Annotated in this window: 115 protein-coding genes and 1 tRNA gene (1 of these 116 running past the window's edge); 36 read left to right on the forward strand and 80 right to left on the reverse strand. The window is 60.9% G+C overall.

The window, feature by feature from the left end; genetic code table 11:
• Positions 1-259: 259 nt before the first annotated feature.
• The 14 genes from HL657_RS09865 to HL657_RS09930 form a co-directional block, all read right to left on the reverse strand.
• Positions 260-1,351, reverse strand: coding sequence for a ligand-binding sensor domain-containing protein (locus HL657_RS09865; protein WP_317296650.1), 1,092 nt, complete (start codon positions 1,349-1,351; stop codon positions 260-262).
• Positions 1,352-1,410: 59 nt separating this feature from the next.
• Positions 1,411-1,902: a chemotaxis protein CheD gene (locus HL657_RS09870; RefSeq protein ID WP_317296651.1), complete on the reverse strand. Its 492-nt coding sequence runs from the start codon at positions 1,900-1,902 to the stop codon at positions 1,411-1,413.
• A gap of 17 nt (positions 1,903-1,919) precedes the next feature.
• Complete coding sequence (locus tag HL657_RS09875; protein ID WP_317296652.1) at positions 1,920-2,534, reverse strand: chemotaxis protein CheC; 615 nt, start codon at positions 2,532-2,534, stop codon at positions 1,920-1,922.
• Positions 2,535-2,546: 12 nt separating this feature from the next.
• Complete coding sequence (locus HL657_RS09880; RefSeq protein WP_317296653.1) at positions 2,547-4,481, reverse strand: chemotaxis protein CheA; 1,935 nt, start codon at positions 4,479-4,481, stop codon at positions 2,547-2,549.
• Positions 4,474-5,508 carry a chemotaxis-specific protein-glutamate methyltransferase CheB gene (gene cheB, locus HL657_RS09885; RefSeq protein ID WP_317296654.1) on the reverse strand — a complete coding sequence of 345 codons (1,035 nt, stop codon included), beginning with the start codon at positions 5,506-5,508 and terminating at the stop codon, positions 4,474-4,476. Before cheB ends, HL657_RS09880 begins: the two co-directional genes overlap by 8 nt.
• Before the next feature lie 2 nt (positions 5,509-5,510).
• The gene (locus HL657_RS09890) at positions 5,511-5,873 is read right to left on the reverse strand and encodes a response regulator (protein ID WP_317296655.1); all 363 of its coding nucleotides are present in this window, start codon (positions 5,871-5,873) and stop codon (positions 5,511-5,513) included.
• Between the two features lie 69 nt (positions 5,874-5,942).
• Positions 5,943-6,749: a CheF family chemotaxis protein gene (locus tag HL657_RS09895; RefSeq protein ID WP_317296779.1), complete on the reverse strand. Its 807-nt coding sequence runs from the start codon at positions 6,747-6,749 to the stop codon at positions 5,943-5,945.
• A gap of 45 nt (positions 6,750-6,794) precedes the next feature.
• The gene (locus HL657_RS09900; protein ID WP_317296656.1) at positions 6,795-7,874 is read right to left on the reverse strand and encodes a hypothetical protein; all 1,080 of its coding nucleotides are present in this window, start codon (positions 7,872-7,874) and stop codon (positions 6,795-6,797) included.
• Between the two features lie 2 nt (positions 7,875-7,876).
• On the reverse strand, positions 7,877-9,475 hold the full coding sequence (gene flaJ / locus HL657_RS09905; RefSeq protein WP_317296657.1) for an archaellar assembly protein FlaJ: 1,599 nt from the start codon (positions 9,473-9,475) through the stop codon (positions 7,877-7,879).
• 1 nt (position 9,476) lies between these two features.
• A complete protein-coding gene (locus HL657_RS09910) occupies positions 9,477-11,330 on the reverse strand; it encodes a type II/IV secretion system ATPase subunit (RefSeq protein WP_317296658.1) in 1,854 nt (617 codons plus the stop codon).
• Between the two features lie 3 nt (positions 11,331-11,333).
• Entirely contained in the window at positions 11,334-12,077 is a 744-nt protein-coding gene (locus HL657_RS09915; RefSeq protein WP_317296659.1) for an ATPase domain-containing protein, read from the reverse strand.
• A 1-nt stretch (position 12,078) separates the two neighbouring features.
• Positions 12,079-12,549: a flagellar protein FlaF gene (locus tag HL657_RS09920; protein WP_317296660.1), complete on the reverse strand. Its 471-nt coding sequence runs from the start codon at positions 12,547-12,549 to the stop codon at positions 12,079-12,081.
• Positions 12,550-12,551: 2 nt separating this feature from the next.
• A complete protein-coding gene (locus tag HL657_RS09925; protein ID WP_317296661.1) occupies positions 12,552-13,046 on the reverse strand; it encodes a flagellin in 495 nt (164 codons plus the stop codon).
• A 3-nt stretch (positions 13,047-13,049) separates the two neighbouring features.
• Positions 13,050-13,850 (reverse strand): hypothetical protein, encoded by an 801-nt coding sequence (locus HL657_RS09930; RefSeq protein WP_317296662.1) that lies wholly within the window; start codon positions 13,848-13,850, stop codon positions 13,050-13,052.
• A 424-nt stretch (positions 13,851-14,274) separates the two neighbouring features.
• On the opposite strand from HL657_RS09930, the gene HL657_RS09935 reads away from it, so the two are divergent.
• Entirely contained in the window at positions 14,275-14,439 is a 165-nt protein-coding gene (locus tag HL657_RS09935) for a hypothetical protein (RefSeq protein WP_317296663.1), read from the forward strand.
• A 261-nt stretch (positions 14,440-14,700) separates the two neighbouring features.
• Positions 14,701-14,889 (forward strand): hypothetical protein, encoded by a 189-nt coding sequence (locus tag HL657_RS09940; protein WP_317296664.1) that lies wholly within the window; start codon positions 14,701-14,703, stop codon positions 14,887-14,889.
• Here HL657_RS09940 and HL657_RS09945 read toward each other — a convergent pair.
• From HL657_RS09945 to HL657_RS09955, 3 genes are all read right to left on the reverse strand, one after another.
• Positions 14,878-15,159, reverse strand: coding sequence for a type II toxin-antitoxin system RelE family toxin (locus tag HL657_RS09945; protein ID WP_317296665.1), 282 nt, complete (start codon positions 15,157-15,159; stop codon positions 14,878-14,880). The genes HL657_RS09940 and HL657_RS09945 overlap by 12 nt on opposite strands.
• 21 nt (positions 15,160-15,180) lie before the next feature.
• The gene (locus tag HL657_RS09950) at positions 15,181-15,411 is read right to left on the reverse strand and encodes a hypothetical protein (RefSeq protein WP_317296666.1); all 231 of its coding nucleotides are present in this window, start codon (positions 15,409-15,411) and stop codon (positions 15,181-15,183) included.
• A gap of 691 nt (positions 15,412-16,102) precedes the next feature.
• The gene (locus HL657_RS09955; protein WP_317296667.1) at positions 16,103-16,285 is read right to left on the reverse strand and encodes a hypothetical protein; all 183 of its coding nucleotides are present in this window, start codon (positions 16,283-16,285) and stop codon (positions 16,103-16,105) included.
• Between the two features lie 303 nt (positions 16,286-16,588).
• Here HL657_RS09955 and HL657_RS09960 point away from each other — a divergent pair, with 303 nt between their 5' ends.
• Entirely contained in the window at positions 16,589-18,508 is a 1,920-nt protein-coding gene (locus tag HL657_RS09960) for a hypothetical protein (RefSeq protein WP_317296668.1), read from the forward strand.
• A 351-nt stretch (positions 18,509-18,859) separates the two neighbouring features.
• Here HL657_RS09960 and HL657_RS09965 read toward each other — a convergent pair whose 3' ends face one another.
• Complete coding sequence (locus tag HL657_RS09965) at positions 18,860-19,369, reverse strand: hypothetical protein (protein ID WP_317296669.1); 510 nt, start codon at positions 19,367-19,369, stop codon at positions 18,860-18,862.
• Positions 19,370-19,622: 253 nt separating this feature from the next.
• On the opposite strand from HL657_RS09965, the gene HL657_RS09970 reads away from it, so the two are divergent.
• Both HL657_RS09970 and HL657_RS09975 read left to right on the forward strand, forming a co-directional pair.
• Positions 19,623-19,796, forward strand: a complete 174-nt coding sequence (locus HL657_RS09970) for a hypothetical protein (RefSeq protein WP_317296670.1) — start codon at positions 19,623-19,625, stop codon at positions 19,794-19,796.
• 148 nt (positions 19,797-19,944) lie between these two features.
• A complete protein-coding gene (locus HL657_RS09975) occupies positions 19,945-21,093 on the forward strand; it encodes an ORC1-type DNA replication protein (protein WP_317296671.1) in 1,149 nt (382 codons plus the stop codon).
• A gap of 132 nt (positions 21,094-21,225) precedes the next feature.
• On the opposite strand, the gene HL657_RS09980 is transcribed toward HL657_RS09975, so the two are convergent.
• From HL657_RS09980 to HL657_RS10040, 13 genes are all read right to left on the reverse strand, one after another.
• Positions 21,226-21,939, reverse strand: coding sequence for a M48 family metallopeptidase (locus HL657_RS09980; RefSeq protein ID WP_317296672.1), 714 nt, complete (start codon positions 21,937-21,939; stop codon positions 21,226-21,228).
• Entirely contained in the window at positions 21,940-25,029 is a 3,090-nt protein-coding gene (locus HL657_RS09985; protein ID WP_317296673.1) for a type I restriction endonuclease subunit R, read from the reverse strand. It lies immediately after the preceding gene.
• Positions 25,022-26,500, reverse strand: coding sequence for a DUF4062 domain-containing protein (locus HL657_RS09990; RefSeq protein ID WP_317296674.1), 1,479 nt, complete (start codon positions 26,498-26,500; stop codon positions 25,022-25,024). The genes HL657_RS09985 and HL657_RS09990 overlap by 8 nt, the downstream gene beginning before the upstream one ends.
• Positions 26,497-27,759 carry a restriction endonuclease subunit S gene (locus HL657_RS09995; protein WP_317296675.1) on the reverse strand — a complete coding sequence of 421 codons (1,263 nt, stop codon included), beginning with the start codon at positions 27,757-27,759 and terminating at the stop codon, positions 26,497-26,499. Before HL657_RS09995 ends, HL657_RS09990 begins: the two co-directional genes overlap by 4 nt.
• 77 nt (positions 27,760-27,836) lie before the next feature.
• Positions 27,837-28,763, reverse strand: coding sequence for a hypothetical protein (locus HL657_RS10000; RefSeq protein ID WP_317296676.1), 927 nt, complete (start codon positions 28,761-28,763; stop codon positions 27,837-27,839).
• Positions 28,760-29,344: a DUF6932 family protein gene (locus HL657_RS10005; protein WP_317296677.1), complete on the reverse strand. Its 585-nt coding sequence runs from the start codon at positions 29,342-29,344 to the stop codon at positions 28,760-28,762. The genes HL657_RS10000 and HL657_RS10005 overlap by 4 nt, the downstream gene beginning before the upstream one ends.
• Positions 29,338-31,887: a type I restriction-modification system subunit M gene (locus tag HL657_RS10010; RefSeq protein ID WP_317296678.1), complete on the reverse strand. Its 2,550-nt coding sequence runs from the start codon at positions 31,885-31,887 to the stop codon at positions 29,338-29,340. The genes HL657_RS10005 and HL657_RS10010 overlap by 7 nt, the downstream gene beginning before the upstream one ends.
• Positions 31,888-32,107: 220 nt before the next feature.
• Positions 32,108-35,014 (reverse strand): hypothetical protein, encoded by a 2,907-nt coding sequence (locus tag HL657_RS10015; protein WP_317296679.1) that lies wholly within the window; start codon positions 35,012-35,014, stop codon positions 32,108-32,110.
• Complete coding sequence (locus tag HL657_RS10020) at positions 35,011-35,352, reverse strand: hypothetical protein (protein ID WP_317296680.1); 342 nt, start codon at positions 35,350-35,352, stop codon at positions 35,011-35,013. Before HL657_RS10020 ends, HL657_RS10015 begins: the two co-directional genes overlap by 4 nt.
• Entirely contained in the window at positions 35,345-35,617 is a 273-nt protein-coding gene (locus HL657_RS10025) for a hypothetical protein (RefSeq protein ID WP_317296681.1), read from the reverse strand. The genes HL657_RS10020 and HL657_RS10025 overlap by 8 nt, the downstream gene beginning before the upstream one ends.
• Positions 35,614-35,739 (reverse strand): hypothetical protein, encoded by a 126-nt coding sequence (locus HL657_RS10030; RefSeq protein ID WP_317296682.1) that lies wholly within the window; start codon positions 35,737-35,739, stop codon positions 35,614-35,616. The genes HL657_RS10025 and HL657_RS10030 overlap by 4 nt, the downstream gene beginning before the upstream one ends.
• A gap of 1,090 nt (positions 35,740-36,829) precedes the next feature.
• Positions 36,830-37,411, reverse strand: a complete 582-nt coding sequence (locus HL657_RS10035; RefSeq protein WP_317296683.1) for a flagellin — start codon at positions 37,409-37,411, stop codon at positions 36,830-36,832.
• 11 nt (positions 37,412-37,422) lie between these two features.
• Entirely contained in the window at positions 37,423-37,998 is a 576-nt protein-coding gene (locus HL657_RS10040; protein WP_317296684.1) for an archaellin/type IV pilin N-terminal domain-containing protein, read from the reverse strand.
• A 349-nt stretch (positions 37,999-38,347) separates the two neighbouring features.
• Here HL657_RS10040 and HL657_RS10045 point away from each other — a divergent pair, with 349 nt between their 5' ends.
• Both HL657_RS10045 and HL657_RS10050 read left to right on the forward strand, forming a co-directional pair.
• The gene (locus HL657_RS10045; protein WP_317296685.1) at positions 38,348-39,013 is read left to right on the forward strand and encodes a hypothetical protein; all 666 of its coding nucleotides are present in this window, start codon (positions 38,348-38,350) and stop codon (positions 39,011-39,013) included.
• A gap of 187 nt (positions 39,014-39,200) precedes the next feature.
• Positions 39,201-39,350: a hypothetical protein gene (locus HL657_RS10050; RefSeq protein WP_317296686.1), complete on the forward strand. Its 150-nt coding sequence runs from the start codon at positions 39,201-39,203 to the stop codon at positions 39,348-39,350.
• Positions 39,351-39,366: 16 nt separating this feature from the next.
• Here HL657_RS10050 and HL657_RS10055 read toward each other — a convergent pair whose 3' ends face one another.
• The 12 genes from HL657_RS10055 to HL657_RS10110 form a co-directional block, all read right to left on the reverse strand.
• A complete protein-coding gene (locus HL657_RS10055; protein WP_317296687.1) occupies positions 39,367-41,166 on the reverse strand; it encodes a proton-conducting transporter transmembrane domain-containing protein in 1,800 nt (599 codons plus the stop codon).
• Positions 41,163-42,647, reverse strand: coding sequence for a proton-conducting transporter transmembrane domain-containing protein (locus HL657_RS10060; RefSeq protein WP_317296688.1), 1,485 nt, complete (start codon positions 42,645-42,647; stop codon positions 41,163-41,165). Before HL657_RS10060 ends, HL657_RS10055 begins: the two co-directional genes overlap by 4 nt.
• Before the next feature lies 1 nt (position 42,648).
• Positions 42,649-44,142 (reverse strand): monovalent cation/H+ antiporter subunit D family protein, encoded by a 1,494-nt coding sequence (locus HL657_RS10065; protein WP_317296689.1) that lies wholly within the window; start codon positions 44,140-44,142, stop codon positions 42,649-42,651.
• Positions 44,139-44,516, reverse strand: a complete 378-nt coding sequence (locus HL657_RS10070) for a cation:proton antiporter subunit C (RefSeq protein WP_317296690.1) — start codon at positions 44,514-44,516, stop codon at positions 44,139-44,141. The genes HL657_RS10065 and HL657_RS10070 overlap by 4 nt, the downstream gene beginning before the upstream one ends.
• Positions 44,513-44,944: an MnhB domain-containing protein gene (locus tag HL657_RS10075; RefSeq protein WP_317296691.1), complete on the reverse strand. Its 432-nt coding sequence runs from the start codon at positions 44,942-44,944 to the stop codon at positions 44,513-44,515. The genes HL657_RS10070 and HL657_RS10075 overlap by 4 nt, the downstream gene beginning before the upstream one ends.
• Positions 44,941-45,216 carry a hydrogen gas-evolving membrane-bound hydrogenase subunit E gene (mbhE, locus tag HL657_RS10080; protein WP_317296692.1) on the reverse strand — a complete coding sequence of 92 codons (276 nt, stop codon included), beginning with the start codon at positions 45,214-45,216 and terminating at the stop codon, positions 44,941-44,943. Before mbhE ends, HL657_RS10075 begins: the two co-directional genes overlap by 4 nt.
• Complete coding sequence (locus HL657_RS10085; RefSeq protein WP_317296693.1) at positions 45,213-45,458, reverse strand: hydrogenase subunit MbhD domain-containing protein; 246 nt, start codon at positions 45,456-45,458, stop codon at positions 45,213-45,215. Before HL657_RS10085 ends, mbhE begins: the two co-directional genes overlap by 4 nt.
• Positions 45,455-45,769: a monovalent cation/H(+) antiporter subunit G gene (mnhG, locus tag HL657_RS10090; protein WP_317296694.1), complete on the reverse strand. Its 315-nt coding sequence runs from the start codon at positions 45,767-45,769 to the stop codon at positions 45,455-45,457. Before mnhG ends, HL657_RS10085 begins: the two co-directional genes overlap by 4 nt.
• Positions 45,757-46,020, reverse strand: coding sequence for a monovalent cation/H+ antiporter complex subunit F (locus tag HL657_RS10095; RefSeq protein WP_317296780.1), 264 nt, complete (start codon positions 46,018-46,020; stop codon positions 45,757-45,759). The genes mnhG and HL657_RS10095 overlap by 13 nt, the downstream gene beginning before the upstream one ends.
• Positions 46,013-46,474, reverse strand: coding sequence for a Na+/H+ antiporter subunit E (locus HL657_RS10100; RefSeq protein ID WP_317296695.1), 462 nt, complete (start codon positions 46,472-46,474; stop codon positions 46,013-46,015). Before HL657_RS10100 ends, HL657_RS10095 begins: the two co-directional genes overlap by 8 nt.
• 591 nt (positions 46,475-47,065) lie before the next feature.
• Entirely contained in the window at positions 47,066-47,950 is an 885-nt protein-coding gene (gene speB / locus HL657_RS10105; RefSeq protein ID WP_317296696.1) for an agmatinase, read from the reverse strand.
• Complete coding sequence (locus tag HL657_RS10110; RefSeq protein ID WP_317296697.1) at positions 47,943-48,320, reverse strand: translation initiation factor IF-5A; 378 nt, start codon at positions 48,318-48,320, stop codon at positions 47,943-47,945. Before HL657_RS10110 ends, speB begins: the two co-directional genes overlap by 8 nt.
• 89 nt (positions 48,321-48,409) lie before the next feature.
• Between HL657_RS10110 and HL657_RS10115 the strand changes: the two genes are divergently transcribed.
• The 7 genes from HL657_RS10115 (at position 48,410) to HL657_RS10145 (ending at position 54,713) form a co-directional block, all read left to right on the forward strand.
• Positions 48,410-49,186 (forward strand): bifunctional fructose-bisphosphatase/inositol-phosphate phosphatase, encoded by a 777-nt coding sequence (locus tag HL657_RS10115; RefSeq protein ID WP_317296698.1) that lies wholly within the window; start codon positions 48,410-48,412, stop codon positions 49,184-49,186.
• A gap of 7 nt (positions 49,187-49,193) precedes the next feature.
• On the forward strand, positions 49,194-50,006 hold the full coding sequence (locus tag HL657_RS10120) for an NAD(+)/NADH kinase (protein WP_317296699.1): 813 nt from the start codon (positions 49,194-49,196) through the stop codon (positions 50,004-50,006).
• Positions 50,007-50,079: 73 nt separating this feature from the next.
• Entirely contained in the window at positions 50,080-50,796 is a 717-nt protein-coding gene (locus tag HL657_RS10125) for a DUF169 domain-containing protein (protein ID WP_317296700.1), read from the forward strand.
• 116 nt (positions 50,797-50,912) lie between these two features.
• A complete protein-coding gene (locus HL657_RS10130; protein ID WP_317296701.1) occupies positions 50,913-51,404 on the forward strand; it encodes an amino acid-binding protein in 492 nt (163 codons plus the stop codon).
• Positions 51,404-52,390, forward strand: a complete 987-nt coding sequence (locus HL657_RS10135) for a homoserine dehydrogenase (RefSeq protein WP_317296781.1) — start codon at positions 51,404-51,406, stop codon at positions 52,388-52,390. The genes HL657_RS10130 and HL657_RS10135 overlap by 1 nt, the downstream gene beginning before the upstream one ends.
• Entirely contained in the window at positions 52,374-53,501 is a 1,128-nt protein-coding gene (locus tag HL657_RS10140; protein ID WP_317296702.1) for a helix-turn-helix domain-containing protein, read from the forward strand. The genes HL657_RS10135 and HL657_RS10140 overlap by 17 nt, the downstream gene beginning before the upstream one ends.
• Before the next feature lie 549 nt (positions 53,502-54,050).
• Positions 54,051-54,713 (forward strand): DUF2284 domain-containing protein, encoded by a 663-nt coding sequence (locus HL657_RS10145; RefSeq protein ID WP_317296703.1) that lies wholly within the window; start codon positions 54,051-54,053, stop codon positions 54,711-54,713.
• An 11-nt stretch (positions 54,714-54,724) separates the two neighbouring features.
• Here HL657_RS10145 and HL657_RS10150 read toward each other — a convergent pair whose 3' ends face one another.
• Positions 54,725-55,864, reverse strand: a complete 1,140-nt coding sequence (locus HL657_RS10150) for an inositol-3-phosphate synthase (protein WP_317296704.1) — start codon at positions 55,862-55,864, stop codon at positions 54,725-54,727.
• A gap of 123 nt (positions 55,865-55,987) precedes the next feature.
• Here HL657_RS10150 and HL657_RS10155 point away from each other — a divergent pair, with 123 nt between their 5' ends.
• A complete protein-coding gene (locus HL657_RS10155) occupies positions 55,988-56,134 on the forward strand; it encodes a hypothetical protein (RefSeq protein WP_317296705.1) in 147 nt (48 codons plus the stop codon).
• 229 nt (positions 56,135-56,363) lie between these two features.
• Positions 56,364-56,867, forward strand: a complete 504-nt coding sequence (fae, locus tag HL657_RS10160) for a formaldehyde-activating enzyme (protein ID WP_317296706.1) — start codon at positions 56,364-56,366, stop codon at positions 56,865-56,867.
• A gap of 194 nt (positions 56,868-57,061) precedes the next feature.
• On the opposite strand, the gene HL657_RS10165 is transcribed toward fae, so the two are convergent.
• The 3 genes from HL657_RS10165 to HL657_RS10175 all read right to left on the reverse strand — a co-directional run bounded on the left by HL657_RS10165 (position 57,062) and on the right by HL657_RS10175 (position 59,459).
• Positions 57,062-57,133 (reverse strand) — tRNA-Gly (locus tag HL657_RS10165).
• A 171-nt stretch (positions 57,134-57,304) separates the two neighbouring features.
• Positions 57,305-57,994 (reverse strand): PrsW family intramembrane metalloprotease, encoded by a 690-nt coding sequence (locus tag HL657_RS10170; RefSeq protein ID WP_317296707.1) that lies wholly within the window; start codon positions 57,992-57,994, stop codon positions 57,305-57,307.
• 526 nt (positions 57,995-58,520) lie between these two features.
• On the reverse strand, positions 58,521-59,459 hold the full coding sequence (locus HL657_RS10175; RefSeq protein ID WP_317296708.1) for a DUF7544 domain-containing protein: 939 nt from the start codon (positions 59,457-59,459) through the stop codon (positions 58,521-58,523).
• A gap of 149 nt (positions 59,460-59,608) precedes the next feature.
• Here HL657_RS10175 and HL657_RS10180 point away from each other — a divergent pair, with 149 nt between their 5' ends.
• The 8 genes from HL657_RS10180 to HL657_RS10215 all read left to right on the forward strand — a co-directional run bounded on the left by HL657_RS10180 (position 59,609) and on the right by HL657_RS10215 (position 68,368).
• The gene (locus HL657_RS10180) at positions 59,609-60,235 is read left to right on the forward strand and encodes a precorrin-2 dehydrogenase/sirohydrochlorin ferrochelatase family protein (RefSeq protein WP_317296709.1); all 627 of its coding nucleotides are present in this window, start codon (positions 59,609-59,611) and stop codon (positions 60,233-60,235) included.
• Positions 60,228-61,499 (forward strand): glutamyl-tRNA reductase, encoded by a 1,272-nt coding sequence (gene hemA, locus HL657_RS10185; protein WP_317296710.1) that lies wholly within the window; start codon positions 60,228-60,230, stop codon positions 61,497-61,499. Before HL657_RS10180 ends, hemA begins: the two co-directional genes overlap by 8 nt.
• Positions 61,478-62,461, forward strand: coding sequence for a porphobilinogen synthase (hemB, locus tag HL657_RS10190; RefSeq protein WP_317296711.1), 984 nt, complete (start codon positions 61,478-61,480; stop codon positions 62,459-62,461). The genes hemA and hemB overlap by 22 nt, the downstream gene beginning before the upstream one ends.
• Positions 62,448-63,695 (forward strand): glutamate-1-semialdehyde 2,1-aminomutase, encoded by a 1,248-nt coding sequence (hemL, locus tag HL657_RS10195; protein WP_317296712.1) that lies wholly within the window; start codon positions 62,448-62,450, stop codon positions 63,693-63,695. Before hemB ends, hemL begins: the two co-directional genes overlap by 14 nt.
• Positions 63,680-64,564, forward strand: a complete 885-nt coding sequence (gene hemC, locus HL657_RS10200; RefSeq protein ID WP_317296713.1) for a hydroxymethylbilane synthase — start codon at positions 63,680-63,682, stop codon at positions 64,562-64,564. Before hemL ends, hemC begins: the two co-directional genes overlap by 16 nt.
• Complete coding sequence (gene cobA / locus HL657_RS10205) at positions 64,561-65,304, forward strand: uroporphyrinogen-III C-methyltransferase (protein WP_317296714.1); 744 nt, start codon at positions 64,561-64,563, stop codon at positions 65,302-65,304. The genes hemC and cobA overlap by 4 nt, the downstream gene beginning before the upstream one ends.
• A 513-nt stretch (positions 65,305-65,817) precedes the next feature.
• A complete protein-coding gene (ilvD, locus tag HL657_RS10210) occupies positions 65,818-67,461 on the forward strand; it encodes a dihydroxy-acid dehydratase (protein WP_317296715.1) in 1,644 nt (547 codons plus the stop codon).
• 325 nt (positions 67,462-67,786) lie between these two features.
• Positions 67,787-68,368 (forward strand): carbonic anhydrase, encoded by a 582-nt coding sequence (locus tag HL657_RS10215; RefSeq protein WP_317296716.1) that lies wholly within the window; start codon positions 67,787-67,789, stop codon positions 68,366-68,368.
• Here HL657_RS10215 and HL657_RS10220 read toward each other — a convergent pair.
• Positions 68,365-68,709, reverse strand: a complete 345-nt coding sequence (locus HL657_RS10220) for a hypothetical protein (protein ID WP_317296717.1) — start codon at positions 68,707-68,709, stop codon at positions 68,365-68,367. The genes HL657_RS10215 and HL657_RS10220 overlap by 4 nt on opposite strands.
• 28 nt (positions 68,710-68,737) lie before the next feature.
• Positions 68,738-69,622: a flavodoxin family protein gene (locus HL657_RS10225; RefSeq protein WP_317296718.1), complete on the reverse strand. Its 885-nt coding sequence runs from the start codon at positions 69,620-69,622 to the stop codon at positions 68,738-68,740.
• Positions 69,623-69,767: 145 nt separating this feature from the next.
• Between HL657_RS10225 and carA the strand changes: the two genes are divergently transcribed.
• Both carA and carB read left to right on the forward strand, forming a co-directional pair.
• A complete protein-coding gene (gene carA / locus HL657_RS10230) occupies positions 69,768-70,823 on the forward strand; it encodes a glutamine-hydrolyzing carbamoyl-phosphate synthase small subunit (RefSeq protein ID WP_317296719.1) in 1,056 nt (351 codons plus the stop codon).
• Positions 70,823-73,993 carry a carbamoyl-phosphate synthase large subunit gene (gene carB, locus HL657_RS10235; protein WP_317296720.1) on the forward strand — a complete coding sequence of 1,057 codons (3,171 nt, stop codon included), beginning with the start codon at positions 70,823-70,825 and terminating at the stop codon, positions 73,991-73,993. The genes carA and carB overlap by 1 nt, the downstream gene beginning before the upstream one ends.
• Positions 73,994-74,507: 514 nt before the next feature.
• Here carB and HL657_RS10240 read toward each other — a convergent pair.
• The 3 genes from HL657_RS10240 to HL657_RS10250 all read right to left on the reverse strand — a co-directional run bounded on the left by HL657_RS10240 (position 74,508) and on the right by HL657_RS10250 (position 77,876).
• Positions 74,508-75,380, reverse strand: a complete 873-nt coding sequence (locus tag HL657_RS10240) for a glycine betaine ABC transporter substrate-binding protein (RefSeq protein ID WP_317296721.1) — start codon at positions 75,378-75,380, stop codon at positions 74,508-74,510.
• A 389-nt stretch (positions 75,381-75,769) separates the two neighbouring features.
• A complete protein-coding gene (locus HL657_RS10245) occupies positions 75,770-76,615 on the reverse strand; it encodes an ABC transporter permease (protein WP_317296722.1) in 846 nt (281 codons plus the stop codon).
• On the reverse strand, positions 76,602-77,876 hold the full coding sequence (locus HL657_RS10250; RefSeq protein WP_317296723.1) for a quaternary amine ABC transporter ATP-binding protein: 1,275 nt from the start codon (positions 77,874-77,876) through the stop codon (positions 76,602-76,604). The genes HL657_RS10245 and HL657_RS10250 overlap by 14 nt, the downstream gene beginning before the upstream one ends.
• 419 nt (positions 77,877-78,295) lie before the next feature.
• On the opposite strand from HL657_RS10250, the gene HL657_RS10255 reads away from it, so the two are divergent.
• A complete protein-coding gene (locus HL657_RS10255) occupies positions 78,296-79,483 on the forward strand; it encodes an argininosuccinate synthase (protein WP_317296724.1) in 1,188 nt (395 codons plus the stop codon).
• Between the two features lie 9 nt (positions 79,484-79,492).
• Here the strand turns inward: HL657_RS10255 and HL657_RS10260 are convergent, their stop codons facing one another.
• Positions 79,493-79,897, reverse strand: a complete 405-nt coding sequence (locus HL657_RS10260) for a pyridoxamine 5'-phosphate oxidase family protein (protein WP_317296725.1) — start codon at positions 79,895-79,897, stop codon at positions 79,493-79,495.
• 323 nt (positions 79,898-80,220) lie between these two features.
• On the opposite strand from HL657_RS10260, the gene HL657_RS10265 reads away from it, so the two are divergent.
• Together HL657_RS10265 and HL657_RS10270 are read left to right on the forward strand one after the other, a co-directional pair.
• Positions 80,221-81,717 carry a methanogenesis marker 14 protein gene (locus HL657_RS10265; RefSeq protein ID WP_317296726.1) on the forward strand — a complete coding sequence of 499 codons (1,497 nt, stop codon included), beginning with the start codon at positions 80,221-80,223 and terminating at the stop codon, positions 81,715-81,717.
• Positions 81,718-81,730: 13 nt separating this feature from the next.
• On the forward strand, positions 81,731-81,964 hold the full coding sequence (locus tag HL657_RS10270) for a hypothetical protein (RefSeq protein WP_317296727.1): 234 nt from the start codon (positions 81,731-81,733) through the stop codon (positions 81,962-81,964).
• Positions 81,965-82,516: 552 nt separating this feature from the next.
• Here the strand turns inward: HL657_RS10270 and argF are convergent.
• Genes argF through HL657_RS10290 form a run of 4 tightly spaced genes read right to left on the reverse strand, consistent with a single transcriptional unit; the run spans position 82,517 to position 85,768 of the window.
• On the reverse strand, positions 82,517-83,446 hold the full coding sequence (gene argF, locus HL657_RS10275; RefSeq protein WP_317296728.1) for an ornithine carbamoyltransferase: 930 nt from the start codon (positions 83,444-83,446) through the stop codon (positions 82,517-82,519).
• Positions 83,443-84,735 carry a phosphoribosylamine--glycine ligase gene (purD, locus tag HL657_RS10280; RefSeq protein WP_317296729.1) on the reverse strand — a complete coding sequence of 431 codons (1,293 nt, stop codon included), beginning with the start codon at positions 84,733-84,735 and terminating at the stop codon, positions 83,443-83,445. The genes argF and purD overlap by 4 nt, the downstream gene beginning before the upstream one ends.
• A 26-nt stretch (positions 84,736-84,761) precedes the next feature.
• Positions 84,762-85,274: an orotate phosphoribosyltransferase gene (gene pyrE, locus HL657_RS10285; protein ID WP_317296730.1), complete on the reverse strand. Its 513-nt coding sequence runs from the start codon at positions 85,272-85,274 to the stop codon at positions 84,762-84,764.
• A complete protein-coding gene (locus tag HL657_RS10290) occupies positions 85,268-85,768 on the reverse strand; it encodes a CDP-2,3-bis-(O-geranylgeranyl)-sn-glycerol synthase (RefSeq protein ID WP_317296782.1) in 501 nt (166 codons plus the stop codon). Before HL657_RS10290 ends, pyrE begins: the two co-directional genes overlap by 7 nt.
• A gap of 141 nt (positions 85,769-85,909) precedes the next feature.
• On the opposite strand from HL657_RS10290, the gene tes reads away from it, so the two are divergent.
• On the forward strand, positions 85,910-87,379 hold the full coding sequence (gene tes, locus HL657_RS10295; protein ID WP_317296731.1) for a tetraether lipid synthase Tes: 1,470 nt from the start codon (positions 85,910-85,912) through the stop codon (positions 87,377-87,379).
• A gap of 682 nt (positions 87,380-88,061) precedes the next feature.
• Here tes and HL657_RS10300 read toward each other — a convergent pair.
• The 11 genes from HL657_RS10300 to HL657_RS10350 all read right to left on the reverse strand — a co-directional run bounded on the left by HL657_RS10300 (position 88,062) and on the right by HL657_RS10350 (position 96,328).
• Positions 88,062-89,003: an ornithine cyclodeaminase family protein gene (locus tag HL657_RS10300; RefSeq protein WP_317296732.1), complete on the reverse strand. Its 942-nt coding sequence runs from the start codon at positions 89,001-89,003 to the stop codon at positions 88,062-88,064.
• A 257-nt stretch (positions 89,004-89,260) separates the two neighbouring features.
• On the reverse strand, positions 89,261-89,848 hold the full coding sequence (locus HL657_RS10305; protein ID WP_317296733.1) for a roadblock/LC7 domain-containing protein: 588 nt from the start codon (positions 89,846-89,848) through the stop codon (positions 89,261-89,263).
• Between the two features lie 88 nt (positions 89,849-89,936).
• Positions 89,937-90,284: a roadblock/LC7 domain-containing protein gene (locus HL657_RS10310; protein WP_317296734.1), complete on the reverse strand. Its 348-nt coding sequence runs from the start codon at positions 90,282-90,284 to the stop codon at positions 89,937-89,939.
• Between the two features lie 9 nt (positions 90,285-90,293).
• Entirely contained in the window at positions 90,294-91,661 is a 1,368-nt protein-coding gene (locus HL657_RS10315; RefSeq protein ID WP_317296735.1) for a Ni/Fe hydrogenase subunit alpha, read from the reverse strand.
• Positions 91,658-92,575, reverse strand: coding sequence for an NADH-quinone oxidoreductase subunit B family protein (locus HL657_RS10320; RefSeq protein ID WP_317296736.1), 918 nt, complete (start codon positions 92,573-92,575; stop codon positions 91,658-91,660). Before HL657_RS10320 ends, HL657_RS10315 begins: the two co-directional genes overlap by 4 nt.
• Positions 92,576-92,584: 9 nt before the next feature.
• A complete protein-coding gene (locus tag HL657_RS10325; protein WP_317296737.1) occupies positions 92,585-93,148 on the reverse strand; it encodes a hydrocarbon binding protein (contains V4R domain) in 564 nt (187 codons plus the stop codon).
• Positions 93,148-93,390, reverse strand: coding sequence for a 4Fe-4S dicluster domain-containing protein (locus HL657_RS10330; protein ID WP_317296738.1), 243 nt, complete (start codon positions 93,388-93,390; stop codon positions 93,148-93,150). Before HL657_RS10330 ends, HL657_RS10325 begins: the two co-directional genes overlap by 1 nt.
• Before the next feature lie 345 nt (positions 93,391-93,735).
• The gene (minD, locus tag HL657_RS10335) at positions 93,736-94,524 is read right to left on the reverse strand and encodes a cell division ATPase MinD (RefSeq protein ID WP_317296739.1); all 789 of its coding nucleotides are present in this window, start codon (positions 94,522-94,524) and stop codon (positions 93,736-93,738) included.
• A gap of 31 nt (positions 94,525-94,555) precedes the next feature.
• Entirely contained in the window at positions 94,556-95,089 is a 534-nt protein-coding gene (locus HL657_RS10340; RefSeq protein WP_317296740.1) for a hypothetical protein, read from the reverse strand.
• Between the two features lie 23 nt (positions 95,090-95,112).
• Positions 95,113-95,751: a hypothetical protein gene (locus tag HL657_RS10345; protein WP_317296741.1), complete on the reverse strand. Its 639-nt coding sequence runs from the start codon at positions 95,749-95,751 to the stop codon at positions 95,113-95,115.
• Between the two features lie 100 nt (positions 95,752-95,851).
• On the reverse strand, positions 95,852-96,328 hold the full coding sequence (locus HL657_RS10350; protein ID WP_317296742.1) for a hydrogenase maturation protease: 477 nt from the start codon (positions 96,326-96,328) through the stop codon (positions 95,852-95,854).
• A 98-nt stretch (positions 96,329-96,426) separates the two neighbouring features.
• Here HL657_RS10350 and HL657_RS10355 point away from each other — a divergent pair, with 98 nt between their 5' ends.
• Entirely contained in the window at positions 96,427-97,221 is a 795-nt protein-coding gene (locus HL657_RS10355) for an ATP-grasp domain-containing protein (protein WP_317296783.1), read from the forward strand.
• A 58-nt stretch (positions 97,222-97,279) separates the two neighbouring features.
• On the opposite strand, the gene HL657_RS10360 is transcribed toward HL657_RS10355, so the two are convergent.
• The 10 genes from HL657_RS10360 to HL657_RS10405 all read right to left on the reverse strand — a co-directional run bounded on the left by HL657_RS10360 (position 97,280) and on the right by HL657_RS10405 (position 105,326).
• Positions 97,280-97,564 carry a UPF0058 family protein gene (locus tag HL657_RS10360; protein WP_011843860.1) on the reverse strand — a complete coding sequence of 95 codons (285 nt, stop codon included), beginning with the start codon at positions 97,562-97,564 and terminating at the stop codon, positions 97,280-97,282.
• A gap of 63 nt (positions 97,565-97,627) precedes the next feature.
• Positions 97,628-98,854 carry a DNA primase DnaG gene (dnaG, locus tag HL657_RS10365; protein ID WP_317296743.1) on the reverse strand — a complete coding sequence of 409 codons (1,227 nt, stop codon included), beginning with the start codon at positions 98,852-98,854 and terminating at the stop codon, positions 97,628-97,630.
• Positions 98,855-99,111: 257 nt separating this feature from the next.
• The gene (locus tag HL657_RS10370; protein ID WP_317296744.1) at positions 99,112-99,429 is read right to left on the reverse strand and encodes a DUF167 domain-containing protein; all 318 of its coding nucleotides are present in this window, start codon (positions 99,427-99,429) and stop codon (positions 99,112-99,114) included.
• A gap of 195 nt (positions 99,430-99,624) precedes the next feature.
• Positions 99,625-100,887, reverse strand: coding sequence for a dihydroorotase (gene pyrC, locus HL657_RS10375; RefSeq protein WP_317296745.1), 1,263 nt, complete (start codon positions 100,885-100,887; stop codon positions 99,625-99,627).
• On the reverse strand, positions 100,884-101,795 hold the full coding sequence (locus tag HL657_RS10380; RefSeq protein WP_317296746.1) for a DUF2156 domain-containing protein: 912 nt from the start codon (positions 101,793-101,795) through the stop codon (positions 100,884-100,886). The genes pyrC and HL657_RS10380 overlap by 4 nt, the downstream gene beginning before the upstream one ends.
• Before the next feature lie 5 nt (positions 101,796-101,800).
• Complete coding sequence (locus HL657_RS10385) at positions 101,801-102,232, reverse strand: GNAT family N-acetyltransferase (RefSeq protein WP_317296784.1); 432 nt, start codon at positions 102,230-102,232, stop codon at positions 101,801-101,803.
• Positions 102,233-102,323: 91 nt separating this feature from the next.
• Entirely contained in the window at positions 102,324-103,319 is a 996-nt protein-coding gene (gene hypE, locus HL657_RS10390) for a hydrogenase expression/formation protein HypE (protein WP_317296747.1), read from the reverse strand.
• Positions 103,316-103,657, reverse strand: coding sequence for a hydrogenase maturation nickel metallochaperone HypA/HybF (locus HL657_RS10395; RefSeq protein ID WP_317296748.1), 342 nt, complete (start codon positions 103,655-103,657; stop codon positions 103,316-103,318). Before HL657_RS10395 ends, hypE begins: the two co-directional genes overlap by 4 nt.
• Positions 103,657-103,881, reverse strand: a complete 225-nt coding sequence (locus tag HL657_RS10400) for a HypC/HybG/HupF family hydrogenase formation chaperone (RefSeq protein WP_011843868.1) — start codon at positions 103,879-103,881, stop codon at positions 103,657-103,659. The genes HL657_RS10395 and HL657_RS10400 overlap by 1 nt, the downstream gene beginning before the upstream one ends.
• A gap of 821 nt (positions 103,882-104,702) precedes the next feature.
• Entirely contained in the window at positions 104,703-105,326 is a 624-nt protein-coding gene (locus tag HL657_RS10405) for a class I SAM-dependent methyltransferase (RefSeq protein ID WP_317296749.1), read from the reverse strand.
• A gap of 133 nt (positions 105,327-105,459) precedes the next feature.
• On the opposite strand from HL657_RS10405, the gene HL657_RS10410 reads away from it, so the two are divergent.
• Positions 105,460-106,629, forward strand: a complete 1,170-nt coding sequence (locus HL657_RS10410; protein WP_317296750.1) for a DUF4352 domain-containing protein — start codon at positions 105,460-105,462, stop codon at positions 106,627-106,629.
• 130 nt (positions 106,630-106,759) lie between these two features.
• Positions 106,760-107,842: a hypothetical protein gene (locus tag HL657_RS10415; RefSeq protein ID WP_317296751.1), complete on the forward strand. Its 1,083-nt coding sequence runs from the start codon at positions 106,760-106,762 to the stop codon at positions 107,840-107,842.
• 23 nt (positions 107,843-107,865) lie between these two features.
• Here HL657_RS10415 and msrB read toward each other — a convergent pair whose 3' ends face one another.
• Positions 107,866-108,345 (reverse strand): peptide-methionine (R)-S-oxide reductase MsrB, encoded by a 480-nt coding sequence (gene msrB / locus HL657_RS10420; protein WP_317296752.1) that lies wholly within the window; start codon positions 108,343-108,345, stop codon positions 107,866-107,868.
• Positions 108,346-108,479: 134 nt separating this feature from the next.
• On the opposite strand from msrB, the gene HL657_RS10425 reads away from it, so the two are divergent.
• Together HL657_RS10425 and HL657_RS10430 are read left to right on the forward strand one after the other, a co-directional pair.
• Positions 108,480-108,941: an FxLYD domain-containing protein gene (locus HL657_RS10425; protein WP_317296753.1), complete on the forward strand. Its 462-nt coding sequence runs from the start codon at positions 108,480-108,482 to the stop codon at positions 108,939-108,941.
• A 57-nt stretch (positions 108,942-108,998) separates the two neighbouring features.
• Entirely contained in the window at positions 108,999-109,667 is a 669-nt protein-coding gene (locus HL657_RS10430; protein ID WP_317296754.1) for a flavodoxin family protein, read from the forward strand.
• On the opposite strand, the gene HL657_RS10435 is transcribed toward HL657_RS10430, so the two are convergent.
• Entirely contained in the window at positions 109,664-113,143 is a 3,480-nt protein-coding gene (locus HL657_RS10435; RefSeq protein ID WP_317296755.1) for a HEAT repeat domain-containing protein, read from the reverse strand. The two genes, HL657_RS10430 and HL657_RS10435, sit on opposite strands and share 4 nt — an antisense overlap.
• A gap of 216 nt (positions 113,144-113,359) precedes the next feature.
• On the opposite strand from HL657_RS10435, the gene HL657_RS10440 reads away from it, so the two are divergent.
• On the forward strand, positions 113,360-113,528 hold the 5' end (the start) of the coding sequence (locus HL657_RS10440) for a hypothetical protein (RefSeq protein WP_317296756.1). It continues 884 nt past the right edge of the window; the window shows 169 of its 1,053 coding nt (coding positions 1-169); the start codon lies at positions 113,360-113,362; its stop codon lies off the right edge, out of view.

Below are 113,528 nucleotides of genomic sequence, written 5' to 3' on the forward strand. Positions count from 1 at the left end.
GGGGAGACCCCCCTCCCCTGTCCCCACCCCCCCGTGGCGATTCTCCCACGGTCCAGTGTATCGGGTTTTTTCCGGGCCTCTAACGACCCGTCAATCTCGTAAAAGGAGGATAGATTGTGATTTCCCGATAGCAGAGCCGTTTCTACCCTTCTAGAGCCAATCCTAACTAACCCAAAGGGCGGCCCAAACACGCCCGCGCTCTGCCATGGTATCCAGAAAACCGGCGACCTTTCCCCTGTTCCGCGCTCTCAAGCCCCCCTCACCCACGGCTCCCCGCGCCGATCAACCCTTCAAAGAAAGCCCAAACCCCCTCAAACAGCCCGGCACTCTCTCTGGACGTCTCCGCCGGCACCGGGGTCAGAGGCAGGGGCGTCTTTGTTGCATCCGGCGTCTGCTGCACCGGGACGCCGGAGAGATCGAGGCTCGCGGGCTTCGCCGTCGGCGGGATGTAGCCCACGTTCCCGGGGACGACGAACCAGCACCGCCCGTCGGCGTCGACGAAGAGTTTCTTGACGATGTTTGCGCGGATACCGTCTCCGGATGTGATATGCAGGGCAACGCCCGATGAATTCCATCCATATATGCCATTATCGGACGCGATGTAGAGCATCCCCCCGGACGTCGCCGCGATATCGTTGATGGTGACCGGGAACCTGCTCAGGTTCCCGGCGCCGAGAACCCGGGTGACCCCCGCACCCGGGGTATAGTGGAGAACCGTCGTGCGGTTGAAGAGGTACACGCCGCCGAACGGATCGACCCGCACCCCGGAGATCCCGTGAAGCGTGTCGTTGCGATACGTGACCTGCTCGAAGCGGACGTCGCCCGTCCGATCCTTGAGCACCCGGATACCTTCGCTCTCCGACCCGATGACGAGCGCATCGCTCGCGGCATCGACCGCCATGCTCACAACGGTATGGCACCCGAGGCCTTCGGACCCGGCAGGCTTATACCACGTCCAATCACCGTCACGGTATCGGTGGAGGCCCGCCCGCCCGGTGGCGATCCACATCTCGTCCTCCCACCGCGCGATGCAGTTGATGTTGCGGTTCTTGAGGAACTGCAGGTCCTGGATTGCCCGGTACCCCTCTCCGTCCCCGACCTGCAGCCCGTTCGGATACCCTATCCAGAGGTGCCCCTCTGCATCGAGGGCGATCGCGGTCACCATGGTTTCAAGAGGCGCGAGCGTGCCGTAAGCCGTCTCGCCGGGGAGCCTTGCATTGACCGAATACCAGGTGCCGTTTGCCGTGTACACAGAAATGCCGTTATCGGTCGCAAAGATCACGTCACCGTATCGACCGTTAATGGCATCAAGGACGCCGGCGGATGCGATGCCTGAATTGTAATCAGGCACTTCGACGTAAAGAGCTGATGAGAGAGGTACGAAAAGGGATGCCGCGGCCACAAAAAGTATCAGAGCGCGATGCATGTCCCGTCCGCCCTCTTGACGATGAGGCGGCCTTTCCCCTCCGGCCAGTAGTACACGGATCGTCCAACCTTTCCACCGGTCTCTTCATACTCGATCCCGATCCTCTGTTCGTGAAGCTGGTCCTTCACCGCGGCAATGTTTCTATCGCCGATATTCAGAGAACTGGCCGAAAATTCAAACATACTTGCACCGCCGACGACGATCGCGGTGGTTGAGCATTTCACGCTTCCGAGATTTTCCATCTCCTCGAGGAGGACGCTCATGGCGGTATCCGCAAACTTACCGGGACGTTCGGTGTTCCCGCGGCTTTCCGGGAGCATGATGTGGGCGAGCCCCGCAAGAGACCTCCGCTGGTCGTGCAGGATGAGCGCGATGCAGGAACCAAGCCCAATGGTTCCCATCGGATACGCACCGACCCGAAGTTCGCCCAGACCCAGGATTACACCCGCCTCTTCGTCAAAAAAATTGTTCTCCATGGTATCCCGGAGGCTGGTTATGCGAGCGGTTCCATCAGGCGTTCGAGCATCGTGAATAACTGCTGCGTGAGTTCAACGTTCGGGAGCATGAATATGCTCCCGTAGACGGGCGGCGCTTCGCTCGTGAGCTCGGTGTTGAAGATCAGGACATCGTTCACGTCGCTCGCGACCTGCGCGACGATGGATTCGAAGGCGGCATGCGCCATATCTATGGCCAGCGCCGGGGGAGACGGCAACATGACGATACCCAGCAGTTCTGCAGTCGCGTCGAGGAACGCTGAGATCATAATGTTCCCGATCTCGATTGCGGCGCTCTGGTCCATCTCGTTGATCTCACGGTCGGTATCGGTGGTGCCGAGCATCTGGTTCGTCAGCTGGATGATGGTCTCCCGAGGCATGCTGACGACGACATAGCCTCCGTCTGCAATCTCTCCCTGGATCTGGAAGACGACCACAGCGGATATCTCGTTGCTGATATAATTGTGCAACTCGGCGATGTCGATGGCCAGCACCTCCGGCACCGTCATTTCAACCGGGCTCATAAGCATCTGCGACAGGCTCGTTGCCGCGTGCGCTGCACCGATGTTCCCAAACTCAGCCAGCGCGTCCTTGTGAATCGGATCTAACTCCATCAAAACTCCCTCCTAAACCATGGTATTTACGTCGAGTACCGGCACGACATCGCCGTCTCCCGGAATGGTGATCCCGCTGATCCCGCGACAGTTGCCTGCAATCCGGGAGAGCGGTTTCACCACCACTTCCTGCTGACCGTCCACGGTATCGACGGCAATACAACACCTTCTGTCGTTATTCTGCAGCACAACCAGTGTTTCGCTCATCTCCGCCCGGCCGAACATTTCCTCCAGGCGGTGCAGGGGGAGGGTCTGGTCCCGGAGCAGGATCGCTTCGGTGTTGCCGATCCGGTGAATCGCCTCCATTCGTGTCTGCGCCACCTCGACGACGTTGCTGATCGGGATGGCGCACCGCATCCCGTTGATATGCACCATCATGACATCGATGATCGCCATCGTCGGGGGCAGCACCAGCTCGAACTTCGTTCCCCTGCCGGATTCGGTTTCCACCTTGATCGTCCCTTTGAGCGATTCGATCGTCTTTTTGACCACATCGAGTCCAACACCCCTCCCACTGATGTCGGTGACCGTCTCGGCCGTGCTGAACCCGGGCTCGAAGAGCAGGCCGACGAGTTCATCTTTTGTTGCGTTCGCCGCTGCCTCAGGCGTCATGAGGCCTTTGCTGACAGCCTTCTTCCGGAGTATCTCAGGATCGATGCCGGCACCGTCGTCCTCGATCTCGATGATGACGTTGTCCTTATCCCTCCGCGCGGTCAGCCGGAGCGACCCTTTCGGCGGTTTACCGCTCGCCGCACGGACCTCCGGCGTCTCGATGCCGTGGTTCACCGCGTTTCGGATGATATGCAGAAGCGGGTCGGTAAGCCCGTCCATCATACCCCGATCGAGCTCAGTCTCACCGCCCTCGATAAAGAACTCGACTTCCTTCCCGTCATGGTTCGCGACGTCCCGCACGACCCGGGGAAGGCGGTTGAAGATGCGTTCGAGCGGCATCATCCGAATTCCCATCATAAGGTTCTGAAGATCGGAGACCGAACGGCCGATCATGTTCAGAGCCTCGTCGAACTCTTTGATGCCGTGCCTCTTCGCGATCTGCTCGAGACGCCCGCGGTTGATCACCAGATCCTCTACCAGGTTCATCATCCGGTCGAGACGCTGGATATCGACGCGGATATTCTTGATCTCCCGGTTCTTCTCGGCTTTTACCGCCCGCTGCACCTGGGGTTCCGGGATCTGCCCGGGAGGTTGGGCATCCCCGGTCATCACCGGGATGACCCCCGGTACCGACTGCGCGAAGGAGAGATCGAGAAGGGAGATCTCGGTGCCGGAAGCGACGGTTCTGAGGGCATCCTCCCCCGCCTCGCTCTCGATGAGAATCTCAAACGGCTCGTCGAATTTCCCGTCCTCGAGGAGTTCCCGTGAGGGGACCGTCGAGAGGATCGTCCCGATCTCCTCCAGGTTCTGCAGGAGAAGCATGGCCCGGACGTCCTTCATGGTGCTGGACGGGTCGACGGCGACGGTTAACGTGTAGACCGGATGACCATCACCCTCCCCTGCCGGCTCCGGGTCCGCATCGCAAGATGCTTTCTGATCGACCGGTTCCCCTTCTTCGGCAAACGCCCGAAGTTCATGCACCAGGCTTCCGGACTGCTCGTCCGACGGGACTCCTCCCGCCTCGATAGCATCCAGCATCTCCTCGATCGCGTCGGTGCAGGTGAGCAGAAGGTCGGTGAGGGATGCGGTCACCTCGCGCCGGCCGCTCCTGATGAGCGAGAAGACGTCTTCCATCGAATGGCAGAGATGCTCCATCGCATCAAAGCCCATCGACGCAGACATCCCCTTGAGCGTGTGTGCGGACCGGAAGATCTCATCGATGGCGGTCTGCTGATCGTCTCCGTTCTCAAGGGCGAGGAGGTTGTTCACGATGTTCTCGTGGTTCTCCCGCGACTCCTCAACAAACAGCTTCCGGTATGCCTCTTCATCAAACATGATTCACCTCAAACCGACTGACTGCTCTCGCTATCTCGCGTGCAAGTCTCCCGAGAGGAACCACCTTATCGACGCAGTTCCTGGCAAGGGCGGATCGCGCCATCCCGTATACGAGACAATCTTCTTCAGCGCATACCATCGTGGTGCCGCCGGCGGCCTTCACCGCAAGGGTTCCTTCGCCGCCGTCGTTTCCCATCCCCGAGAGGAGCACGGAGACGGTGCGCGGACCGAATACGTGCGCTGCGGAGGTGAAGGTCGTATCAACGGCAGGCCGAACCGCGTGCAGGCGGGGAGCGGTCGAGTGAATGATGCGCCCGTGGACGCTCCCGCTGCCTGAAGCGACCCCCGAGATGACGGAGTGAAACCCGGCCTTTGCGATCAGGACGGCTCCGGCCTGCAGGCTCTCACCATTCCCGGTCTCTTTCACCGGCAGGGGCGAGACCCGGTTCAGGCGCTCAGCGAGCGATGCGGTGAACCCTTCGGGCATATGCTGGGTGACGACGACGGCGGCAGGCAGATCGGGCGGGAGTGCGGAGAGGAGCGTATCAAGCATCGGCGGTCCTCCGGCAGAAGAGCCGATCACCACGATCGCATCCGCTGCCTGCTGCCGGACTGCAGTGGGTTTTACAATCGTCGGGAACGCGACAAGGTTTCTGATCTTCTGGACAAGTTCTCTCTCAATGCCTCTGACGTTCGGGACATCCTTCGGTTTGAGCATGAAGTCATCCGCCCCGAGCCGAAGCGCCCGGTGGGTCATATCCGCCTGCCGGGACGTCAGCGTGCTCAGGACAAGCACCTTCGGTTTCGCGTTCTCGTTCCTGAGCGCTTCGAGCACCTCGAGACCGCCCATCCGCGGCATCTCGATATCCAGCGTGATGACGTCGGGTTTCAGGCCCGATATCTTTTCGAGGGCGTCGATGCCGTTGACCGCTGTCCCGACGACCTCGATATCCGGGCTGTCTTTAAGCAGATCCCGGAGAATTGTTCGGATAAAGAGCGAATCGTCGACGATCAGAACCCGTATCATGGTCACGCACTGAGGACGTTCTTGACTTCTTCGAGGACTTTTGGCGCCTGGAACGGTTTAACGATGTAGCCTTTTGCACCGCTCTTGACGGCGAGTTTGACCATCTGCTCCTGGCCGACCGCCGTGCACATAATGATCTTTGCCGACGGGTCGGCGGCTTTGATGGCCTTGAGCGCTTCGATCCCGTTTACCTTCGGCATGACGATATCCATCGTGACGAGGTCGGGCTTGAGTTCCTGATATCTGGCAAGGGCCTCTACCCCGTCTGCTGCCTCACCAACGATGTCGTGCCCGCCGGAGAAGAGGATGTTCTTCAGCAGCGTTCTCATAAACATTGTATCATCGACGATCAGAATTCTCCCCATCGAACACCACTCACTGTTTATTTAGCGAAAAGGTTATATATGCTTTATTGTTTTTGAGAAATAAGGCTTTTATTCGTTCTGAGATTTTACCGACTCTGAGATGTATCTGACGCCTTTTGCGGTTAATTGCACCTCTTTTCGGACATAGAGCACTTCGGCAAGCCTCATGTCAAGGAGCTTTTCGTAGATGGCGTCGAGATCCCTGTGTGAGAGTTTGAGCATGTTCTCGATGGAGCTCGAGTCCATCCCGCTGTAGACCAGCATGGCCACCTGCCCCGTCAGGGGATCAATCTCCTCGCTGACCTCGGTATCGCACGTTGCCTCTTTGAGAAAGTTGTAGAGGACCTGGAGCGTCGTCATCGGGCAGAGGACGAAACTCGTCACGACGTCGTTCTCGCTTAAGTGATCGATCTTCACCACGTTGAGATCTTTCTCCTGGATCTCGCGGGATGTGAGTTCGATGCCGGCCACGTCCTCAAGAGGGATGCAGACCTGTTTCTCCTGGCTGACGAACCAGATACCGGTCTTCATGACGGCGATCGTTCCCTTCTCCCACCGGGCGTCGTGGATGAGCACACCCCCGCGGACTGCGGGTGACATGAAGAACGCGTTCAACCGGTAGGCGCTCGCCTGCGTGATGATAAACTTCTTTAAGACCGAGAGAACCTTCTCAACCGAAGCGATACGGTAGGTCGCCGTTCCATCCGCTCCGGCGGTGACGATGATCTGGTTCTTCTTCTCCTCGAGATTGACCACGGTTTTGTAGGGGATCTCTTCTTTTAGAGGAGCATCAATACGGAAACGGTCCTCACCGATACCCACTTTCGTTGGGACCCACCTGCCTTCATGTTCGACCTTTGCCGGGACTGATTTCATCTGCGCCTCGTCACCTTCCCCATACTGGTATTTCACGGGACCCCATCATCGTTTTCCCTGCATCGCTGCAAGGATCTCCTCAAGCTCGGCTGCCAGGTCTTTTGCAGGGTATTTTTCTCCTTTCAACTCACGAACCAGGCTGATATCCTCCACGTACTTCTTCTTTTTGGTTTCGGACTTGAGTGCGGTGATCAGGTCGTCATCGACCGTGCCTCCGGATGCAAAGGAGATCATGTCGAAATCTTCTTTCGTCTCCTCCTCTTCCTCCTCAAGAATCTCCTCGTCCGGGACAGGTTCTTCCGTATCAGCCTCTTCTTCTCCTTCTTCGCCCTCGATCTCGATCTCGCCGATCTCCAGTTCGTCGAGTGCAGAGAGTTCCTCGCTCAGTGCGCTCATGTCCGGCATGCCGGTATCCCCGGGCAGTTCAGGGGCATCCGTTGCTGCCGGGGAAGAGGCAGTACCGATGCCGGACGGCAGGTTGAGTTCATCGATATCGTTCTGATTCGCCTTGAGGATCTCGGATATGGCGTCCGTATCTTCTGCGGTGAGCAGGGCGATCTGATCGGGTTCAAAGGCCGTCCCGGGATCGGACATATCCCCCTCAAGGTCGAAGTCCTCGAGCGAGTCGAAGTCAAGGTCCGCAAGCGAGGCAAGGGGATCGGCTGGATCCTCGCCGACATTCGGGGTTACGGGCAGATCGGGGGCCGCGCCGTCGACTGCGCCATCAAGCATCGCATCGATCGTATCGAGCCGGTTCTTCTTCTCACCTTCTGGGGCGCGGGCATGCGCGATCGTCTCCCGGATCGATGCCGTGAGCGTCCCGAGCATACCGGAGAGGCCGGGCCCGGCGGATGACGGCTCCTGGCCTGAAGACTCTTTCTCCACCGTTGCGTCCGGCAGTTTCGTCTCCGATTGTTTCTTCTCCTTTCGCTCCCGGAGCGCCGAGCGTATCCTTGAGGGTCTCAGCTCTTGCAGGTCGAGCGCCCCCGTGACGACGAGCGCGAGAAAGCCCGCGAGCACGGTTCCTGCGATGACGACCTCGGCGGCAGCGTCCAGGACGATGATCAGGGAGCCTGTACCGACGGTGATCAGGAACAGAAGCGGACGACGCAGGTTTTCTCTCACTATCACACCTCCACAAGTACAGGAATAGAAAAGAATATGTCCACGATGATCGGTGCAACGATATAAATGATCCCGGTGCCCAGACAGAGCAGGCTTGCGAAGAAGTAGTACAGGTATCGGTCGCCGCCCATGACAATCTTTCCTGCAAAGATGTTGGCAACGGTCAGCATTAAGAGGATCGTTACCACGTACATTCGCATTACGTCCTCGGGGAAGTTTACGAAGATGTTCAAGGATGTTGCCATCGAACCGCCGATCGAAGACGTTCCTCCCGCGAGGGCTGCCGAAGTCTCCTCGAAGTGGCTCATCACATCCGTTATGGCATGGGACATGGAGAGAAGGATCTCGAAGAGGAAGACGAAGATGGCGACCATTGCCGCGTGCATCGGCACGAGCAGGACGACAAAGCCCTTCACCATCATGTCGCGTTTCCTCCGGAGCAGCACCTGTTCGAGCATTGAAGAGCCGACGATCTTTCCGATCTGGTCGGGAGACCCGCCGAGGGCCACTGCATCCCGGAAGATGTTCATGTACTTATAGATCAGGTAACTGCCGGTCTCCCCGATGAACTTCTTCCAGCTTCCGGCTTCATCGAGCCCGAGGTTCAGCTTCGACGAGACCGAGTTGACGAACGGTTCCAGGTGGAGGAGCGACTTTTTGTCCACCTCCTGGAGTGCGTCGGTGGTGGTGATGCCCTTTCCGCCCATGACCGACCCGAGGTTCCGGATGAACGTGGAAAAGTCGTTGTCCCGGTTGATGACATTGGCATCGTCGATGTAGCCGATAACCCCGAGCGGCATCAGGAGCAGGCCGGCGAGCATGAAGATGGTGCCGGCGTTGGCGCCGATGAGGATGAGGACCAGCGAGATTGCGATGGTGATCGGCACGATCAGGCGCTCCAATCTCCTGATGATGCCCTGCTCCCTGGAGCAGATCTCGGCAAGGCCGTGTGTGCGAGGATCGTCGGGGACGGCCCGGTACATGATCACGAGACCGAAAACCGATATGGAGATGATGATGAGGTAGGAGGAGTTCAGGGCCGCTTCGATCCCATCGGGAGCATAGATGGCCACCGATATCATGATGATGATAGCGACGAGCGTTCCGGAGAGGAGCATCGCGATGTAGGCGTCACCCCATTTCTTCAGGAGTTCGATCCCCTGCTCGAACGTGTTCCGGTAGATGCTGCGGATGCTCGCAAGTTCCGTCGCGATGAAGTCGTCGTCCGGGACACCTGAGTCGATGGAGTTCGCATAGCGGTTGAGCAAGCTCTGGAGGGTCTTGTTCCTGCACCGCTCGGCGACGGCCCGCAGCCCTCCGGCATAGTTCTGGCCCCACCCGGCGACCAGGCGCTGCACCTTCGCGATGTAGCGCGATGGGATGTATTCATGCCGCTCTGAGGTGTACTCGAAGATCTCGGGCCGGGTCACGGCCGACGTGGTGATCGCGGCCATGTAGGTGTACATGAGGAGCAGATCCTGCTCCATCTTCTTGTTCTCAAGGATAGATGACCGGAGATCGCTGAGGTATGCGGCCTGCTCCTCGAACGGTATTTTTCCCTGGTTTGCTGCGCGCAACCGTTCGGCCACATCCTCAAACACATCACACCTCGATGGTGAGCAGCCCCTGCTTCTTGATCTTCGTCGTCATGTGGAAGAGGTCCCAGAACTGGGTGTACCCGGCCTTATGGAGCCGTTCAAGAATTCTGGCACGTTTATCCACCTCGTCGTAGATGTCTGCCCGCCGGTTCTCGGGGATGCCGAGTACTGTCGCGATCTTGTTCTCGAGGAGGTAACTGCTCCCTTTCCCGGTGAAGGTGAAGGTATCGGTTGCCGGGTCCCAGACGAACGTCGCCATGAAGGAGAATCCCTGGGTCTCGGGGTCGTAGCCCACGAGCTCGTTGATGCTGAGCATCCGCCGGACGGTCCCGCCCTGGGGGAGTTTCACGGCGCTCTGGATGATGACCAGGTTTAAGTTGTCGACGTAGGTCTTGGGGATGTTGATCGGGTCGCCGCAGAGACGCTGGATCAACTTCTCGACCGAAGCGGCGTGGAAGGTGCTCATCACCGGGTGGCCGGTCTGCATTGCGGAGAACGCAACGGATCCTTCCACCCCACGGATCTCGCCGACCAGGATCTGGTTCGGGCGCTGACGAAGGGCGGATTTCAGAAGGTCAAACATCGTAACCTCCGATCCCTCGCCCTCGCCCTTGCCTTTGGCCTTCGCGACCTCACGGGTCCAGTTCCTGTGGGGGACCGTCAGTTCCGGGGTGTCCTCGATGGTGACAATCTTGTTCTCGGGCGGGATGAAGGTCGTCAGGGCGTTTAAGGTCGTTGTCTTGCCGCTTGCGGTCTCCCCGGAGACAAACATCGACATCCCGTACTCGAGGCAGATCCAGAGATAGGCAGCCATCATGTAGTTGCATGCCCCGCTCTCGATGACCTGCAGGATGCTCAGGGGGATTTCGTTCACTTTACGGATGGTGAAGTTGCTTCCGTGCTTGCTGATCTCGGTTCCGTAGACGATGTTGATACGTGAGCCGTCGGGGAGGGTTGAGTCCACGATGGGGTTTCTGTAGGTCAGCGGCCGTTTGATCCGCTCGGCGAGTTTGATGACAAAGGCGTCGAGCTCTTTTGAGTCCTGAAACCCGACGACCGATTTCAGTCCCTTGAAGATCTTGTGCTCGATAAAGATCGGTCCGACGCCGTCGCAGGTGATATCTTCGATGTACCGGTCGGAGAGGAATGGTTTGAGCGTCCCCATCTCGATCTTGTCGCGAATTATCATGTACTCGAGCGCCTTGTACTCCTGCTGCGTGAGGATGATCCGCCCGTCGGCGAGTTCGGGGCGTCCTGATGTCTGCGGTTTTGCCGGTGCGCCGATATCCGAGGAGAGGAAGGTTATTATCCGGCTTTTCAGGTCTTTTGCCGTCCCGCCGGCGAGCAGGGACTCGTCGATCACCTCGCCCGGCTGCTGGACATACACCAGCTGCTGGATGAAATTCTTCAGTACCTCGATGCGTGCCTGCTGGGTCACCGGCTCCTCCTCGAGGACATCGATCATGTCGATCAGCTTCTCCTCGATCACCGGGAGGATCTCTTTGACGGAATGGAGGAACGACGGCTCGATCGGGATGTACCAGTTCCGGACGTCGTCCGGGTCGGGGAAGATATGAATGAACGTTGTCTCGTTCACCGGGTAGATGATGTTTGGGTTCTCCATCGATTTTAAGTCCCGTTTCAGCTCCGAGAGGAAGAGCGGGATGCCGACGGTGTTGACCGGGAGGATGTGGAGGTACTCGAGGAGGTGCGGGCTCGCTTTGACGTAGTCACGGGCGTTTGCCGGCAGCATCCGATACAGTGCGCAGGACTCTACGTTGTTGTAGCAGTCGTTCCCTTCGTCGATGAACTCGGGCTCGAAGGGGAGGATGACCGTTGCTTCCAGCGCAGATCCCATTCTTTACACCTTTGCGACTGTGACCGGGATGATCTTGATGCCGTACCCCGGGTGAACCTCGAAACTGATGATATTCCCGGTTGTCTTTCGTGCCCCGCGGACCTTGACGACCTCGAGCATCATCACATACTTGCCGCCGACAAGCGCCTTCTTCATGAAGAGGTGAGCGTCGCAGATCGAGCGGATACGGACAAGGGAATCTTCAACGAAGGCGTAGGTGTGGAGGGTTACGAGGATGGTCTTGCCGTGGTCGACGAGGTTCTTGCAGTTGGTGAAGAACGTGAGGACCGTGTCCTGCTTGGCATACTCGGTGAAGAGGGTGAGCGAGTCGATGACGATCACCTGCGCCTTGCTCTGCTCCATGTAGGCGATCATCCGTTCAAGCGTCCCCTGCATCTTCTCTTTTGTCCACTCGAACCCGACGACGTGCATGGGAAAGACCCGGAGGTAGCCCCAGGCGAAGTAGTCGGAGATATCAAGGCTCATCGACTCCATCTGGGTGAGGAAACTCTTGCTCGTGTTCTCGGTCGAGAAGAGGTCGACGTTGAACCCCTGCTTTAAGGCCCCCCAGACGATCTGCTGGGTGAGCACGCTCTTGCCGGTGTCGTTCTCGCCTTCGATGAGGGTGAGCGACCCGAGGGGGAGGCCGTCGGCGATCTTCTTGTCGAGCTCGGAGTTCCCGGTCGAGAGGATTGTCCTGTCAGGCAGATCGAGGATGTTGCTGTCTGTGTGGTCGCTCGTGGCCATGTTATTCACCGGGTTTACCTATGTATGCGGAACCTGAGACCCCATTTGGGGTGACGACCTGAACCCACGTCGGGCCGGCACCCTCCGGGCACGTGATGGAGAGGTTGAGGGTCTCGTCGGGGTCGAGCTGGCCCGGGTGGACTCCGTCCGGATCGATCTTCACCGTGCTCCAGTTCCCGTAGGGGACGTAGACCGGGACTCCCTCGTTCTGGAGGTAGACGTCGATGGACGGGATCTCGACGACCGGTTCGCTCCCGGTGTTCTTCACTTCGACATAGAGGGTCGAGCCGTCGATCGTCGTGTTCTGGATCGCGATCGCCGTCCGCATCCGGGCCTCCTGGTACGCGGCGAGGTTGCTCTGCGCTTCGACCATCACCTCCGTGGTGGTGAGGGCTCCGCCGATCAGGATGTAGGCGGTGACGACCAGGAGGAGGATGCCGACTCCGGATGCGACAAGGGATCCTGCACTCATGGCTAATCACTCGCGGTGAAGGTGGTCGACCGATAGAGGCCTGAGGGGAGGACGAACTGGAAATAGACGATATCTTCCTTCTCGGGGATCTTTTCCGTCTTTGCCTCGATGTAGAGTGTCTCTCCCGGGTCCCAGTAATTGTTCGTGTCCTCGAGGATCTCGTACCTCCAGGTTTCATAGTCGAGCTCTGTTGCCCGTGTCAGCCGGACGAAGTCGCCCTGGCCCCCGAGGAAGACGTCGGCCTTCTGCACGTCGGCGCTGGAGATCCTGCCGGCGCCGACGTTCTTCAACCAGATTCTGGCGGTACTGCTCTCGTTGCCGGCATACGTCGTGACGATCTTCACGTCCGTGCTCAGCCGTTCGTCTACGGTGTGGGAGGACGACGCGATCGTGCCTGATAGGGTGTAGATGACGGGAAAGACTGCATTAATGAGGACGCCGGCCGATATGATGGCGGCGATAAGGAACATCGCGGTGGTGAAGGTTTCACTCGACATCCATCATATCCTGTCCAGCAACTCAATCCAGGTATCACCGGCATCTCGTTCCTGTGAGGATGTTTTCCTGCTTTCCTGTTCCCCCGAACCGCGCCGGGAGAGCATCAGCACCTCGATCAGGTCCCGGTCAAGCGTTGCATCCTCGGGGTCGAGGATCCGGTTTAAGACGTAGAGTTCCGAGACGAACTCGTTTGGGCCGATATCAGCGACGTCGCACCGGGTCTCGGGGGCCATCCGCATGATCTCCCGGATCTGGTCGGCGACGTCGTCGGTGATGTAGCCCATCGACCGGTAGGCGTCGATCATGATCGTCATGTGCTCGTGCCCGTACTTGCCGCACCCCTGGTGCACCCACGCAAAGAGCCGGTGGACTTTCTGCAGTTTGAGTTTTCCCGCGCCCTTCGTCTCCGGGGTTGCGGGCTTTGCCTCCGGGAGAGCGGCCATGCTACCTCCGGGGAGGTCGAGGTCAGCGGGGAAGAACCCGGTGCCGAGCCCCTCCGGGGCCGGGTGCACCTCCGGCACGCCGAGGCCGGCGGGGAGAGCGTCGAGTGCGGGCATCTCGCTCTCCTCATCGTCCGCAGCGAGAGCCGGCGGCTCGAACCGGTTCCCGGAATAAGACATGGCGGCGCTGGTGAATGGGTTGTCCAGTTCGTTCATCCGCTCCCGGAGGTCGATGAGCAGCCGCTTGATCGAGGTCTTGACGAAGTCCAGTTCCTTCTCGAGAGCGTCGAGACGGGTCTCTGGGTCATCGGAAGACACCCCGGCAAGTATTTTATCGATCTGAGCCTGGTCTACCCCCACCATAATGTTGATTTATATCATCATTATTATTTATAAACCTTTGCCATATAGATACGTGATTTCCTGTTGGTTTGGGGTGTTCTGGAGGTTGTGTGGGGGTGGTTCGGGGTGGGACTTCTGGTGGCGGTGCGAAGTTGCGGCCTGGCGTGACACCGCATGAACTATCCAGAGGAGAGGTTTGTTAACATTCGAAGGCCGTGTGGCAGAGTTTCCCGGGCGATCGGTATGTCCACGACGAGGCCCCAACATGATCGGGCGGAAGAAGCCCGGTGCCGGCCGGAGCGGGGAGCGGTCTCGCGTTTTCTTGATGGGATTGATGTCCGAGGGGGCCGGTCAGCGAACACGCAAGCCCTGCCTCGCCCGCGTCTCCGCTGTGGGCCCGGCCGGGGTATTCGACTGTGCAGCGTTCTGTAGCGTATAATCTGTTATGCAGGCAGCGATCCCGAGGGTAAGCGGGGCAACGTTCCTCAAGGACCTGGAGGGGAACGAGCTCGTCCAGGTATTGCAGCGAGGAGCGGGCCGAAGAGCGAGCATGTGTGTCTTCCCGCGCCTGCTCGCCATCACCGAGGGAGACCGGTTGCGAATACCCTGATAGCTGCAAACGGTTTTGTGTCTATCAAAACCCCGATCCGATATGCACAAGGTTCGTTGTGTATACCAGAGTATACACAAACCATACCAGGGGTTATGGGTCATCCGTGACCCACAACGGAATTTGTGGGACACCTATGACCCACAAAAAATGTTGTGCGACATGAAATGCACTTTGGCATCGCACAAAAACAGTAGTGCGACACCGGCGACGCACAACGATCGGACCCGGCCGCCGGGCCTGCGGCGTGGGGGTGGCGGCATGAGCGCGGCGGAGGTCGATGGGTTTGCGATCGGCCGGGCATTGGTGCGGGCGTGGAAGCGGTACCCGGCGTATAAGGACTCCGGGGTGGAGTTCCCTTATTACGGCATCGAGTTTGTGGGGACCTCTGCGATGTACTATACCTCGCCGCAACGGCCGCAGATGAGTGCCGGTCACTCACCGGCGTGAATACTCCTTGTGGCCCCTCTCGATCGTCATAATCTTCTCGATCTTGACGGTATTCTCCTCGTGTTCAATGATGTAGAAGACGGTGAAGGATCTGCTGATATGGAGACGGTAGACTGCAGGGGGGTGGGGATACTCAAGTTTTTCCTTATTTCCTCCCGGGAACGGGTCCCTGGCGAGATCCTGGATCTTTTCGACGACAATGCGCCGGGTTTTGGGGGGGAGCCCCTTTAAGAACGCCCGTGCCTTCCTCTCGATCAGAATCGTGAACACGCTCTCCTGCTCCTCAACCCCTCAATCGTCCCGCAGGATCTCGTCCGGGTCGAAGGCTACGAACTCGCCGGCCTCCTCGATCTCGACAACCATCTTCCAGTCGCGATAGTCACGCTCGCGCCGGATCATCCGGGTAAGCAGCTCGTCGTAGCTCTCTCCGGCTTCTTTCAGGTCGTGCAGATCCTTCCAGGTGGGTTCTTTCACGGGAATGCGCTTGATCTGGCTGCCGGTATCGCTTGTGGCAGAAGACATGCATCTGTGTGGTTCATCATGGTATTTATTGGTGTGCACATTTGCCGCAATGAATAAATGTGCCATAATGATCACCCTGATGGGGCAGCACCTGTTCTGACCCCGCCGCAACGTCGCGCCTATATCGACAGGGGAGTATGACACCACCTATGGCCCGGATACCTCACCCGGGATAATGGACATTTATCGGACATCTTCTGTTTTGGGGTGTGTCCGATATCTGGGTATTCATCTCACCCCCTTCCTCGCGTTTTCTTCCTGGACCCGGGTGAACGTCCTGGGGTACCCCGGCGAGCGGCCGGACACCGTTTGCAACGTTTGCACCCGTGTTGCAAAGGGGTGTGCAAATAGGGGTGCAAACACTTTTGCGCTCGAATTCCACGCTACGTTGAGGTTTTTACGATTCATCGTTAAATTAGTATTTTCGATTTTTTCGTTTGCAACAAGTCCGGGAACACACGGCACCTTCCGTTCCTGCACACGATGCCGGCGTTCTTCCCGTGGAACCGGATCGGGTGGACTGTGTGATCCGGATTTTGTTGCAAACGACTTCTGATCGTTGTGATGGATATCTGCTGAAATCTCTTCGTTCGCCAATTCCGCTTCATGCCGTTGAGAATCCGCACCCTCGATCTCTTTGCACCTATGTTTGCACCCCCCTTTGCAACCGGATTGTAGATGGTGCAAACGATCATCCGAAAGGGACGGGGAGTCCCCTTCCTCCTTCCTCCTCCGGCCGGATCGCGAGTTCCGCCGCCCACTCCCGGCAGCGCCCGGCGTCGAACTGAAAACCCTGCAGGATCTGCCCGGCCTGGCGGTAGGATAGTCCCGCCGCCTGCCGCAGCATCCGGGCGGTGAACGTTTCCCGGCCCATCCGGGCGATGCCTGCCGATCCGGAAGCATCTCCTGAGACAGATGTGCCGTCCTCCTGAGGGTGAACAATTACGTGACCACGTAGGCCCGGCAGCCTAGACGTGTGGGTGTATCGGGATACACCGGGGGCCGGCTCCTCCCCGACGCAAGTCGTGAGGCCCCCTGGCCCATGCTCCTGAATGTTGTCTCATATAATGCTTTCGAGTGATGAAGCTGGATAATATACGAAGATATAAGAATTGATGGGCCGACAATTTATCAATCGATAGATTAACTCCTCCTATGGTTTATCCGGGCGATTATTATGAGTTCACGACGACGAGGGCCGACGTCGAGGCCCCAACACGATCGGGCGGAAGAAGCCCGGTGCCAGCCGGAGCAGGGGGCGCTATCCTGCTTTTTGAACAGGAACCTTATCCCGGTGCTCATCTTCCTCTTCGCGCTCTTCTTCATCATAACGTTCTCGAACCCGGCGCTCTTCCTGAACGATGAGTGGATCACCGTCAACCAGCTGCACCAGCTTGGGGAAGGGCACCAGATCATCGTGAACGAGGGGAAGTACGGCACGTTCCTGAACGGGACGCCGGGGCCGTACATGCAGTCTCACCATAACCTCCTCGGCTATACCATGATGCTCCCTGTCCTCTCGCTCCCGGCGCTCTGGTTCTTCGGCCTCTTCGGCGACCAGTTCAGGCTGGCCATCGTCCTCCTCTGGTCGGTGCTGCCGGTTGTGATGGCGGTGCTGGTCGACGCTTACCGGCCGCAGTATGCCCGCTGGCGGGGAGTTCGGTGGACGTGGCTCGTGATTGGTGGTGCGTTCGTCGGGTTCCTTGTAAACCTGTTCCTGTACTACCCCTGGCCGTTCACCGCTCCGGATGCACCCGTGGAGGCCGCAGCGGTGGTCTTCACGAACCATCTCCTCTTTGCTGCATTCGCGGTGATGGTCTACCTCACCTGCAGAACCATCTTTGAGGATACCTGGCTCTCGCTCTTCGGGACGATCGCCTGCATCTCCTGTTCGTCCTACATCTTCTGGGCTGCAAACGCGAAGGACCACATGCTTGTGGCGGCGATGATGGCGGCAGTCCTCCTGTTCCTGGTGCGCTACATCCGGTACGGGGGTCTCCGGGAGGCTGCTATCGGATTTGGATTCATCGGGCTGCTCGCCTGGGCGCGGCCGGAGGTCGGGCTGGCGGTCTTCGTCTTTGCCGCGCTCTACTTCGTCGGGCTCCTGGTCTCCCGCGGCCTCCAGCGGGGGCCGGTACAGGAGACGGCAAAAGCGCTCTGCATCCCTCTTGCCACGCTTGCCGGGGCCGTGCCGCTCTTCATCAACAACATCTGCGTGACAGGAAACCCCCTTGTGCCCTCGTTCTACGTCTACCAGAGCAGGGTCTGGCGTGCCGGAACCGATGGGGCGTTCATCGGTTCGGCCGAGGCGGTTGGTGATGTCGTCCAGGCGGTCCAGGCGCCGTCAGGCGGGATTGGAAGTTTCCTCTCGATAGCCACCAGGCACTTCTCGTCGTCATGGTCGACCCTGCCCGGCGATATCTTCGGCATCCTCTTTGCCCCCGAATCCGGGAACATGAGCCTTGTGGCGGTCTCGCCGCTGATCATCATCGCGCTGGTTTTGCTGCCCATCCTGCTATGGAGGAGACCCGAACGGTTCAGTGCGTCGGACCGGCAGGTCATCCTGCTCCTTGCTGTTGTTGGCATCGCGGTCTGGGTGGCATACCTCCGGTCGATGCACGGGCTCAATACGAGCAACGGTATTGTTCCTGATATCCGGTATCTGACACCGTTCTATCTGCCGGTGGGGCTGCTCGGGGTCTACGCCGTATCGCGTCTGGGCAGTGCCGACCCGAAACGGCGGACGCTCTGGCAGATCGCTGCCATCGCGGTCTCCGCTCCGGTGCTGCTCGTCGCGATGATGCTCTTTCAGCCCTACGGCGGCCAGTACGCCGGCTACACGCTGTTCTTTACCCGGGTCACGTTCGTGCTGCTGGCTCTCGTCCTTGTCCTCATCGCGGCGGGAAAGCGGTTCGGTATACCGCAGAGGTGGGTCACGGCGGCCGTGCTCCTCCTCATCGCCGTCCCGTTCGCGTGGCAGTTGATGATGGTGTTCCTGTACTCGGTGGCGAAGTTCAACGGCTACCCGCTCTGGATCCCGGTTGTTGAGACGCTCTTCCAGTACTGCATCGGGGTTTCGGAACTACCCCCTCCCTGAATCTTTTTGCAGCGATCCCCGGGGTTCCAAAGTTGTAATATCGCTTGCATCCCCGTTGTGCTTACATGGCCCGAATTTGGTACGAGAAGAGAGGTAGAACTCATCCTGCCGGCAGGGATATCTTTTCCACAATGATGTTCAGGAATCTATCAAACTTCCGTTGCAGGAGGTTTGATAGAAAGCGGTCGACAGGGCAGTGGCCGCACCGTCAAACCAGGTACTACGAGCGGAGTAACGCGATCACGCCCTATACTCTCGCCCGGGCGGTTGGGGTGTGTGAAGGCTGCGGGGGCTTTCTTTCCTTTGTAAACTGCCGTTCTCACTCTTCAAAAGAGGGGAGTTCTCCCCTCTTCAGTCGAGCGACGTGACGTCGTCGGCCCAGGTTTCGACGGCGGCCTTGATGGCGTCGTCCTGGTAGGACGAGATCCGGACGGTCTTTCTGGTGAAGGTGACGTAGTAGTCGTCGCCGGAGGGGTCGTGGCACTTGAGCTGGGCGTAGTAGGTCTCGCGATTGGTGTCGCGGACGGCAGCGGTTGCGCCCATCGCGCTCTTGATCGCCGTGTTGGCGAGGACCTCTGCGGCGTTCGCGTTGAACGCGGCGATCGTCGGGGACAGCAGGGAGACGGTCCCGAGGCGCTTGCCGTTGCCGTCGACGAAGTTCACCTTCGCGGTGTAGTGCTCGCGGTTGAGCACGACCGGGTCGACGGTCTGCCCGTCGGAGCCGGTGTAGCCGACGCACCCGAAGGGGTTGTCGTTGATGACGGCCTGGACGAGGGTGTTAAACGACTCTACATCGACGATCGGGACGGCGAGGTCCCGGAGCGCCGTTTTGTTGACGGTAGTCTGCACGAAGTCTGCCATGGTTGGCTCTCCTTGCCTGCCAGGCTTCCCGGGAATGTGACAGACACTTATAGGGTGGACGCGGGAGGGTATCAACCTGACTTTATCAGGGAGGTCGGATTTGGCTCCGATTCTGAAATATAAGCATTACGGTAAGTCTTTTTCACTCTGACGCCCTACTGTCCTCCAGGAGGGTTACCAGGATGACCGAAGAGAAGACCACCCGGGAGCTCGGTCTTACGAGACGAACCGGGACGTGAAGTGGATTTGTAAAATGCTGCACCGGATGGAGACGCAGGACGAGGAGTTTGAGGGCCGAATCCGGGCGCTGGAGGGGTGGCGCGCGGAGAAGGCCGGCGAAGAGCGGCGGCTCTCGACGGTCAGCGCCGGGGCCGGCGGGGTTGTCGGCGGGGTCGTGGCGGTGCTGGTGAAGGTGCTCGGCGGATAATCAGTCACACTAGATTTTCGCGCACAGTGGCCTTTATTGGACAAACCAACGGCGATATTGGCGTAAAAGGTCTCCCGGCTCAACTCCGTTTTCACTTTCACCATGCGCACGGCCCCCGCTTAAATAACCGTCTCCCGACGATCTTTGTATGCGAACGCGACTCCTCATGTCCGACCAGACACTCTTCCGGAGCATCGATGTCTTCGAGATCGACTACGTTCCAGAGTTCTTCAACTACCGCGAGAGCCAGCTCAAAGACCTTGCCTACCAGGTCCGCCCCGCACTCGAAGGCGGGCGGGCGCTGAACGCCATCTGCAGGGGTCTGCCCGGAACCGGGAAGACAAGCAGTGTGCTTCGGATCTTTACCGAGATTGAACACACTACCAGGAAGATCGTGCCGGTCTACGTGAACTGCCAGAACGACCGGACGAAGTACATGGTCTTTTCCCGGATCTACGCAGCGGTCTTCGGGCACACCCCGGCAAGAACTGGGATCTCGATTAAGTCGGTGCTGGACGCGATCGGCGGTGCCCTGCAACGGCAGGAGAAGAGCCTGATCGTCTGCCTGGACGACGCGAACCTGCTCCACTACAACAACACGCTGGGGGACGTCGTCAACTCCCTGCTCCGGCTGCACCAGGATTACCCGGGCGCCAGAGCTGCGGTCTTTGCGACGGTGAGTGACATGAACCTCGATATCGCTACCGAACTAAGCAAATGGGTCCTCTCACCGTTCCGCCCGTCGGACATCTATTTCCCACCCTATGACGCCGGCGAGATCCGGGGTATCCTCCTGGACCGGATCCGGATCGGCCTCTATCCGGGTGTGTTTTCAGCATCGATGCTGGACTGCATCATCGAGCAGACGATGGAGTCGGGCGATGTGCGGGTGGGGCTTGACCTGGTGAAGCGGGCGGTGCTGAACGCGGAGTGTGCCGCCCGCACCGAGGTCGTCGAGGAGGATATCACGAAAGCCTACGCGCAGGCGAAGCACGTTCACCTCGCCTGCACGATCCGGGCGCTCTCTGCAGACGAGCGGCTGCTGCTCCGGCGGATCGCGGAGTTGTCGCAGGAAGAGACCGGGCCGCTGGTCTCCGGCGCGATCTACGGCCGGGTCGAGGAGACGCCGAAGGTCGGCTACACGGTCTTCTCCCGGCAACTGCGAAAGCTTGACTCGCTGCGGCTGGTCGACCTGATCCGGGTGCAGGCCGGCGGGAGGACGAGCGAGGTTGCGTTGCGCTATGAGCCGGAGAAGGTGGTGCAGATCTGCGGGAAGCGGGGTGTCGGCAGGGAGTGAGGGGGGCGGGATCTTCTTGCGATATAGAAGACCCGTTCTGGTGGAGGGTCGGCCGGCAGATCTACCGGTGGAGAAAATCCATCCCCGGCTTCTTCTTGATACCAAACCCACCCGGGTTATCAACTGTTGTTTTCAGTAACTCCAGGCCTCGTGGCCCAGCGGGGACTGATTCAGCACATCCCGATAGTACCGCCACTGTGGCATGAACTGATCCATCAGCTCCCTGAACCGGTCGGTGTGGTTTCGCTCGAGCAGGTGTACCATCTCGTGCACAACAACGTATTCGAGGCACTGAGCCGGTTTCTTTGCGAGCTCCAGGTTCAGCCAGATCCGCCGGGCTTCGATGTTGCAACTGCCCCACTTTGTCTTCATCTTTTTAACCCCCCAGTCGTCGACCGTTACCCCGAGCGTATCCTGCCACTTCGCGATCAGCGGCGGGATCAAGGCCTTGAGTTCTTTTCGGTACCACTTGAGCATGACCTGTTCTCGTCTCCCGGCGTCGCTTCCCGCGGGAACGTACAGGTCGATCTTTGCCTTGTTAACCTCAACCCGCGACGGACCCGGATGCTCGATAACGTTTAACAGGTAGCGTTTACCGAGGAAGTAATGCGTTTCGCGGTAGGTGTACTCCCGTGGGCTCTGGCGCTCCTGGCTCCTGAATCGGGTCTGCTGCCGTTTGATCCACGGCAGTTTCGTGATCACCGCCAGCCGCACCGCCTCGTCGTCCACGCGTAACGGCGCCGCTACCCGAACCCGGCCTTCAGGAGGGTATACTCCGAGATGCAGGTTCTTGATGTCCTTACGGACCACGTCGACCTGCATGCCATTCACGGCGATCCGGTGCATTCAGGCATACTCCTGCTGGTTTTTGATCAGATCAAGGATCTTGTCGAGTTTCTCGTCATCCTGAACGACCTGCTTGATGGCGATACGGACCATCTTCATCTTAATGGGGTTGTGCGTCCAGTCGTCCTGTTTGGTCGAGGTTACCGCTTCATGAACCGCGAGCGCGATCGCTTCGTCCTCGCCGAGGTTATCGTAGAGTGCCTGTTTTGCAGGGCTGTCCAGGGTCCCGGGGTATCGTGCGCCGTCGCCGGGGCGCTTGATCTGCTTTGTCAGTGCGACGATCTTTTTCAGGTATTCCTGATATCCAAGTGCCTGTGCCCGGCGTTCTCTGATCAGCGCGTCCAGCAGTTCGGACATTTTCTCGTAGTACTTCGGGTTGATCGGTGTTTCGTCGATGATCAGCTTGCGGACGTTGTTCTCGATGGTCTCCGCAACCGCTTCGCGATCACGCCGTATGCCCGGCGGGAGCGTCTCTACGGCATCGGCACCACGTTCAAGGAGGAGCTGGACCAGAGGCATATCGTCGAATGCCGATATCTTCACGCTCTCTTCGGCCCGGATGTAGGTATCGAGGAGATGCCGCATGGCCGGCTCGTAGAGTTTCAGGTCGATATAGTCGCCGCTCGCCCGCATAACCTCTTTACGGACGTTGTCATAATGAGTGACCTCGGCCCGGATCTCTGCGGCCTCGGCGTCGGTGTATCCGGCATCGTGCATCTCGTTCGCCAGGCCGGCATACGCCCGGAGGAGGGCGGCGGTCAGCTTGTAGAGGGCAAGCCGTTTGCGCTCGTTCTCCTTGAGCGCTTCAGGATCTGTGGTATCGGCCGCACAGAAGAAATGCTGATACGCAAGGGTGTCCCCGGGCGGCTCTACCGGCTCGCACAACGTCCTGATTGCCTCAAGGGCGTCGCCGAGCCGCTCGCGTCCTTGCTCCAGGCGGTCTTTCAACAGCCCCGATACGTCCTCTCTGTCGAAGCCGCCGAAGGCTTCGCCGGTGTAGTCCTTGATCGACCTCTCCAGCGACCGGAAGAGGTCTTTGTAGTCGGTGATGTAGCCGTACTCCTTGTCCTCGCCGTCGAGGCGGTTCACGCGGCAGATCGCCTGGAAGAGGCCGTGGTCGCGCATCTGCTTGTCGATGTAGAGGTAGGTCGCGGGCGGGGCGTCAAAGCCGGTCAGGAGTTTGTCGACGACGATCAGGAGTTTCATCTGTCCGGGCTCGTGGATGAACCGCTTCTTCACCTCCTTCTCGAACTGCTCGACTTTGTGCATCGCCGCGTCCTCCGGTTCTTCGAAGTGTTCGGCGAGCATCTTGCGGTAGATGTCATACTGCCGCAGCCTCTCGGTCAGCCCTTCGCCGGTCTCTTCGCCCTTGATGTCCGAAGGTTGCGGCGCGTAGGAGGTGATGATCGCACATCTGCCCGCAAGGTCGGTCTTGTTGAACATCTCAAAGAACCGGCAGGCCGAGTAGATGCTGCTGGTGACGAGGAGCGCGTTCCCGCGGCCGCTTCTGAGCCGGTCGCGCAGTTCCATGTCGAGCAGGATGTCGGCGACGATCTTCTCCAGGCGGTCCTGTGCGCTGAGCACTTTCTGCATGGTTCCCCAGCGCTTCTTGAGCTGGGCTCTCGCGACGTCGGTCAGGCCCCGGGTCTTGATCTCGAACCACTGGTCGATCTTCTCCTGCGAGGTGAGGTTCTGGTCGATGTCGCGGGCTTCGTACTGGAGGTCCAGGACGACGCCGTCACGCACGGCCTCGTCGTATTTGTAGGTGTGGATGTAGGGGCCGAAGACTTCGATGCTCTTCTGTTTGTCCAGTTTGAGCAGGGGAGTGCCGGTGAACCCGATCAGCATCGCCCCGGGGAGGAGCGTCTTCATCGCCCGGTGCAGTTTGCCGGACTGGGTGCGGTGGCATTCGTCGACGAAGACGAAGAACTCGCCTTTGGGTGAGAATCCTTTCGGCAGGTGGCTTTTGATATCTTTGATATAGGTCTGGAGATCGGCGTCGCTGAGGTCGTCGCCACGGCCGAACTTGTGGATCAGCGAACAGACCAGCCATTCGGTGTCGGTGTTGAGAACGCGGACGAGGTCGGTGCCGCTTTTGGTGCGGTAGATACCCTCGCTGACGCCGAGGAAGACCTTCTCGATCTGGTCGTCGAGTTCGGTGCGGTCGGTGACGAGCAGGACGCGGGCGGCCGGCACGTGTTCGCGGATCCATTTGGCGAGCCAGACCATGATCAGGCTCTTGCCGCTGCCCTGGGTATGCCAGATGATCCCGCCCTCGCGCCGCTTCACGCGCTCCTGTGCCGCTTTGACCCCGAAGTACTGGTTGTGCCGGCAGGTCTTCTTGGTCCCGGCATCGAAGACGATAAAATCGTGGACGATCTCAAGCAGGCGGTCTTTGCGGCAGAGCTGGAAGAGTTCGCGCAGGAGCGGGTTTTTTCCGGCGGCGGCCGGGGCGTCGGCCTCTTTCCAGCGCAGGTAGTACTTCTCGGGCGTCTCGATCACGCCGTAGCGGAGCCCTTCGGTCTCGTTGCCGGCCATCAGGAGCTGGACGGTGGAGAAGAAGGGGCGGATGAAGATCTTCTTCTGGTTGTCGAGGTTCTGGCGGATACCCTCGGATACGGAGACGATCGAGCGCTTGAGTTCGAGGACACCGAGGGCGATGCCGTTGACGTAGAGCACGATGTCGGGGCGCTTGCTGTTCTCGCCGGCGATGGTGACCTCTTCGGCGACGGCAAAGTCGTTCTTCTCCGGGCGGGCCCAGTCGATGAGCCAGACGGTGATGTGCTGCTCGCCGATGTCGGGCCGGACCTTCACCCCGTAGCGGAGCAGCCTGTAGACCTCGCGGTTGGCGTCGTAGAGGGTCTTGTTCCCGCCGACCGCCTTCGTTTTGCCGAGTTCGTGGAGGACTTTGCCGACGATCTTCTCGCTGTAGCCCCGGCGCGTGAGCCATGCGGCGAGCAGTTCCTCCTCGACGTTGCTGTTCCCCTCGCGGTGCTCCCAGTTGCCGAGGTAACGGTACTTGAGGGCGTCGCGGAAGTAGGCGACGACCCGCTCCTGCGTGAGACGCTCACGCTCGCCGACATTACTCATCTTCGCCTCCGATAATCTCCCAATGGCCGCCTTTCTTCGGGCCGACCCGTTTGAGCCGACACGCCTGTCTCAATCGCCGGATCTGCCATTCAATCCCTTTCGGCGTGATGCCAATCCGCTCTGCGAGTTCACGTGTACTGATGGTCGGCTCGGCCGCGATCAGGGCCAGGATCTTCTCCCTGGTTTCTTCCCTGGTTTCTTCCCTGGTTTCTTCCCTAGTTTCTTCCCTAGTTTTTACCCTAGTTTTGCCGGCACCTCTATCCTGAACCCGGCGGATGATCGTCTGGAACCCGTCGCTGACGGCGAACTCCGGCTCCGGCAGCCCGGCCTCGGTGCAGTGCCGGATCATGTCCCGCGTCCCCGTGCCCATCCGCTCGATGTAGCCGGTGAGGTACATCGGCTCGGCGAGGAGCGGGTTCGCCGGCACCGACCCGTGGGCCTGCCGGAGTTTTTCGAGCGTCAGGGACGGCGGGAGCGTGCCCGGGTTCCAGACCTCCAGGCGGTCGGCAAAGAGCATCACCTGCACGCTGCCGTTGCTCGTGTAGTCGCGGTGGGCGACCGCGTTGACGATCGCCTCCGCCACCACCTCCTTGGGGATCTCGTAGCGCACCGGCGCCTGCGGGCCGGCCTCGCGGGTCCCGACCGAGAGGGCGATCTTGCCGAGGACGAAGTCCACCGCCGCGTCCACGAGGTCGAAGACCGTGCCCTTGTAGACCTGGTAGGACGGGATCGGTTTGGCGACCTCGGTGCCGTGGAAGTGGGCGCACTTGATCTCGGAGGAGATCAGGAACCGCTGCGGCTGTTTCCCGAACAGGAGGACCGCGGCGTTCGTCAGGTGTCCATCGTCGAGCAGGTTCAGGTGCTCCAGCAGGTCAACGGGAGAGGCATCGGGGGCGAGGGGGAACCGGCGGGTCGCTCTGGCCGTGCGGATGAACCACGCCATCCGTTCGGGATCCAGGTCTTCAGGCGTCGCCTTCATGCATGGGGCCGCGTCGAAGGGCCCGGAGCGGATGAGCTGCCTCTCCTCCAGGTACTCGACGAGCGCCGCATACAGCCCGGCGACCAGTTCCGAGGGGGTGTTGAATCGCTTCCGGATCAGGCCCGCCTGCGCTCTGCCGACGAGCGCACGCATCTTCGGGTGGCGGGCGGCGTCGTCCGTGCCCCTGACGTAGATGAGCCGGTACTTCCCTTCAGTGGTGGCGAGGTCGAACTCCCGTTCGGTCGGCGAGACTCCGCCGGCGTTCTCGGAGCCGTAGTCGTTCCCGAAGAGCCCGACATAGATGTCGCATCGCCGGACCTCGTCGAGGTACAGGTCGTCGGTGCGGCGGTCGGCGGCAGGGACGTCCTCGAAGAGGAAGACCTCGAAGAACCGCCGCATCAGTGCGTCGCCCCGCAGGTAGTCGCGGAGGGCCGCCCGCTCGTCGGCGAACTCATTCTGCACGCTGCTGACGAAGATCCGGACGGGGGTCATGCTACGGTCCCGGCCTCCGGCGGCTCGACGAGGCGGATGCGCCCGGTGAGGAGCTGCTGCATCATGCCCTGCTTGATCTGCTCGGCCTTCTCCCGGCGGCGTTCGAGGGCAGCGATCTCGGCGTCCATGTCGGAGAGGACGGCGGCGATGGCGTGTTGTTCGCCCTCATCTTCAGGGCATATCAAACGAAATTGTTCAATTTGCTTGGAGTTCGCTGATGTAAATGTGCTGCCCTGTTCGAGAATCCTCCACTGTGCTTCTGAGTTAATGAGAGCCTGAAATAGGAATGCAGTGTCACCGAGGGGTTTTAATCCACACACTCCACGTCCTAGGCAAGAATCCTGTGTCGCTATGCCAACAGAACCAACAGGTGCTCGAACGGTGAGCAGTAAATCGCCTGCATTACAATGTTTGGCTGCCCACGTCGTCCATACGCGAGCAATAGTATGGCGTTCTATGAGGTCTGCGTTTCCCTGAATTAACGGTAAACCGTCACCATGCAAATTGTAGTATTTTGAAGGAGGTGATTGCCCCATTGTGATGCTGGCAAGTTCACCTAGTGACTTTTCAGACCATTTGCCCTCAAACCCCGGCAGCCTCGTCTTCCCGGTGAGCAGCTGCTGCATGGCAGCCTGCTTGATGGCCCGCTTCTTTTCGATCAGCGCATCCAGAGCCCCGATGAGCCTGTCCACATCGGAGAGGGCGGTGGCGATGGCGCGTTGTTCGGGGAGGGATGGAAATGGTAATAGGACTCTTTTTAGGTGATAAGGTCCGAAATTCGGTTGCGCTCCACCAGTTATCATTAGGTCGATTTGATTTTTGAAAAGTGATGAGTTGAGGAACGCCCAAAGAAATCCATAGACAGTCTCCCCGGTTGGCTTCACTCTGATGACACTCGTGTTCATCATCAGGGGGAGGTCTTGCTCTCTAACTATGGCAGTTTTGCCGTAACTGTTACCTGAACTTGCCATCACCATGTCACCTGTATCTATTGCAAAGTGCTGATACAGTCGATTGAATTCGGAAAGTGCAATGTGGCGGTCGGTATGGTCGAGATTCAGAACACTATTCTCAAGGTTTGTTACGTTGATGACCTTCATGCCGCTCGTTTTAAACTGCCACTGGCGCAAGCCTGGCCCTTCTTGGAACCAACATGCTTCGGGAAGCATCATCACCCCCCAATCATCTGGAATAACTCCCACATCCGTCCGCTTATACCCCGGCGGTACCTCCTCCCGGGTCACCCCTGAATCAATCACGCTCTCCCTCCCTGATGCACCCCACGGTCGCCGGCTCTCGCTCAACCACCCTCAACATAGGAAAAGCAGAGACCATATCAGGCATCCTCTCGGCCGCCTTCGGTCTCGTAGCTGAAGAGAACGTACGTGGGAGGGTTGTTTACGCCCACTCTCTTCGTACGAACCTTGATGGTGACGGGTTGGTTGATATGGTCGTTGATGGAGCCGGCATCCTCAATTGCAGCACCAACTTTACCCGTGATGATCTCATCCGAATCTCTGGCCAGGAACTCAAACGTCCTCCGGTTCGGGAGGACCCCGAGGAACTGTCCTCTCAGTTCCCTATCCTCCTCGCGAATGTTCTCCTCGCTGAGGCGGCTTGCGCTCTGGGCGACCTGGCCCACATCGGAAAATCTGAACGACTCGCCCCTGGACTCCAGAGCACACACGGCTTCCTGGTTTGAGAGGGTGTTGAGAAAATCACGAAGTGCTTTCAGCGCCCGTGGATCGGCTTCAGATACCGCCTCGCTCAACTCATCGTCGGTCCCGACCGATGCCTTGAGGATCGTCATCGTCTTATCTACCGCTAATTCAAGAGGGGATCTCTCCAGGGCGGGGGTGCAATGGTGGGGCATTTCTTCCAGAACGAACCCGAACGACCCCGTTGCCGTTCCGGTGATCAGCATCTGGTACTCTTCACGCTTCGGAATGACCCCACGCGATCCCAGCGGCTCACTCTGGCTTGCTCCGATAGCGGCAACGGCGCCGGCAAATTCCCTGACGGCGGCGCCTCCAAACTCGGCAAAAACACCCCGGCTATCGACAATAGGCTTCCCCCGGAATGTAAGGTTGACCCGAAGCGGCCTGCGAACATCCATCGCTTGCGAGGCGAGTTCCTCCTCTAAAGATTTCTTCCTGGCCTCAAGGCTCATCCTATCGATGACGCTCGATTTCGGCAGCTTCATGAGCATCTTCTCAAGGGCGGCGATCTCTGACCGTATCTGGCGGTACTCCTGCGTCATCATAACGAACCTCCTTCGCGTATCATTTCCTCCAGGTTTGTTGCAGCTATCTGATCACCATTACTTGATAGATCAATCTGCAAAAAACCTTTCCAGAGCCCGCCACGCCTGTGAGACCAGATGCTATACCAGTAAGCAACCTGATCGACCAGTAACTCCGGATCTTCGGTATTTAGCCGCACAAAGTATGCATCGACGTGGAAATCCTCCTTCGTCCTTTCGGGATCGAAGAGGTGCGGCGCCTTAGCAACAAGATCAGCCTCAGTGATCCCGTCAGGGAGACAATAGAAAGTGACAAGATCGATATCATGGGGGTCCCGCTTCTCGATCTCTTCAACATTTTCCAGGAAACTGCCGTCGATCCACTGGAATCCCTTAGTAAGGTTCACAGAATGCAGGGCGGAGCGAAATTCCATGAACCCATCCAGAATAGCCCGGCGAGCTTGCGTGGTCCCAAAGCGGAGGATACAGTCAGTGAGAGAGACGGAGTACGGCGAACGATAATCTGAGATTGGATCATCCATATCGCACGGCGGGAGAACCCCATCAACATTCCATCGAGGTATAGCGTCTTCGTTTACCATTTCAACCCCATCCTCTTCAGGTGCTCCTCGATCTTCTTACTGAACGCCTCCACCTCACGCTCCAGCTCTGGCAAAGGGCGGGCATACCGCTCGTCCAGTTCCTTCACCCGGCCGGCGAGCCGCTGCGTCAGCCGCTGCACCTCACTCTCGACGGCAGCTTGTAGGGACGAGAACCATTTGTCTTCGACCACCAGCGCCTTGATCTCATTCTTAGTGAGTTCTGAATATTTCACAAGGATATTATTCTGGAATCTGTCAACTGCCTCCTTGAGGGTCTTCTTTTTTGCAGACTCTTCATTGAGTATCTGAAGGTAGTCGTAAAGGACGTTTAGTTCCTCGAATAGACCTTCTTCGTCTGCGATCTCCTTGTTCCAATAACCCAAGCCAAAGGAGGTCTTCTTAATCGTCTTTGCCTGCTTGTGCTCGAGTGTCCCTTCCGAATATGCCTTGAGGATCGTATCCTTTAACTCCATAGCGCGCTTCTGGACATTGCCTTTAGCAATTTTGGTCCCTTTCTCATCCTCAAGGCCGTTGAGAGCGCCCTCTTCGCCCCCATGCTCTTCCTCAAACTCTTCCTTCTGTTCTGTCGCCCTGGCAACGTCGCTCTCAAGACAGCATATCTCCGCCTGCTCAGCGGCGAAGTAGCGGCCGACGATCAGGGCCGGCGGGATCAGGTCCATCTTATACTTCCGGCGACTGATGACCAGGTCCGGCGTCTCCTTGATCTTCTTCTCCTTATCCTCGATGATCCCGCGGGGCTTCGCCGCCGCGACCCATCCCTCGGCGGCGACGAGATCGACGTCGTCCTGCATCCCCCCAGCCCAGTAATCCATCAGGCACTGGTAGGCGTCGTACTTATCCAGCAGCGGCAGGCCGGCGAACCGCACGAGCATATCCTCCGAGAGCGCACGAACGACCTCCCGCGGTTTTGCGCCGGCATCGAGAGCCCAAAGACGCGGCTCGTGCGCCGCCCGCCACTCATCGAAGACGGCGGCGACCCGGGCCGCGTAGGCCGCAAACTCCGCGTGGGCAAGGATGGTCGCCTTCACCTGCGCCGGCTCGACCTTCGGCTCCAGGTAGCCGGCGCGACCGTTCGAGCGGAACAACGCATCCCGTAGCGTCGGGAAGACCGACCAGTAGCGCTCCAGGGCGTCGATGTCCCGGACCGGGATGCCGCCGCTTAAGTGGGCGTCGAGGTCGTGGAGGTCCTCGGGCTCGCTCGAATCGATGTAGCGCGGAATGTTCAGGTTGTAATCGTTTGCACTGCTCGCGATCTCCGCGATGGGAACCATGCGGGAGTAGCGGGGCAACTCGATCCGGTTGTTGAAGACGTCCACAATCTTCCTGATATCCTGCGACCGGAGCCGGTTCTTGTTCCCGTCCTTCTCGAACCCTCTTGATGCGTCGATCATGAAGATACCCGTCCGGGAGGAGGCGTTCTCCTTGTCGACGACGATGATACAGGCCGGGATACCCGTCCCGTAGAAGAGGTTCGGGGGCAGGCCGATGATGCCCTTGATTAACCCGTGCCGGACGAGGTTCCGGCGGATATCAGCCTCTTTATTGCCGCGGAAGAGCACCCCGTGCGGGAGGATGATGGCGCCCTTCCCGGTGCTCTTGAGCGACGTGATCAGGTGGAGGAGGAACGCATAGTCGCCGTTCTTCGCCGGCGGGACACCGTACTCAAACCGTTTGAACTCGTCGTTCTCCGGGTTGAGCCCGTTCGTCCAGGCTTTGGAGGAGAAGGGAGGATTCGCGACCGCGAAGTCGAACTTCTTCAGGCTCCCGTCGGGGTTCTTGAAGTGCGGATCGGCAAGAGTGTTGCCGCGCCAGATCTCCGCCCCTGGATGGCCGTGGAGGATCATATTCATCCGCGACAGCGCCCAGGTGGCGTTGTCCATCTCCTGGCCGTAGATCGAGATCCCCCGCGGGGCTTCGTCGCTCGCCTTGAGGAGGAGGGACCCCGACCCGCAGGCAGGGTCGTAGATGGTCTGATCCTGGCGCGTCTCGGGGCCGATACCGATCACCTTCGCAATGACTCGGGAGACCTCGGCCGGGGTGTAGAACTGCCCTTTGCTCTTGCCCGACTCCGTGGCGAAATGCCGCATCAGGTACTCATAGGCGTCACCGAGCAGGTCGTCGCCCTCGGCGCGGTTTGCCCGGAGGTCAAGGCCGTCGAAGATCGCCACCAGCTTGGAGAGGCGGTCCTGCATCTCCTTCCCGCTCCCGAGTTTTGCCTCATCGTTGAAATCAGCCTGGTCGATGACCCCCTTGAGCCCGTTCGCCTCTGCGAGCCTACCGATGATCTTGTTGATCTTATCCCCGATCTCCTTGTCGCCCTTCAGCCTCACCATATCGGCGAAACTTCCTCCTTCGGGCACCTCGATGATCGCGTCCTCCTTCCCCGCATATTTATCAGAGACGTATTTCACGAAGAGCAGTGTGAGGATGTAGTCCTTGTACTGCGAAGCATCCATGCCCCCGCGGAGCTCGTCGCAGCTGTTCCAGAGCGAGCTATAGAGTTCGGATTTCTTTATTGCCATGTTCCTCCTGCCTTATGTATTCGGTTTTTGTCCGGTCATTCTTTCGCAGATTTAGGATAATCTGACTTCAGATATGTGGATCTCTTGAATTTGCCGCAACCAGGGTTAGATTCAATTCGGACTGCATGAACGTTAATGTTTTTGCACCGGGTGGCGTCGGCCGCTCAGGTACGGGGGACCAACGAACACAACTGCCGTAACTGAAGGGGATCGACGGGGATCACCGCACCCCCTCCCTCGCGTTCCCTTCCCGGACCAGCCGGGAATAGCACCCCTCGCAGATCTGTGTCTGTGCCTCCGCGGAGTGGTAAACCGCCTTCGCACCGCAGATCGTACACCGGCCGAGTTCGACCCGTACCCGCTCAAATGTCCGGTAGTCAAGCACCCCGGCGAGCGGCCGGACACCGTTTGCAACGTTTGCAACCGTGTTGCAAAGGGGTGTGCAAATAGGAGTGCAAACACTTTTCGCGCTCGAATTCCGCGCTACGTTGAGGTTTTTACGATTCATCGTTAAATTAGTATTTTCGATTTTTTCGTTTGCAACAAGTCCGGAAACACACGGCACCTTCCGTCCCTGCACACGATGCCGGCGTTCTTCCTGTGGAACCGGATCGGGTGGACTCTGTGATCTGGAATTTGTTGCAAACGACTTCTGATTGTCGTGATCGATATCTGCTGGAATCTCCGCATTTGCGAAATCCTCCTCATTTTGCTCACGTTCGCCCTCCTCGATCTCTTTGCACCTATGTTTGCACCCCCCTTTGCAACCGGGTTGTAGATGGTGCAAACGATCATCCGAAGGCGGCGGGGAGTCCCCCTCCCCCACGCCTGCATCCTCATCCTCCAGCCAGACCGTGAGTTCTGCCGCCCACTCCCGGTAGCGCTCGGCGTCGAACTGGAAGTGGGACTCGTGCCGGCGGACGGTCGTCCCGGTGGATTCATCGATGATCGTCGCGTCCACCATGCTGATGGCAGGACACTTTTCGAGGAGCCCGCAGTAGACCGTGCCCCTCGCGGTGTAGCCCTGCAGGATCCGCCGGACCTGGTGATACGACAGTCCGGTCGCCTGCTGCAGCATCCGGACCGTGAACGTCTCCCACCCCATCCGGGAGATGGTGGCGAGCGCCGCCGCTTCGTTCCGGGTCATCTTCGACTCCTGCCCGCCGCCGTCCTGGTTGATCGCGGCGTAGAGCCGGGCAGCCGCATCGAAGTCCTCCCGGGCCGCTTCGATCCGGACTTTTTCATCTATCTCCCGCCGCTCCCGCTGCAGGAACCGCAGTGCCGCGTGGCACTTGATCAGGTCAAAGAGCATCGCGGGGTTCCGGCGGTTCGCGACGTTCGAGAACCCTATCCGCCGGGCGAAGGGGATCCGGACAAAGATCCGGTGCTGTTTCACGATCGACCAGAGCGCCCGGCAGGTGAGAACGTCCGGGTCGTCGCCCCGGTTCGGCCCGCTCGCCTCCGTCTCCTTGAGGTGCTCGAGCACCCGTTTGTCCTGCTCGGCCGAGTCGTCGATCCAGACCGTCAGCATCCGGTTCATCACCTGGTCGTCGCCGGGGTTCTCGACCTTCGCGAGCCACCAGACGCACCGCTCGGGTATCGAGCAGACCCGGAGCTGCCGATCGATTGTGACGGTCCGGTGCTCGATCGGTTCGTGGAAGGATGAGGTGGCCGACTTCAGAACCTCCTGCAGGTCGTCGGAGAGCGCCGTGTCGTCAAAGAGGATCACCGTCCCCGGCCGGAGGTCATCGGCGTAGTAGAGCGCCTTGTTGCTCACAGTGCCGGTGAGTTTGTAGTCATCGGGGACGAGGTTGAGCATTGTGGTGCAGGCGTGGCTCTTCCCCTTACCAGAGTTGCCGGAGATGGAGACATGGAGGCCGTTGGTATTCTCCACGGATTGCGAAGCGATGGACATCACCAGGCACTCCGCGACCGTCCGGTCGCCAACATGCGCCCGATTGAAGGCATCGAGGAGGAAGGTAAGCGGGTCACCGCTCTTGAGGATCTCGATGGCACGCGCCTGGTGCTCATCTTCGAAAAGGATAGGAGGGGGGAGTGGTTTCTCCTCCGGGATCCGGGTCCGCTTAGGCTCATACCTCTTCCTGAGTTCCGGCCAGCGCTGCGCTCCCCCACCACAACTCTGGTGATGACAGCCGGCGAAGATGGCGCCGTTCGCGAACTGGATCGCGAACGCGCCGTCCTTATGCGCCGAGGAGAACGGGCACTCGTCGAGGACGTAGAGGGTGCCGCCCTGGTAGGGTCTTGTGCTCCTGACTGCGATGCCGTGGTCGAGGAGCCACGAGGCGAGGTCGATGCCGGGGCTGTTGCCATCTGTCTTCTTCGGCTGCGGAGACCCTTCCCGCGGGAGGAGCCCCGCGAGGTGTTGCAGCCGTTCCAGGGGAGCCACACTGATATCCTCTGGAACCGCGAGGACCTTCGCCCGGCGGTGCGGCCGCTCCGGGGTGTTGTCGCCCTTCCGGGACAGGGTCCCGTAGAGTTTCCAGATCCGGGCGGCGTTGTGGTTCGCGGTGTCGACGGTGATGGTCTCGTTCGAGAAGAGGGCATCGAGGGTTGCAAGCGCACCCCTGACAACCTCTGTTGCCGCTCCATCGTTCGGGAGGTCGATCCGGTAGAGGAGGTGGGCGCCGTTCCCGGAGTCAGCCCGGATGGGCGCCGGGAACCCTTGCTCTTTGAGGTACGCGGCGATCCGCTCCGCAGCGGCGAGCGCCGCATTGTGCTCCTCATCCGTCGACGATACCCCGCTCGGCCGGACGGGGTCGATGTCGACCGGGAACCAGCGCCGGCGGAGGATGTCGGTGTCAGCGGTCGTGGCATCCTTCCGGGACAGCCGCATCTTGATCCGGTTCGCCCGCCGGGCGAGGAGGGCAGGGTTGACGGTGTTTAAGGTGACGTAAATCCCGGCAACCGCCGGATCGGCGTCGAGCGCCTCGACGGCCCGGGCCAGGGCCTCGTGGTCGTCGAAGTAGCCGGAGTGGGTGACGCCGTCGGCGAGCGCCCGGACCTCGACCACGCCGCCGCCCGGGGCGAGGATGTTCACCAGGTTTCTGACTTCGTCGCTACTCGCACCTCTGGTGCTCGAGCTCCGGCCCTGCGGCCCGTCGCTCATCCCGTCACCCCCGGCACGAGGGGAAAGAGGGGGGCGGAGATGGCCTCCCCGCGGGCGACCCGCTGGAAACTGATAAGCGGGATGACGTAGGAGCCGACGCGGGTGTGGAGGACCACCGCCTTGCCGGAAGCGTTCATCGCTGCGTGCCCCTCGATGGCGACATCGCTCACCAGGATCCCGCTAGGGGTCGTCCGCGAGCGATTCCCGCAGATCGGGATCACCCTGCTGTAGAAGAGGAGGCTCCTGAGATCTCCTGCCTCGATCTGGTATTTCTCAGCGTCGACGGAGATATGAAGGGTTCCGCCGGTGCCGTAAGAGAGGGTGCCTGTCTCAGTCATGGCCCACCGCCTCCTGCCCGGTTACGGTCGTGACTGCGTAGTAGTGGCAGCCTGTCCGGACGATATGGATCTCCCGCACCGCCCGGCCAAACCGGCCGATCTCGGCGGCTACGACCTGCTTGACCAGGAAGAGCGGCACGACGCCTGCTGTTCGCTTCCCGGGAGCTGATCTTATCTCTCTTGACGGAGAAGAGTTGTTGGCAGTCCCGTGTGAACCGATGTTGGCGCACGCTTCATCATGGGGGCTGCTGTCTATGTCTCTCATTCTGTTTCCTCGTTCTGTAGCGTTATCAATCTGGCTTTACCGCCGGCGCTCCACGTCTCCCGGACGGGTTCTGCTCGCGGGTCCGGGATGTGGCCGGGTAGTTCCTGGGTGATCTCTTTCATGGGCTGCTCCTGTGCGGGTGGATCGGTGTGATCGGTGCCGGGGAGGGCGCGGTCTGGCCGGTCGGCCCCGGGCAGGTTCCCGCACACAGAAGAGGTGGGTGAGAGGGGTTATAAGGAGGAACCGCGCTCGGTGCAAGTGGGCAACTACGGCGCAGCCCATCCATGAGCCGGGACATATCACCATGGCCGGGCCTGTCTCATCGTAGAAAATAGCATAACATGGAGGGAACCCCTGTGCGGCTTCCTGGTTATCTCGTTCCTGAGCCTGCCGATCCGAAAGCATCTTCAGAAACAGATGCAGATGCGGGGCTTGTAAGGAAATGCTCCCTTGAGGGAGTGGTCCCGATACTCGAGAACATCTGGCGGGTTGACCTCCGGCTAGTACTTGTTGTCGAGGCCATCCCAAAACGCCCCTGCCGGGAGGGGGTGTCCCCCTCCCGGTCCCTCCCCCGCGTGGCGATAGTCAATGGGAAGCCGTTTCAGCAATTTGATACAGGAGATCGTTCAATTTGTTATGAGCGCTCTTAATTACATTCAGAACCCTGTGAATCTTCAACCACGTGGTACTTTTGGGACGACTTCGTCATCGAAACCTAAAAATCCGACATCACCTTCGCGGCTTCGCGTGAGACTGTACCGCCTCTATACCAAAACCTCACGCGAAGCCGTGAAGGACGCGAAGACTGAGCGATACCTGCTGACAACTTCACTTCGCGGCTTCGCGCTCTTCGCGTGAGACCATGGTTTCCGTCCCAGTACATGCCAGAAATGTCTATAATAAGATGACACGGTGCACTAGTATCCTCAAAAAGTTTTGCGAAGTACCGAGTCTGGTATAGAGCCCCGGTGCCGGGTGTGCAACGGTTCGCAGAATGACACATCATAGCAGCAGGGTTCGGGCAGGGCACCACGTGTATATGCGCATCTCCCGCGGCCCGTTTGCCCTTCGCCGGGCCCGGGCCATGCAGTTCCGGGTGTCGGGAGAACCCCTGTGCATCTAGGAGAATTGTTGGTGGTACGCCGTTTACACGTTGAGCCAGGGCTGAACTACGGGCAGAAGCTATCCGGCACCGGAAAAAAGGATAAAGGGTTAGTTGAGAGTGTTCACTGTGTTGAGATATGCCGGTACGGTCTTCTTGATCGGGTAGACTGCACCGACCGCCGGCTGAAGGTTCACGGTGAACGGAGTGTTGGGCGTCAACTCTGCAGTTCCAGGGAACACGATCTGCAATACAAACTGCTCTCCCGGTTCGAGGAGACGGTTTGGAGGGGTGTTGATGTCATTGTAGGTGTCAATGACAGCCCACTTGCCAGAGGTGAGATTTTCTTTAGTATCAAACGTTATGACCTCTGACACCGTTCCGCTGGTGAACGTCACCAGCATCTGGCTGATATCGATCGGCGTGCCGCCCGCAGTATTTCCGACGGTAAACTCAATAGAGTCAAGTTTGGTTGTGCTAGAGGCATGTCCGTAGACGTTCCCGATGATCTCCAGGCTGGAGCTGGCCTGCTCCGAGCCTGTGTGGACGACCTGCTGCGCCTCGCCGGCTGCGAAGAACCCGGCACCGAGCATCACGTACGAGAAGACCGCGGCCACGACGACGAACGCGATCAGGACGATTGCCGCCTCAAGCCCGGTGAATGCATCTTCATTCTTAAACAGTTTCATCATTCTCATTCACCTCAGTAGACCTCGTAGTAATTGCCTTCCTGGAAGTCAGCCGGTGCTATACGGTTGATCGGGAGCGCCGCACCGATGTCGGGCTTGACCTCAACGGTGAACCGGTCGTTCGTGCCGATATTCGGCAATCCGGTAGAAATCGTGATCTTCACCATCTCGAATTTATCGAGCATTTTGTTGGTACCAGCCCCGTCTACACCTTGCACATCTCCATTTTCATACCATTTGTCGGTTACACCACCAAACTCGTAGGTCTTCAGAGTCTCAGCCGTCGATACAGTGAAGGTCACCTTGTTCATATCCACCGATGCCCCCCCGGCAGCAAGCTGCAGGAAAAAGGCGATCTCGCCCAGATTGGTCGTATCTGTAGCCTTCACGATCACCGGTCCTGACACCTCGAGGTTCGAGGTTGCCTGCTCCACACCCGTATGCACGGTCCTCTGCGCCTCGCCGGTTGTGAAGAACCCGGCGCCGAGCATCACATAAGAGAATACTGCCGCGACGACGACGAACGCAATCAACACGATCGCCGCCTCGAGGCCGGTAAATGCATTTTCGTCTTTCACGAATTTACTCATGAAACGTTTCCTCCTGTTACCGGAGTCCGAATGAGCACATCATCCGAATCAATACGGTTCGTTTGAGTATATGCGCAAGCCTATATAAAAAACTATTTGAAGGTGAGGAGATTTACAAACCGTCGTTTTCAATAATGGGTGCATGCGAAACCCCCTTTATCGATAGTAGTTGCGTTCAGGCAAGTATTTTTATCCGGAAGATCAACGATATCTGTAGCGGAAATGATGTACGGAGAGCGCCCCGTTCAGGAAATGAAGTTTCCAGGATGGAAATAATCTTCGCCCCTGTTGGGGGTGAGGGGCCGGATGCGCCGCACGGAACGCTCTCAACCGACGAGGACACAGGGGTATGGGAAAAAAGCAGGATTTCATCTACGTCATTCTGGCAATCATAGTCGTCCTGGTGCTGGTCCTGATCATCAAGCCGGGAGCGACCGGAGAACTGCCGGGGTTGTGGGGGCCAGGTGAGCCGGAGCCGACGGTCACCCCGATATGGACGCCCACATTGCCCCCCCTGACCACGACGCCCACGCCGGTGCCCACCTGGGACGGGAAACCGCAGAAGATCGGGTTCGTCGATCCCGCGGCCTACCAGATCCCGGCCGGGGAGACCCGCCTGAACATAACCACCCCGCCGGCAGGGACCGCACCCGCTGCCACCCGGTGGGTGACCTACGCGACGATCGACGGGCAGTGGTCGGGGACCACCGGGATCGTCCGGATCCCGTTCCCCATGTGGCGGCTCGACTACTCGGATATCGCGACCTCGAACGACGAGATCTCGCGCTTCAACTGCCAGGTCATGGACGCCGAAGACCCGAACCGGTTCGTCAAGATCGTCACCCTCAACTTCGCTGACTTCGTAGAGGCGAAGAAGAAGCCCGACCTCAAAAAGCAACAGTGGATGCACACCTTCTACGAGGGAAACCACGACTACTACTTCATCATCAACACCCGGTGCATCGACTCCTACCACCTGAAGATCCAGGTGCCGGAGACGTACCTGGCCAATTAAGATCGATGAACAGCCCCCCAGGTGCCAGAGCGGCAGGCCGGCGGTACCCGGGGCAAGTTAATTCTCCAACCACTGGTTGGAAATCTGCAAAAGGATCTCCCGGGCCATCAGCCGTTTTCGCCCTCCTGTCTCCGGCACGCTTCGCCTCTTTCGAAAGATCTAGATCTATCGTCCTTCAGTTGCGGCCATGCTGACCGGGACGAATCCCTGCTCGAGAACTCGATGGTATCAGCAGGAGCGGCCGTTCGTAACCCGCCTTGCGCATATCTACTCGGAGATCGCAGGATTGTTCACCCTCGTCACCGACTGCATCGATGCGAAGGACCCGGTGGCTTGAGATGAGGGGGAGACCCCTACCTCGTTATATCGAAGATGAAGTACAGGAACGCAACGATGCTGATGAAGATGAGCCCGTATCCGCCGCCCCAGATGGTCGTCTGAACGTCCGGATAGTGATCTTTTAAGAACATGAGCTCCTTTTCATACGCCCGTGACTCTTCCGAACCGGAAAATGCCCGCACAAACGGCAGAGCGACGGTTTTGCCTGCGATCTGAAGGGCGACCGCCGGGTTTGCCGAAACATGTTTGAACCGCCCCACCACGCGCCCGATCACGCATCCTATCGCATCCGCGGCATGTACGAGCGGATGTGACGAGAACCAGACGATCCCATGCCCGGCCCGGATATAGAGAGCGTCGATGTCGGTTTCGACCCCGGTCCAGGGGCGCCTGAGGGGATGCACCAGGAGCAGGAGGGCTCCTGCCGCAGCGAAGATGCCCGCCGACTCCAGCAGGTGCGCCGGGGCGAATGCGTGGGCGGCGGTCCCGCCGGGCAGGAGATCCGTCAGGAGGTGCGGGAAGAGCCCGATTGCAAGGCAGAGGAGGGCGGTAGCGCCCATGGCAACCAGCATCGGGACCGGCGGATCCTTCGGGAGGAGGCCTTCCTGCGTTCCGGCGGCCGGCCGGAAGAAACCGAGGTAGAGGAACCGGAAGACGTAGATAACGGTCACTACGGCCGATACCAGGAGGAGGGGGGAGAGGTAGGGGACCACGCCCGCCGCCTCGATCGCCATCCCTTTGCTGACCGCACCGTTCAGGCCCGGCAATCCCGCAAGCGCGAGACCGCCGATGACCGCACAGAGGGTGGTCGCGGGCATCGTCCTGAGAAGGCCCCCGAGATCCGAGAGGCGATGCAGCCCCGTCCTGAGGATGACCGCGCCCGCCGCCATGAAGAGGAGCGACTTGAAGAGGATGTCGTTGACCATATGGGCGAGCCCCGCATCGACCCCGGCAACCGAACCGGTCCCGATGGCCGCGACCATGTAACCCACCTGGCTGATGATCGAGTAGGCGAGGAGCCGGCGGATATCGTCCTGCATCAGCGCAAAGACGGCACCATACAGCGCCATCGCTCCGCCCATGTATGCAACCGTAACCCCCCACCCCCCTATTGCGGCGAGGAGGAAGACCGCGGCTTTCGTCGTGAAGATGGAGAGGGCGACCGACCCGACGACGGACGCCCTCGGGTAGGCGTCCGGCACCCAGGTATGGAGGGGGATGAACGCGGCGTTCACGCCGATCCCGACCAGCATGAAGAGGAGACCGGCTCCGTCCGCCACCGGGCCGACCGCGGCGCTCCCTGTTGCCACTATCGTGCAGGCGATCCCGCCAAGCAGGCAGGCACCTCCGAAGATATGGAAGAGGAGGTAGCGGTAACCTGCGCCGGCCGATCCGGGCGCTCTGGAAAACCAGATGACCGCGAGCGATGCAAGGGCGAGGAGCTCCCAGAAGACAAAGACCGTGATGAGATCGCCTGCATAGACGATCCCCATCGCCGCCCCGATCGACGCGAGGATGCCGATCGTCTCCGCTGCCGGAAGATCCCGGTACGCGGCATAGGTGAGAGTGATGAGTCCCGAGACGGCAAAGATGCTGCCTGAGAGGTGCCGCATGGGATCGACCGTCAGGAGAACCGTCTCGATACCGGGGATGAACCCAAACGCCAGGTCCGGTGCTGCGGACGGGAGCGAGACGGCCAGGAGAAGGCCTGCAGCACCGACAACCAGTGCCCATACCTTCCTGGCCCCGCCGGTAAGGACGGGGAGAAGGAGGAGGCCGAGGAGATAGACGAACGCCGGAGGTATCTCGATCATGGGATCACCGATCCTGTAATCTCTGCAATTGCAATATCAACCAGGTCCATAAACGGCATCGACGGAGAGAGGAAGATCCAGACCGATACCGCCACCGTCAGGACGATCGGGATGAGCATCACAAGAGGCGGCTCGGTGACGGAGTCGAGCGACCGCTCGTCGTCCGGCCGCTGCAGCAGCATCGTGTGGATGATCGGGAGGAAGTATGCGGCGTTCAGGACGGTGCTCGCGATGATCACCAGCAGGAGGATCGGCATGCCCCCCTCGAACGCCCCGAGCGCGAGGTAGATCTTACTGATGATACCCGCAAGCGGGGGCAGACCGCAGATCCCGAGTGCGGCCGCAGAGAACATGAGGGCTGTCACCGGCATCTTTCTGCCGATGCCCTTCATCTCGGAGATGCACTCTTTCCCGGCGGAGACGATGACCGCTCCTGCAACAAAGAAGAGCGTGATCTTGAGGAACGCGTGAATCGGGATATGCGCCATCGCCGCGGTCATCCCGGCGATCGAGAGCATGGAGACGCCGAGCAGGATGTAGGAGAGCTGGCTCACAGTCGAGTAGGCAAGCCTCCGCTTGAGATTGTCCTCGGTCAGGGCGAAGAGGGACGCGGTTACGATCGTAAACGAGGCGATCACGGCAAGGAAGATGCCGAGGCCGAGCGACGCCATCAGGTCCATGCCGTAAACCCACCCGGCGACCCGCACGATCCCGAAGACACCCGCCGTGACGACGGCGACCGCATGGAGGAACGCGCTTACCGGCGTCGGGGCGACCATCGCCGCAGGGAGCCAGCCATGGAGGGGCATCCACGCTGCCTTCACGAACCCGACCATGAAGAGGAGGAAGAGGACCTGCAGGATGAGCGCGGAACCCGATCCCGCGAGGAACCCGCCGGGAACAAACACGGTTGTCCCTGTGAGGATATAGGTCAGGATGACCGCGGCAAGGAGGAAGATTCCCCCGATGAGGAGGTACGCAAGGTACTTCCTCCCCGCCTTCATCGCCGCCGGCGTCTCGACATGGACGACGAGCGGGTAGGTGATGATCGTCAGGATCTCGTAGAAGACAAAGAGCGTCAGGAGGTTCTCCGAGAAGGCTATCCCTACCGCAGCAGCGATTGCAACGGCAAAGCAGAAGAAGAACCTCGTCTGCGCGTGCTCCTGCAGCGATCGCATGTAGCCTATCGCGTAGAAGGAGTTCAGGAGCCAGAGAACGGCGGCCGTGAGGGCAAAGACCATCCCGAAGGCATCCACCCGCAGGGCAAGGTCCCCGCCCGGAACCATCGGGAGGAGCGGAATCGTGATCCGGCTGCCGGAGAGGATCGGGGGGAGCATCGCAAGAACGGAGCCGAGCATCGTCACCGCGGCCGTTATCGTGACCCCTTCCCGTATATTCTCGTGCTTTCCGACGATCGGGATCAGCACCGCCGCCAGGAGCGGGATGGCTATGGTTACTGCCGGAAGCAGACCTGCGTCCATATCAGGCACCTCCTAAAAGGAGCATCGCCGCGGGCCTGACAGCCTCCATCACGACCTCGACGAAGACGCCGAGGAAGAGGCAGAGGAGGGCAAGGGCGACCATCGGGACGAGCATCGAGACGGGGCCTTCGCGTGCCGGGGCCGGGCGGCGGTCTTCGCTGTGGTGATGGTCTCCGAAGTAGGCGATCTCGATGAACCGCCAGATGTACCCGGCCGCAAGGAGCGAACCGACCAGGAGGACGGCTGCATAGATCCACTGGCCCGCTTCGAACGCCCCGAGGACGAGGTAATATTTGCTCATGAACCCGATCGTGGGGGGGATGCCGATCATCGACGCTCCGGCAAGGGCGAACGCGGCGCAGGAGATCGGCATCGTCTTCGCAACGCCTTTGAGGTCGGAGAGCTGCGACGTTCCCATCCGGTAGATGATCAGCCCTGCGACCATGAAGAGGCAGCCTTTCATCACGGCGTGGCCGAGGATGTGCAGGAGGCCGCCTTCCAGCGCGAGCTGGTTGGCAACGCCGAGCGCGAACATGATGTAGCCGATCTGGCTGATGCTCGAGTACGCGAGCATCCGCTTGAGATCGTTCTGTGCGATGGCCAGCACCGCCCCGGCAATGATCGCAACCGTCGCGATGAAGAGAATGAACCCGGTCACCGCGAAGGTGTCGATGACGTATGCCGTCGTGAAGACCGTGAAGACGATCCGGAACAGCGCGTAGACGCTCACCTTTGCCATCACGGTCGAGATGAGCACTGTCACTGCAGAGGGCGCTTCCGTATACGCGTCGGGCAGCCAGAGGTGAAGCGGGAAGAACGCAACCTTGATGGAGAACCCGATGAGCAGGAAGAGGAACGCGGTATGAACCGTTGCAAGACCGTAAGATGCAGGGAGCAGGAGCGCGAGGTCCGCCATATTCAGCGTCCCGGTCGCGACGTAGAGGTTCCCGATACCGAGAAGGATGAACCCTGCCGCAATGGACCCGAGAACGAGGTAGTTGAAACTTGCCACGTACGAGCGCGGTCTTCGGGCTGAGGCGATCAGGGTGTACGTGGCGATCGACGATATCTCGAGGAAGACATAGAGGTTGAAGATGTCGCCCGTGATCGTCATGCCGACAAGGCCGGTTACGAGGAGCTGGAAGAGTACGTAAAATGAGATCCTCTTCTCCGGGTCTATCTCCTTTTCAACGCTCCTTCGGGCATAGACCACCGTCGCCGCGGACAGGAAGAGGATGACCGCCAGGATGAAGCCGTTGAAACTGTCGATGACAAGCTCGATCCCGAGCGGCGGCGCCCATCCGCCGAGATGGTACCGGATCGTCCCTTCCCGCATCACCTCAAGCAGGATGGCGATCGCGGCTCCGAACTGGAGAAGGATCGTTATGAGCGATATGGGGTAGCAGAACCTCCGGTCATACCACCCGGCCAGGAGTATCAGGAGCGCCGAAAGGATCGGGACGGCAATCAGAAGGACCGGAAGATGGTCGATCATCGGCCCCTCACCACCTGCATCAGGTCGTCCTCATCGATGACACCGTACTCTTCATAGATCCGGACGATGAGCGAAAGCCCGACCGCGGTCACGCTCACCCCGACGACGATCGCGGTCAGTATGAGCACGTGCGGAAGCGGGTTGACGTAGAGGGCGTCCACCCCTTCGGGCAGGTAGATCGGCGCGGTGCCTCCCTGCACCTCGGCAAACGAGATGTAGAAGAGGAATATCGCAGTCTGGAAGATATTGAGTCCGATGAGTTTCTTCACCAGGTTCTGCTTCGCGATCAATGCGTAGAGCCCGATCAGCATCAGGATGATTGCCATCCAGTAGTTGTACCGCGAGAGGAAAAGCTCGTAGAACGCCTCTATCATGAAGATTCGCCCCCTTTATCGGCCATATCGCAGAGGATTGACGTCATCACCGCCATCACGGTGATCCCGATCCCGATCTCGACTGCATCGAGGAGGTAGCCGTGAAGGTGCGGTATACCGAGGATCGCCTCGATTACCCCGTACTCCAGGTAGTTGCCCCCCATGAAGAGGCAGAGGAGCCCGATGCCGGCGTAGATGGTGATCCCGAGAACCGAGTACACCACGATCCATTTGTTGCTGAGCCGCTTTCTGACGCTGGCAAGGCCGAAGGCGACGATCATCAGGATGAACGACGAGGCGAAGACCACTCCACCCTGGAATCCCCCGCCCGCACCCAGTGCGCCGTGTACGATGACATAGAGTGCAAAGACCTGGATGAACGGCACCGCCAGCCGGGAGACGGTCCTGATGACGACGTTCTCTCTCATAGCCGACCTCCCCGTCTGAGCAGGAGGGTGACCGATATCCCCGCGGTGAAGATCACCACGACCTCCCCGAGCGTATCGAATCCACGGTAGCTGGCAAGTATTGCGGTGACGATGTTCTCGATCCCGATATCCGGAAGGGCCGATTCGATGTACAGTATCCCGAGGTATTGGGTGGCCGGAGCTTCCGGGTCGCCGAACGCCGGCATATCCTCGACCGTCCAGAAGAGGATGATGCCGATGAAAAGAACCGCAAGCAGAGCTTTTACCTTCAATCTGATGATCTCCTTTCGGTTCGTGCTATGGCCGCAATAAAGAGGACGGTGGTTATCCCGGCCCCTACCGCCGCTTCGGTGAAGGCGACGTCGACGGCATTCATCACCGACCAGAGCACCGTCATGAACAACGAGTAGGCAGCAAGTATGATCGTTGCGTGGAGGAGGTCGCGGACCGTGATCGCCGCGATGGCGCAGAATATCATAAACAGGAGGAGGGCGAAGTCAAGTTCCCAGATCATCGGCGTGCATCCCCCTTCTTCCACGGTTCGACCCCGCGAGCCCGGGCAAAGTGCACGAGGGCGTGGACCGCCGTCGGCGACGTGATGTAGATGAAGATCACGAGGAGCAGAAGTTTCACCGCAACCAGGCCCGGCCCCTCGTACAGGATGAACCCGACGAGCATCATCCCCTCTCCGAGGGTGTCGCACTTGCCGCTTGCATGGGCGCGGGTATAAAAGTCGGGCAGCCTGACAAGGCCGATGGCACCGACGACCATGAAGAAGAGGCCGATCGCGATGAAGGCCAGAGCCAGCGTATTCAGCAGACGCATCCCCTCCCGAGGTACTTGGCGATCGCAAGCGTCGCGATGAAGTTGATCATCGCATAGACGATCGCAATGTCCAGAAAGATCGGCCGCTCAAGGATGAGGCCGATGAGAACCAGCAGGATGATCGTCTTTGTCCCGACGGTGTTCACGGCAATCAGGCGGTTCTCCACCCCGGGCCCTACGAGTACCCGGTACAGGCAGAGGGAGACCGTCAGGATCAGCACGACCACGCTGGCGTAGAAGACATCAATCATCGCTCTCACCAAAGATCCGTGCCAGACTGTTCTGAATGTCCCTCTTTTCGAGGAGTTCTTCTTCCGCCATCTCCCGCACGAGGGCATGCACGGTGAATGTTCCGCCGGTGACGTCGACCGTCACCGTCCCGGGAGTCAGGGTCATCGCGTTCGCAAACGACGTTCTCAGGACATCGTTTCGAAACGATGTCTCGATAGTGAGGAGCCCGGGATCGATCGGCATCTTCGGGTGAAGGATCCGGTATGCAACATCGATGTTGGCGTAGAGGATAGCCACCATCAGTCTGGGAATATAGAGGACGAACCTGGCAAACGTCCGTGCGGATCGAAAGACGCTCGTCCTGGATCTGAAGATGAGATCTCCAGAGACAAGCGTAATGATACCGCAACATATGATCCCGGCACCGATGTAGAACGGCTCGGGATGTCCTGAAAGCATATACCAGAAAACCATCAGTATCGCGAATACGAGAATATATTGAGATACCGACGGCCCTTTATTACCTGAAGACAACGCATCCCCTCTCTGCACGGTAGTATACTCTAACTTGGAGCAGATAACCTATAAATCTGCGCCTCGAGATGCTGCAGCATCGGAATCACAATTATCTCCCCGAATACTCCATCCGGAACCTGTGAGCGCGTATCTAAAATACCCGCAAAGAGGGAGGATATTCTGTTTCTCTGGGCACACCGGGGTGACATTTTGCCGTGTATGCTGCATGAACGTGGAAATTCCGTTAACCTCCCCATCTCTGCAGAGATTTGAGACACGGTCGTTTCGGTACAGGATACGGTGGCGCGTAGTTTGTCCGTCGAGCGTACCCCTCCGGCCGGCGAGGTAGATTCACAGGTTCCGGGAGGTAAAATTCCTGGAAACTCGGTGACGGGGCCGGGAACGGGCGCTTTCACCCGAATAAACCCCTCTCCTCCCGGACCCGGGGTTACAGATCCGGGGTTCAAGAAAGCCCCCGGCTTTAGCCGTGGGAGAGTGTCAAATGAACCGGCAGTAACACCGAGCGCCAGAAAAAAGAGCCCGGGCCCGTCACCGCCCGGCAACCCAATGCCGGGCAATAAACTCCCGCACCATCTGCGCCGCCACCGCCGCTGTCTGCCCTGAATCGAACGGTGCGACCTCCACGTAGTCGAACCCCACGGCGTACGGTGCAAGGGCCCGCACGACCTCCCGGATATCGAGCGGGGTCATCCCGAACGGCTCGGGCGTCCCGAGGCCGGGGGTGAGGCAGCAGTCGATCGCATCTGCGTCGATCGAGAGGTAGATCCTCCTCCCCGCAACGTGCTCCCGGACCTCCCGGAGGACGGCGCCGATCCCCCGTTCCCGCACCGTATCGGCGGTGTAGAGGTGCGTCCTCTCCGCCGCAATCTCGAACTGCTCGCGATCGCCGCTCCGGGCGCCAATGACGACGACGTCCTCGACCGCTTCAAGGACGCGCCGGGTGACGCACCCGTGGCTGTAAGGCGTCCCGTCGAGTTCGTCCCGGAGATCCAGGTGAGCGTCGCAGACGATGTAGACATCCGGCCGGACGGCCCGGACCGCGCCGACAGTCGCGGTGTGCTCGCCGCCGAGTATCACCGGCACCTTGTTGTCGCGGACGATATCCCCCGCGACATCGGCCACCTGACCCACGAGATCCTCCGGCAGCCGGGAGACCGCAAGGTCGCCGAGATCCGTGATCGGGACTTCAGAAAAGTCTATTTTGGTCGCAGGATCGTAGGACTCGAAGTTGAACGAGACCTCCCGGATCGCCCGGGGCCCAAAGCGCGTCCCCGGCCGAAACGACGTCGTACCGTCGTAGGGCACGCCGAAGACGGCGTAGCGGGCATCCTCATACGAAGCATCCGCATCCGCAAAATGGAGATGGGCGAGCTCGTGCATGCCCGTTTTCGTAAGCCAGAAAAGGTCACTCAAGTTTCTTCTTGCCCAGGGATGATATATACGGAATCTCCTTACCTGGCTCAAGGCTGGCGACCTGCTCTTCGGTCACGTTGAGCTCGAACATCTCAAAGTCCTTGACGTCCATGAGCTGGACGGTCGTGCCGGCGATCGAGATGACCTGGGCCATCTTCCGCTCCACTATGGGCACGTAGGTCTTCGCCGAGACCGGCTGGACGATCGAGCGCTTGACGCCGTCGAAGATGCCGACACAGTCGATCCGGGACTTTGCCGCTCCGTGCTTCCCGGGTTTGGAGGTAGCGATGGAGACAATCCTGCACGGTTCATCATCTACGACGACGTAACGTCCCTCTTTCAGTTTCCCAACTTCTGTCTGTTCCTTCATATTGTCTCACTCGGTAAACGCGTGATTAATGTATCTGGATTACAGTACATAAATACACCGTAGAATAAGGGACGGGATGAGGAGAGTTGATGGAGTTCATCCGGGCGTGTGAGGACGTGGCGGGGGCGGTACGCGATGCAATAGCCGGCATGGTCGGCACGCCAGAGGCGGGGGCGTACGTAAAGATGGGCGCGGACGGCACGCCCACCAAAAAGATCGACCAGGTTGCAGAGGATATCATCGTCGACCACTTCACGCGCCACCCGTTCTGCCGGCGCCTGATCAGTGAAGAACTCGGGTGCGCCGAGATGGGCGGGGAGAAAGGAACCATCTTCCTCGACCCGGTCGACGGCACCTACAACGCCGTGGTCGGGATACCGTTCTACGCCCTCTCCATCGCGTATGCAGAAGAGGGGGTCGTGCAGATGGGGTACGTTCAGAACCTCGCCACAGGCGAGACGTTCCACGCCGTCCGGGGACGCGGCGCCTGCCTCGGCGGGCATCCTATCCGCGTCTCGGGGATATCGCTCCTCGAGGAGAGCGCCATGAGTGTCTACGGCCGGAAGTTCGACCCGACCCGGGTCCAGATGATCGGCAGGAAGATCCGGCGGTGGCGCCTCCTCGGTGCATCGGCGCTCGAGCTCTGCTACGTCGGGTGCGGTCGTATCGACGGCTTTGTCGACGTGCGGGGGACGCTTCGCGTCACCGACGCGGCGGCGGGAATGCTGATCTGCGAAGAGGCCGGTGGCACAGTCTCCGATCTCGAGGGGAACGCCCTTATATTCCCTGATGAAGTCTCCGTCGGGCGGAGCCTTGTCGCCACGAACGGCATCGTGCACAACAAGGTCATCGAGTACCTGAGGTGAACCGCATATGAAGATTGTCCTGGTATCACGCATTGACGATGCGGACGCGCTCCGCTACACCGCGTCGCTCGCCCGGGAACTCGAAGGCCTCGGGCACGAGACCGCCTTCGAAGAGAGTACGGCAGGCTGCCTCGGAAAAGAAGGTATCCCGTTTGAGAAGATCGACGGCGATCTGGTCGTGGTCATCGGCGGTGACGGTTCGGTTCTCCTCACTGTTCACCGGATGAAGAAACAGGTCCCGGTTCTCGGGATCAACTGGGGCGAGGTGGGATTCCTCGCGGACCTGGAACCCGACGAAGCGCGCGCGTTCTTCGCCGCCCACACGGAAGGGTTCTGTGTCGAGCGCCGGATGCGGGTCAGCCTCTCCGCCGGCGGGAAACGGATTGGTGATGCCCTCAACGAGGGGCTCGTCGTCACCGATCGGCCGGCGAAAATGCTCCGATTCGGCATCTATGTCGACGGGACGCCCGCAGAGCGGTTCCGCGCCGACGGCCTGCTCATATCGACCCCGACCGGGTCGACCGCCTATGCCATGAGCGCAGGAGGGCCGATCGTCGATCCGCAGATCGAAGGATTTCTCCTCGTACCGCTTGCGCCTTACATGCTCTCGTCCCGTCCACACCTCATCAGCACCTGGAGGAGCCTCGAGATCACCCTTGAAACCGAAAAACCTGCTCACCTCGTCATCGATGGGCAGAGTTCGTTCGAACTCGAAAAAGAGGCCACTATAACGGTTAGACGATCGGATCAGCCTGCCCTTTTCGTACATACGGACAAACCCTTCTTTGAGAAGGTGAACCATAAACTGCGTAACCTCTGACCCTGCCGATATCCCGAACAGAGATTTTATGAGTGCCCAAGGGGATTATCTCAACAGAGGAGTGAGCACGATTATGGAAGACCAGATGCGCACGGAGATCCCCTACGCGGAGATCGCGGAGACGCTCAAGACCGCCCTCGACCTGCGGGGCTCACCGGTCGCAGTCAAACTCGCAAAGAACCCCGACGGCATTCCCGAAGGGGTCGGGCCGATCGACGAGACGGTCCGCCACTGCCAGATGATCAGCAGGGCGCGACTGAACGGCGAGATCTTCTACGCGACCGCTGACAAACACGTCTGTATGGGGGGCGCCTGGGCCCTCGGGCTGAAAGAACTCACGCCGAGCCTCCGCTCAGGAGAGTTCTACTACAAACTCGGCAAGTTCGAGAGCTGGGCCGCCTGCATGCGGACCATCCGGCAGGTGCCGCACGTCCCGGAACTCGAGACGTATGCGACGGTCTATGCGCCGCTCGAGAAGACGCCGTTCGACCCGCACGTCATCGTCATTGTTGCCGAACCCCGGGCGATGCTGAAACTCGCGCAGACGACGCTCTACCTGCTCGGAGGGCGGATCGAGTCCACGATGGCGGGGATCCAGTCGGTCTGTGCGGACGCGACCGCGCTGCCCTACCTCACCGGCAACGTCAACTACTCGCTCGGGTGCGACGGTTCGCGCCGGTTCTCGGGGATCGAGGACAACGAACTCGTTATGGGCATCCCCGCCGAGCTCCTTCCCGAGTTTGCCCGGGCGCTCCCGATCGTCACCGCTGCACCCGGGTCGGTGAAGTAATAAAGCATCCCGCTCTATTTTTTTTCGGCACACCCCCGTCGAGGGACTGTTCCGGGGTACAAGGCTTATCACCCCGGCAGGTCAACTATTCAACAGGTGGTTTTTTGCAGGTATCCATGAAGCTCGAGATGAGGGATCAGCCCGGACAGCTGGTCGCAGCCCTCCAGCCGATCTCGGCCGTCGGGGGAAATATCATCGCGGTTATCCACCAGAGGGAGACACTGGCGGCTACGGAGACGCTGGACGTCCAGATCGTGCTGGAACTCCCCGAGGAGGGGTCTCTCCCCAAACTCCTCGAACTGCTCCGGGAGCAGGGTGTCAGCGTCGTGCGCATCGGCGAGCAGCGGCTCCTCTACGAATGCACACTGATCACGATCGGCCATTTGATGCACACGGATCTCTCCGATACGGTCGACCGGATCGACACGACCGGCTCGGCCGAGGTGACGGACCTCTCTCTTGCCATGCCCGCGATCAATTCCCCGTCGTCGGCCCGCATCACCATCCGTTCGACCACCCGCGAGGAGATGAAGAAGGCGATCAGGATCCTGCGCGGCGTCGCGGAGCAGAAGGATCTCCTCATCATCGAGCCCCTGGAGGGTGTATGATGCGGATCGTCATACTCGGGTTCGGCTCCGTCGGCCGGGGGATCGCCCGGGCAATCCTTGCAAAAAACCTCGATCTCACCGTCACCGGCCTTGCCGACTCAAGGAGTGGGCTCATCGACCCGGCCGGAATCGACCTTCTCGCGGCGCTTGACCGGAAGGGGAACGGCGACCTCTGCGGCAACCCGGATGTCAGCCCCGCGGACGTGGTGGCGAAGGCGGATTACGACGTCCTGGTCGAGGTGACCCCGACGAACGTGGATGACGGCGAACCGGCGCTGGGCTACATACGGGCGGCTCTCGGACGGAGCAAACACGTCGTCACCTCGAACAAGGGCCCTATCGCCCTTGCCTACCCTGAACTCCGCGATCTTGCAGAGGCAAACGGCGTCTTCCTGAAGTACGAGGCGACGGTCTGCGGCGCGATCCCGCTCATCCATGCGATGCAGGAGGGTCTTGCGGGCAACACCATCTCCCGGCTCTACGGGGTCTTCAACGGCACCTGCAACTACATCCTCACCCGGATGGCCGAGGATAGCCTCACCTACGAGCAGGCTCTCGCCGAGGCCCGGGAACTCGGGTATGCCGAAGCCGATCCCACCTACGATGTCGAGGGGATCGATGCGGCGATCAAGCTGGTCATCCTCGCAAACGCCATCCTCGATATGCGGACCACGCTCGACGACGTGGAGAGGACGGGGATTACCCTCCTGACACCCGAAGCCCTGCGGCTTGCGGAAGACCAGGACTGCACCATCCGGCTCATCGGCGAGATCGTGCCGGAGGCCGGGGTGCTCCGCGTCTCGCCGCGGATTGTCGCAAAAACGCACCCGCTCGTCGTCGAAGGAACGCTCAACGCGGTCACGGTGGAGACGGACCTCGCCGGGGACCTGACGTTCATCGGGAAGGGCGCGGGCTCCACGGAGACCGCCAGCGCCGTGATCGGCGACCTCCTCTATATCCGGGAGCGGCATGTCCAGGGTTCTTGAGCGGAGAAAACAGTACCTGCGGCTGATGCGTCAGGCGACGCTTGAGAGTGGCTACTTTACGGTGGCCGATATCGCTGAGGCGACCGACACCCCCCGGAGCACCGTCCAGGACTGGGTGAACCGCCTCATCGAGGAGGGATGCGTCCTTCTCACGGAGGAGCAGCGGGGGCGGCACGCAGCGCGGTATGCGGCGACCAGCGTGATGCCGGAGAGCGCCTGCCGCCGGATCTTCACCACGATCGACGGCGGCGAGGTTGAGATCTACCATGAGTGTATGAGCGGGGGGTGCGCAGCGTTCTGCGAGTTCCATCACGCCCGTGCCGGGGGCGCCCTGCAGTCTGTCCGCCGGGACGGGACGCTGCTCCGCGAGCGGGCAGGCCTCGGGCGCCGGGAGGTGGCCGTCGGGCTCGATCCCGCGCCGGCGGTCGGGATCGTCGGCGTCTCCCACGAAGACGGCTACATCCGCCAGCAGATCCGGTGTATCGGCGGTCCGGCCTACTCGCTCACCGATATGATGTCGTTTGCCGAAGGCGTCTGCGGCGTCACCGTCCACCGCGAAGGGCCGGTGGTCGAGGGCGAGGTGGTCACCCGGGCGCTCGCCTACGTCGCCGTCGGGATCGACGACACCGATACCGCGACCGAGGGCGCGACCTTCGCCCTCGCCCTTGCTCTCCTCCAGCACCTCGCGAAACTCGACGGCGTCATGCCGATCGGCCACCGCGTCGCGATGCTCAACCCCCGGCTCGAGGCCCGGACGGCGGGGAACTCCTGCAGTTGCATCGAGCTCGCGGTGGAGCCCAATCTCGTGGCGCGGATCGAGGAGTCCGCCGTGCGGTTCGTCGCCGGCGAGGCGGCGTCCCCGGAGTGGGGCATCGCCGTCCGGCAGGGTTTCCGGGTTCCCGGCGCGCTCCGGGCATACGGGAGGAGCGCAAGAGAGTCGGTGATCGACCGGGAAGCGGCCGAGAAGACCGCCGGACTCTTCGGGGCGCATCTCTACGGCGGCCGGGGCGTCATCGGGGCGCTCGCGGCGGTCTCGCTCATCGGGCTCCCCCACGACGTGCTCCTCGACCCCGGACGTGACGTCTGCACCGGGTGGGAGCCGGTGGAGTGAGCGGGGGTGCAGTCTTCGGTTTCGGTTCTTGAGATGCTCATTTTTTTGAGTGGTGCGCCCATTCTTTAACTCATTGCCCCACATCCCCGGACACGGATTCCCATGGGCTATCGCCATTGGGGGAGGGGCTGACGGGGAGGGGGGAGCATCCTCCCTCCCCTGTCTCCAGTTCGCATCCCTGGTGCTCAAGTTCCAAATTCGAGATCTGTTGCCCCCACCCCACCCGGCCTTCGGCCTCCTCCCCCGCCCCGGGGGGCGGGGGCAGTCATGGCGATATCCCCAAGGTCCAGCGTATGGGCATTTTTGACAATTTCTACTGTTTTCGTAGTCCCCCATGGTCCAGTGTACCAGGCTATATCATCGCTCCGTTTGTCCTATTTACCACGATAGTAATCCCGACGTCAGTTCAGGCTCACTCACCTGTTACAATCGTGCCCTCCGATACGCCTCTCTCCTGAGCGTCACCTCCTCTTCCTACCACCACCTCACCGTAACCCCCCTCTCCCCCCTCGCTACCTATAAATACCCGGATACGGCAGATACCCCTCATTGAGGCGAAGCGCGGTGAGAAGCGAACTTGAAGAAGAGATTACAAAACTCTCCTCCCTTGCGCGGGAGCGGGGCGCGGAAGCGCGGCGGATAGCGGCCCATGACGTCGTCGTCGCGGAGTGGGTGCGGTTCAAGTGCCGGTTCGGGTGCAAGGGCTACGGGAAACATATGTCCTGTCCACCCTACGCCCCCACCCCTGCCGAGACAGAGCGATTGCTCGCCGAGTACAGCACCGCCCTCCTTCTCCGGTTCGAGGGCATCCCCGGGCACCCCGGCCTCAAACCCGACGAGATACCGCTCGACTTCCACCCGTTTTTCCACGACCTCATCCTCTGGGTGAACTCGACGGTGCACCTCCTCGAGAAGACGGCGTTCTACGACGATTTCCCGAAGGCGTTCGGGTTCGGAGGATACCCCTGCATCTACTGCGAGCACCTGCACTGCGTCGCCGAGGAGCACGAGGGGGTCGTCGACGAGAGCATCCGCAGGCTCTGCCGGCACATGGATCTCGTCCGCCCGACGATGGAAGGTGCCGGGATCGACGTCTTCTCCACCGCCCGGAAGGTCGGATGGGACCTGCACGTGGTTCCCTGCCGCGACCTCGAATACGGCAAGATCGAGCACGGCGACATCACCTCGGTAGGTCTCGTCCTGATTGAGTGACGCCCCGGCCTTCAGTCGTTCCGGACACCCCTGATGAACTCCTCGGTCATGCGGTAAGCGTCGTCGTCCTGAAACTGCACCGGCGGGTGCTTCATGAAGTAGGCGGACGGGGATATGAGCGGGCCGCCGACACCCCTATCAAGGGCGAGCCTGCAGCACCGGATGGCGTCGATGACGATCCCCGCGGAGTTGGGCGAGTCCTCGACTGAGAGGCGGAGGTCGAGGTGCATGGGAATGTCCCCGAAAAGCCGCCCTTCCATTCTAAGAAAGCAGACCTTGTTGTCCTTCTGCCAGCAGACGTAATCGCTCGGGCCGATATGGATGTTATCGTCGTCGAGAGGCACCTCGAGGACCGACTGCACCGCTTCGGTCTTCGACGTTCTCTTCGAGGCAAGGCGGTCGCGGTTGAGCATATTCAGAAAATCCGTGTTGCCGCCGGTGTTCAACTGGTAGGTCCGGTCCAGTTTCACGCCCCGCTGCCGGAAGAGGCTCGCGAGAACCCGGTGCGTGATCGTCGCCCCGAGCTGGGCCTTGACGTCGTCGCCGATGACCGGAAGGCCGCGTTCGCGAAACCTCACCGCCCAGGCGGGATCGCTCGCGATGAAGACCGGCATGTTGTTGATGAGGCCGACCCCTGCCTCCAGCGCACAGCCGGCATAGAACCGTGCAGCCTCCTCAGAGCCCACGGGGAGGTAGTTGAGCAGCATCTCGGCACCCGAATCCTCGAGTGTCCTGACGACGTCCTCGCGCGACGCCTCCTCCTCGTCGGCAAGCACGAACCTGCAATCCTCCCGATAACCCCGCATGTGCCCGGGAAAACCGTCCAGCACCCGCCCCATCCGGACGGCGACACCAGTCCTCGGCATCTTTGGGCAGAAGGCCGTGGTGCAGTTCGGGGGGGCGAATATCGCTTCGGAAACGTCCTTTCCGACCTTCCGGGCATCGATATCGAACGCCGCAGCCACCTCGATGTCGGACGGTCGGTAGCCGCAGAGGTCCCAGTGCATCAGCCCGATTGCGTCCTTCTCGCTTTTCCCCCGGTAGTATTCGATCCCCTGAAGCAGCGAACTGGCACAGTTCCCGATACCCACAATTGCAATCCTGATCGAGTCCACGACAGCCCCCCGATAGATCCGGTACGCGCCCAACACACCCCTCTTTAGGCGGGTGCGCCGGGTGCAGGTTGAGACAACGCAACCCTCTCCGGGTTGCGTTTTTGAGTCATATATAGAGCGGGAAATATAAGGGTATGGTTTGGGAAGCATCCGGCGGTCATGGATGATCTCTGCAGGCTCGACGGTGTTCTGTGCGGCCCGGCCGCCGACCGTACCTGTTTCCCGGAACGAACGCTCGACGGAGAAGGCTACGACAGGGTGTATGCCTCGGGTTCGGCGAGCCTGTTCGTCCTCGACGAATCGTAACACCGGCGCGGCCGGTGATGGGTTTGAAAGAGGCAGCGTTAGTTCCGGCGGCCGCATACGGGCAAGTCCGCTCCGAAGAGCAGGCTATTTCGAACGAACGGATAGCCTGGGCCGCAGCATGTCAACCGACCCCTCCCGTCCCCGCTCGCAGCAGGATCCACTCTCCGCAATATTTTATTACCCCTACACCGTCATACCGGCGTAATCCAGATTCAGGAGGTATTGGATTATGGTTGATTTCGAACATGCACTCATCGGAGAAGCGCTCGTCGGCGAAGGGCCTGAGGTTGCCCACGTCGATCTGGTCATCGGGAAGAAGGGGAGCAGCGTGGAGCAGGCATTCGTCACGGCGCTCGCATCGCCTGCACGGGGGCACACGCCGCTCCTTGCCGTGCTCACCCCGAATATTCCGGCGAAGCCCCCGACGCTGATGGTCAACAAGGTCACCATCAAGAACGCGAGCCAGGCTCTCCTGATCTTTGGCCCGGCGCAGGCCGCCGTCGCGAAGGCCGTGGTGGACAGCGTTGCGGAGGGCGTCATCCCGGAGACGGAGGCCGATACCCTGCTGATCATCGCGTCGGTCTTCATCGAGTGGGATGCGGCGGACAAGAAGAAGATCCACGACTGGAACTACGAGGCGACGAAGATTGCTATCAGCCGGGCTGTCAGGGGTGAACCGGCGGTTGCCGAGGTGCTTGCACAGAAGGATACCGCGAAGCATCCCTTTGCGTGAACTGCCGGCGTGCACCGGCAGGAGCGTGGGGGCGTAGCCGAATGCCCCGAATTGATTGGGCGCGATGCGTTCCGTCGCTCCTTAAGATGTCTCTTTTTGCATGTGAAGGATCACGCTGCCGATGAGGGATGCGGAAAAGGCGCTATGCTCTTACAGAAAGGAATTGGAAGAAATAGTCGAACCGGAGTTCCTGATGCGCCGACCGGGACTCGAACCCGGGTTTAGGCGTTGGCAACGCCTAGTGATAACCACTACACTATCGGCGCACGCCTGTGCTTTCGCACTGTGTGCCTTACAACATGGGTTTTTCAGGCTAATAAGCCTATCGAAGCGCGGCCCGGATCGGGCGGTGCCACCCCTGCAGGATCGCATGATGGGCGGTGGTTCCGGGCTAACGGTTGGCCCTGGGGGAGACCGATCGCACCGCCGCCGCGCACCTACCGTCTTCCGTGGTCAAGCGCCCGCCTGATGTTTCTGTTTGCCAGAATCCAGAGCCCCGGTGTCAGGACCAGGATGAAGACGGCCATGGCGTAGGCGACGATCTCGGCGGAGAAGAGCAGGAAGTTGAAGATGCCGTGCAGCACCATCCCGAGAGCGAGCCCCCGCAGGACGATTCCTGAACGCTCTTCGGGAGCCGCGAATTTAGCCCTGCCGAGGGCGTAGCCCCAGACACCGGCGAAGAGCGCGTGCCCCGGGACCGAGAAGATCGCGCGGACGGCGATCGTGCCGAGGGCAAGCGCCGGCGACGTCAGGTATGCCGTAAAGACGTAAAGAACGTTCTCGAGCGATGCAAGTCCGAGCGCAGCGGCGGCGGCGTAGACGATGCCGTCCATCGGTTCGTTGAACTCGGTGTTATGGTAGGCGAACCGGCGCACAACCGCAAACTTGCCGTACTCCTCGACGATGGGCGCGACAACGGCACCCATGATCAGCGGAGATGCGATGAAGAGGCCGAAGAACCCCTCGACGAAGGCGACGGGAAACGTGATGAGGACGCCGAGGAGGAAGATCTTCACGATCAGAGCCGCCGGTTCGGGCTCGTATTTATCCCTGCGGTAGAAGTACCACGCCCAGAAGACCCCCGGAGCCAGCGCCAGGGCAAGGATCACCAGCGGCTCGACGACCATGCTGATCGGGGTTCATGGTTTCGGAGAGGAAGAGTCTTTCCGTCACGTGGCGTTTGCAGAGTAGTACCTCCTGCGAGAGAGGAGGGACACAAGGTCACGGCTTTCAAGCGTTGGAAGGAACGACTGTCCGATAGAAGCGACTGTCCGCAGGATGTGATGGCCCGCAGGGTGCGACGTTCCAATGGATTGCGATGGGCCGAAGGGCCGGAGTTTGAGTACCGTCTGGTGCGAAGTGCAACTGCCTTACGGGCAGGAGTTTGAGACCGGAGGTGCGACCGAAGCAGGAGAACCGTTAGGTGCGATTAACGGATCTTGAGTACGGAAGGCGCGAATCAGGACCCCCCACCTCCCGCGCTTCGCGCTCCTCCCGCCCCCCCAGGGGGGCGGGCAGTGCGTGGCGATAGCCCCCACGCCCCATTGTATCAGGTATTATCACGAGCATGCCATCTCATCTGTTGCATCCAGGCAGTCGCCTGTGCCCGGCGCTGACTATCCAACTCTTCAGCTGCCCGTTCCAAAAAAAAGGTTATTCGGGGAGGAGACGGCACTCCGGGGCGAGCCCCTCGAGCACCAGCAGCCCGTAGTACCGGAAGAACGTGACGAACGGCACCGCGATCAGGAGCACGACCGGGATCGCGATGATGAGGTAGGGGATGAGGAGCGCGAGGAGCAGCGTGAAGTTTCCTGCCTGGATTGCGGCGAGGAGGACGATCCCGATGAGCACGAACGGTATCGCGATGATCAGCAGTGCGAGGATGACGATTACCGCCTGCACAATCGCGGCGATGAGGCCCAGAATGAGCCTGGTGACGATGTAGATGATGGTCTGCCAGAACTGGCCGGATATCACCCCGAAAAGCCTCCGCCAGCCCTCGATGACCCCGCAGTCCTCATGGATCATGATCGGGACGACGAAGTCGGTGGTCAGGAAGAAGATGATCCCGAAGAGGAGGGCTGCGATCAGGATGAACGGAATGAACACCAGGATGAATGCAGCAACGCCGACACCCGACCCCCCGATACCGACGAGCATGAAGATGAACGCCATCATGGCGAGGACCAGGATCAGCGTGAGGACGACCTGGAAGAGGAAGAGCCGCACCCCTTTTCCAAGCCTCTCTCCGAAGAAGGGCCTGATATGGATGTCCCCCGTCCGCAGCATGTCGACGAAGACGAACTGCAGCACCGTGCCGATGATCCACCAGATGAGAGCGATCGCAAGCACGGCGACGAAGGCCGCTACAATGAGCGGCGCGATCTCGGGAAGGGACTCCGCGAAGCCGGGGGGGAGGTCGCCCTCTCCGAAGGTATACCCGGAGGTGTTCGGGAAACTTACACCCCCTCCCACGAAGAGCGCAATCAGGGCCAGGCGGAGCCAGATACCCCACTGGATTGGCCAGAGCAGGCTCTTGGTGCGCTGAAAGGCACCATCAAGCCTGCTGAATGCATACATATCTTCAGCCATGTTACTCACAAGATGATCTCCGTCTCATTAAAACCTTCTTTCGCCGAATCGGTTTCAGGTCCCCGGCCGGGCGCCGTACGCTCACGGGTTTTTGGGGAAACCGATTTTTCAACACCTTAATGTAGTCCGTTCACCAGACTATAGAACGAATGATCCCTCTCATGCTTGACCTGACGGGCAGGAGGGTGCTTATCTTCGGCGGAGGCGGTGTCGGTGCCCGAAAGGCTGCATACTTTGAGCATGAGGCGGAGGTGACGGTGATCAGCCGTTCGTTCTCGCCGGACCTCGACGGTCTCGCGATCCGGCGGCAGGAAGCCGATCTCTCGGCTCTTTCGGACGAGTCGCTCCGTGACTTCCTCGCGGGTGCGTTCCTCGCGGTTGCCGCGACACCGGATCCGGAACTCAACGACCGTATCGGGAGACTGTGCGCCGGGGCGGGAATCCTCTTCAACAACGCTGCCGGCGAGCCCGGAGATGTCATCATCCCTTCGGTCGTCCGGGGCAGCCGCTTTCTCGTCGCGATCAGCACCCGCGGCAAGAGCCCTGCCGTATCCCGCTACCTCCGCACGAGGCTTGAGGCCGAGTACGCAGGCCTCGATCGGATGATCGACCTCCAGGATGAGATGCGCTCGATGCTCCGGGAGACCGAACCGGAGCAGGCAGAGCGGTCCCGCATCCTCTGGAGCATCCTCTCGGACGACGCTATCTGGGAGGCGCTGGCCTCCGACTACGGCCGGGCACGCGAACTGGCGATCGAGAGGTGCCTGCATGCCTGAACCGCTCATGATCCCCCTCGCGCTCGCGGGGATCAGCCACCACACCGCGGACATCGCCACACTCGAGGCGTTTCGGTTTCCCGACGAGGCGGCGTTCCTCCGCGAGGCGCGGGAGCGGTTCCGGGGCGCGCTGCTGCTCCAGACCTGCAACCGCATCGAGGTTCTGGTCCAGGGCGACGCACGGAGCCTCGACGGATTCCTGCAGGAGCAGGGCAGATGCGGCTTTACGGTCATCGAGGGCGAGGCTGTGCCCCGCCACCTCCTGGAACTGGCCGCAGGCGTCGACTCCCTGATCGTCGGCGAGGACCAGATCCTCGGGCAACTCAAACAGGCGCTCGCGGCCACGGAGGAGGCCGGGACCTGCTGCAGCGCTATCGGGCTCTGTATCAAGAAGGCTGTGCACGCGGGAGTCCGTGTCCGGCGCCAGACGCAGATCAACCGGGGAGCGGTCTCGGTCGGCTCCGCGGCCGTGACGCTTGCGGAGAACCTCCTCGGCACCCTGCGCGACCGGCATATCCTGGTCGTCGGGAGCGGAGAGATGGGTGTGCTGGTGGCGCAGGCACTCGCCGCCAGGGGTCTCACGGCCATCTACGTCGCCAACAGGACCTATGAGCGTGCGGTGATGCTTGCGGATAAGATCGGGGGGCGAGCGGTCAATTTCAAGGACCTCTACCGCTACATCACGCTCTCCGACGTCGTCATCTCCTGCACCGCCGCACCGCACCCGGTCATCAGGACAGAGGATATCCGGGCGGTGATGGAGGAACGGCTCTGGCCGCTCGACCCGCATCCCCGCCATCTGGTCCTCATCGATATCGCCCAGCCCCGCGACGTTGAGGACGGGGTGCGGTCGATTGAAGGCGTGCACCTCTTCACCATCGACGACCTCAGAAACGTCAACGACGCAGCCATGGAGTCCCGGAGGCACGAGGCGGACCGGGCACGAGGGATCATCGACGAGGAGGCCGAACACTTCGTCCGGCTCCTCCGCCGGACGGCAGCCGACGAGACGCTCGCTCTCCTCTACACCTGGGCGGAGTCAATACGGGCGCGTGAACGCGACCGGGCGCTCGCACGCCTGGGGCAGAAGGACGACCGCACGGCGGAGGTCGTCGATGACCTGACCCGTGCGCTCACCAAAAAGCTCCTCTCAGACGTGACGACGGCCATCCGTGTGAGCGCGGAGTGCGGCGATGCAGCAACGGCAGAGGCCCTGATGAGGGCGATTACCCGGGGAGAATCATGTTTCCAGAACGAAGAATGAGACGGATGCGGCGGCGGCTAGTCCAGCCGCTCCTCCGCGAAACCGAACTTCGAAAGACCGACTTTATCGCGCCGGTCTTCGTGGACGAATCGATCAGCGCACCGCTTCCGATCGCCTCGATGCCGGGGCAGTTCCGGTATCCGGTGGACGGCGTCGCCGACTATTGCCGGTCTCTCTCCGACGCCGGCATCCGGGCGGTGATCCTCTTCGGGGTTCCGGCCGCAAAAGACAGCGCGGCGACCGAAGCTTACGCGGCGGACGGCGTCGTCCAGCGGGCCGTCCGGAACATCAAGGAGCGGTTGCCGGAGATGGTGGTCGTGACCGACGTCTGCGCCTGCGAGTACACCGACCACGGCCACTGCGGCATCGTCGGGGAGACTGTCGACGGCCCCGACCTCCTAAACGACCCCTCGCTTGAACTGATGGCGCAGATAGCCGTCTCCCACGCACGGAGCGGCGCCGATATCGTCGCGCCGTCGTGCATGCTCGACGGGATGGTGCGGGCGATCCGGCAGGCTCTCGACGCCGCCGGATACCAGGACGTCCCGATCATGTCCTACTCCTCGAAGTTTGCGAGCGCTCTCTACGGGCCGTTCCGCGACGCGGCGGACTCGGGATTCAGTTTCGGCGACCGGACGACCTACCAGATCTGTCCGGGGAACGCCCGCGAGGCGGTGATGGAGTCGGAGCTCGACGTGGCCGAAGGGGCGGATATCCTGATGGTCAAGCCCGCGGGGGCTTACCTCGACATCCTCGCGGCCGTCGCGGAGTTCGGGCTGCCGGTCGCGGCCTACCAGGTCAGCGGGGAGTACGCGATGATCAAGGCCGCCGCAGAACGCGGGTGGCTGGACGAGCGTGCCGTCGCCCTCGAGACCCTCACCGCCATCAAGCGCGCCGGGGCCGACCTGATCATCACCTACTTTGCAGAAGACGCGGCGAGGTGGCTCGATGAAGAGCAGTGACCTCTTTGCCCGCGCACAAACCCTGATGCCGGGCGGCGTCAGCAGCCCCGTCCGGGCGATCAAGCCGTATCCGTTCTATGTGGAGCGCGCCGCGGGATCACACCTTACGACCGTCGACGGGACCGATCTCATCGACTGCTGCCTCGGCTACGGCCCCCTCATCCTCGGGCACGCCCACCCCGCGGTCCGGGAGGCGATTGAGCGCCAGCTCGAGAAGGGGTGGCTTTACGGCACGCCGACGCCGCTCGAGCTCGACCTTGCGGGCGTCATCACCGGCGACCATCCCGCGGTCGAGATGGTCCGTTTCGTCTCGTCGGGCTCTGAAGCGACGATGGCCGCGATCCGGCTCGCCCGCGGCTACACGGGTAAGCAGGACATCATCAAGATCGAGGGCGGGTTCCACGGCGCCCACGACGCGGTCCTCGTCAAGGCCGGGTCGGGGGCGACGACCCTCGGGGTGCCCGACTCCGCGGGCGTCCCTGCGAGCCTCGTGGCGCACACCCGGCAGGTTCCCTACAACGACCCCGAGGCGCTTGAGACGCTGCTTGCCGAAGACGACGACGTCGCTGCGTTCATCCTCGAACCGGTCATGGGGAACGTCGGCCCGGTCCTCCCCGATGACGGCTACCTCGCCGACGTCCGGGAGATCACCGCCGCCTACGACGTCCTCCTCATCCTCGACGAGGTGATCACCGGCTACCGGGCCGGGATCGGCGGCGCGGAAGTGCTCTACGGGGTGAAGCCGGATCTCGCCACGTTCGGCAAGATCATCGGCGGCGGCCTCCCCATCGGGGCGTTCGGGGGGCGGCGCGATATCATGGAACTGGTCGCCCCCGCCGGCCCCGTCTACCAGGCGGGCACGTTCAGCGGCAACCCGGCAAGCCTCGCGGCGGGGTACGCGGCGCTTCGCCACCTGCACGAGCACCCGGAGATCTACCGGCGGCTCGACGAGGCCACGCGGGCGATCGGGGAGGCCGCCGCGGATGCGGGCAAGGGAACATTCGTCAGGATAGGATCGCTCTTCAAGCACTTCTTCCGCAGCGAGCCGCCGCGAGACTACCGCGAGGTCAAGGAGTGCGACACAGAGGCATTCTCGCGGTTCTGGAAGGCGATGCTCGAGACCGGGATCTTCCTCCCGCCGTCGCAGTTCGAGACGAACTTCCTCTCGGCGGCGCATACGACACAGGATATCGAACAGATAGCGGATGCATACAGATCATGTCTCTTCGCATAGGCACACGGGGAAGCGCTCTCGCGCTTGCACAGACGAACAGGGTTGTCGGCATCCTCGCCGACGGGGGTATCGAGGCGGAGGTCATCACGGTCACGACCGAGGGCGACACCGCGACCGGCGTCCCGCTCCATGCCATCGGGGGGCAGGGAGTCTTCGTCCGGGCGCTCGACGACGCCATCCTCCGCGGCGAGATCGATGCGGCGGTGCACAGCATGAAGGACATCCCCGCGGCCCGCCCGGCGGGGCTCACCTGCTCTGCGGTGCTCGAGCGGGACTCGCCGGCCGACTTCCTGGTGCACGAGTGCCCCCTCGATGCGGTCTCCGTCATCGGGTCGTCGAGCACCCGGCGCCGTGCCCAGCTCCTCCGCGACGCCCCGGCGCTTGAGGTGAAGCAGCTCCGCGGGAACGTCGACACCCGGGTACGGAAACTCCGCGAGGGGCAGTACGACGCCATCGTGCTCGCGGAGGCGGGCCTCGAGCGCCTCGGGCTCACGCTGCCGGGGGAAGCCCTCCCCACCGACCGGTTCGTCCCGTCCCCGAACCAGGGGACCATCGCAGTCGTCTGCCGGGACGACCCGGCCGTCGCCGGCGCCTTCGCGCCGCTCGACCACGCGCCGACCCGCCTCGACGTCGAGATCGAGCGTGCCGTCATGGAGGAGGTCGGCGGCGGGTGCTTCACCCCGCAGGGGATCTACTGCCGGGACGGGGACCTGATAGCCGAGGTGCTTGCGCTCGACGGTTCAAGGTGGGAGCGGATCGAGCGGCACGTCGCGACCGTTGGCGAAGCCCGGGAGTGGGGGCGGGCGCTGCGTGTGCAGGCGGCCGGACTGATCCGGGAGGCCTATGCGGCACTGGGGATAAAACCATGACCGGAAAAGCGTATCTTGTGGGGTCCGGCCCGGGTGGACTTGGCCTCATGACGATGAAGGCCCGCGAGGTGATCGACGGAGCGGACGTGATCCTCTACGACCAGCTCCCGGGCGAGGAGATCCTCGCGACGCTCCCGCGGGACGCCGAACTCATCGACTGCGGGAAGTACGGCGGGAGCCACACCCTCGAACAGGACGAGATCGAGGCGCTGATGGTCGAGCGGGTCAGGGCAGGGAAGACCGTCGTGCGCCTGAAAGGCGGCGACCCCTTCCTCTTCGGCCGCGGCGGGGAGGAGGTCGAGACGCTCCGGGAGCACGGCATCTCCGTCGAGGTGGTGCCGGGGGTGACGAGCGCCATCGCCGTCCCGGAGATGGTCGGCATCCCGGTTACCCACCGGCGATACGCGTCGCAGGCGACCTTCATCACCGGCCACGAAGACCCCACGAAGCCAGAGTCCGCCCTCGACTGGGAAGTACTCGCCCGTCTGAAGGGGACCCTCGTCATCCTGATGGGGGTAAAGAACCTCCCCGCCATTGCGGCGGCCCTCACCGCGAACGGCAAGGACCCCGCGACCCCGGTCGCGATCATCGAGCGGGGTCTCCGGCCCGACCAGCGTGTGACGGTCGGGACGCTCGCCGATATCGCCGATAAAGCCCGCGCCGCCGGCGTCCGGCCCCCGGCGGTGATCGTCATCGGGGGCGTCGTGAACCTCTATAATGGGGACGGGCTGTCGGAGTGAGGGGGGTTCTGCTTCTGCCCGTGTGCCATATAGGCAATCTCTTTTTTGCACTTGTTGCCCTTTTCGAGGCCTGTGTGGTTTTGCAGTAGCCTGAACGTCAGAAGTATGTGTGACCCCGGTACACAGAACTGCCAATGTGACAGAGCCCCATACACTGGACCGTGGGGGTATCGCCATTGGGGGAGGGGCTGACGGGGAGGGGGGCATCCCCTCTCCCCTGTCTCCACATACCAAGGGTTTCTTGTACTCCCCACCCCACCCGCGCTTCGCGCTCCTCCCCCGCCCCCTGGGGGGGCGGGGGCAGTGCGTGGCGATATCCGCCAGAAATCCGTGTCCGGGTCCGCTTGACCGTAGAATACGAGCATTTGAAGGGTGTGCGTTGTAAGCGTTCTCAAACATGGGATATCACTCGCCCCCGTCGTGCAGGAAAAATCCCCTCCTTCCCCCTGCACCACACCCGACAACCGGAATACTCTTTTCTCCCCACGCGCGTATTCTCATACGAGGATTACCATGCGGAGTGAGACGGTAAAGATTGGCTACCAGCGTGCTCCGAACCGGGCGCTGCTCAGGTCGCTCGGCGTCACCGACCGTGAGATGGATCAGCCCTTCATCGGGATAGCGAACGCGTACAACAACATCGTCCCCGGGCACCTTCACCTCCGGTCGATCTCGCAGAGGGTGCAGGAGGGTGTCGCGGCCGCGGGCGGCGTGCCGTTCGAGTTCGGGACCATCGGCATCTGCGACGGGATCGCGATGGGCCACGAAGGAATGCGCTACTCCCTCCCCTCGCGGGAGAACATCGCCGACGCCGTCGAGTTGATGGTCGAGGCGCACCGGTTCGACGGCCTGGTCTGCGTCTGTACCTGCGACAAGATCGTCCCCGGCATGCTGATGGCGGCGGTGCGTTGCAACATCCCGGCGATCGTCGTCACCGGCGGCCCCATGCTCCCCGGCTACGCGGCGGGCCGCGAACTCTCCCTCATCGACGTCTTTGAGGGCGTGGGCCGCGTCGCCGCCGGCACGATGAGCGAGGAGGAACTCGGGGAACTCGAGTGCGCGGCGATGCCCGGATGCGGCAGCTGCCAGGGGCTCTATACCGCAAACACCATGGCGTGCGTGACCGAGGCGCTGGGCCTCTCCCTCCCCGGGTGTGCGGCCATCCCTGCGGTCGATGCGGCAAAGCTCCGCATAGCCCGGGAGAGCGGTGAGCGAGCGGTCGGTCTCGTCCGGGAGGGTATCCGCCCGCGGGACATCATCACAAAAACAAGTCTCGCGAACGCCATCCGGGTGGACATGGCGCTCGGGGGATCGTCGAACACGGTGCTCCACCTGATGGCCGTCGCCCGGGAGGCGGACATCCCCCTCGACCTCGAGACCTTCAACACCGTCGCCGAGAAGACGCCGCACATCTGCCACATGCAGCCCGGCGGGCCGCACTCCATGCTCGCCCTCCACCGGGCAGGAGGCATCCCCGCGGTCCTCGCGATGCTCGAGCGTTACCTCGACGACTCCCCGACGGTCTCGGGCCGCTCGATCCTCGAGATCGCGAAAAGCGCACGGGTCGCCGACCCGGACATTATCAAGACGGCCGACGCCCCGGTCAGCCCCGCCGGCGGCCTGAAGATCGTGCAGGGAACGCTCGCCCCCGACGGCGCCGTTGTCAAGTGCGCCGCCGTCCCGGAGGCGATGTGGCGGCACCAGGGGCCGGCACGGGTCTTCGACGGTGAAGATGCCGCGATGGAGGCGATCATCCACCGCGAGATCACGGATGGCGACGTCGTCGTGATCCGCTACGAGGGACCGCGAGGAGGACCCGGGATGCCCGAGATGCTCTCGCCGACATCCGCGCTGATGGGGCTCGGCTACGCCCGGGTCGCCCTGGTGACGGACGGTCGCTTCTCGGGCGGCACCCGAGGCCCCTGCATCGGGCATATCGCGCCCGAGGCCGCGGTCGGCGGGCCGATCGCCCTCGTGGAGGACGGCGACGAGATCGCGATCGACCTCTACGAAAAACGCCTCGACCTCTCTGTCGAGCCGGAAGTCCTGGATGAACGGCGCCGGGCCTGGAAACCGCCGGCGCGCCAGCTTACCGGCGTGCTTGCCCGGTATGCACGGACCGTCGAGCAGGCGAACCTCGGCGCCGTCCAGAGGTAACCTTCCTTTTTTGGCGGGGAGCGCATGTTCCTCACCGGCACCGTGGCCCCGGTAAACAATCTGTTATCATTAACACAAATCCCTGGTTATATGGGTTTATTGCAACGCGTGGTGCATTCGGTACCCCGAACACCCGATTTGAGCGTTGATGCACAGGGATGATCCGATGTGTCAGGCCCCATTGCGGGCTGGAACGCTGTTCTTTTTCCCGGCTCATCTTGCCGCAATCTCAAGCCATACATATTTTTAAACAGCCGGGCATAATCCCCTTTTCAGGCGCACCCGTCCGGGACGGTCGCCCATATCAGCCTTACGGAGTATACGGATGATAGAGAAATTTCTTGATGGCAACAAGCGCTTCCTGGAGGAAGATTTCGCAAAAGATCCAGAGCATTACGCTCCGCTGGTGTCGGCCCAGCACCCGGAGGTCCTCTGGGTAGGATGCTCCGACTCAAGAGTAAACCCCGAGCGCATCACCGGCGCGAAAGCCGGGGAAATCTTCGTGCAGCGCAACATCGGCAACATTGTTCCGATTCACGACTGGAACTTCGCGACCGTGCTCGAATATGCGGTCAACCACCTCAAGGTCGGGGATATCGTCATCTGCGGGCACTCGGACTGCGGCGCCATAAAGGCGCTGGACCATGAGAGCAAGGATGCGTATGTCCCGCTCTGGCTGAATAACGCGATGGAGGCAAAACGCCGGGTCGATGCCAGAATCCCTGCGCCGAAGAACCCCGAAGAAGAGAAGAACCGGCTGCGTCTCATCGAGACCGAGAACGTCGCCCTGCAGCTCGAGCACCTCCGCACCTACCCGCCGGTCAGGGCCGCGGAAAAAGAAGGGCGGGTCAAACTTCATGGCCTGTACTTCGACCTTGCAACCGGCGAGCTGACGAAGATATTCTAGGACTCTTCAAGGGCATAATCAATCTCTTCTTTTATCAGGTTGAGCGAAACCCTCCCGATCGACGTAAGCCTGCCGTTGATCAGGATGATCGGGATAGGAGGATGGCGTTCCTCGATGATCTCCCTGATATAGTCGGGCACCTCCTCGTCGATCAGCGTCGTCTTCACCTCGACCTTCTCGCCGTACCCGGCGAGAAGTTCGTCACGCAGGGCGCTGATAGCGTCCATCAGGCTATTCGAGGGGTAGCAGGTCTCGAGGCCGCAGGATCTCGTCTCGTCGCAGGGAAACGGGCCGCATTCGGATTCCGCAAACCCGACAATCTCAACAGTTACTTCTGCCATGCATCATCGGTGGGGGACGAATGCTATATTATTCTTCGTCTCGGGGAGCAAGCAGCGCACGCAAAGCCGCCCGGACGTCGTCTTCGACCCCGCCGATCGTTTCCACGTCCCGGACCCGGTCGAGGTCGCCGATCAGCACCGGGTCGGCGGGACGGATGCCCAGGTTCTCCATGAACATACCCACCACGCGCGTTACGCAGATGAACGGCTCGGTCCCCCCCCGTCCCGCGACAGCGACAAGCAGGCCCCGGGCGTGGACCTTCTTGCCCAGTACCTTCTCCCGGGCATGAAGCCACTGGCAGCGGTCCATCACCGCCTTGAGAGCCGCCGGGACGGTACCGGTGTAGACCGGGGTGCAGACGACGACCACGGAAGCGGACTCAAGGGCGCGGATGATCGGGGGCATATCGTCCTCGACCGGGCAGTAGCCCTGGTCGTAGCAGACGTAGCAGCCGATGCACGGGCGGATCTCCATCTCCTGCAGGTAGAAGACCCGGGATGTGAGGCCGGCCCGTGTGGCCTCGTCGTCGCACCACGACGCAACCTTCGCGGAGTTGCCGAACCGGCGCGGGCTCCCCTGCAGGATGACGACGTCGGCCGTGCCGGTGCCCGGGAGCGGGCGGGTGAAGACGCGCGGCCGGGTGTAGAGATGGGGGCGGGACGCCACGTCGTGCGCGAGCCGGGCGAAGACGATCTCCGCCGCCTTCCGGGTGTCGAAGAGGGAGCTCTCGGGTGCACTCTCGTAGGTGTTGATCGCGTAGGTGTAGACCGTCTCGGTCCCGCGGAGAACATCGACGGTATACCGGATCATGCCCGGGTAGATGTCTCCCAGGTCGTCCTGGACAAGCCTGAGCGTGAAAGTCCCCTCGGGCGTCTCGATGGTCTGGATCTTCTCTGCCGCGCTCTCGCTCATTGTGTGTCATCTCACGCCCTGCCGGCTTCAATATTTCGGGTATCCGGGAGCCCGCCGTTTCGGGTTTTCTGCAGAGGTGCGGGGGCGGGCGTTCGATCTGTCATTACCGTTAATAAGGAATCTGATCCACATGGTATGGTAATTCATGAAGGCGGTTCTGGGTCTTGAAGACGGAACATTTGTTGTAGGGGATGGTTTTGGCGTTGAGGGGACATGTTCCGGCGAACTCGTCTTCACGACGCAGATGACCGGTTACATGGAGGCATTGACTGACCCCAGTTATGCCGGACAGATTTTGATGTTTACGTATCCCCTCATCGGGAACTATGGTGTAGATCAGCAGAATTTCGAGAGTCCAATGGTTCATGCGCGGGGCTGCGTCGCGCGTGAGATCGCCGCGGTGCCCGCCGCACGACCCTCGGTTGCAGACTATTTTGAAGAGAACGGCCTTTTTGGGATATCGGGCGTCGATACCCGCAGCCTGACGATAAAGACCCGGACGGTCGGCACGCTCAGGGCATCGCTCATCGTCGGCAGCGACGACGCCGAAGAAGCGGTCAGGCGCGCCCGGGCCGTCTCCCCGATCGGTGAAGTCGACCTCATCGGGAGCGTCTCCTGCGCTGAGCCCTACCAGGTCGCCGGGACCGGAAAGCGGATCGCCGTCATCGATCTCGGGGTGAAACGGCACATTCTCGAGAGCCTCGGCCACCGGGGCGCGGATATCCACGTCTTCCCGAACACCGCCGCACCGGACGAGGTGATGGCGGCAAAGCCCGATGCACTCTTCATCAGCAACGGTCCCGGCGACCCGAAGAGGGCGACGCACGCCATCCGGTGCGTCCGGGATCTTGCCGGCGAGGTGCCGGTCATCGGTATCTGCATGGGCATCCAGGTCGCCGCCCTCGCGCTCGGCGCCGAGACCTACAAGATGAAGTTCGGACACCGGGGGACGAACCAGCCGGTCCGCTACAAGGACGGGAGCATCTACATCACGACGCAGAACCACGGGTTCGCGGTGAACGATGAGACCCTGCCCGAAGGCTGCACGGTCTCGTACCGGAACGTGAACGACGGCACGGTCGAGGGGTTCGAGAACCGCGATCTTGCCGTCACCTGCGTCCAGTTCCACCCGGAGGCGCACGGCGGCCCCCGGGATACGGAGATGCACTTCTTTGACCGCATATACAGGGAGATTCCATAATGCCGAAGAAATCTCATATCAAGAAAGTTCTCATCATCGGTTCCGGCCCCATCCAGATCGGGCAGGCGGCCGAGTTCGACTTCTCGGGGTCGCAGGCCTGCCGCGCGCTCCGGGAGGAGGGCGTCGAGGTCGTTCTCGTCAACTCGAACCCCGCGACGATCCAGACCGACCCTGATACGGCGGACGTCATCTACATCGAGCCATTGAAGGCCGAACTCATCGCGAAGATCATCGCAAAAGAGAAGCCTGACGGGATCCTGAGCGGCATGGGCGGCCAGACCGGCCTCAACATGACCGCGGAACTCGCGGAGATGGGTGCTCTCGACGGCGTCGAGATCCTCGGGACGCCGCTCGAAGCGATCTACCGGGGCGAAGACCGGGAACAGTTCCGCGACCTGATGAACGCCATCGGCGAACCCGTCCCCCGGAGCATGATCCTCGAGAACATGAACCAGATCGACGAGGCGATCCGCGAGGTCGGTCTCCCGGCGATCCTCCGGCCGGCATACACCCTGGGCGGCTCCGGCGGCGGCGTGGCGCACACGCCTGAAGAGATGCGGCGGATCATCGAGATCGGGCTCGCCCGCTCCCGTATCCACCAGGTTCTGGTGGAGGAGAGCGTCGCCGGGTGGAAGGAGATCGAGTTCGAGGTGATGCGGGACGCGGCCGATACCTGCATCATCGTCTGCGGCATGGAGAATGTCGACCCGATGGGCATCCACACCGGCGAGAGCGTCGTCGTCGCGCCCATCCTCACCCTGCGGGACGACGAGTTCCAGACGCTCCGGACCGCCGCGATAAAGATCATCCGGGCGCTCGATGTCCAGGGTGGGTGCAACATCCAGTTCGCCTACCGCGATGGCGACTACCGGATCATCGAGGTGAACCCCCGGGTCTCGCGGTCGTCCGCGCTCGCCTCCAAGGCGACTGGCTACCCGATCGCCCGGGTTGCGGCAAAGATCGCGATCGGGCTCCGGCTCGACGAGATCATGAACACCGTGACCGGCGTCACCCCGGCATCCTTCGAGCCTGCAATCGACTACGTGGTGGTGAAGGTGCCGCGGTGGCCGTTTGACAAGTTCAAGTCGGCCGATCGGACGCTCACGACGGCGATGAAGAGCACCGGCGAGGTCATGGCGATCGGGCGGACGGTCGAGGAGGCGTTCAAGAAGGCGCTCCGGTCGCTCGATAACGACATGCAGCGGCACACGAGCCCAAGTGAGATCCGGATGATCCTTACGTCCCCGACGGACGAGCGGTTCGGGTGCCTCTTCGATGCCTTCCGCGAGGGGTTCACGGTCAGGGAGGTTGCCGAACTCACGGCGATCACGCCGTTCTTCCTTGAAAAGATCAAGAACATCGTCGACCTCGAGCGGAAACTCGAGACCGATTTCGAACCGGAGGACGTCAGGGCCGCCCGGCGCTACGGTTTCTCGGACGAAGACCTCCTGGCGCTGACGAAGAAGACCGGCGCCGAGATCGAGGCGCTCTCCGGGACGCCGACCTACAAGATGGTGGACACCTGCGCCGCCGAGTTCCCGGCGACGACGCCCTACTTCTACTCTACCTGGGAGGGGGGGTGCGAGCTCTCCCGGGACGGCGCGAAGAAGGTGCTGATCCTCGGTTCCGGGCCGATCCGGATCGGCCAGGGGATCGAGTTCGATTACTGCACCGTCCACGCGGTGATGGCGCTGCGCGAGGAAGAGGGGATCGAGGTCCATATCGTCAACAACAACCCCGAGACGGTCTCGACCGATGCCGACACCTCCGATCGGCTCTTCTTTGAGCCGATGCAGCTTGAGGACGTCGTGAACATCCTCAAGAAGGACGACTATTACGGCGTCATGGTTCAGTTCGGCGGCCAGAACTCGGTGAACCTGGCCGTGCCGCTGGAAGCGGAGATCAAACGCCTCGATCTCCCGACGAAGATCCTCGGCACGTCGCCCGACGCCATGGACGCGGCGGAAGACCGCGACCGGTTCAGCCAGTTGCTCACCCGGCTTGGTATCCCGAGCCCGGCGAACAGTTCCGCCTACTCCGAGGAGGAGGCGCGGGAGATGGCCGGGGAGATCGGCTACCCGGTGCTGGTCAGGCCGTCCTACGTCCTCGGGGGTCGGGCGATGGAACTCGTCCACGACGAGGCCGAACTCGAGAGTTACATCAAGGAGGCCGTCCGGGTGAGCCGGAAGCACCCGGTGCTGATCGACTCGTTCCTCCAGGGCGCCGTCGAGATCGACGTCGACGCAGTCTCTGACGGAACGGACGTCCTGATCGGCGGCATCATGGAGCACATCGAGTGGGCCGGCGTCCATTCCGGCGACTCGGCCTGCGTCATCCCGCCGCAGTCCCTCTCCCCCTCGGTGATCGCGCGGGTGCGGGATTACACAAAGAAGATCGCCCTCGGCCTCGGGGTCGTCGGGCTGATCAACATCCAGTATGCCGTCCAGAACGACGTGCTCTACGTGCTGGAGGCGAACCCGCGTGCGAGCCGGACGGTGCCGTTCGTCGCGAAGGCGACGGGCATCGCGCTCGCGAAGATCGCGGCGAAGGTGATGGTGGGCCGGAAACTTGCCGATATGGGTGTCGCCGAGCCCGAGATCGAACACGTTGCAGTGAAGGAAGTGCTCCTCCCCTTCAACAAGCTCCCCGGCGTCGACACCGTCCTCGGCCCGGAGATGAAGAGCACCGGCGAGGTGATGGGGATCGACTACGACTTCGGCCGTGCCTACTACAAAGCATGCACCGCCGCGGACAACACCCTGCCGACGACGGGAAACGTCTTCATCTCGGTGACGGACGAGCAGAAGGAGGAACTCCTGCCGGTCGCCCGGAAGCTCCGCCAGCTCGGCCTCTCGCTTTACGGGACGAGCGGGACGGTCGACTTCCTCACCCAGAACGGTGTCGAGGCGAACCTTGTGCGGAAGGTCCAGGAAGGCTCCCCGAACGTCATCGATGCGATGCGTTCCGGCAGCATCCGGCTGATCATCAACACCCCGGCGGACAAGGCGTCCCGGCAGGACCACATCCAGATTATGCGGGCCGCCGTCGATTACGGCATACCCTACATCACCACGCTCCAGGCGGCCCGGGCAGCCGCGATGGCGATCGATGCCATCAAGCGCGAGGAGATCACCCTCGAGCCGCTCGGCCACTACCACGGGCTGGCGTAATTCGCCCCTCACGCACTCTTTTTCTATCGAACTTCATAGCCTCTCGCCGGAAGCACGGGGAGACTTTGGAGAGGAACCGTGCATGGCTTCCCACCGGCTTCGCACCTCCGGTGCTCTAGCTCTGCTCCTTCGGAGCATCGCACTCGCACCTAACGGTGCTCATGCTCCTGCCCTTCGGCCAGTCCCACTCCCCCTGTGGCGATAAACGATGCGTGCCCGAAGGGCAGGCGGAGTTCGAGCACCAAAGGTGCGAGTCTCCCACGGTCCACTGCACGGGGAGATGCTGGGAATGAACCGGGTTCCGGCTCGCCGCCGGGATACGGCTTTCCACCCAGTATCGTCATGGCTACACATCTCTTCACTAATGGAGACAGGGGAGTTCACCTCACGAACCCTTTCATAAATCCTCCTGCAAGGATGGCGGGGGAGAAGTGCTAGGGAAGAGTGGGGGCCGCCAGATAGCAAGCCAACAGGGTACGCGAAGCGTATAACGCGTGCTGAAAAAAAGAGGGGGTTATGCGTTCCCGAGCCAGACATCGACCGTGTCGCGGTTGGCATCGACCCACTTCTGTGCGGCCTCCTCTTCAGGCATGCCGCCCGCGATATCGGTCATGACCGACGCGATATCCTCGTTGGTCCACTCGAACCGCTCAAGGATGCCGTGGGCCTCCGGATCATCTTCCGCCAGGCCCTGCCGCGCGAGGGTCACGATATCCTCGGCCCCGCCGTAGACACCCTTCGGGTCTTCGAGGAACTTGAGGTCGTAGCGGCCGAACTTCCAGTGCGGCGACCATCCGGTCACCACGACCCACTCCTCATTGTTGATGGCGGAACCCAGCTCCGCCGCCATGCCGCCGCTGCTGCTCGCAACCAGCTCGTAGTTGAGACCGTACTCATCGATGGCCTGTTCGGTCCGGGTCATGATGCCCGCACCGGGCTCGATGCCGATGATCCTGCCGTCGAACTGATCGGCGACGTCGTTCATCTCCTCGATCGAGTCGATGGTCACGTAAGTCGGGACGACAAGCCCGATACGTGCCGCACCGGGGATGTTTTCATTGACGTAATCGATCTGGTCGCCGTACTGCTCCCAGTAGTGCTCGTGGGTGTGGGGGAGCCATCCGGTCGTCGTGAAGTCGACGTCTCCGCTGGCGAGAGCCTGGAAGAGCGGTCCCGCATCCACTGCGACCATCTCGACATTATATCCTGCTTCTTCAAAGACCTGTTTCATTACATTGCTGCTCGCGATGGCGCAGTCCCAGGTGACGTACCCAATACTGACTTCCTTTGCCTCGGCCGGCTCCGTACCGGTGCAGCCGGCAGAGAAGAGGCAGAGCGTCAGAATTAAGCCCATCAGTGCGAGCAGGCTTCCAATCTTTCGAACCATAATATTTCACCTTGTAGATTTTTGTCCCGCCAGAAGGCAGGCAGATTACATTCATAACCCGGCTGTGTGGGGTTCCGGGTTCTCACGAACTGTCCGGGACGGCGATTTGCCGACAGACCGGACATAGAGCAGAGGTGGCGATACATGCCACTCCTGGCGTGTTTGCACCCCAGGGCAAAACGGCCAGATTTTGACCAGTCAACTTATGGCCCTAACCGTATATAGGTTTTGCGGGTCCGGTTTGAAGAACGGAGCCTTCTTGAAACTTAATTTTGAAGTGCGTATAGTCAGGAAATAATTCTCGATGCGCCGACGACGTCGCCGTTCTGCCGTTGTTTGATTTCCGGGAAACACGTGAAAAAGTGTGAGATCCGATCCGCCTTTCCCGGTCACTGCCTCTCGTTGCGCTGCGGCACGAGGTTCTGTGTGATCCGGTCGAGGATGATCGCGATGATCACGATGGCAAGCCCCGCCTCGAACCCCATGCCGATATCCACCCGCTGGATGCCCACGAGCACCTGATAGCCGAGCCCTCCGGCACCGATCATCGATGCGATGACGGTCATGGAGAGGGCGAGCATGATGCACTGGTTCACCCCGGCCATGATGGTGGGAAGCGCAACCGGGAGCTGCACCTTGAGAAGTTTCTGCTGGGCCGTGGAGCCGAAGGCGTCCGCGACCTCGATCAGTTCGATCGGCACCTGTCGAATTCCGAGGTTGGTGAGGCGCAACGCCGGCGGCATCGCGAAGACGACCGTTGCGATGGTGCCCGGCACGTTCCCGAGGCCGAAGAAGATCACGGCGGGGATGAGGTAGACGAACGAGGGCATCGTCTGCATGAAGTCGAGGACCGGCCGGAGCGCTGCATTGATCGTGTCGCTTCCTGCGGCTGCGATCCCGAGTGGGATCGATATCACGAGCGCGACGATCGTTGAGACGAGGACGAGCGCCAGGGTGAGCATGGCCAGGTTCCAGAGTTGCAGGTCCCAGATCAGCAACAGGCCGAGCGCGGTGAGCCCTGCCAGTTTGATGTCGCGCCGGGTGACAAACCAGACCAGCACGCTTACGAGGATGATCAGGATCGGTGCCGGTATGGCGAGCAGGAGATCCTGCAACCCGCCGATGAGGAACCCGAGCGCTGCGCTAATGGCGTCGAGCAGCCAGCCGAAGTACTGCTCGATCCAGTCAACGAGCGCTTCGATGGCGTCTCCAATTGGTAATTTAGGCAGTTGCATTGACATCCTCCCCCTTTCTTGCCAGAGCGGCGAGTATGGCGCCGCGCGATATGACACCCCTGAGCCTGCCGGTATCGTCCACCACCGCCACAGGGTAGGGGCTCTCGACGATCAGCGATATGATGTCGGAAAGCGATGCATCGGGAGCCACGATGGGAACGTCGGTGATGAGGATGTCAGCGAGCTGCTTGCCCTTCTTGACGGCCTCGGCGGCGGCGTCGAGCGTCACCCGCCCACGAAGCATGCGCTGGCGCGTGATCACGAATATCCCCGGGATATCGTGCTCCTCCATGAGGTGCAGGGCAACCCTCGGGCCCGCGGTGCACTGGGCGACCGGCTCGGGGCGGCGCATCACCTCGCTTGCCGTGAGAACCCTCGTGAGGTCGACGTCGGCGACAAACTTCTCGACGTAGGCGTTCTCGGGGTTTGTCAGGATCTCCTCCGGTGTGCCGACCTGCACGATCGCACCGTCCTTCATCAGGGCGATGCGGTCGCCGAGTTTCAGCGCCTCGTCGAGGTCGTGGGTGACGAAGATGATCGTCTTGCCGAGCCGTTGCTGGAGGTCCAGAAGTTCGTCCTGCATGTCTCTGCGGATAAGGGGATCGAGGGCGCTGAACGCCTCGTCCATCAGGAGGATGTCGGGGTCGCTGGTGAGCGCGCGGGCAAGCCCGACACGCTGCTTCATGCCGCCGGAGAGTTCGTCGGGCATGCTTCCCCCGTAACCGCCGAGCCCCACCATCTGGAGCACTTCTTCGGCCTTCGTGTGCCGTTCTTCCGCCGGAACGCCCTGGATCTCGAGGCCGAAGGCGACGTTGTCGAGAACCGTCTTATGCGGGAGGAGAGCGAAACTCTGAAAGATCATCCCGAGCTTGCTTCGCCGGGTCTCTCGGAGTTCTTCCTGGCCCATGCCGACGATGTCCTCGCCGTCAAGCAGTATTTCGCCCTCGGTTGGTTCGATAAGCCGGTTGATGCAGCGCAGGAGCGTTGATTTCCCGCTCCCGGACAGCCCCATCAGGACGAATGTTTCGCCCGGTATGACATCGAACGAGACGTCATCGAGGGCCAGCGTCGATCCGGTCTCCTCGTAGATTTCGTCCTTCGTGCGGCCTGAACTATGGAGTTCCAGTGCCCTTTCCCAATTCTGGCCGAATACCTTGGTCAGGTTCCTTACGCTGATTATTGGTTGCAGCGATGTTGTGTTCTCTATGGTTGTGTCCTCTATGGGTATCTTCTCAAAAATGGCGGACTCCTCCAGCTTCACGTATTCTATGTTATCCGCTTTAAATTTTCGGGTTCCTTAAAAATCCCATACTTTTGGACGCTTTTCATTTTTAAGTCATTTTAACGTTTTTTTAACGCTGGGTTGTATAGGTGTCCAGTATTCTGCGATTTATCTATATTGTGCCGATAATTTTCTCTATAGTGTCCATTCTTCCGGTTCCGGGATCTCCTCCCTGTCCCCGGTGACACCGGCCGCGCAGGCAGGCGCCGGGTTCGCGCGATCGCCGCGGCAGCGCCTCCGAGACCTCCGCGTCCTGGCCTCCGGCATAAAACCAGGGAATGATCGGGCCTCCTGCCGGTGCGTCCGTCCATACCATTTCTTTTATTGGATGAAAGGTCATATCATTGTAGATTACTCCAGCCTGCCGTGAGGCAGGGAGGAACGCGGAGATCAGTACCATGGAAAAGGGAAAAATCGTCCTAGCATTTTCGGGAGGTCTCGACACCTCCATCTGTATTCCCCTCCTGCGCGAGCATTACGGGTTCGACGAGATCGTCACCGTTGCAGTCGACGTGGGCCAGCCCGAGGAGGAGATAACCCGGGCAACTGAGAAAGGCCGGATGCTTGCGGACAACCACTACACCATCGATGCGAAGGAGAAGTTCGTAGCGGACTGCCTCTTCCCGTCGATCAAGGCGAACGGGTCGTATGAGGGGTACCCGATGGGCACGGCGCTTGCCCGCCCGCTGATCGCCGAAGAGATCGTAAAGATTGCACAGCAGGAAGGCGCGTCAATGATTGCGCACGGGTGCACCGGCAAAGGAAACGACCAGCTCCGGTTCGACTTCATCTTCAGGTCCGCAGGGTATGATATCATTGCACCGATGCGCGAGATGAACCTGACCCGCGAGTGGGAGATCTGCTACGCACAGGAGCACAACGTTCCGGTGACGGTGGCGAAGGACAAGCCCTACAGCATCGACGAGAACTGCTGGAGCCGGAGCATCGAGGGCGGCAAACTCGAAGACCCGGCCTTCCACCCGCCCGATGACATCTACGCCTGGACGGTGTCGCCAAAGGATGCGCCCGACACGATGGAGGAGATCCGTATCGAGTTCGAGAAGGGAATACCGGTCGCTCTCAACGGGCAGAGGCTGCCTGGCCTTGCCCTGATCCGGGAATTGAACCGGATCGCCGGAAGGAACGGTGTCGGCCGCAACGATATGGTCGAGGACCGAATCCTCGGGCTGAAGGCCCGCGAGATCTACGAGCACCCGGCCGCGACCGTCCTCCTTGCCGCGCACGGCGATCTCGAACGCCTCGTCCTGACCCGCTCGGAGCTTGCGTTCAAGCGCATTGTCGACGATAAGTGGTCCGAGCTCGCCTACATGGGGCTCGTGCACGAACCGCTCTTCCACGCGCTCAATGCATTCATCGACACGACTCAGGAGCGCGCGAGCGGCACCGTGGACGTCGGCCTCTATAAGGGCAGCGTGAAGGTGCTTGGACGGAGCTCGGACGAAGCGCTCTACTCCGACGACCTTGTCTCCTTCGACTCAACGACGCTCGACCAGAACCACGCCGTCGGGTTCTCGAATTACTTCGGCCTGCAGGCACGCCTGCTTAAAAACCTCAAGAAATGTTGAAGGAGGTGCCTACAGCACCTTCTTCCCGGCTTCTTTTCCCGGCGTACACTCGAAGACGTCGGTGATCTTGATGACGATGAGCGATTTCGCCGGGTACTGGTGGCCCTTCGTCCTCACCTGGTCGCGGAACTTCTCGTAATCGGGGCCGGACGTCTTGATCTCCGTGTCGCCCTTCACCTGGAAGCAGCGCTTGGTATCCTGGTCGTAGAAGTAGAGGGCCACAACAGGGTTCTCTTTGAGGTTATCCAGCGTCTTTACCATGTAATTGTCCATGATCCAGACGGTGTCGTCAGCGACGAGCTGTATCGATGCCATCGGTGCCACGTTCGGGACGCCGCTCTTTGACGCCGTGGCCATTGGCATGACTTTGGTTTTGGTAAATATCTCCTTAATCTCACCTGAAAGCGCAACCATACGGTTCACCTCTCCCTGGAAGCGGAACGGGCGCGACGAAGCGCCGCAACCAGTCCGGTAATGTGGTTATCCGTGCTATCGATATATAAGCGCTCTGCTGGAACCGGCAGGGCCGGGCGTTTTGCGATGACCGCTCCCGGCATGTAACCGCATGCCTCAACCATCAAACTGCCGTCTGAATAGCCATAAACGACTCAGGAAGCCGGCATCCCGCTCCTTGACCGCAAGGACAACTTCTTGCGGGGTTCCGCCGGTTCTCCGGGTTCCGGGCACCATATGGTTGCATGGAAAGATATAAAGTGGGAGACGAGGAAAAGACTACTATGTGTGCCCGCTTTTTGGAGCGCTTTTTCAAACCTACACCGCATATCGTCGAAAGCCCGCCTCCGCCATCGCTCTCCCACGGGCCGGGCACGGGTGTTCCCGAGTACCGGGTGAAGCCCTACTTTATCGTGGCGTCTGTTGAGATGGGCAATACCACGACAAAGTGCATCCTGACCGGCACGAATCTCGAAACCGGCAGGTCCTATGTCATCAACAAGACCGTGACCATGAGCCGGGATGTCCGGCAGCCATTACCGGGCGAAACCATCTTCGGAAAAACCCTGGACGGTACGGAGCTGACGCGGGAGTCGGTTACGGAACTGGTGCGCGACACCCTGATTCAGTGCCATAATGACGCTCACCTGAGCATCAAGGACGACCTGGACTTCGTTGTCAGGAGCACCGGTGTCGTGGCGGCGATGGACTCTCCCGACCAGGTAGGAGACTTCGTTATTGCCCTTGCAAACGGCTGCCTCGCCGCGGGGGTTCCCCCGCGAAAGATGACGCCGCCGATGTCGATCGACAACCTCCCCCCAAAACTCCGGCAGTTCTCGTTTGCCGACCGTCTGGTCTTCGTCGGTGCGGTGGCCGGCGTCGTGCCGCCGGTCGGGTGTACGGGTGTCGAGATGGTGGCAAACGAGATGGAAGGCGAACTTGCGATGGCAGGCATCAAGGAGGGCGCTAAATGGACGGCGGTCGACTTCCGGAACCCCTGCATATCCATCGACTTCGGGACAACGCTCGACGGCCGGATCACGAGCGACGTCGCCCGCGATAACCCGAACCCGTTCGCCCAGACGGTCGGGAACTTCTGCGGGCTTGCAGGTGCCATACCGGATGCGATCGTCCGCGGCACCGGGCTCGTAAAGGGCCGGACGGGGACGGCTCTCGACCTCTTCGGCGACCACAGCATCAAGGGCACGTTCGGGGGCAGGAAGCGTTCCGTCGTCGAGGAGTACGTCGACCGGTGCCACGAGCACATCGATATCCGGATCGTCCCGCCCGACCGGACAAGGTTCGGGCGGGTCCCGGTCTGCGCGGAGGTGGCCGACAGGTCGGGCGTTGCCCTCATCGGGTGCGACTCGGGCGTCAACGGCAGCGAGATGCCGGATCTCGAGGCGATCGGGCGCGAGATTCACGAGAAGCACGGCATGGGCATGCTGACCGAGGTCGTCGACCTGGTCTGCGCGAGGATGGCGCTCCGGCTCATTGATGTCGCCGTCGAGAGAGGGATGGTCCCGCCGAACTCGTCGATCGGGTTCACCGGGCGGGCGGCGATCTCGGGGAGGAAGCCCGAGTATATCCTCAAGGGCGTAACGGAACGGAACCTCTACGACACCCCGAACGACCATCTGGTCTTTGTCGACGACGGCCTTGCCCGGGGGGCGGCACTGATGGGCAGGTGCATGAATTCTCTCGGGAAACCGAAGGCTCCGCTCGGCGGGGTGCGGGGAGGGCCATGTATTATGTCTCGCCGGATCAAAATAGGAAAGTAAGGATCTGGTAACCATGGCTGAAGAAGAACTCTACGATATGCTCGTTCCCCCGGGCGTGCCCCGCAGGATGATCTACGATGTCGTCGATAAGTTCGACGTGGAGGTGGTCCGGCGGCAACAGAGGATGGCGTTTGCGAACATGGATGGAGACGCGAGAGAACTGATTGCGTTCCGCGGGAAGAGAGAGGTCGTCGAAGAGGTGCAGAAGTACCTTTTTGAGCAGCTCAAAGAGTTCGTCGCGGAATAACTGCATCTTTTTTTGTTTGTGCGCCGGGGATTGCCGGTGTGGGGCATGGCTCCGGGGTGCGCGGTGTAAGCCGGGGTGGTGGTATGAGAGGGAGTTGCCGCACGGGGGCTGCTTGAGGGCATTCCGGGGCCTTCCTGGCAGGAAAATCTCGTCCAAGGATTTTTTAGAAATTTGGTCTTATTGGAACACCGCCCGGTGCACTGGACCGTGGGAGTATCGCCATTGGGGGAGGGGCTGACGGGGAGGGGGGTGCAGCCCCCCTCCCCTGTCTCCACTACATACAGAGACTTCTGTAACCCCCACCCCACCCGCGCTTCGCGCTCCTCCCCCGCCCGAGGGGCGGGGGCAGTGCGTGGCGATATCCACTGGAAAGCCGTGTATGGGAATAGGCGGTGTTCCAGTAAGAGCAGAGTTTGAGCACCGATAGTTCGAGGTGCGTAGAACCCTGAAAAATCCTTGGACGGGCTCCCTCCACCAGGGAATGCTATGACCCCCCGGCCGGATAACCCATCTCACCCATCGAACCCTGGGCGGAACAGTTGCAGCGATGTTTTAATCGACCGACGTCATCCCGCCCGCAATCAGCCGCATCAGCAGCGCCTTCTGCGCGTGGAGCCGGTTCTCGGCCTGGTCCCAGACGATGCTCTGCGGCCCTTCCATCACCTCATCGGTGATCTCCTCTCCCCGGTGGGCGGGGAGGCAGTGCATTACGAGAGCGTCGGGTGATGCCCGTGCAAGAAGGCGGGAGTCTATTGTATAGCCTTTGAGGGCCTGCAGGCGCTCGGAGCGCTCCTGCTCGTCCCCCATGGATACCCAGATGTCGGTGTAGATTACGTCTGCGTCCCTGACCGCTTCCTCCGGGTCCTTGACGATGCTGACTCTGCCCCCTGCCGCCTGCGCCTGACCGACAACTTTGTCCTTCGGCCGGTAACGCGGGGGGCTCGCGACCACGATCTCCATCCCTGTCAGGGCCGAGGAGAGGATCCACGAGTTGCAGACGTTGTTGCCGTCCCCGACCCACGCGAGTTTCAGGTCCCGGAGGTCGCCGAACCGCTCGCTCAAGGTCATGATGTCGGAGAGCACCTGACAGGGGTGCAGGCGGTCGGACAACCCGTTGACGACCGGGACGGACGAGTAGCGAGCGAACTCCTCGATGGCGTCGTGGCTGTAGGCGCGGATCATCACCGCATCGACGTAGCGGGCAAGCACCCGTGCCGTATCCCGGATCTCTTCCCCCCGCCCGAGCTGCATATCCTGGGGATTTAAGAAGAGTGCGTGGCCGCCAAGGTCGGACATCCCCACCTCGAACGAGACCCGGGTGCGGGTGGACGCCTTCTCAAAGATCATGCCGAGGCTCTTTCCTCTCAGGTATTCATGCGCGGTCCCTGCACACTTCAGCCTTTTAAGATGCATCGCGTCGGCGATGATGTTCTCAAGTTCGTACTCGTCGATATCGGTGATCGAGAGAAAATCCTTCTTCATGCAATCTCCTTCATATGCCGGCATCGCTTCTCGAGGATCTTTTGGGTGCCGATGTCCCTGCGGTAAAAGACGCTTCCTGAGACGGAAGATGCCGCTTTCTCGGCAATTGCTTCAGCCTCCTCAAGCGTCTCGCCCCTCCCGACGAACGCGAGCGTCCGCGACGTCAGGGTATAGAGTGTTCCGTCCCGTTCTTCTACGTTTGCGTAGTAGAGCAGAGCGTCGCCGTAGTCGCCAAGGACGAGTGGTTCGTGGGCCGCAGGGGCCTCCGGGTATCCTTCGGGGACGAGATACTTGCAGACCGTCGCGTTATGAGCGAACCGGACGTGTGATGGCGAGAGGTCGCCCTCGATGATATGGCGAACGATCCCGGCGAAGTCTGATTCCAGGAGCGAGAGGACGTTCATGGCCTCAGGGTCCCCGAAGCGGGCGTTAAACTCGATGACCTTTGGGCCGTCGCGGGTGTTCATGAACTGGCCGTAGAGTATCCCCCGGTACGGCGTTCCCTCGTCCCGGATGGCAGCGACCGTATCTTCCATGATCCGGAGCGCCTTCTCGTAGTCTGAGGAGGTGACAAAGGGGAGCATATGGTCCGGCAGAGAGTATGAGCCCATGCCGCCGGTGTTCGGCCCCACATCCCCCTCGTATGCACGTTTGTGGTCCTGCACGAGTGGCATGGGCACCAGATGCTTGCCATCGACGAACGCCTGAAGCGTAAATTCTTCCCCGATGAGCCGCTCTTCCAGCACGATGTCTCCCCCGATCTCCCGGGAGTACTCGACCGCCCCCGCCACATCGACGTGCTCGCCCATGATCCGCACGCCTTTTCCACCGGTAAGGCCGATGGGTTTGACGGCAAGATCGCCATCGTAGGCCTCGATGAACCGCCGTGCCTCCTCCGGATCGTGGCAGACCCGGTATTCCGGACACCCTGCGATCCCGTGCCGCTCCATCAGCTGGCGGCAGAACGCCTTGTCCGTCTCAAGCCGGGCCGCGGCCCGGGTCGGCCCCACGCAGGGTATCCCCGCCGCTTCGAGGTGATCGACGATGCCTGCTTCAAGGGGCGCCTCCGGCCCGATGACCGCGGCATCTACCCCGCAATCGACGGCAAATGGTATTATTTTCTCGATATTAGTCTCTTTTTCAAGGAGCACCCGTTCCGCGAGCCGGGCAATCCCCGGGTTCTTGCGTGCCATGACAGAAAAAATTCGCACATCACTGTTGCAGGAAAGCGCTCTGGTGATCGCATGTTCCCTGCCACCACCACCTACAACGAGTACTTTCATATCCATCATATTCGCCTGCTCTTAAAAAATGTTTATCCGTTCAGCAGCTCGCTGACCCGCACAAGCGCAAGAAGAGATGCGCCTTTCTCTGCAAGCGCCTCATGAGCGCCGGCTTCCCGGTCAACAACGGTCACTACCCGGTCGACGTGCGCGCCGGCGGCACGCAGCGCCTCAAGACCGTAAAGGGCGCTTCCCCCGGACGTGGTCACGTCCTCGACCAGCAGCACATTCCTGCCGCTCACGTCGCCGATGATTGTCCCGGCTTTGCCGTGATCCTTCGCTTCTTTCCTGATGATCGCGTACGGCCTGCCGCTCGCGAGCGAGACGGCGACGGCGATCGGTACGGCGCCGACTGCCACCCCGGCCACCATATCGAACTCCCAACCTTCGGCAATGGCTTTTCCGATCGCTGCAAGGATGGCAGGCTTCGTTGTTGCGGCTTTGATGTCGATGTAGTAAGGACTCCGGGCTCCTGATGCGAGGACAAAATCTCCGAACTCGATGGCTCCGCTCTCGAGTAGCAGTGTCGCGATAGAATTTACCATGGTACCTCTTTAACTCCGATGTAATAACCGATAATGTTCACCACCCGGTGAAGGAGTGGTGTCATGACGACGATCCAGACAGCAATGGGTAAGGTGATATTCTCAAACAACCACTGGGGATAAACCAGGAGGATAAGCAGGAAGGAACCGATGACCAGATCGTACTGATCTGCCAGGAACCAGGATTCGCCCTGCTCTTTACCCAGCCTCCGTTTCAGGAAACTCTTGGCGAGATCACCGAGAAGTGCGCCTATCGCGAGCAGGGTGATAGAGAGAAACGTCTGCCGGGGAAGAGCGCCCAGGCTGAAGGCGGAGGCGGCCCAGATCTCGATGAGACCCACCAGCACCCCTGAGAGCACGCCTCCGATGAACCCCCGGTATGTCTTACCGTCACCAAAGATCCTTCTCCCGTCGGAAAACGTTCTCCCAAAGTCGATGGGTGTCCCGCCGCCGAAAACAGCAGCCGCTGAGTTCGGTACGTATGCCGGAATCATGATCCACAGCGCTGCAAGCCCGGCGAAGATCCAGTATCCGATGTCCGTGCTGATAAGTGCCAATAACCAGTACAATCAGTAAATATAAAGATTAAAGTGTCGAAATATGAGATACGAATGAAAGGTGGGCACGGTGAAAGAATGCTGATAAAAAAGACAAAAAGCCTCTGCCCAACATGCGGTCGCGTGCTCGACGCCGATATCGTTGAGGAAGAGGGAAAGGTCTGGCTGGTCCGTACCTGCCCTGAACACGGCGCGTACCGGGCTCTTTACTGGTCGGACGCAGAGATGTACCGGAGGTTCGAAGGCTATGAGCGCATCGGGAAAGGTGTTTTGAACCCGCAGAAGACATCTTCACCTGCAGGCTGCCCGAACGACTGCGGTGTCTGTGAGAATCACCGGTCGACGACGCTGCTTGCGAACATCGACCTGACGAACCGGTGTAACCTCAACTGCGACTTCTGCTTTGCAAACGCCCGGGCATGCGGTTACGTCTACGAGCCGACCTTCGATCAGATTGTGGGGATGCTGCGCATGTTGCGCGAGGAGAAGCCCGTTCCGGTTCCCGCCGTCCAGTTCTCGGGCGGCGAACCGACGATGCGCGACGATCTCCCCGAGCTCATCCGGAAAGCGAAAGAACTCGGGATGTCCCAGGTCCAGGTCGCGACAAACGGTATTCGGCTTGCACAGGAGCCCGGCTATGCCAGGCAGCTGAAAGAAGCAGGGCTCTCCACCGTCTACCTGCACTTCGACGGCATAAGCCGCGAGACGAACTCGAAACTCGCAAGCGACCGGCGGGCAATTGAGAACTGCGAACAGATCGGCATGGGAGTGGTGCTGGTCCCCACGGTCATCAATGGCAGAAACGATCACGAGGTGGGCGCCATCATCAAGTATGCCGCTGAGCATATCAACGTCATCCGGGGTGTAAACTACCAGCCGGTGGCGTTTACCGGTGCGGCAAGCGAGGATGACGTCAGGAAAGAGCGGATCACCATCCCGGACCTTGCGGAGCGGATCGAGGAGCAGACGGACGGCGTGATCAAGAAAGACTACTTCTACCCGGTGCCCTGTGTCGTCCCGATCTCCGAACTCGTCGAGGCCTACACCGGCAAACCCCAGATCTCGTTCACCACGCACCAGCACTGCGGCGCAGCGACCTACGTCTTCGTCACCGACGAGGGGATGGTTCCGGTCAACAAGATGGTGGACGTCGACGCCTTCTTCGAGTCGATCGAGAAGATGACGGCGAAACTCGCGAAAGGCGGGTCGCTCAACAAGTACATGACCCTCGTCGAAGGGGTCAAGGACCTCTACAGCTCCACGAGGAAGGCGGAGCAGAAGAATACCGGGGAGTTCATGAAGCTGATAGGAAAGGCCCTCGTGATGCAGAACTTCGAGTCCCTGCGTGAGTTCCACTGGAATGCCCTCTTCATCGGCACGATGCACTTCATGGACAAATACAACTACGACCTCTCCCGGGTGCAGCGGTGCTGCATCCACTACGCGACCCCCGACGGCCGCCTGATCCCGTTCTGCACCTACAACAGCGGCCCGGTCTACCGCGAGCAGGTCTGGAAAGCCTTCGCGCAGCCCCAGAAGGACGAGTGACCGCCTGCCCCATACGGAGCCGGGAGGGATTGGGCAACTCCCTCCCCGGCGGCTTTTCTTCGGTGCTCACGCTCAAGTTCTAGCGAACCGTCGCGTCCTACGGGCAGTCGTTCTCAGGATTGTTGCACCTTCGGCCAGCCTGTGCTCTGCGCCGTCACCACTCGCACCAGCGGCGTTCATGCGTGACATTTGGAATTGCTTCCCCGGCATGGATCCCGTGGGGATATTCGGGGTTCAAGTCGCGACGGACAAAACGTCCGGAGTGTGAGCACTGTCAGGTGCGAGTGCCGGGAGTCCCCAATCGACATGAGGAAAGATGCCCGTGCAGTGGACCGTGGGAGTATCGCCATGCACTGCCCCCGCGCCTCAGGGGCGGGGGAGGAGCGCGAAGCGCGGGTGGGGTGGGGGTTACAGGCGCCCATTACGCGGTAGAGACAGGGGAGGGGGGTTTCCCCCCCTCCCCGTCAGCCCCTCCCCCAATGGCGATATCCCCTTGAAATCCGTGCCAGTGTGACTGCAGAAAATTGCCAGATACGAAGAGCGTGAGAACAGTCAGGTTTGGATCGCGCAAAACCTGTGGAGATTGGCCTATGGATCCACTGAGATCGTGATAAGGCCCGATCTATAGATTCGGGCCTGTTCCAAGGATAACTGCCTTGAGGAGGTTCCCGCAGGGCCGATCTCACGGAAACGGCAGTTCGTATCCCCCGTCCCCGTCCCGCAGGACGAGAGCGGCGATGGCGAGATCCTGTATGGCAAGCCCGGTGGAGTCGAAGACCGTGATGGCGTCCGGGGACGACCTTCCCTTCTTCCCGACAACGACCTCGCCGAGGGTTCCCGCGATCCGGGCGGGGTCGTAGTATCCGGTACTGATCGGGACGTTTACCTCGCCCGAGTGGGTCGCCTGGCCGGGGTCGTCGACGAAGACCTCGGCTTTCTTGAGGATCGCGGGATCCAGTTCCTGTTTGCCGGGGGCGTCCGCGCCTATCGCGTTGATGTGCGTCCCTTCCCGGACCCAGTCTGCCATCACGATCGGTTTCGTCACCGGCGTCGTCGTGGTCAGAACATCGCAGTCGCAGGCGCGCTCAATCGGAACGCTCCGGGCATTGTATTCGGAGTAGCGCGCTGCAAAAGCCTCAGCACTCTTCTCAGTCCTGCTCCAGACCAGGATCTCCTCGATCGCGAGCGAGGCGGCCGTCGCCTCGACCTGCGCCTCCGCCTGCCGCCCGGCCCCCACGATCCCGAGGGTGACGGGCTGCCGGGCCGCGAGATATTTCGCCGCAATGGCGCCTGCCGCCCCGGTACGCATCGCGGTAAGTTCGGTGGCGTTGATGATCGCTTCCGGGACGCCCGTCTCCACATCGATGATCACGGTGAGCGCCATGACGGTGGGAAGGCCTTTTGCCCGGTTATGTGGGTGGACGTTGACGATCTTTACCCCGGCAATCCCGAGTGCCGGGAGGTATGCGGGCATCGTCCGGAAGTCCCCGTTCTCGATGAACGTCACGTAGACCTTCGGCGGCATCTGGACGCCGCCTCTCCCGTGCTCGGCAAAGGCTGCTTCAATCGCCGGATTCACTTCGGCGTACGGCGGGTATCCGGAATGGACCGGGTAATACTTCATCAGGCGTTCACCCCGTGGTATCGGCGCTCCTCCTTGCAGGGCTGCCGGCAGGGTTGCCTCGCCGTTCTCCTCGATCCGATGGAGAGATGCATAGAACTACTCCGGCGGGCGGAGATATCAACTGTTTGGTGCGAAGAGAACCGGGCGTGTTTACGGCAGAAATACGTGTGTACAGGGCCTGCCGTAAATAGGCCTCGCGTGCACCGTTGATGCGGTTCGCCGGGAGAGAGCAGGAAGTGCCGGAGCCGTTCCTTCTCTCACCCTGAGTTATCCTGCATGCCCCGTATCGAGAGCCGGATCAGGCCAAGATTGGCGTCCGACTTTGTGAGTATGCAGAGGGAGAGGTCCCCGTAGGGCGCGATGATGAGCTTCCCTGCCGGGGTCTCGAGGATCATCTGGGAAAGGTCTCCCATCTCGATATCGGTGGTGATGCTGGTGCCGGCACGAAGCAGGTCTTCAGCGACCGCAGCCACATGCTCAAAATCTGCAGAACCCAGCGATTGAAGAGCAAATCCTTCGTGGAAGACCGATACGGCAATGACACCCGGCTGCCGCGCGATCTGGTCAAGCCGACCCGTACCTGCTGACGGAGTCCATGCAGCAGCGTTTATGCCGCCTTCACTGATCCGGCACCCGGTCTCGCGAGCGACCTCCCGGGCCACCTCGGTCTCTTCGGCCGTGTACGCGATAAGTTCGTAATTGAACGACGGTCGATCGAGCAGGTGCCTGTAGGCTTCGTCTCCGCTGAGCAGCAGACCTTTTCCGGTGTCCTCGATCGCGGCTGCGTACGGGCTCCCGCCCTGGACCAGGACAAACCCCGTCCCTTCGGGCTCATGGATACGCACTGCCCCTGTGAAGTGAGGGCTGAGCGAAGCAAGGGCCGAAAGAGGCCCCTGCAGTCGTCCGAGTGAGACGCCATCGGGTAGCATCGTCTCACAGAGCAGCAGTTATGCGGTCTCTGTTCTTCTTCAGCTCGTACCGGATTCGCCCGACGTTGACGTTCGCGTTCGCTACGATGGCGATCAACTCGTCCTCTGAGAGAGGGGAGAGCAGGATGGGTCCATTCTCCAGTTCGATGAGCATCTGAGACATCTCTCCCTTCCCGAGCTCGTTGCTCATTGCCTCAGACGTACCCATCCCTGTCGATGCCATGGCGCCCAGGGCTTCGACGTCCACATCCCCGGCAACGACGCTCTCGATCACAAAGCCGTCCCGTCCCGCCACGACTGCGGCGATAACTCCGTCAAGTTTCAGAAATTCTCCCAGGATCTGTTTTAACATTGTGTCACCTCATGTTCTCCTGACACACTCGATTTTGAGAGGCATCCGGCCGATCGCGTGTGTTGCGCACGATATGCAGGGGTCATACGCCCTGATGATCATCTCGATGCGATTCGCCGCCCCTTCAGTCAACGCTCCGTTCTCCACCACCCGGCGTGCCATATCCTCCACGCCCCGGTCCATCGCGTAGTTGTTCTGGCAGGTCGCCACGATAAGGTTGCACCGCTCGATGATGCCGGCTTCATTAACGGTATAGTCGTGGATCAGGGTCCCCCGGGGAGCCTCGATGATCCCGACACCTCGCCGGTTCACGACTGCTCCAACCGGCGCCCGGATGTCCATGCCGGTGATGCCGGGGTCTGAGAGCAACTCTACGGCCTGCTCGCACGAGGCGATGAACTCGATGTAGCGTGCCAGATGATAGGCAAGTGCAGCCTGGGTGGCGGTGCCGAACCGCTCGCGGTACTCCACGAGGGCGGCGTCCGCGTGCTCCGTGCCCATCTTCTCCACGATGTTGAGCCGGGCGAGTGGCCCGACCCGGTAGTACTCTCCGCCCTTGAACCGGGCGAACTTCAGGTATGACCAGTCCTCTGAGTACTCCTCGATGAAGTTCGTGTAATCCGGGCCGGAGAACGAACCGATTCTGCCTCCGCCAGAACCGAGCATCGCAACAGGCCCATCATAGGTCGAGTAGACTCCATGATTGGTCATCCCGAGGAACCCGGTCGTTACAGCCCCGATCTCCGTGTCGACGCCGTCGAGAAGGCTGCGTGCGATCTCCCATCCCTCGCGGGCGATTTGAAGTGCTTCATCTGCCATTGTCGCCAGTTCGGCCCTCTTCCCTTCCGTGAGCGGTGTCGACATCCCGCCGGGGAGCGCGTTTGCCGGATGGATGGGTTTGCCGCCGACCGCCTCCGTCAGGCGCTGGCCGAACTTCCGGACCGCGATCGCTTTCTTCGCGAGCTCCGGCGAGTGGCGGGCTAGCCCGATGACATTGCGTGTCTCCGCCGGTGCATCGTGGCCCAGGATGAAGTCGGGGGCCGCGAGCATGAAGAAATGGAGGGCATGGGAGTGAATGAACTGCCCGATGTTGAGGAGTTCCCGGAGTTTCTTTCCGGTCGCAGGTGGTTCGACGCCGAAGATCTGGTCGGTTGCCTTTGCCGCCGCCAGATGGTGGGCCGAGGGGCATATCCCGCAGATACGGGGCGTGATCCGGGGCGCCTCCTCGATTGCAGCGCCGATGAGGAACTTCTCGAACCCTCTGAGTTCAACGACCTGGAAGTGGGCCGAATCAACCTCTCCCTGGTCGTTGAGGTAGATCCTGATGCCGGCGTGCCCCTCAATCCGGGTTACCGGGCTGATTGTGATCTCTTTCATCTGCTCCTCTCCTTTACCAGATCCCGGATCTTTGAGTTCTCTTTGTCCTCCATGATCAGGCTCCCGATAGTGAAGGCGTACATCGTGTGTGCGACGTCGTAGAGTTCCTTCTCCACCTCTTTCTGTGGCTTATCGGTGAGATCCGAAATTCTCCGCGCCATCATGCCGTAGATATCCCGGCAGGGTTCGCGGAGGATATCGAGCGAGGGGCCGTTGCACCCGTGGCACGGGATGTTGTTTTTGGGGCACGACGCTCCGCACCTCCCGAACGTGACGCTCCCAAGACAGAGGTAGCCCTGCCCGAGCAGGCAGTGCTCGCGGTCGGGAACACCCTCGTGCCGCCGCTTGAGCGTCCAGTTCTCGACCGGTCCCATGACCCTGTCGCATTCCGAACAGACGGACTTGCGTGAGAGTTCGAGGGTATCCCCTGCGATCATTGCCGGGATGATCTGCTTTAAGAACGCCTCTTTGGGCGGACAGCCCACGATGTAATAATCGATCTTCACGAGGTCGCCCACCGCAAACGCCCGGTAGAGGAACGGCGGCACGTCTGTTGGGATAACCCCGTCGGGCTTCGTCGTTTCAACCTCCCGGTAGACGCAGGAGAAGAGGTCCTCGTTCGAGCTCAGCATTGAGAGACCCGATACACCCCCGTAGCAGGCGCAGGTCCCGAGCGCGACAAGCGTCTTTGCCCGCCTCCGGATCTTCTCAAGGCGTTCGCGGTTCTCTTCGTTTCTCACGGCTCCGGTCACGAATGCGATATCGATGCCCTCGGGAGGTTCCTTGACGTCCATGATCACCGGGGAGTAGACGATCTCCGCTTCCGCGACGACGTCAAGGAGCATTTCATGGAGATCCAGCACCGCGATCGTGCATCCCGAACATCCTGCCAGTTCCTCAATAGCAATCTTCATCGTTTTGCCTCATTTCAGGATGAGTTTCTTCAGGCAGGCGTTCGGGCCGGTGTGGACGATCTCCAGTTTGGCCTTTCTGCCGGTGATCTCTTCGATCGCGCCGACAACATAGCCGAAAAGCGTCTGGCAGAGCGGACCGCCCTGCTCGAGACCGTTGCGCCGGAGCGTCTGGCGGACAATGCAGTCGTGGAAGACAAGGTAGATGAACGTCTCGCCGTTCTCCTCGATGATGAACGTCTCCTTGTCCTCGGGTTTCCAGACCTCGAAGGAGTACTGCCCCCGAAGCAGGTCGGAGAGTTCGTGGAGCGCACCCTCCACGTCTTCGCGTTTCTGGAAGTACTTGGCGACTTCGTGGCCGAACTTCTTTCCGGCCCGGTAGGTGACTGCGTTTGCCCCTCTACCCGCGATCTCTTCAAGCGACCTGATGATCAGGCCGTTGAGTTTCATCACGCCATGGAGCGTCTGTTCCATCTCTTTGGGTTTCGGTGAGCATTCGAGGGGAATATCCTCGGAACGATAGGCGAGATCGGAGTGGAAAGCCTCATGCAGTTCATCGATATACCCTGCGCTCATCAGATCACCTTCCGAAGCATTTCGCAGACCTTGATGTCGATGTAATGCCTCCGGGCAGGATAGACGCCACGGTGCTCAAGCGCCTGGGCCGGGCAGATCTCATGACAGGACAGGCATCCCATGCAGTTATTCGGCCTGACCGCGACACTCACGTTATTCTGGAGTTCGTACACGTGCATCGGACAGTCCTTTACGCAGAGACCGCACCCGACACATGCGTCCTTATCCACATGTATTTCCATTACGAGCCCTCTGCATGTGGTTAACACTTCCTGCTATTAAAAGTATATAGTTTGTTCGTTACAGGGATGCCCGCTGGAGAAGATGATTCCGGATTTTATGCGTTTTTATTGTACATTGGGGCGTAATGGGGTTTTTAATCGAGCGTATAGAATATAATCCCGCTCATGCACAGGCGGCGGAAATGGATCGAGGAGACTGTCCCGTCTGGATGTTCTCCGTTCATGGCGCACCGGGGCGAGCTCCCCGGTGCCTGTACGATCGTTATCCGTGGCTTCCTATGCATAGGATGCCTGGACGTCAAAAAAGGCGGTGATGAGCGTGATAGGCCATGCCAGCCTCAAGCATCACGCTTTTGCCCGGAAGAGCGCGCGGGCGAGCCGATCGACGAAACCTTCCCGGGCAGCCTCTGTCTCCTCTTCGATGTATTCGATGCCGGCCACATCGGCAGAGATGCGCTTAAAGGCCCTTGATGCTCTGGATGTCGGATACTTTATCACGATCGGCGACCTTCCGGCCGACGCACGTCGGACGTTGGGGTCTTCCGGTATGACCCCGAGCACCCGGACTCCGAGGAGTTTCTCCATCTGTGCCCGGTTGAACTCATCCTCACTTCCGCCGACCCGGTTGATGATCGCCCCCTCAATGTGCCCGCCGACCGTCTCGGTCAGGATCTTCGTCTTTAAGGCGTCGACGATCGAGGAGATCTCAGGATTTACGACAAGGATCACCCCGTCGGCAATCGTCAGCGGGATGACGCCGTCCCTGCTGATACCCGCAGGAGCATCAAGGACCAGGATGTCGAACTCGCTCACAAGGTCCGTCATGATATCCTTGAGCCGGTCCGGATTAGACTGCTGAAAGCCCTGCAGGGAGAGCCCGCATGGGACAACCTTCACGCCGAGCGGTCCATCGTAAATGGCGTCCCTGACACGGGCTTTACCCGACAGCACCTCGTGCAGGGTCACCGGCAGGTTTTCAAGCCCGAGAATAAGCCCAAGATTCGCCATTCCAACGTCGGCATCCAGGATGCACGTCTTCTTCCCGTATTGAGCAAGCATCGGCCCCAGATTCGCTGTGACCGTCGTTTTGCCGGTGCCGCCTTTACCGGATGCAATCGTATATACTTTTACCATGTAATCACTCGCTGTTTTGATCTCTCCGGATTTACACCCAGTGCTGCAGGCTGTCCTGGACATCCTGTTCGAGTGCGTTCATCTGTTCGGCAGAGAGGTGCTCTGATGGGTGGATGATGCCGACCACCGTCTCCCCGCGGCAGGGGATACCAAGGAGTTCAGCACCGGCCTCGTCATGCAGTTTTCCCTGCGTGTAGAGGTAACTATACCGCGCGGCCTCACCTTCGCTGCCCGGTTTCGTCGAGCCGATCAGGAGGCCGTCCGTGGTCGCCAGCGTGAAGGATGCAAGACTGTATTTCTTACTGATTGCACCGAGCGTTTCCTCCAGGCTTCCCATAGTCCGGGGATCGATCTTCGCAAGAGACTTCGTCCGCTCGACCGGGATCGGTTGTGCAACGATCCCCTGTTCTTCTCCGGCCTCCGCATCACGGGGGGCTTGTGTGGGCTGCTGCCCGGCGAGTGCCTCATAGATCCTCGAAAGGAAATAAAAGGTACCCGTGAAACCAGCTATCACCGCCACTGTGATGCTAACGAGGAATATCTGGATGATTCCTGATGAGTCCATTCTGTTATCAGCTCCTGCATGTTCTACGTATCTTTGTCCTGAATAAGATGGTCTAGATGAATGTTCCGGAGCATATCCTTGCAATTTATCCTGAAACTGCTGACGAGTTGCTCGACGTCCATCTCATCCATTTTCTGGACGAGCATTTCGATCTCGTCGTCCCCTGACTGAGACGCCTCGGCCGTCTCCTGCATAGGTTTCACTCCAGGCATAGGAATGCGATGCATCTCTGCGTGCGACTCCGGAGGATGTTTCGGAGAAGGTGCCGTACCGGCCTTCTTCAGCCCGGTGGACGGCTTCGTTCCGTCGAAAGCAGTCTTCCCCGGCGACGGTCTTTTCCGTCGTCCGGCATCGGAATCTCCGGTCGCAAACGGGCGGTTGAATTCCAGGGCGAGTTTCACCTGCTCAGGCGTCAGAGTGTTCAACTCTGCCGCCACTTCGGTCTCGCTGCCCTCCAGTATCGCATCCGGTACGTGCTGCCCTTTCATGTCCCCATATTCGGCAAGCACAACCAGACCTTCGTTCAGCACCAGGGTAGCACTCTCGCTGCCAAGGACGATCGTGCAGACCCCGGTAAATTGTGTTGAACCCATCTCCTCTGTCAAGGCACGGGATGTCGTGGACTTGATAAGGCGATGAAACCGACCGCGCGGCAGTTGCATTCAGACATCTTTAGTTCAGTCGGAGGAAATAAACTTTGCCATTCATGCCCCTAGAAAGAAGCCAGATTTGCTGAGATTGGGATGCTTCAACTGCATACTTTTAAAAAGGGTCTCCTGAGACCGCTGCCCACCCCCACAGGATCCTGAGGATCTCCTGCTCGGCAACGCGGACTCCTTTTTCTACTGCCGGGTCTATCTCCTGACTGAATGACCGGATCTCGCCTACTTCAATCCCAACGGTCACGATCTCTGTGGCATACCCGAGTTCGCGGGCTATTGCCACCACCTCCCCGATCCCCATATCGTGGAATACGTATGCCGGAAGATCCCAGGAGGGCGGCGTTTCGAATGTGAGGACAGCGCCGATATGGTCGCCAATATCCACCATCGCATCGACGATCACCACCTTCTCGTAGCCTTCCATCAGTGGGATAAGGCCAAAACCTCCGGTGCCGCCGTCGATCACGTCGACGCCGGGGAATCTCCCTTCGAAGAGGCGCATCGCCTGAATCCCCGCCCCGTCGTTTCCCATCAGGGGGTTCCCGCACCCGATGATACAGACCTGGTTCTTCTGCATGGTCTTCTTCCCTATCGATTATATCCGGCAAGGTACAAAACGGTACTGAAAACCCTCTGGCCGCGAACGGTAAGTCCCGGGAGCGGGATGTGAGACGCATGATCCATATCATACCTAAACCGACCGATACGCCGGACGACAACTCGACCGGCGCTGTGATACGGGAACTGGAGAGAGCCGATGCCCCATACAGCATCCTTGACCTCGGTGCAGTCGACCCCCTCGATTCCGGGCTTGAGAATGAACTTGTATGGGTCTGCGGGATCCGGCAGGACGGGCATCAGTTCGAGACCTTGAACGTGCTCTCGCTCCAGAACCGGGTGATCAATACACCCGAAAGCATCGTTTTTTGTGCATCCAAAGTGATGACGACCGCTCTCCTGCTCGCAAACGGTGTGCGGACACCGGAGACGGCCTACATACAATCGGAGGCTCAGGCGCGGGAATTCCTTCTACGGCATGGGAAGGCCGTTTACAAGCCGCTCTACGGGTATGACGGGAACGGTATCAGGCTCGTGACGAGGCCGGAGGAGCTCGGGCCGGGGCCGTGGTACCTGCAGGAGTATATCCCGAACGACCGGGACTTCCGCGTCTTCGTCCTCGGCGGGGAGGCTGTCGGCGCGATAGCCCGGGTCTCCGATAGCCTGATGCACAATATCCACCAGGGCGGGATCGGCACGCCGGTCCCGATCGATGAGGAGATGCGCGCCATCGCTGAGGCGTCGGCGTCGGCGCTCGGGATCGACTACTGCGGCGTTGATCTCCTCCGTGACCGGGAAGGCTACACGGTTCTTGAGGTGAACGGGACGCCGAACTGGCACTGCATGGCGGCACCTATCCCGAAGCTGCTTGCTATGTACCTCATCGAGAATGAGCGCGGGATGCGTGCCTGAGGAGAGGAGGGGAGTAATCGGAGGGTTCCCGGCCTCCGATACTATATTTGCGTCGATGTTACTGGAGATACTCAATCTCTTTTAATGTCTTCTCTGCAAGTTCTTTCATCCGGGCGGAGATCCGGCCCGATGACGAGAACTCCACATCTTTCATGGCATTTGCAAGTTCCGTTCCGAGCACGAATATTGCATATTTGTGTTCCATTTTGCTCTTATGCACCTGAGAAGGGTCTATCTTCAACGCATAATACTGTGAAAATTTCAACTCCTGGTTCTGCAACTCAAAAAAGTCTTTAATCTCAGTGAGAATCCCATGTAAGGCTATTAACTCTTCCTTGTGCATATTCTCTCCCAGAGATAAAAATAGTGGATATAAATATATATAAATTTGCACCCGGGATAGCCATCACCCTATCTTTATAAGCCTGATGGACAGCGGACGCTTTATAATTCCTTTAAAGTCCCGGGCAGCCACGAACTCGAGGTCCCTTCCCCCGAGCTGATCAAGAAGTTTCTGGTCGATGACGCGATCGACGACGAGCCCTTCAACATCGCCGTTCAGGTTCTGGAGTGCGCCCTCGACGTCGGTAGCGTTCGATTCTAAGAGGACTGTGTAGTCCGGGGAGAGGAATCGCGCAATCTTTTTATCCCGGACATCGGCCATGTGCTCGCCGAGTGTCGAGGCCGGCTTCCGGCTTTCCTCTCTCCTGTTCCTCTGCCGGTGTGGCGACCGCTCGTCTTCACCGGCGGGAACCTGCACTTCGGCAGGGCCGGCGCATGCAGGCAACCGCTCTCCACCCTCATCGTCGGGGGACGGGGCGGTGATCACCTCCGCAGGCACTTTGTTCCGGAGCGCCTTGACGATCTCCTTGCGGCTCATCTCCTCGACGCTCTTTCCCCGCGGACTGTATGCTACGAAGTCGATCTCGGCGATCTGGAGGAGCTCGCGGAGGATCAGTTCTCCGCCCCGGTCCCCGTCGAGCAGGGTCGTCGCGGTCTTCTGCGAGCAGAGGTCGATGATGATGCGCGGAACGTGGGTTCCTTCGACTGCGACCGCATTCTTGATCCCATACCGCAGCAGGTTGATGACGTCGGCCCGCCCCTCGACGATGATGATGGCGTCGGAGGCCATGACGTTCGGGCCTGCATGCACCCTCTCTTCACCGAGGTATTCGAGTTTCTCTATCCGGATGACCTCCCTGACCTCATCGAGCAGATCGTCGCTGTTGATGGCGCCTTCGTCGAAGTCTTCGAGGAGGAGTTCTTTGGCGCGCTCGACAATCTTGCGCCGTTTAGTCACCCGTATATCTTCGATGCGGTCAACTTTCACGCGGGCCGTGCACGGCCCGACCCGGTCGATCGTCTCGAGCGACGATGCAAGGAGGGCGGTCTCCGCCCGATCCAGTGATGATGAAATGAGTATCTCGCCTTTTGTCTCTCCCCGCTTCGTGGTTATCTGAACGTCGATTCTGCCGACGCGACCGGTTCTCTGTAAATCACGCAGGTCGAGGTCTTCGCCGAGCAAACCCTCGGTCTGGCCGAAGATGGCGCCCACTACGTCGGGTTTATCAACCACCCCCTCGATCTGCAGAGTAAGATGAATGAGGTACTTTGTAGTTTCTGGTGAGTACATGGAGTCTTGCCTCCTTTCAGTGTAAATCCGATCGCCGTATGCCGCACGGGGTTTTCATGCGCGCGGGCATAGGGTCGATTATATATCTAGGGTGCAATTACTTAAACCAGATGGCGATCCGAACGCAAGATTTTTTAAAAGCAAAATCCAAAAACACGGGCCTGTGGGGTTCGCATTTGAATTTATCTCCCGAGATAGTTCTCCCGTGATTAAAGCTGTTTCATCCCGACGGTCCCGATTCTTGCACCTGCACCGGATCAGGCACCGGCGGCATTCAGGGATGCGAGAACAGAGGATTTCGATAAACCGGCGATCGCCACGGTCTTTGAGGAAGATGTGTGCCCGGCGACGATACTCACGTCGGCGCGGGGGACATTGAACGTCTCCGCAAGGAGGTTGATAATAGCGCGGTTTGCCTTCCCGCCGACGGCAGGGGCTGCCACCTGGCATCGAACGCTCTTTCGCCACTCGTTGTAGCCGGCCGGAAACGAGGGCCGTTTCGCACCTGCCGTAACGTCGAGCGCGATAATCACTCCGTGCGAATTTTCGACGACGGCATCTGCGTAGGGTTCCATAGAAAAGACCTCTTGAAAGGGATGTCGCCCGGCACTAACGATCGATGCTCACAGGCGGCTGTTGCCGATCCTCACCCGATCGTACCCATATGCCAGGCGTGCCTGTCGCGCACCTGGGTTGTCCCGCGGATCATGTCCAGGCGTCTCGCCAGATGATCACCCGGGGACCTAAAGATGCGCTTTATCGGCTTTATATTATTTATTCTGCAGGGATAAATATCCTTGCCCGGGATACCACGCCGGGCGTGCCTCCCGCAAGTCGCCGCAGGTGTAGGCCCGCGCTCCCCCGACGACCACCTCTTCCGGGAAGACCGCTTCAAGCCCTTCGAACGGTGACCAGCCGCACTTTGCATGGAGGCATGAAGCGTCGATGCGGGTGATCTCGTCCGGGTAGAGGGCAAAGTCCGCCCGGTCGCCCGGCTCGAACCCTGCGCGCTGGATGCCGAGGATGGCGGCGGGTTTCCACGACGTCTTCTCGATCACCGAGATGAGGGTGATCCGCCTCCGGCGCACCGCCGCCATCAGGAGCGGCACCATCGTCTCGACCCCGGGGATACCGGAGGGAGCGGTCTCAAAGGGCACACCCTTCTCGTGGAGCGTGTGCGGGGCGTGATCGGAGGCGACTACATCTATCCTGTCCCAGCACGACCATAACTCTCGCCGCGTCTCCTCGTCCCTGAGCGGCGGGTTCACCCGGGCCCGGGTGTCGTCCGCATCAAACATTCCGTGCGAGAGGAAGAGGTGGTGCGGCGTCGCCTCCACCGTGCCGCGTGCGGCCCTGACTGAGGCGGCGGTGCTCGCGTGGCAGAAGTGGAGCCTTATTTCGGCCGGGGCAAGGGCCGATACTGCCCGCACGGCCTGTGCCTCTCCGGCACCGGAGCGTGCGCTGTCGTGTTCGGCGAGTGTTGCCGGCGCCCGGTCCGAGACCTCCTCGGCGTGGACGGTGACGAGTCCCCCGAGGGCATGGATGCGGGTAAGCAGCTCCTTGAGGGTTTCAGGGTCGAGCCCCTCGCCATAACTCGACGGCGCCGCGAAGGTCTCGCCGAACGCCATCGCGCCGGCGTCCCACATCCCGGTAAGATCGGCGTCCGGCACAACGCCTGCGTTCACCGCAAACCCGCATACGGCCTCTTCCTCCGCCTCGCAGATACGTGCCCGGAGGAGTTCGGGCGTGGTTATGGGGGGGATGGTGTTGGGCTGGTCGACGACGACCGTCACCCCGCCGGCGACCGCGCTCATCGTGCCCGTGTGCCAGTCCTCCTTCTGTGCCTGCACCCCTCCCCGCATGTGCACATGCATGTCGACCGCCCCGGGGAGGCAGGTATGTCCTCTACAGTCGATCGTCTCGTCGGCACGCACCGGTGCGCCGACGTGCCGGACGATACCGTTGGCGACGACGATGTCGGCGCGCCGCCCCGTCGGGAGCGTCACGTTCCGGAGCACGATATCGGCGGTCATCTGTAGCACGTCTCCAGGTCGTCGCGGGTCGCGTAGTACACCTCGACCATGTAGGCGGGGTGGTAACGCGTCTTCGATTCGCGGAGCCCGGGAACGCCCATGTCGCACTCGCGGTTGACGTAGCGGTAGCGGTCCCGGAGGGCCGCCGCCGTCTCGGTCGTGATCACCTTGTAAATGCCCGGGTAGGTCTCGGGAAGCGCCTTCTCGAAGTGGACGACCGCCATCTCCTCGTTGACCCTGCCGACAACCGATATCGCCCCGATGGTTCCGCCGATCCGTATGATCCAGCCCTCGAGGCCGATAGCGAAGAAGTGGTTCACGGCAAAGAGGATGGCCTCTTTCTCGGCGGCAAGAACTGGTTCGGAGTCACAGTCCCGCCACTCGCACCAGACGACCAGGAACTCCCAGACCTCATCGATGTTGTCTTCCGTGATCTTCTCGACTGTATACGCATACTCCCGTCCGAACCGGTTGACCTGGCGCCGGATGGTGGCGTAGCCCTTCCCGGCGAGGTCGGCGAGGGCTTCGGTCCGGTAGATGTAGTCGAAGAAGTTCCGGTTTGCACGGAGGGGAAGGGCCGGGTAGAGTTCCCGGAGCCACGCTTCATTTGCCGGGTCGAGGACCCACAGGGGCGTGTCACCGCCTTCCCTCACCGCGAGGTCGACGACGTCCCCGACCAGTTCCGGGTTTTTTGGGCCGATCGGCATGCGAAACGCCGTCACGCCGTCGATGGTGCTCGAGAGGACGATCGACCCTTCGACCTCTACGAAACGGTAGTCCGCGTAGTGGTTCCAGCAGACCATGTTCGCGAACGTGTTGTCGCTGTGCACCTGGGGGAACTGCCGGTAGTGCTCCCGGAAGAGGTCGCGATCGTCCAGGCTCACGGGCTTGAAGTCGGCCAGTTTCACATGCTTCACCTCCTTTCCGGGTACCACCGCATGGGTGTGTGCCCTTCCATCCTCTGGAAACCGAGCGCGGTGTAGAACGGCTCGGTCCCGGGTTCGGCGACGAGGCCGACCCAGGCGACACCTGCAGACGTACAGTAATCGAGCAGCGCAGATAAGATCATCGTTCCGACGCCCCGGCCCCGGTAGCCGGGGAGGACGACAAGGTCCTGGATGTAGCCGTCCGAGACCCCGTCCGAGATCACCCTGCCCATGCCGACCGCTTTGCCGGTCGCCCGGTCGACGGCGACGGCAAAGGCGAAACTCCCCACGATGAGGGCGGCGAGACCGGCAGGGTCCCATCTCTCGTTCCACCAGCCGCCCGCCCGGTAGAGGTCGGCGATCGTCTCCACGTCCCAGACGTCCACCAGGCGCACCTCGATGCCTGCTTCCTCCGTCATCGTAGACTGCCTCTCCATAAGACTGCTCACGGTGTTATTGTATATGACAGGCGCGGGTCACCCGGGATGGCAAAAAAGGTGGTGTCATCTGCTAGCAGACACGCGGGACCGGGTCGCCGATAGGCGGTTCGATGAACCGTTCTCCACCGATGGTGGTCCGCATGACCACGTGGGAGCCTTCGACGACTTCGCCGACGATCGCCGCGTCCCGCCCGTAGGGATGCGAGCGGAGCGCTGCAAGGACGGCCTCTGCATCAGTGGGCGCGACCCCCATGATGACTTTGCCCTCGTTCGCCACCTCGAGAGGATCGAGGCCGAGCATGCCGGCAGCGCTCCGGACGCTCGTCCGGAAGGGAAGGGCCTCTTCCTCGATGACGACGCCGACACCGCTCTTACCTGCCATCTCGTTGATGGCGTTTGCAAACCCGCCTCTCGTCGGGTCTTTCATGGCGTGGATATCCCCGGCGTCGAGCGCCCGCTCGACGAGTGGCCAGAGGGGGGCGACGTCGGACTGGATCTGGCCGCCGAAGTCGAACCCCTCCCGGTGGGCCATGATGGCGATACCGTGGTCTCCGATGGTGCCGCTGACGATGATCGCATCGCCGACCTGGAGGCCGTTGTCCCGCACCACCCGCTCAGCGACGCCGATGCCGGCGGTGTTGATGACGAGGGCATCAAGCGCGCTCCGCTCGAGCACCTTGGTGTCCCCCGTGACGAGGTTTGCTCCGCACTCGCCGAGGGCGGCGTCCATCGACGCGACGATCCGCTCGAGGTCGGCGACCTCGAAGCCTTCGGGAATGACCATGCCGCACGAGAGCGCGATCGGCCGCCCGCCCATCATCGCGAGGTCGTTGATGGTTCCGCAGACGGCGATCCGCCCGATGTCCCCGCCGGGGAAGAAGATCGGCGAGACCACGTGGTTATCGGTCGTAAAGACGATGTTCTGGCCGTTTAAGGGGATGACCGCGCCGTCGTCCAGCGACTCGAGCCCTATCCCGCCGGCGTTGTTGTGCTCGAGGTTGGTGATGACGCGCAGGAGCTCGCCCATCACCTCGCCGCCGGCACCGTGCATGAGGTTGACTTTCATTCTTCGTCCACTTCTATCTCGATATTGGTGACTACGATCTCCATTCCTGCAACGACTTCCGGGAGTTTTCCGCACCGGGGACAGACAAACCGCTCGTTCCCCTCGTAGCCGCAGGAGCAGCGGGTGCGTGCCTCAACGTCCCGGCACGAGAGCCGGGCGTTCGGAAAGAGCGGGTCGTCCTCGATGATGATATTGAAGAGGAACTCCACCTGTTCGGGGTTTGCTATCGCCATCTTGCCGACGTCCACAGAGACGCACGTCACTTCTGTCGCGTTGTTTTCGATCGCTGCCCGGCGGGCGGTCGTGTAGATGTCATAGGCGATGCTGTACTCGTGCATCACTCCTCCATCGCAGCGTAGACCTGCCTGAAGACTTCCCGGGTCTCAAGCCCCTCCTCTCTGCTGAGGCGCTGGATGGCGAACCCGACGTGGACGAGCACGAACTCCCCGACCTTTACGTCGACGAGGTCGAGCCTGACCTCCTGCTGGAGGTCCCCGAAATCGACGACGCCGATGTTGCCCTCTTTGATCTCGAGTACCTCAGCGGGCATTGCAATACACATGACTTCTCTTCCTCTCTCCTGTTGTTTTGTCCGAATGTCAAAAAAGGTTGACCATGCTGCACGGAGGACCCCGGGAACAGCCGTTCCGGCAGGCGCGTTTCCCCGGTTCCTCATATTCTGGTATTATTACTCGGTCCGGAAGAGTAAAAAGATATGTTTGTCCCCGGTCTCGGCCCCTGGGATGGTGGTGGGCAGGGCCGGCCGTGGTGCGCCGCTCGCGGTTGCCGGCCCGCGGGCGTTGCGGCGTTTGTGCTCCGAGGTGCCGGTGTGGGGGTTGTCAGGTTGGTGTGCCCGGGAAGTCGTCCCACAAGTACCACGTGGTTGAAGATTCACAGGGTTCTGAATGCGATTAAGAGCGCTCATAACGAATTGAACTATCTCCTGCATCAAATTGCTGAAATGGCTTCCCATTGGCTATCGCCACGCACTGCCCCCGCCCCGGCGGGGCGGGGGAGGAGCGCGAAGCGCGGGCGGGGTGGGGGTTATAGATCGGTAGTGCCTCACGAGACAGGGGAGGGGGGATGCTCCCCCCTCGAAGACCGAAGGTCTTCTCATGCTCACTACGTTCGCACCTCGCACCTGACGGTGCTCAAGCTCGCTACGTTCGCACTCCCCACCTGACGGTGGTCGAGCTCCGGGCGTTCCGCCCATCGCACTCCCCGTCAGCCCCACCCCCTATGGCGATATTCCCACGGTCCACTGTACGGGGATCGCTTGGAAAAATTGTATTTAATCCCTCTCTGACCCGTACTGAGAATTCGCAGACATGATGTATGCAAACCCGCTGGACATAATTCAGCCGTCCAGAGCGCAGAACCCCCTTACCCTTCCTGTATAAACACCCCCTCCACCTCAGCCCGTGGGTAATGCCTGCCCCTGACCCGTATCTGCCAGCGGTGCGTCCGGACCGAGACCGCCGCGAGCGGTGCGAAGAGGTCCGCGGTTTCGGCTTCGGTGAAGTAGTGGGTGATGATGCCCTCGCCCCTCCGGAAGGTCTGCGGCTCCGTCTCCACTCCCTTCCCGGCGCGCATATCCTCGACGGAGAACCCCCGGAAGAAGAGCGTCCCGCCGGGCCTGAGCACCCGGCAGACCTCGGATGCTACGGCCTTCCGGCCCGAGAGAGGAAGGTGGCCGAGAATATGGACCAGGAAGACGGCATCGAACGATTCCTCATGGAACGGCAGGCACCGTGCATCGGCAACGGCGAGAGAGGCCGACGCTGTCGCCGGGTGTCGCCGGGCGAGAGCGACGGCATGGGGAGAGCTGTCGACCGCGGCCACGCACGGGAACCGCCGGACGAGTGCCGTAAGAGTCTTGCCGTTCCCGCAGCCGACTTCAAGGACGGCGGCGCCGGCAGGGAGATCCGGGAGCGGTGCCGGTGCTCCGCCCCAGAGGTTTCCCCGCCTCCGGTAGTCCTCGTCCCAGGCGGATGAATGGTCGGTCACTGATCAGAGGTCGCGCTGCCGGGGAATAATAGTTCGTGCAGGCGTGGCGCCGGTCCCCGGAATGGACCCATAATCCGAAGTGTCGGGTCCCGGCGAAGATTTTTTTCCCTGGAGAGAAGAGACGTATACTATTGTGGACCTCCCGGACGCCGTTACAATGATACTGGCCCTCATGTTCTTTACGGCCATACTGTTCATCCCCTCCCCGACACCGCTGGACGCCGCCGGTCCAGATACGCCTGATCCCGGGCAACCGCAGCCGGTCGCCGCTCAAAACCTCTCCTCCGTTCTCACCGGAGTCGAAGAGCGGCTCCAGGACGGCCATCTTTTGAACTTCACACCCGGCTCGCCTGCCATCCCCGATGAGAGCGAGACCGCCCCGCAGGCTGAGAACAGCACCCCGCCCGTCGTTGAATACGATGACGACGAACTTGTCCAGTTGGTTGAAGAGAACAGCGCCTCACTCATGCTGCTCTCCTTGCAGAACACCTATGCTCTCTATGCCTGGGACGAGAAACTGGCAAAAGAGAGTGCCGCAGAGCTTCTGACATTTGCAGCGGGTCTTCTCAGGCAATCGGCAGCGCTGGACGTGTCAGACGACGGGGAAGCCCTGAAAACCTCGTTTATCACCGCTCTTGAGTCATATGAAGCTGCCGGCCGGATGCTGCAGGGAAACACTCCCCTCAACAGCACGATGGTGGATAACGCTCTCGAAGCGAACTGGCAGGGATCGAACCATCTCCGTGAGGCGTTCGGATACCTGCAACGCCCGGCGCTGAAGGCCCCGGCGGAGATCGTGGCGATCAATCTCTCCTTGCCCCCGATCTCCGCCGGGTCCGAGTCCGGGGAAGAACTGGCACTCATGCAACGCTACGTCTACGAAGACCGTACCCGTGCAAACGACATCTCGCTGATGCTGGAGTCGGCGAGGAGCATCAGCGTATTCTACCTTTTCGATGGGAAGGGCAGCCTGGTTACGGCAGAACCCGGGAGGATGTTCCTGCTCGTTAAGGTGAAAGCCACGAATCTGGGTCATAAAGGGGATAGCAGAGTGTACACGATACGGACCCCGGACCCTCGTGATTTTACTCTCCGGTATCGCGGGACAACCTACTCCCCGATAACACTGGCACCGGAGACGTCGCTCGGCGAGCCGTATGCCGCGGTGAGGCTGAACCGGTATGAGGTAAAAACAGGGTATATCGTCTTTGATGTTCCGGTGTCGCTCACTCTCGATGAATGCACTATCCAGGTGAAACTTGACGGTGCTTCTCCCGTCTGGGCGCTCGGCAAGACGGTATGACCGGTTTTCCTGCACCGGTTCCCCCCGCCGCCGGGCTGCCCTGATCCCGGCAACCCGGGATGGTGCCATGCCGACGTGCAGGTAGTTCCCATCACAACGAATATCCGTTTTGTACGCGAAACGTTAACCTGTGGCGATGAGGGGTTCTCACGCAAAATTACTGCTTGCAGCCGGCTTTATTGGGGTGATCCTCTCCACTGTTCTCCTCTTCCCCGGAGCATGCGCTATGCTCTTCCCCTTTCTGCCGGTAGAGGGAGGTGATGATCCCGGGAACGCATCCCCTCTTGGGGTGCGGTCGGGAACCAATACGACCCAACTCTTCGAACCGGTCAGCGGCGACGAAAGATTGGAGTCATTGATCGCCGGAGCCGGTATACTCCTCCTGGAGGTCTCCGGCGAGCAGATCTATTCCATGCACAACTGCGACGACGCGGCAGTCCGGAACCGGGCAGCCGATATGACTTCGCTTGTGGAAGGCTACCGTGCCGAGGCTGCGGCCCTTGATGTCTCTCCTGGTATGGCGCCCGCATATGAGCATTTTATTGTTGCGCTCGATGAGTTTGCCGCAGCCGGCACCCTGCTCAACGGGAGCACCCCCCTGAACCAGAGCGTGACGGACGATGGACTGCTCCACCTTGCTTTCGGGATCGGACACCTATCCGAAGCCCTGGAGGCCTGCAACCTCTCTCATGCCGAAAGTCCGCAAACCCCTACCGTTCTGGTGGGCCTTACCGAAGAGCCTGCCACTCTGTTTCCCGACGCTCTGCAGGTCGGGGAGCGGTTCAGTTACGAGGATACGCGCAAAGAGAACTCAGCCTCGTTGATCATCGACTCGATAGCGTGGTCAAACGCGTTCCACACTACCGGGACGCAACGGGTGCAGTATACTGCTGAGCCGGGGGAATTATACCTTCTGGTCACTGTTCAGGTGGCGCACCTCGGCCATAGGGGAGGGAGTTCGAATACCCTCATCCAGACTCCGGATGAGAGCGCGTTTCTTCTCCACTACGCCGGTGAAACCTACCGTCCATTGAAGGTGCCCGGGCCGACCACCCGGGGAGGGCCGTACTCAAAGGTCCGTCTCGACAGGCTCGAGTCCATGGATGGTTATCTCTTCTTCGAGGTGCCGGATGACCTTGACCCCGCCCTTGCATATCTACAGGTTAGCGTTGGCGGAGAGCGGCCGGTCTGGTTCCTTGGCGGGAAACTGTGATCTCCTCACGGTAATCCCGCCCCTTATCCTTGCAGCTCCCTCTGCCGCACAAACCGGAGCGATGCCGAGTTCATGCAATACCGCTTACGGGTCGGCGGCGGCCCGTCATCAAAGACGTGGCCCAGGTGGGCGTCGCACCGCCTGCAGAGCACCTCGATCCGGCTCATGAGGAACCGGTTATCGAGATCCGTTCTGATGTTCAAGTCCGACACGGGCTCCCAGAAACTCGGCCAGCCCGTCCCCGACTCGAACTTCGTCATCGAGGAGAAGAGATGGTTGCCACAGCAGACGCAGACGTATAAGCCGTCCTCCTTGCAGTCCCAGTACTTCCCGGTGAAGGCCGGCTCCGTGCCCTCCTTGCGGGCAACGGAGAACTGTTCCGGCGTCAGCTGGCGCCGCCACTCCTCATCGGATTTGACGACCCTCTCGACCTCCTCCACCTCTCCCGTTACGGCATTCAAGACCTTCACGGTCCCGACGGTTTCTACGCTCTCCCTGCTCATCGGCACTCCTCCCGGTTTCGGCCGGCTCCTTATCCGGAGAGCATATAAATCGTTCCCCGGCCCCTGCCGGGCGGCGGCCCGGCGGCCGGATGCGCTTGCGTATCCGTTATATACCCTCCGGTCGATGAACCATCATGCAGGATGTCTCTGGAAAGAGCATTACGATCCTTCTGCTCCTCGGCTGCCTCGCCGGCGCTGTTGCCGCTGCAGGCTGCACGGGGACCTCTGAGGTCTCGGGAATACGTACCCCGACCCCGGAGGCGACGCCGGCTGCTCACACCACCTACTCGCCTGCCGGGCCGCAGCCGTCGTTTTCGACCACCGTCACTGCACCGGAGAAGCATCTGCGCACCGACGGGTCCTGTTACTGGATCGTGACGGGGACGGTGACCAACACCGGCGATGCGCCCGCAAGAAACGTCGTTATCCGGTTCATGCTCGTCGACGACGAGAGTAACATGATTCGGTCGACCGAGACCGTTCTCGCCCCCCGGTTCCAGGCGGGCGAAACGAAGATATTCACCATCGACCCGCTCCCCGGTGACTGCGACCGGCAGTATCATGCCGAACTCACCGTCACGCACGACATCCCGTGAGGCTGCGGGCGAGCGTATCCGGAGCGGACGCATGAACACTGCAAACGAGGAAAACAGATGAAGATACTTGGGATTAACGGAAGCCCCCGCGCCTCAAAGAGCCAGACGCTCCGGCTTGTCCAGGCAGTCCTCGACGGGGCGGAGAGTGCCGGGGCCGAGGTGGAGCTCGTGGATGTTGCGAAGCTCCAGATCGAGTACTGCAACGGGTGCCTGGTCTGCTGCGAGCGGGGAGAGTGCGTCAAGAAGGACGACTTTGCCGGGTTGTACCAGAAGATGCTTGAAAGCGACGGGATCGTCCTCGGGTCGCCCAACTACATCGACTCGGTCACCGCCCAGATAAAGACCATGCTTGACCGGATGGCGGACGCTATCCACTGCCAGATGTTTCTTGGGAAGTACGGGTGCGCCGTCTCCACGGCGGGCGGCTCCGGAGCGGATGACGTCGTGGCCTACCTTAACGGGGTCCTCCAGACCCTGGGCGCGAACACCGTGGGCGGTGTCGGCGTGGTTCTCGGGGGTGACCCGGAGACGATCGTGCCTGCGGAAGGGAGGGCCTATGAACTCGGGAGGATTCTCGCAAAAGCCATCGAGAACAAGGAGACATACCCGGAACAGGAGAAGCTCCACGCCGCGACGCTCGAGCGGATGCGGGCGCTGGTCACGGCGAACAAGGACCGCTGGCACCACGAGTACGACTACTGGAAGGCGGCCGGGCGGATACCCTAGGCTGCCTCCTCTCCTTTCACGCGGATCTCATCGATGATCCGCTGCAGCCCCTCCCTGGCCTCCGGCCGCCCCTCTTCGAGCGCCAGTTCGAGTTCGGCGAGCACCGCATTGCCCATATCGATCAGTGCCCTTTCCGCGCGTTTTCTGACCCCGAGAGCGTCGTCCTGGAGCGCCTGGATGAGGGGGGCGATAGCTTCCTCCCCGCCTATCCGGGCAATGGCCCTGACGGCGTTTGTCCTGACCTCGAGAGACGGGTCGGAGAGCACCTCAATGAGCACCGGCAGCGCCTCAGCGCCGGCCTGTTCTACCTCTGCCCACCGGTTCAGTGCTATGAGATAGAGGGCCTGTTCCTCGGCGGTCTCCGGCTCCCAGCCTCCTGCTTCCAGCGCTTCGGCGACCCCTGCCCGGAACTCCCCGTCCGTGGTGCGGAGCGCTTTGACGAGGTGGCTCCGCATTGTCTGCCCCGGGTCTTTCAGGGCCTCGAGTGCGGCGTACCTGACCCGGTCGTCCATATCGTTGAGCGCCAGGACCAATGGTTCTATAGCACGAAGGCTCCCGATATACCCGAGCGACCGGGCGGCGGCAATCTTGACCGTCTCGCTCCGGTCCTGCAGTGCCAGCGCCAGAGGCTCTATCGCCTGCTTGCTCCCCATATACCCCAGCGCCTCCGCCACGGCTGCCCGGACCTCACTATCGGGTTCCTGGTGCAGGGAGCCGATCAGGGCTTCAATAGCCCTTTTGTTCCCGATCTTACCCAGGTTACGGGCAGCAACAAGCCGGACGAACCGGTCGGTGTCGTTCAGGGCATCCATGAGCGGCGTGACCGCCGTCTCGCGCATATCACCAAGGATACTGGCGGCAGCAGTCTGTATCTCCGGGTCCTCGTTCCTGAGCGCATGGATGAGGCCTTCCACGGCGGGGCGTCCCATCATGATGAGGTGTGTGGCGGCGCCGAGTTGCGTGTTCCACTCCTTATCCTTGAGCGCCCCGATGAGGGTATCTATCTGCTCCCGGCCGGACTGTTCAAACGCCTTCCTGTCCTCCTGTCGGGTGGTTCTCTTCTTTACGGTGCGCTCTTCGTCCTGGACCTGGCTGCCGAGCGCCACCCGCCACACATCTATCACCTGCCGTTTTCTGAGGGCGGCCATCGCTTTTGCCCTCACATCTTCATCCTCATCCTCAAGGGCAAGCCGCAGGACGTCGCCTGCCCGCGTATCCAGCATCTCCCAGAGGGCATCGATCGCCGCAAGACGCATCTCCTTACTTCCTTTTTTCAGCACCAGAGCGAGCGGTTCAATTGCCAGGGAGCCGAAGTCACCCAGGGCCCGGGCAACGCTCCACCGGACTTCCGGGGCAGCATCCCCCAGGTGCTCAATGAGAACCGGGATTGACTCGGTCGCGCCGATGAGCCCTATCGCCTTCGCCGCTGTCATCCGGACAACCGGCACCGGATCGGAGAGCGCCTCCTCAAGCGGCCTGAGCGCATCACGGCCGAATTCAACGATGGCGTCCGCCGCAGCGACCCGGACACCGTGGTACCTGTCGGCAAAAAGGTGGATGAGCGGCCCAATCGCACGGCGGTCACCGATGCGGCCGAGTGAGTGGGCGGCGGCGATTCGCACGTCTTCCCTTGCATCACGGAGCGTCCGGATCAGCGCATCGACGGCGCTCCTATCCCCGAGTTCACCGAGCCCCTCGGCGGCGGCGATGCGGACCCCGTAGTAGGGGTCGCTCAACGCTTCAATGAGGTACCTGACTCCCTCCTTCCCCATGCCCTGGAGCGCAGCGACTGCGGCTTCCCGGATGTTGTCGTCGCCGCTCCTGAGCGCTTCAAGGCATTTTTCAAGCGGCGTCTTTTCGGGGAGCGGCTCCGGGGGTTCCGGCGGCTCCACAGTCTTCGTCGGAATCTCCGGGATCTCCGGCTCCTGGACTTCCTGTTCGGCCCGAAGAGCAGGCCGCTCCTCCTGTTCGGCCTCGCCGGTCTCGATGATCTCCTGCTCGAACTCGAGCGGAATGAGCTGGTCGAGCGGGATGGCGCCGGACGGGGCAACCGATGTTTCGGCCATCCGCCGTGCCTTGACCCGTGCCCACGCCGCCTCCGCCTGCTGGCTCTCCTGGATGAGGTCTCCGAGGCTTGCGGCCACCTCGGGCTCTTTAGCCGCCTGTTCTGCCGGCTTTTCAGGAGTTGCCTCCTCTTTTTTGGGTGGGGGTGAGGGTTCTTTGATCTGCCTGCCCGGTGCATACCCCGGACGCCTGAACTTCTTCTCGAACCGCCTCTGGATGGCGAGCCCTTCTTTGAGTTCCTTCTCGTATCGGGAAGAATCTTCCTGCACGGGCTGGTTCCGGGACAATTCTTCCTGGCGCTGCCGGATATACTCGAGGGCGCTCTGCGCCCGCTGCTTCCGCGCGGGGTCTTTTGCTGAGGCTTCCATATGCAGGGCACGGAGCGCAGGCGGCCCCAGTTGCCGCAACGCTTCGCACGCACCGGTGCGGACACCGGAATACTCCACCCCGAGAGCCTGGATGAGCGGCAGGATGGCCGGTCTCCCCATCCGGACAAGGTCCATCCACTGCTCCCTTGCAATCAGGTATGCTGCTCTCTCGAGGTCGCTTCGCGGCACCCAGCCCAGCCGCCCGAGCGCCCATGCCGCCTCCATCCGCACCTGGTGGTGCGGGTCGTTGAGGGCATCGGCCAGCGGGGGTTTCGCCCGGTCGTCACCCATCTCCCCGAGCGCCTCGATGGCGCGTACGCGGACATCTATCCGGGGATCTTTCACCGCTTTGATAAGCTGCGGGATAGCCCGCGAATCGCGGATCTTCCCGAGGGTTTGAGCCGACTCGCACCGTATCCAGGCGTTTTCGCTCGCCAGGGCTTTGAGGAGGATCGGGACGGCCGCTCCCTGGAGTCTGGCAAGTTCCGTCCAGTCTTCCCGGAGGTAGTAAAACTGCACCTTCTCCTGGAGACCTTCAGGTGACCATCGCATTGAGGCGAGTACGTTTGCGGCCTCTTTTTGCACCGACGGGTTGCTGTCACGGAGCGCTTCGGAGAGGGGCATGAATGCCTTCCTGCCCATCCCCTGGAGAGCGATCACCGTAGCGCGCCGGATCACCGGTTGCTGGTGGTGCAGTGCAGGCAGCAGTGCCTCGACCATCGGGTCGCCTATCTCCGCGATTGCGCGGGCGATGGATGCCTGCAGAGCAGGGCTTGCCCGGAGAATCAGGGCGAGGAGCAGCGGGATGGAAGGGGTTCCGGCTGATGCGAGGGCTTCGGCCATCCGCTCCCGCGATACCGGGCGGGCGTCCTCGAGCGCTGTGAGAATATCCGGAATGGCGGGGACCCCGAGGGCGGCAAGCGCCCGCGCCGCATCAGCACGGTTTCCGGGGTCTTCGCTGTCCAGAACTGCAGCCAGGCCGGGGTAATCCTTCGCCTGCCGCAACCCGTCAACGTTCGCCCGGGGTTTGTTGAAGAATGCCATGCTGTTCTGCCGGAGAATGAGTTTCGGAGTGCTGTTTCGTCGGTTCCTCGTGGATTGAGAGTATGTTCTCTATCTGTAGCCAATAAGTATTCGATTTCAGGTCCTGCGGGGCACCGCGGCCACAAACATGATCTGTCCATTCCGTTCGAGGCCTCTCTCAACCAGGCCCGGCCGATGCGAATCTTTATCGGTGCGGGACCGGTATACGGAGACTCCATGGTCAGGCTGGATATCACCCGGCTGCCGGGTATCGTGAAGGAACTCGCGCCGGATATGGAGGAACTCGTCTCCCGGATATACTCCTGGTACGTCGAACCCGGACACCTGGTCTTCCCCGAGGCGATGGAAGAGTGGGTGCGGGAGAAGTACGGCGATATCGAGACGC

The sequence above is a fragment of the Methanoculleus nereidis genome, from assembly GCF_032944295.1.
GTDB classification, from domain to species: domain Archaea; phylum Halobacteriota; class Methanomicrobia; order Methanomicrobiales; family Methanoculleaceae; genus Methanoculleus; species Methanoculleus nereidis.

Coding starts and splice junctions, on each gene's coding strand:
- hemC (WP_317296713.1), top strand. CDS start 63,680: ATGTCTCTTCGCATAGGCACACGGGGAAGCGCTCTCGCGCTTGCACAG.
- minD (WP_317296739.1), bottom strand. CDS start 94,524: ATGGTAAAAGTATATACGATTGCATCCGGTAAAGGCGGCACCGGCAAA.
- HL657_RS10050 (WP_317296686.1), top strand. CDS start 39,201: ATGCTGACCGGGACGAATCCCTGCTCGAGAACTCGATGGTATCAGCAG.
- hemL (WP_317296712.1), top strand. CDS start 62,448: ATGAAGAGCAGTGACCTCTTTGCCCGCGCACAAACCCTGATGCCGGGC.
- hypE (WP_317296747.1), bottom strand. CDS start 103,319: ATGAAAGTCAACCTCATGCACGGTGCCGGCGGCGAGGTGATGGGCGAG.
- HL657_RS10135 (WP_317296781.1), top strand. CDS start 51,404: ATGCGGATCGTCATACTCGGGTTCGGCTCCGTCGGCCGGGGGATCGCC.
- carA (WP_317296719.1), top strand. CDS start 69,768: ATGAAGGCGGTTCTGGGTCTTGAAGACGGAACATTTGTTGTAGGGGAT.
- msrB (WP_317296752.1), bottom strand. CDS start 108,345: ATGAGCAGGGAGAGCGTAGAAACCGTCGGGACCGTGAAGGTCTTGAAT.
- HL657_RS10290 (WP_317296782.1), bottom strand. CDS start 85,768: ATGATTCCGGCATACGTACCGAACTCAGCGGCTGCTGTTTTCGGCGGC.
- HL657_RS10110 (WP_317296697.1), bottom strand. CDS start 48,320: ATGAAGGAACAGACAGAAGTTGGGAAACTGAAAGAGGGACGTTACGTC.
- hemA (WP_317296710.1), top strand. CDS start 60,228: ATGCCTGAACCGCTCATGATCCCCCTCGCGCTCGCGGGGATCAGCCAC.
- pyrC (WP_317296745.1), bottom strand. CDS start 100,887: ATGACCGCCGATATCGTGCTCCGGAACGTGACGCTCCCGACGGGGCGG.
- pyrE (WP_317296730.1), bottom strand. CDS start 85,274: ATGGTAAATTCTATCGCGACACTGCTACTCGAGAGCGGAGCCATCGAG.
- HL657_RS09965 (WP_317296669.1), bottom strand. CDS start 19,369: ATGGCAGACTTCGTGCAGACTACCGTCAACAAAACGGCGCTCCGGGAC.
- HL657_RS10155 (WP_317296705.1), top strand. CDS start 55,988: ATGGATGATCTCTGCAGGCTCGACGGTGTTCTGTGCGGCCCGGCCGCC.
- HL657_RS09910 (WP_317296658.1), bottom strand. CDS start 11,330: ATGGGATCTGCGCTGGAAGCAACGGTCATCCTCCCCTTCGAGCCCGAG.
- HL657_RS10355 (WP_317296783.1), top strand. CDS start 96,427: ATGATCCATATCATACCTAAACCGACCGATACGCCGGACGACAACTCG.
- HL657_RS09925 (WP_317296661.1), bottom strand. CDS start 13,046: ATGTCGAGTGAAACCTTCACCACCGCGATGTTCCTTATCGCCGCCATC.
- HL657_RS10005 (WP_317296677.1), bottom strand. CDS start 29,344: ATGGTAAACGAAGACGCTATACCTCGATGGAATGTTGATGGGGTTCTC.
- HL657_RS09920 (WP_317296660.1), bottom strand. CDS start 12,549: ATGAGTGCAGGATCCCTTGTCGCATCCGGAGTCGGCATCCTCCTCCTG.
- mnhG (WP_317296694.1), bottom strand. CDS start 45,769: ATGCGTCTGCTGAATACGCTGGCTCTGGCCTTCATCGCGATCGGCCTC.
- HL657_RS10025 (WP_317296681.1), bottom strand. CDS start 35,617: ATGAGAGACATAGACAGCAGCCCCCATGATGAAGCGTGCGCCAACATC.
- HL657_RS10310 (WP_317296734.1), bottom strand. CDS start 90,284: ATGTTAAAACAGATCCTGGGAGAATTTCTGAAACTTGACGGAGTTATC.
- hemB (WP_317296711.1), top strand. CDS start 61,478: ATGTTTCCAGAACGAAGAATGAGACGGATGCGGCGGCGGCTAGTCCAG.
- HL657_RS09970 (WP_317296670.1), top strand. CDS start 19,623: ATGCTGCACCGGATGGAGACGCAGGACGAGGAGTTTGAGGGCCGAATC.
- HL657_RS09890 (WP_317296655.1), bottom strand. CDS start 5,873: ATGGGGAGAATTCTGATCGTCGATGATACAATGTTTATGAGAACGCTG.
- HL657_RS10425 (WP_317296753.1), top strand. CDS start 108,480: ATGCAGGATGTCTCTGGAAAGAGCATTACGATCCTTCTGCTCCTCGGC.
- HL657_RS10360 (WP_011843860.1), bottom strand. CDS start 97,564: ATGCACAAGGAAGAGTTAATAGCCTTACATGGGATTCTCACTGAGATT.
- HL657_RS10060 (WP_317296688.1), bottom strand. CDS start 42,647: ATGGACGCAGGTCTGCTTCCGGCAGTAACCATAGCCATCCCGCTCCTG.
- HL657_RS10095 (WP_317296780.1), bottom strand. CDS start 46,020: ATGATTGATGTCTTCTACGCCAGCGTGGTCGTGCTGATCCTGACGGTC.
- HL657_RS10395 (WP_317296748.1), bottom strand. CDS start 103,657: ATGCACGAGTACAGCATCGCCTATGACATCTACACGACCGCCCGCCGG.
- HL657_RS10070 (WP_317296690.1), bottom strand. CDS start 44,516: ATGATAGAGGCGTTCTACGAGCTTTTCCTCTCGCGGTACAACTACTGG.
- HL657_RS10040 (WP_317296684.1), bottom strand. CDS start 37,998: ATGAGTAAATTCGTGAAAGACGAAAATGCATTTACCGGCCTCGAGGCG.
- HL657_RS10260 (WP_317296725.1), bottom strand. CDS start 79,897: ATGGTTGCGCTTTCAGGTGAGATTAAGGAGATATTTACCAAAACCAAA.
- HL657_RS10385 (WP_317296784.1), bottom strand. CDS start 102,232: ATGACGGAGGAAGCAGGCATCGAGGTGCGCCTGGTGGACGTCTGGGAC.
- HL657_RS10010 (WP_317296678.1), bottom strand. CDS start 31,887: ATGGCAATAAAGAAATCCGAACTCTATAGCTCGCTCTGGAACAGCTGC.
- HL657_RS10035 (WP_317296683.1), bottom strand. CDS start 37,411: ATGATGAAACTGTTTAAGAATGAAGATGCATTCACCGGGCTTGAGGCG.
- HL657_RS10325 (WP_317296737.1), bottom strand. CDS start 93,148: ATGAGCGCAGGGTATATCGATGAACTGCATGAGGCTTTCCACTCCGAT.
- HL657_RS09935 (WP_317296663.1), top strand. CDS start 14,275: ATGCAGGCAGCGATCCCGAGGGTAAGCGGGGCAACGTTCCTCAAGGAC.
- dnaG (WP_317296743.1), bottom strand. CDS start 98,854: ATGTACTCACCAGAAACTACAAAGTACCTCATTCATCTTACTCTGCAG.
- HL657_RS10220 (WP_317296717.1), bottom strand. CDS start 68,709: ATGGCAGAAGTAACTGTTGAGATTGTCGGGTTTGCGGAATCCGAATGC.
- HL657_RS10255 (WP_317296724.1), top strand. CDS start 78,296: ATGGAAAAGGGAAAAATCGTCCTAGCATTTTCGGGAGGTCTCGACACC.
- HL657_RS10045 (WP_317296685.1), top strand. CDS start 38,348: ATGGGAAAAAAGCAGGATTTCATCTACGTCATTCTGGCAATCATAGTC.
- HL657_RS10180 (WP_317296709.1), top strand. CDS start 59,609: ATGATCCCTCTCATGCTTGACCTGACGGGCAGGAGGGTGCTTATCTTC.
- HL657_RS09875 (WP_317296652.1), bottom strand. CDS start 2,534: ATGGAGTTAGATCCGATTCACAAGGACGCGCTGGCTGAGTTTGGGAAC.
- HL657_RS10115 (WP_317296698.1), top strand. CDS start 48,410: ATGGAGTTCATCCGGGCGTGTGAGGACGTGGCGGGGGCGGTACGCGAT.
- HL657_RS09880 (WP_317296653.1), bottom strand. CDS start 4,481: ATGTTTGATGAAGAGGCATACCGGAAGCTGTTTGTTGAGGAGTCGCGG.
- tes (WP_317296731.1), top strand. CDS start 85,910: ATGCTGATAAAAAAGACAAAAAGCCTCTGCCCAACATGCGGTCGCGTG.
- HL657_RS10125 (WP_317296700.1), top strand. CDS start 50,080: ATGGAAGACCAGATGCGCACGGAGATCCCCTACGCGGAGATCGCGGAG.
- HL657_RS09985 (WP_317296673.1), bottom strand. CDS start 25,029: ATGAGTAATGTCGGCGAGCGTGAGCGTCTCACGCAGGAGCGGGTCGTC.
- HL657_RS10055 (WP_317296687.1), bottom strand. CDS start 41,166: ATGATCGAGATACCTCCGGCGTTCGTCTATCTCCTCGGCCTCCTCCTT.
- cheB (WP_317296654.1), bottom strand. CDS start 5,508: ATGATACGGGTTCTGATCGTCGACGATTCGCTCTTTATCCGAACAATT.
- carB (WP_317296720.1), top strand. CDS start 70,823: ATGCCGAAGAAATCTCATATCAAGAAAGTTCTCATCATCGGTTCCGGC.
- HL657_RS09990 (WP_317296674.1), bottom strand. CDS start 26,500: ATGACCCCCGTCCGGATCTTCGTCAGCAGCGTGCAGAATGAGTTCGCC.
- HL657_RS10315 (WP_317296735.1), bottom strand. CDS start 91,661: ATGAAAGAGATCACAATCAGCCCGGTAACCCGGATTGAGGGGCACGCC.
- HL657_RS10030 (WP_317296682.1), bottom strand. CDS start 35,739: ATGAAAGAGATCACCCAGGAACTACCCGGCCACATCCCGGACCCGCGA.
- cobA (WP_317296714.1), top strand. CDS start 64,561: ATGACCGGAAAAGCGTATCTTGTGGGGTCCGGCCCGGGTGGACTTGGC.
- HL657_RS10120 (WP_317296699.1), top strand. CDS start 49,194: ATGAAGATTGTCCTGGTATCACGCATTGACGATGCGGACGCGCTCCGC.
- HL657_RS09870 (WP_317296651.1), bottom strand. CDS start 1,902: ATGGAGAACAATTTTTTTGACGAAGAGGCGGGTGTAATCCTGGGTCTG.
- HL657_RS10370 (WP_317296744.1), bottom strand. CDS start 99,429: ATGGAACCCTACGCAGATGCCGTCGTCGAAAATTCGCACGGAGTGATT.
- HL657_RS10240 (WP_317296721.1), bottom strand. CDS start 75,380: ATGGTTCGAAAGATTGGAAGCCTGCTCGCACTGATGGGCTTAATTCTG.
- HL657_RS10265 (WP_317296726.1), top strand. CDS start 80,221: ATGTGTGCCCGCTTTTTGGAGCGCTTTTTCAAACCTACACCGCATATC.
- HL657_RS10140 (WP_317296702.1), top strand. CDS start 52,374: ATGTCCAGGGTTCTTGAGCGGAGAAAACAGTACCTGCGGCTGATGCGT.
- HL657_RS10330 (WP_317296738.1), bottom strand. CDS start 93,390: ATGGAAATACATGTGGATAAGGACGCATGTGTCGGGTGCGGTCTCTGC.
- purD (WP_317296729.1), bottom strand. CDS start 84,735: ATGGATATGAAAGTACTCGTTGTAGGTGGTGGTGGCAGGGAACATGCG.
- HL657_RS09930 (WP_317296662.1), bottom strand. CDS start 13,850: ATGGTGGGGGTAGACCAGGCTCAGATCGATAAAATACTTGCCGGGGTG.
- HL657_RS09895 (WP_317296779.1), bottom strand. CDS start 6,749: ATGAAATCAGTCCCGGCAAAGGTCGAACATGAAGGCAGGTGGGTCCCA.
- HL657_RS09915 (WP_317296659.1), bottom strand. CDS start 12,077: ATGGCCACGAGCGACCACACAGACAGCAACATCCTCGATCTGCCTGAC.
- HL657_RS10400 (WP_011843868.1), bottom strand. CDS start 103,881: ATGTGTATTGCAATGCCCGCTGAGGTACTCGAGATCAAAGAGGGCAAC.
- HL657_RS10000 (WP_317296676.1), bottom strand. CDS start 28,763: ATGATGACGCAGGAGTACCGCCAGATACGGTCAGAGATCGCCGCCCTT.
- HL657_RS10300 (WP_317296732.1), bottom strand. CDS start 89,003: ATGAAGTATTACCCGGTCCATTCCGGATACCCGCCGTACGCCGAAGTG.
- HL657_RS09950 (WP_317296666.1), bottom strand. CDS start 15,411: ATGTCTTCTGCCACAAGCGATACCGGCAGCCAGATCAAGCGCATTCCC.
- HL657_RS09960 (WP_317296668.1), top strand. CDS start 16,589: ATGAGTTCACGACGACGAGGGCCGACGTCGAGGCCCCAACACGATCGG.
- HL657_RS10215 (WP_317296716.1), top strand. CDS start 67,787: ATGATAGAGAAATTTCTTGATGGCAACAAGCGCTTCCTGGAGGAAGAT.
- fae (WP_317296706.1), top strand. CDS start 56,364: ATGGTTGATTTCGAACATGCACTCATCGGAGAAGCGCTCGTCGGCGAA.
- ilvD (WP_317296715.1), top strand. CDS start 65,818: ATGCGGAGTGAGACGGTAAAGATTGGCTACCAGCGTGCTCCGAACCGG.
- HL657_RS10075 (WP_317296691.1), bottom strand. CDS start 44,944: ATGAGAGAGAACGTCGTCATCAGGACCGTCTCCCGGCTGGCGGTGCCG.
- HL657_RS10175 (WP_317296708.1), bottom strand. CDS start 59,459: ATGGCTGAAGATATGTATGCATTCAGCAGGCTTGATGGTGCCTTTCAG.
- HL657_RS10225 (WP_317296718.1), bottom strand. CDS start 69,622: ATGAGCGAGAGCGCGGCAGAGAAGATCCAGACCATCGAGACGCCCGAG.
- HL657_RS09955 (WP_317296667.1), bottom strand. CDS start 16,285: ATGGGCCGGGAAACGTTCACCGCCCGGATGCTGCGGCAGGCGGCGGGA.
- argF (WP_317296728.1), bottom strand. CDS start 83,446: ATGAAGAAGGATTTTCTCTCGATCACCGATATCGACGAGTACGAACTT.
- HL657_RS10170 (WP_317296707.1), bottom strand. CDS start 57,994: ATGGTCGTCGAGCCGCTGGTGATCCTTGCCCTGGCGCTGGCTCCGGGG.
- HL657_RS10435 (WP_317296755.1), bottom strand. CDS start 113,143: ATGGCATTCTTCAACAAACCCCGGGCGAACGTTGACGGGTTGCGGCAG.
- HL657_RS09940 (WP_317296664.1), top strand. CDS start 14,701: ATGAGCGCGGCGGAGGTCGATGGGTTTGCGATCGGCCGGGCATTGGTG.
- HL657_RS10085 (WP_317296693.1), bottom strand. CDS start 45,458: ATGATCTGGGAACTTGACTTCGCCCTCCTCCTGTTTATGATATTCTGC.
- HL657_RS09975 (WP_317296671.1), top strand. CDS start 19,945: ATGCGAACGCGACTCCTCATGTCCGACCAGACACTCTTCCGGAGCATC.
- HL657_RS09980 (WP_317296672.1), bottom strand. CDS start 21,939: ATGCACCGGATCGCCGTGAATGGCATGCAGGTCGACGTGGTCCGTAAG.
- HL657_RS10020 (WP_317296680.1), bottom strand. CDS start 35,352: ATGACTGAGACAGGCACCCTCTCTTACGGCACCGGCGGAACCCTTCAT.
- HL657_RS10100 (WP_317296695.1), bottom strand. CDS start 46,474: ATGGTTTTCTGGTATATGCTTTCAGGACATCCCGAGCCGTTCTACATC.
- HL657_RS10430 (WP_317296754.1), top strand. CDS start 108,999: ATGAAGATACTTGGGATTAACGGAAGCCCCCGCGCCTCAAAGAGCCAG.
- HL657_RS10345 (WP_317296741.1), bottom strand. CDS start 95,751: ATGCAACTGCCGCGCGGTCGGTTTCATCGCCTTATCAAGTCCACGACA.
- HL657_RS10320 (WP_317296736.1), bottom strand. CDS start 92,575: ATGAAGATTGCTATTGAGGAACTGGCAGGATGTTCGGGATGCACGATC.
- HL657_RS10015 (WP_317296679.1), bottom strand. CDS start 35,014: ATGAGCGACGGGCCGCAGGGCCGGAGCTCGAGCACCAGAGGTGCGAGT.
- HL657_RS10340 (WP_317296740.1), bottom strand. CDS start 95,089: ATGGACTCATCAGGAATCATCCAGATATTCCTCGTTAGCATCACAGTG.
- HL657_RS10130 (WP_317296701.1), top strand. CDS start 50,913: ATGAAGCTCGAGATGAGGGATCAGCCCGGACAGCTGGTCGCAGCCCTC.
- HL657_RS10270 (WP_317296727.1), top strand. CDS start 81,731: ATGGCTGAAGAAGAACTCTACGATATGCTCGTTCCCCCGGGCGTGCCC.
- HL657_RS10350 (WP_317296742.1), bottom strand. CDS start 96,328: ATGCAGAAGAACCAGGTCTGTATCATCGGGTGCGGGAACCCCCTGATG.
- HL657_RS10245 (WP_317296722.1), bottom strand. CDS start 76,615: ATGCAACTGCCTAAATTACCAATTGGAGACGCCATCGAAGCGCTCGTT.
- HL657_RS10065 (WP_317296689.1), bottom strand. CDS start 44,142: ATGATCGACCATCTTCCGGTCCTTCTGATTGCCGTCCCGATCCTTTCG.